The sequence below is a fragment of the Actinomycetota bacterium genome (assembly GCA_009923495.1).
GTDB lineage: Bacteria > Actinomycetota > Actinomycetes > S36-B12 > UBA5976 > UBA5976.
The window spans coordinates 1-115343 of sequence record RFTJ01000001.1 but is presented as its reverse complement, the minus strand read 5'-3'; the positions used below and the strand labels follow the sequence as shown (position 1 = coordinate 115343).

General features: G+C 48.6%; 103 protein-coding genes, 3 tRNA genes and 2 pseudogenes (1 of these 108 running past the window's edge). 78 read left to right on the top strand and 30 right to left on the bottom strand.

Translation table 11 applies throughout. The annotated features are described in order from the left end of the window. On the bottom strand, positions 1-583 hold the 5' portion of the coding sequence (locus EBS36_00540; protein NBU31649.1) for a hypothetical protein. The gene continues 338 nt to the left of window position 1, outside the view; the window shows 583 of its 921 coding nt (coding positions 1-583); it begins with the start codon at positions 581-583; the stop codon falls past the left edge of the window. Positions 584-913: 330 nt separating this feature from the next. On the opposite strand from EBS36_00540, the gene EBS36_00535 reads away from it, so the two are divergent. The 4 genes from EBS36_00535 to EBS36_00520 are packed head-to-tail and all read left to right on the top strand — an operon-like array spanning position 914 to position 4385. After that, on the top strand, positions 914-2212 hold the full coding sequence (locus tag EBS36_00535) for a hypothetical protein (GenBank protein ID NBU31648.1): 1299 nt from the start codon (positions 914-916) through the stop codon (positions 2210-2212). 16 nt (positions 2213-2228) lie between these two features. Further along, entirely contained in the window at positions 2229-2696 is a 468-nt protein-coding gene (locus EBS36_00530) for an Lrp/AsnC family transcriptional regulator (protein ID NBU31647.1), read from the top strand. Beyond that, positions 2697-3782 (top strand): threonine aldolase, encoded by a 1086-nt coding sequence (locus EBS36_00525; GenBank protein NBU31646.1) that lies wholly within the window; start codon positions 2697-2699, stop codon positions 3780-3782. A gap of 30 nt (positions 3783-3812) precedes the next feature. Continuing rightward, positions 3813-4385 carry an oxidoreductase gene (locus EBS36_00520; protein NBU31645.1) on the top strand — a complete coding sequence of 191 codons (573 nt, stop codon included), beginning with the start codon at positions 3813-3815 and terminating at the stop codon, positions 4383-4385. A 22-nt stretch (positions 4386-4407) separates the two neighbouring features. Here the strand turns inward: EBS36_00520 and EBS36_00515 are convergent, their stop codons facing one another. Next, positions 4408-4863: a hypothetical protein gene (locus EBS36_00515; protein ID NBU31644.1), complete on the bottom strand. Its 456-nt coding sequence runs from the start codon at positions 4861-4863 to the stop codon at positions 4408-4410. 351 nt (positions 4864-5214) lie between these two features. On the opposite strand from EBS36_00515, the gene EBS36_00510 reads away from it, so the two are divergent. Continuing rightward, positions 5215-7395: an acyltransferase gene (locus tag EBS36_00510; GenBank protein ID NBU31643.1), complete on the top strand. Its 2181-nt coding sequence runs from the start codon at positions 5215-5217 to the stop codon at positions 7393-7395. A 243-nt stretch (positions 7396-7638) separates the two neighbouring features. On the opposite strand, the gene EBS36_00505 is transcribed toward EBS36_00510, so the two are convergent. Continuing rightward, entirely contained in the window at positions 7639-8445 is an 807-nt protein-coding gene (locus EBS36_00505) for a leucine-rich repeat domain-containing protein (protein NBU31642.1), read from the bottom strand. A 396-nt stretch (positions 8446-8841) separates the two neighbouring features. Here EBS36_00505 and EBS36_00500 point away from each other — a divergent pair, with 396 nt between their 5' ends. The 4 genes from EBS36_00500 (at position 8842) to EBS36_00485 (ending at position 12491) form a co-directional block, all read left to right on the top strand. Next, the gene (locus EBS36_00500; GenBank protein NBU31641.1) at positions 8842-9639 is read left to right on the top strand and encodes a hypothetical protein; all 798 of its coding nucleotides are present in this window, start codon (positions 8842-8844) and stop codon (positions 9637-9639) included. A 314-nt stretch (positions 9640-9953) separates the two neighbouring features. Further along, complete coding sequence (gene ssb / locus EBS36_00495; protein NBU31640.1) at positions 9954-10337, top strand: single-stranded DNA-binding protein; 384 nt, start codon at positions 9954-9956, stop codon at positions 10335-10337. Between the two features lie 52 nt (positions 10338-10389). Further along, positions 10390-12087, top strand: coding sequence for an energy-dependent translational throttle protein EttA (gene ettA / locus EBS36_00490; GenBank protein NBU31639.1), 1698 nt, complete (start codon positions 10390-10392; stop codon positions 12085-12087). A 2-nt stretch (positions 12088-12089) separates the two neighbouring features. Then, on the top strand, positions 12090-12491 hold the full coding sequence (locus EBS36_00485) for an acyl-CoA thioesterase (GenBank protein NBU31638.1): 402 nt from the start codon (positions 12090-12092) through the stop codon (positions 12489-12491). On the opposite strand, the gene EBS36_00480 is transcribed toward EBS36_00485, so the two are convergent. The 4 genes from EBS36_00480 to EBS36_00465 form a co-directional block, all read right to left on the bottom strand. Beyond that, the gene (locus tag EBS36_00480; protein NBU31637.1) at positions 12488-14212 is read right to left on the bottom strand and encodes a DUF3459 domain-containing protein; all 1725 of its coding nucleotides are present in this window, start codon (positions 14210-14212) and stop codon (positions 12488-12490) included. The two genes, EBS36_00485 and EBS36_00480, sit on opposite strands and share 4 nt — an antisense overlap. Before the next feature lie 122 nt (positions 14213-14334). Further along, positions 14335-14715, bottom strand: a complete 381-nt coding sequence (locus EBS36_00475; protein ID NBU31636.1) for a globin — start codon at positions 14713-14715, stop codon at positions 14335-14337. 18 nt (positions 14716-14733) lie between these two features. Beyond that, complete coding sequence (locus tag EBS36_00470; protein ID NBU31635.1) at positions 14734-16215, bottom strand: SDR family oxidoreductase; 1482 nt, start codon at positions 16213-16215, stop codon at positions 14734-14736. A gap of 74 nt (positions 16216-16289) precedes the next feature. Continuing rightward, entirely contained in the window at positions 16290-16850 is a 561-nt protein-coding gene (locus tag EBS36_00465) for a hypothetical protein (protein NBU31634.1), read from the bottom strand. An 87-nt stretch (positions 16851-16937) separates the two neighbouring features. On the opposite strand from EBS36_00465, the pseudogene EBS36_00460 reads away from it, so the two are divergent. Then, positions 16938-17120, top strand: a pseudogene (locus EBS36_00460) (hypothetical protein). A gap of 134 nt (positions 17121-17254) precedes the next feature. On the opposite strand, the gene pepN reads toward EBS36_00460, so the two are convergent. Further along, complete coding sequence (gene pepN / locus EBS36_00455; protein ID NBU31633.1) at positions 17255-19798, bottom strand: aminopeptidase N; 2544 nt, start codon at positions 19796-19798, stop codon at positions 17255-17257. Between the two features lie 82 nt (positions 19799-19880). On the opposite strand from pepN, the gene EBS36_00450 reads away from it, so the two are divergent. From EBS36_00450 to clpX, 9 genes are all read left to right on the top strand, one after another. After that, the gene (locus tag EBS36_00450) at positions 19881-20495 is read left to right on the top strand and encodes a disulfide bond formation protein DsbA (protein ID NBU31632.1); all 615 of its coding nucleotides are present in this window, start codon (positions 19881-19883) and stop codon (positions 20493-20495) included. 42 nt (positions 20496-20537) lie between these two features. Beyond that, positions 20538-20984: a ribose-5-phosphate isomerase gene (locus EBS36_00445; GenBank protein ID NBU31631.1), complete on the top strand. Its 447-nt coding sequence runs from the start codon at positions 20538-20540 to the stop codon at positions 20982-20984. A 74-nt stretch (positions 20985-21058) separates the two neighbouring features. Beyond that, complete coding sequence (locus EBS36_00440; protein ID NBU31630.1) at positions 21059-21976, top strand: ABC transporter ATP-binding protein; 918 nt, start codon at positions 21059-21061, stop codon at positions 21974-21976. Beyond that, positions 21973-22770 carry a hypothetical protein gene (locus EBS36_00435; GenBank protein NBU31629.1) on the top strand — a complete coding sequence of 266 codons (798 nt, stop codon included), beginning with the start codon at positions 21973-21975 and terminating at the stop codon, positions 22768-22770. Before EBS36_00440 ends, EBS36_00435 begins: the two co-directional genes overlap by 4 nt. A 335-nt stretch (positions 22771-23105) precedes the next feature. Continuing rightward, positions 23106-23178 (top strand) — tRNA-Pro (locus tag EBS36_00430). A 79-nt stretch (positions 23179-23257) separates the two neighbouring features. After that, positions 23258-24592 (top strand): trigger factor, encoded by a 1335-nt coding sequence (tig, locus tag EBS36_00425; protein ID NBU31628.1) that lies wholly within the window; start codon positions 23258-23260, stop codon positions 24590-24592. A 143-nt stretch (positions 24593-24735) separates the two neighbouring features. Continuing rightward, entirely contained in the window at positions 24736-25374 is a 639-nt protein-coding gene (locus EBS36_00420) for an ATP-dependent Clp protease proteolytic subunit (GenBank protein NBU31627.1), read from the top strand. Between the two features lie 2 nt (positions 25375-25376). Then, positions 25377-26015: an ATP-dependent Clp protease proteolytic subunit gene (locus EBS36_00415; GenBank protein NBU31626.1), complete on the top strand. Its 639-nt coding sequence runs from the start codon at positions 25377-25379 to the stop codon at positions 26013-26015. 162 nt (positions 26016-26177) lie between these two features. Then, positions 26178-27458 carry an ATP-dependent Clp protease ATP-binding subunit ClpX gene (gene clpX / locus EBS36_00410; GenBank protein NBU31625.1) on the top strand — a complete coding sequence of 427 codons (1281 nt, stop codon included), beginning with the start codon at positions 26178-26180 and terminating at the stop codon, positions 27456-27458. Positions 27459-27514: 56 nt separating this feature from the next. Here clpX and valS read toward each other — a convergent pair whose 3' ends face one another. Next, entirely contained in the window at positions 27515-30064 is a 2550-nt protein-coding gene (gene valS, locus EBS36_00405; protein NBU31624.1) for a valine--tRNA ligase, read from the bottom strand. Between the two features lie 41 nt (positions 30065-30105). Between valS and EBS36_00400 the strand changes: the two genes are divergently transcribed. From EBS36_00400 to holA, 24 genes are all read left to right on the top strand, one after another. Beyond that, positions 30106-31452: a bifunctional folylpolyglutamate synthase/dihydrofolate synthase gene (locus EBS36_00400; GenBank protein ID NBU31623.1), complete on the top strand. Its 1347-nt coding sequence runs from the start codon at positions 30106-30108 to the stop codon at positions 31450-31452. Continuing rightward, positions 31449-31817, top strand: a complete 369-nt coding sequence (locus tag EBS36_00395) for a DUF4233 domain-containing protein (GenBank protein ID NBU31622.1) — start codon at positions 31449-31451, stop codon at positions 31815-31817. The genes EBS36_00400 and EBS36_00395 overlap by 4 nt, the downstream gene beginning before the upstream one ends. 10 nt (positions 31818-31827) lie before the next feature. Further along, complete coding sequence (locus EBS36_00390) at positions 31828-32235, top strand: nucleoside-diphosphate kinase (GenBank protein ID NBU31621.1); 408 nt, start codon at positions 31828-31830, stop codon at positions 32233-32235. Between the two features lie 77 nt (positions 32236-32312). Then, positions 32313-34259 carry a TIGR03960 family B12-binding radical SAM protein gene (locus EBS36_00385; GenBank protein ID NBU31620.1) on the top strand — a complete coding sequence of 649 codons (1947 nt, stop codon included), beginning with the start codon at positions 32313-32315 and terminating at the stop codon, positions 34257-34259. Then, positions 34249-35034, top strand: coding sequence for a DUF2344 domain-containing protein (locus tag EBS36_00380; GenBank protein ID NBU31619.1), 786 nt, complete (start codon positions 34249-34251; stop codon positions 35032-35034). The genes EBS36_00385 and EBS36_00380 overlap by 11 nt, the downstream gene beginning before the upstream one ends. Positions 35035-35139: 105 nt before the next feature. Beyond that, entirely contained in the window at positions 35140-37362 is a 2223-nt protein-coding gene (locus EBS36_00375) for an Rne/Rng family ribonuclease (protein NBU31618.1), read from the top strand. Positions 37363-37439: 77 nt separating this feature from the next. Further along, positions 37440-37985 carry a 50S ribosomal protein L21 gene (gene rplU / locus EBS36_00370; GenBank protein NBU31617.1) on the top strand — a complete coding sequence of 182 codons (546 nt, stop codon included), beginning with the start codon at positions 37440-37442 and terminating at the stop codon, positions 37983-37985. 10 nt (positions 37986-37995) lie between these two features. Then, positions 37996-38250, top strand: coding sequence for a 50S ribosomal protein L27 (locus EBS36_00365; GenBank protein ID NBU31616.1), 255 nt, complete (start codon positions 37996-37998; stop codon positions 38248-38250). 70 nt (positions 38251-38320) lie between these two features. Beyond that, positions 38321-39796, top strand: a complete 1476-nt coding sequence (obgE, locus tag EBS36_00360) for a GTPase ObgE (GenBank protein NBU31615.1) — start codon at positions 38321-38323, stop codon at positions 39794-39796. Continuing rightward, on the top strand, positions 39789-40901 hold the full coding sequence (locus tag EBS36_00355; GenBank protein NBU31614.1) for a glutamate 5-kinase: 1113 nt from the start codon (positions 39789-39791) through the stop codon (positions 40899-40901). Before obgE ends, EBS36_00355 begins: the two co-directional genes overlap by 8 nt. 14 nt (positions 40902-40915) lie before the next feature. Continuing rightward, positions 40916-42187 carry a glutamate-5-semialdehyde dehydrogenase gene (locus EBS36_00350; GenBank protein NBU31613.1) on the top strand — a complete coding sequence of 424 codons (1272 nt, stop codon included), beginning with the start codon at positions 40916-40918 and terminating at the stop codon, positions 42185-42187. Positions 42188-42290: 103 nt separating this feature from the next. Continuing rightward, positions 42291-42896, top strand: coding sequence for a nicotinate-nucleotide adenylyltransferase (locus EBS36_00345; protein ID NBU31612.1), 606 nt, complete (start codon positions 42291-42293; stop codon positions 42894-42896). Then, entirely contained in the window at positions 42896-44086 is a 1191-nt protein-coding gene (locus tag EBS36_00340) for a hypothetical protein (GenBank protein NBU31611.1), read from the top strand. The genes EBS36_00345 and EBS36_00340 overlap by 1 nt, the downstream gene beginning before the upstream one ends. Further along, entirely contained in the window at positions 44083-44442 is a 360-nt protein-coding gene (gene rsfS, locus EBS36_00335) for a ribosome silencing factor (GenBank protein ID NBU31610.1), read from the top strand. Before EBS36_00340 ends, rsfS begins: the two co-directional genes overlap by 4 nt. 2 nt (positions 44443-44444) lie before the next feature. After that, the gene (locus tag EBS36_00330) at positions 44445-45104 is read left to right on the top strand and encodes a histidine phosphatase family protein (protein ID NBU31609.1); all 660 of its coding nucleotides are present in this window, start codon (positions 44445-44447) and stop codon (positions 45102-45104) included. Between the two features lie 45 nt (positions 45105-45149). After that, positions 45150-45225: transfer RNA gene (locus EBS36_00325), tRNA-Ala, on the top strand. A 21-nt stretch (positions 45226-45246) separates the two neighbouring features. Next, positions 45247-46746: a CoA-acylating methylmalonate-semialdehyde dehydrogenase gene (locus EBS36_00320; GenBank protein ID NBU31608.1), complete on the top strand. Its 1500-nt coding sequence runs from the start codon at positions 45247-45249 to the stop codon at positions 46744-46746. 37 nt (positions 46747-46783) lie between these two features. Next, the gene (gene argF / locus EBS36_00315; GenBank protein NBU31607.1) at positions 46784-47788 is read left to right on the top strand and encodes an ornithine carbamoyltransferase; all 1005 of its coding nucleotides are present in this window, start codon (positions 46784-46786) and stop codon (positions 47786-47788) included. Next, the gene (locus EBS36_00310) at positions 47788-48852 is read left to right on the top strand and encodes an NADH:flavin oxidoreductase/NADH oxidase (GenBank protein ID NBU31606.1); all 1065 of its coding nucleotides are present in this window, start codon (positions 47788-47790) and stop codon (positions 48850-48852) included. Before argF ends, EBS36_00310 begins: the two co-directional genes overlap by 1 nt. A gap of 48 nt (positions 48853-48900) precedes the next feature. Continuing rightward, positions 48901-51375 (top strand): leucine--tRNA ligase, encoded by a 2475-nt coding sequence (locus tag EBS36_00305; GenBank protein NBU31605.1) that lies wholly within the window; start codon positions 48901-48903, stop codon positions 51373-51375. 6 nt (positions 51376-51381) lie between these two features. After that, positions 51382-52218, top strand: a complete 837-nt coding sequence (locus EBS36_00300; GenBank protein ID NBU31604.1) for a DegV family protein — start codon at positions 51382-51384, stop codon at positions 52216-52218. Between the two features lie 114 nt (positions 52219-52332). Continuing rightward, positions 52333-52995 (top strand): ComEA family DNA-binding protein, encoded by a 663-nt coding sequence (locus EBS36_00295; protein NBU31603.1) that lies wholly within the window; start codon positions 52333-52335, stop codon positions 52993-52995. Then, positions 52917-55358 carry a DNA internalization-related competence protein ComEC/Rec2 gene (locus EBS36_00290; protein NBU31602.1) on the top strand — a complete coding sequence of 814 codons (2442 nt, stop codon included), beginning with the start codon at positions 52917-52919 and terminating at the stop codon, positions 55356-55358. Before EBS36_00295 ends, EBS36_00290 begins: the two co-directional genes overlap by 79 nt. 14 nt (positions 55359-55372) lie before the next feature. After that, the gene (gene holA / locus EBS36_00285) at positions 55373-56395 is read left to right on the top strand and encodes a DNA polymerase III subunit delta (GenBank protein ID NBU31601.1); all 1023 of its coding nucleotides are present in this window, start codon (positions 55373-55375) and stop codon (positions 56393-56395) included. Here holA and EBS36_00280 read toward each other — a convergent pair. Continuing rightward, positions 56392-56652 carry a 30S ribosomal protein S20 gene (locus EBS36_00280; GenBank protein ID NBU31600.1) on the bottom strand — a complete coding sequence of 87 codons (261 nt, stop codon included), beginning with the start codon at positions 56650-56652 and terminating at the stop codon, positions 56392-56394. The genes holA and EBS36_00280 overlap by 4 nt on opposite strands. Before the next feature lie 193 nt (positions 56653-56845). On the opposite strand from EBS36_00280, the gene EBS36_00275 reads away from it, so the two are divergent. The 11 genes from EBS36_00275 to EBS36_00225 are packed head-to-tail and all read left to right on the top strand — an operon-like array spanning position 56846 to position 67178. Continuing rightward, positions 56846-58696, top strand: coding sequence for an elongation factor 4 (locus tag EBS36_00275; protein ID NBU31599.1), 1851 nt, complete (start codon positions 56846-56848; stop codon positions 58694-58696). A gap of 2 nt (positions 58697-58698) precedes the next feature. Beyond that, positions 58699-59853 carry a coproporphyrinogen III oxidase gene (locus tag EBS36_00270; protein ID NBU31598.1) on the top strand — a complete coding sequence of 385 codons (1155 nt, stop codon included), beginning with the start codon at positions 58699-58701 and terminating at the stop codon, positions 59851-59853. A gap of 47 nt (positions 59854-59900) precedes the next feature. Next, positions 59901-60926 carry a heat-inducible transcriptional repressor HrcA gene (gene hrcA / locus EBS36_00265; GenBank protein ID NBU31597.1) on the top strand — a complete coding sequence of 342 codons (1026 nt, stop codon included), beginning with the start codon at positions 59901-59903 and terminating at the stop codon, positions 60924-60926. Continuing rightward, positions 60919-62034, top strand: a complete 1116-nt coding sequence (dnaJ, locus tag EBS36_00260) for a molecular chaperone DnaJ (protein ID NBU31596.1) — start codon at positions 60919-60921, stop codon at positions 62032-62034. The genes hrcA and dnaJ overlap by 8 nt, the downstream gene beginning before the upstream one ends. Then, positions 62031-62774: a 16S rRNA (uracil(1498)-N(3))-methyltransferase gene (locus EBS36_00255; GenBank protein ID NBU31595.1), complete on the top strand. Its 744-nt coding sequence runs from the start codon at positions 62031-62033 to the stop codon at positions 62772-62774. The genes dnaJ and EBS36_00255 overlap by 4 nt, the downstream gene beginning before the upstream one ends. A gap of 13 nt (positions 62775-62787) precedes the next feature. Further along, positions 62788-63129 carry a histidine triad nucleotide-binding protein gene (locus tag EBS36_00250; protein ID NBU31594.1) on the top strand — a complete coding sequence of 114 codons (342 nt, stop codon included), beginning with the start codon at positions 62788-62790 and terminating at the stop codon, positions 63127-63129. A 27-nt stretch (positions 63130-63156) separates the two neighbouring features. After that, positions 63157-64167, top strand: a complete 1011-nt coding sequence (locus EBS36_00245) for a PhoH family protein (protein ID NBU31593.1) — start codon at positions 63157-63159, stop codon at positions 64165-64167. Next, positions 64168-64641 (top strand): rRNA maturation RNase YbeY, encoded by a 474-nt coding sequence (gene ybeY / locus EBS36_00240; GenBank protein NBU31592.1) that lies wholly within the window; start codon positions 64168-64170, stop codon positions 64639-64641. It begins immediately after the preceding gene. Next, positions 64638-65930, top strand: a complete 1293-nt coding sequence (locus tag EBS36_00235) for an HlyC/CorC family transporter (protein NBU31591.1) — start codon at positions 64638-64640, stop codon at positions 65928-65930. Before ybeY ends, EBS36_00235 begins: the two co-directional genes overlap by 4 nt. After that, complete coding sequence (locus tag EBS36_00230; protein ID NBU31590.1) at positions 65923-66264, top strand: cytidine deaminase; 342 nt, start codon at positions 65923-65925, stop codon at positions 66262-66264. Before EBS36_00235 ends, EBS36_00230 begins: the two co-directional genes overlap by 8 nt. Next, positions 66261-67178 carry a GTPase Era gene (locus EBS36_00225; GenBank protein ID NBU31589.1) on the top strand — a complete coding sequence of 306 codons (918 nt, stop codon included), beginning with the start codon at positions 66261-66263 and terminating at the stop codon, positions 67176-67178. The genes EBS36_00230 and EBS36_00225 overlap by 4 nt, the downstream gene beginning before the upstream one ends. Here EBS36_00225 and EBS36_00220 read toward each other — a convergent pair. Beyond that, positions 67158-68315, bottom strand: a complete 1158-nt coding sequence (locus tag EBS36_00220; GenBank protein NBU31588.1) for an AI-2E family transporter — start codon at positions 68313-68315, stop codon at positions 67158-67160. The genes EBS36_00225 and EBS36_00220 overlap by 21 nt on opposite strands. Before the next feature lie 63 nt (positions 68316-68378). On the opposite strand from EBS36_00220, the gene recO reads away from it, so the two are divergent. Both recO and EBS36_00210 read left to right on the top strand, forming a co-directional pair. Further along, entirely contained in the window at positions 68379-69110 is a 732-nt protein-coding gene (gene recO, locus EBS36_00215; protein ID NBU31587.1) for a DNA repair protein RecO, read from the top strand. Between the two features lie 25 nt (positions 69111-69135). Beyond that, positions 69136-69906: an isoprenyl transferase gene (locus EBS36_00210; protein NBU31586.1), complete on the top strand. Its 771-nt coding sequence runs from the start codon at positions 69136-69138 to the stop codon at positions 69904-69906. A gap of 1 nt (position 69907) precedes the next feature. Here EBS36_00210 and EBS36_00205 read toward each other — a convergent pair whose 3' ends face one another. Then, positions 69908-70657: a divalent heavy-metal cations transporter gene (locus EBS36_00205; protein ID NBU31585.1), complete on the bottom strand. Its 750-nt coding sequence runs from the start codon at positions 70655-70657 to the stop codon at positions 69908-69910. A gap of 83 nt (positions 70658-70740) precedes the next feature. On the opposite strand from EBS36_00205, the gene EBS36_00200 reads away from it, so the two are divergent. The 7 genes from EBS36_00200 (at position 70741) to EBS36_00170 (ending at position 77452) form a co-directional block, all read left to right on the top strand. Continuing rightward, positions 70741-71079 (top strand): hypothetical protein, encoded by a 339-nt coding sequence (locus EBS36_00200; protein ID NBU31584.1) that lies wholly within the window; start codon positions 70741-70743, stop codon positions 71077-71079. A 75-nt stretch (positions 71080-71154) separates the two neighbouring features. Further along, positions 71155-72531, top strand: a complete 1377-nt coding sequence (locus tag EBS36_00195; protein NBU31583.1) for a glycine--tRNA ligase — start codon at positions 71155-71157, stop codon at positions 72529-72531. Further along, positions 72501-73697 (top strand): tRNA dihydrouridine synthase DusB, encoded by a 1197-nt coding sequence (dusB, locus tag EBS36_00190; GenBank protein NBU31582.1) that lies wholly within the window; start codon positions 72501-72503, stop codon positions 73695-73697. Before EBS36_00195 ends, dusB begins: the two co-directional genes overlap by 31 nt. Positions 73698-73711: 14 nt before the next feature. After that, positions 73712-74968: a deoxyguanosinetriphosphate triphosphohydrolase gene (locus EBS36_00185; protein ID NBU31581.1), complete on the top strand. Its 1257-nt coding sequence runs from the start codon at positions 73712-73714 to the stop codon at positions 74966-74968. A gap of 9 nt (positions 74969-74977) precedes the next feature. Next, positions 74978-76825 (top strand): DNA primase, encoded by a 1848-nt coding sequence (locus EBS36_00180; GenBank protein NBU31580.1) that lies wholly within the window; start codon positions 74978-74980, stop codon positions 76823-76825. After that, positions 76825-77310: a hypothetical protein gene (locus EBS36_00175; GenBank protein NBU31579.1), complete on the top strand. Its 486-nt coding sequence runs from the start codon at positions 76825-76827 to the stop codon at positions 77308-77310. Before EBS36_00180 ends, EBS36_00175 begins: the two co-directional genes overlap by 1 nt. Positions 77311-77379: 69 nt before the next feature. Beyond that, positions 77380-77452, top strand: a tRNA-Asn gene (locus EBS36_00170). A 3-nt stretch (positions 77453-77455) separates the two neighbouring features. On the opposite strand, the gene deoD is transcribed toward EBS36_00170, so the two are convergent. The 5 genes and pseudogenes from deoD to EBS36_00145 form a co-directional block, all read right to left on the bottom strand. Beyond that, complete coding sequence (deoD, locus tag EBS36_00165; protein ID NBU31578.1) at positions 77456-78154, bottom strand: purine-nucleoside phosphorylase; 699 nt, start codon at positions 78152-78154, stop codon at positions 77456-77458. A gap of 46 nt (positions 78155-78200) precedes the next feature. Beyond that, the gene (locus EBS36_00160) at positions 78201-79013 is read right to left on the bottom strand and encodes a hypothetical protein (protein NBU31577.1); all 813 of its coding nucleotides are present in this window, start codon (positions 79011-79013) and stop codon (positions 78201-78203) included. A 68-nt stretch (positions 79014-79081) separates the two neighbouring features. Beyond that, positions 79082-80491 (bottom strand): allantoin permease, encoded by a 1410-nt coding sequence (locus EBS36_00155; GenBank protein NBU31576.1) that lies wholly within the window; start codon positions 80489-80491, stop codon positions 79082-79084. A 319-nt stretch (positions 80492-80810) separates the two neighbouring features. After that, positions 80811-81182, bottom strand: a complete 372-nt coding sequence (locus tag EBS36_00150; GenBank protein ID NBU31575.1) for a hypothetical protein — start codon at positions 81180-81182, stop codon at positions 80811-80813. Between the two features lie 225 nt (positions 81183-81407). After that, a pseudogene (locus tag EBS36_00145) lies at positions 81408-81491 on the bottom strand (chitin-binding protein). A gap of 82 nt (positions 81492-81573) precedes the next feature. On the opposite strand from EBS36_00145, the gene EBS36_00140 reads away from it, so the two are divergent. Next, complete coding sequence (locus tag EBS36_00140; protein ID NBU31574.1) at positions 81574-81963, top strand: hypothetical protein; 390 nt, start codon at positions 81574-81576, stop codon at positions 81961-81963. 84 nt (positions 81964-82047) lie between these two features. On the opposite strand, the gene EBS36_00135 is transcribed toward EBS36_00140, so the two are convergent. Continuing rightward, positions 82048-82338, bottom strand: coding sequence for a chemotaxis protein CheY (locus EBS36_00135; protein ID NBU31573.1), 291 nt, complete (start codon positions 82336-82338; stop codon positions 82048-82050). A gap of 239 nt (positions 82339-82577) precedes the next feature. Here EBS36_00135 and EBS36_00130 point away from each other — a divergent pair, with 239 nt between their 5' ends. After that, positions 82578-84461 carry an ABC transporter ATP-binding protein gene (locus EBS36_00130; protein NBU31572.1) on the top strand — a complete coding sequence of 628 codons (1884 nt, stop codon included), beginning with the start codon at positions 82578-82580 and terminating at the stop codon, positions 84459-84461. A gap of 10 nt (positions 84462-84471) precedes the next feature. Here the strand turns inward: EBS36_00130 and EBS36_00125 are convergent, their stop codons facing one another. Next, positions 84472-85569, bottom strand: coding sequence for a cytochrome P450 (locus EBS36_00125; protein ID NBU31571.1), 1098 nt, complete (start codon positions 85567-85569; stop codon positions 84472-84474). Positions 85570-85679: 110 nt separating this feature from the next. Here EBS36_00125 and EBS36_00120 point away from each other — a divergent pair, with 110 nt between their 5' ends. Together EBS36_00120 and EBS36_00115 are read left to right on the top strand one after the other, a co-directional pair. Continuing rightward, positions 85680-86834 (top strand): metal-independent alpha-mannosidase, encoded by a 1155-nt coding sequence (locus EBS36_00120; protein ID NBU31570.1) that lies wholly within the window; start codon positions 85680-85682, stop codon positions 86832-86834. 67 nt (positions 86835-86901) lie between these two features. After that, positions 86902-88797 (top strand): hypothetical protein, encoded by a 1896-nt coding sequence (locus EBS36_00115; protein ID NBU31569.1) that lies wholly within the window; start codon positions 86902-86904, stop codon positions 88795-88797. Between the two features lie 45 nt (positions 88798-88842). Here EBS36_00115 and EBS36_00110 read toward each other — a convergent pair whose 3' ends face one another. Further along, positions 88843-89061 (bottom strand): hypothetical protein, encoded by a 219-nt coding sequence (locus EBS36_00110; GenBank protein ID NBU31568.1) that lies wholly within the window; start codon positions 89059-89061, stop codon positions 88843-88845. 214 nt (positions 89062-89275) lie between these two features. Between EBS36_00110 and EBS36_00105 the strand changes: the two genes are divergently transcribed. After that, entirely contained in the window at positions 89276-90601 is a 1326-nt protein-coding gene (locus EBS36_00105) for an XRE family transcriptional regulator (GenBank protein ID NBU31567.1), read from the top strand. Between the two features lie 66 nt (positions 90602-90667). Here the strand turns inward: EBS36_00105 and EBS36_00100 are convergent, their stop codons facing one another. After that, positions 90668-91978 (bottom strand): portal protein, encoded by a 1311-nt coding sequence (locus EBS36_00100; GenBank protein NBU31566.1) that lies wholly within the window; start codon positions 91976-91978, stop codon positions 90668-90670. A gap of 222 nt (positions 91979-92200) precedes the next feature. On the opposite strand from EBS36_00100, the gene EBS36_00095 reads away from it, so the two are divergent. Beyond that, positions 92201-92704, top strand: a complete 504-nt coding sequence (locus EBS36_00095; protein ID NBU31565.1) for a GNAT family N-acetyltransferase — start codon at positions 92201-92203, stop codon at positions 92702-92704. Positions 92705-92723: 19 nt separating this feature from the next. Here EBS36_00095 and EBS36_00090 read toward each other — a convergent pair whose 3' ends face one another. From EBS36_00090 to EBS36_00065, 6 genes are all read right to left on the bottom strand, one after another. Further along, a complete protein-coding gene (locus tag EBS36_00090; protein ID NBU31564.1) occupies positions 92724-93569 on the bottom strand; it encodes an ABC transporter in 846 nt (281 codons plus the stop codon). Continuing rightward, the gene (locus EBS36_00085; GenBank protein NBU31563.1) at positions 93566-94402 is read right to left on the bottom strand and encodes a hypothetical protein; all 837 of its coding nucleotides are present in this window, start codon (positions 94400-94402) and stop codon (positions 93566-93568) included. Before EBS36_00085 ends, EBS36_00090 begins: the two co-directional genes overlap by 4 nt. Continuing rightward, positions 94402-95337, bottom strand: a complete 936-nt coding sequence (locus EBS36_00080) for an ABC transporter ATP-binding protein (protein NBU31562.1) — start codon at positions 95335-95337, stop codon at positions 94402-94404. Before EBS36_00080 ends, EBS36_00085 begins: the two co-directional genes overlap by 1 nt. A 24-nt stretch (positions 95338-95361) precedes the next feature. After that, positions 95362-96285 carry an EamA family transporter RarD gene (gene rarD / locus EBS36_00075; protein ID NBU31561.1) on the bottom strand — a complete coding sequence of 308 codons (924 nt, stop codon included), beginning with the start codon at positions 96283-96285 and terminating at the stop codon, positions 95362-95364. An 86-nt stretch (positions 96286-96371) separates the two neighbouring features. Beyond that, the gene (locus EBS36_00070; GenBank protein ID NBU31560.1) at positions 96372-97244 is read right to left on the bottom strand and encodes an alpha/beta hydrolase; all 873 of its coding nucleotides are present in this window, start codon (positions 97242-97244) and stop codon (positions 96372-96374) included. Positions 97245-97303: 59 nt separating this feature from the next. Continuing rightward, positions 97304-99388, bottom strand: a complete 2085-nt coding sequence (locus tag EBS36_00065; protein NBU31559.1) for a hypothetical protein — start codon at positions 99386-99388, stop codon at positions 97304-97306. A 300-nt stretch (positions 99389-99688) separates the two neighbouring features. On the opposite strand from EBS36_00065, the gene EBS36_00060 reads away from it, so the two are divergent. Beyond that, complete coding sequence (locus EBS36_00060; GenBank protein NBU31558.1) at positions 99689-99949, top strand: NrdH-redoxin; 261 nt, start codon at positions 99689-99691, stop codon at positions 99947-99949. Positions 99950-99980: 31 nt separating this feature from the next. Here EBS36_00060 and EBS36_00055 read toward each other — a convergent pair whose 3' ends face one another. Beyond that, positions 99981-100883, bottom strand: coding sequence for a DUF4436 domain-containing protein (locus EBS36_00055; protein NBU31557.1), 903 nt, complete (start codon positions 100881-100883; stop codon positions 99981-99983). Positions 100884-101114: 231 nt separating this feature from the next. Here EBS36_00055 and EBS36_00050 point away from each other — a divergent pair, with 231 nt between their 5' ends. The 6 genes from EBS36_00050 to EBS36_00025 all read left to right on the top strand — a co-directional run bounded on the left by EBS36_00050 (position 101115) and on the right by EBS36_00025 (position 112821). After that, positions 101115-103664 carry a hypothetical protein gene (locus EBS36_00050; GenBank protein ID NBU31556.1) on the top strand — a complete coding sequence of 850 codons (2550 nt, stop codon included), beginning with the start codon at positions 101115-101117 and terminating at the stop codon, positions 103662-103664. A 147-nt stretch (positions 103665-103811) separates the two neighbouring features. Further along, positions 103812-104798, top strand: coding sequence for a hypothetical protein (locus tag EBS36_00045; GenBank protein ID NBU31555.1), 987 nt, complete (start codon positions 103812-103814; stop codon positions 104796-104798). 235 nt (positions 104799-105033) lie between these two features. After that, positions 105034-106275 carry a hypothetical protein gene (locus EBS36_00040; GenBank protein ID NBU31554.1) on the top strand — a complete coding sequence of 414 codons (1242 nt, stop codon included), beginning with the start codon at positions 105034-105036 and terminating at the stop codon, positions 106273-106275. A 519-nt stretch (positions 106276-106794) separates the two neighbouring features. Further along, a complete protein-coding gene (locus tag EBS36_00035; protein NBU31553.1) occupies positions 106795-108132 on the top strand; it encodes a hypothetical protein in 1338 nt (445 codons plus the stop codon). Between the two features lie 144 nt (positions 108133-108276). After that, entirely contained in the window at positions 108277-110763 is a 2487-nt protein-coding gene (locus tag EBS36_00030) for a hypothetical protein (GenBank protein NBU31552.1), read from the top strand. 279 nt (positions 110764-111042) lie between these two features. Beyond that, complete coding sequence (locus EBS36_00025; GenBank protein ID NBU31551.1) at positions 111043-112821, top strand: leucine-rich repeat domain-containing protein; 1779 nt, start codon at positions 111043-111045, stop codon at positions 112819-112821. 90 nt (positions 112822-112911) lie between these two features. On the opposite strand, the gene EBS36_00020 is transcribed toward EBS36_00025, so the two are convergent. Continuing rightward, positions 112912-113274 (bottom strand): transcriptional regulator, encoded by a 363-nt coding sequence (locus tag EBS36_00020; protein NBU31550.1) that lies wholly within the window; start codon positions 113272-113274, stop codon positions 112912-112914. Positions 113275-113287: 13 nt separating this feature from the next. Then, positions 113288-114274 (bottom strand): aldehyde reductase, encoded by a 987-nt coding sequence (locus EBS36_00015; GenBank protein ID NBU31549.1) that lies wholly within the window; start codon positions 114272-114274, stop codon positions 113288-113290. Between the two features lie 131 nt (positions 114275-114405). Between EBS36_00015 and EBS36_00010 the strand changes: the two genes are divergently transcribed. Together EBS36_00010 and EBS36_00005 are read left to right on the top strand one after the other, a co-directional pair. After that, complete coding sequence (locus EBS36_00010) at positions 114406-114717, top strand: DUF1330 domain-containing protein (protein NBU31548.1); 312 nt, start codon at positions 114406-114408, stop codon at positions 114715-114717. Positions 114718-114988: 271 nt separating this feature from the next. Continuing rightward, positions 114989-115231, top strand: a complete 243-nt coding sequence (locus EBS36_00005; GenBank protein ID NBU31547.1) for a hypothetical protein — start codon at positions 114989-114991, stop codon at positions 115229-115231. The last annotated feature ends 112 nt before the right edge of the window (positions 115232-115343 follow it).

Sequence of the window (115343 nt, the reverse complement as noted above, 5' to 3'; positions counted from 1 at the left end):
TAAGCACGGATAAATTTCCATCAACTGGCTGGTCTTTAGAGGTGTTTGGATCTATTTCAGTCTGCTTGAAATAAAGCGAAACCGTGCCGTTGTAACGATATTTCGACCCTGCCTTAACGGGTAGTTTCGTCTCTCGATTAAGGCTAACTACCAGCTGAAATTTATCTTTACCATCTTGATAAATACCGTAAAGGTTAAACGAAGTCGAAACGCCAATTTCGGTTCCCACAGAATTTAGGGAATTTACACAGACGAACTGCAATTGATTTTTGGCGAAGATTTTTGTGGGGAAATCATCAGATAGACTCGCTACCCCGAGTCGCTTTGCATACGCATTGATTTTTTTGCATTCATCTGCAACTGGATTGGTACTTGATCGAGTTAGGTTAAAACTTTTACCGACTTTCGGAAATGGTGCAGGACCACCTAGCACCATAACCTCACTGAGTTTGTAACCAGAAGTCGGCGAGATGGCGTGCAACTTGGTTATGGCACGCTCGCCGGCCTTATTTGCTGCCCGCAAACTGCAGGCTGAAAACAAGCACAGCAGTATGGAAATCGTTATTATTTGCCGAAACCTCATGGCAATCCTGCCTAGTAAGCGTTTAGATGAATTTACCGCAGTTTGGCACAATCTGGACCATGTCAGCTAAGGGCCATCAGGAAATCCCGTCTATCGAGCGTTGCTTCACCTTACCTTGAGGTAGTCAATTAGTTGGTCAAACTAACCAGCGGGGGCAGACTAGGGCCTTTTATGTAAAAATTACGGTATTATTGTCTTATTCAGGATTTTTTCCCGAAGGAGTTGAAAATGCCAGAAATTTCCCAAGCAGTGCTTAATCAAATTCTTCAGCAACCAGAAATCCAAAGCGCCAGAACCAATGCGAAAGTGCAGAATCTAGAATTCGACCCAATGGCCAACCAGAGTTGGTTGAAGTTGGCCTCAGCCATAGAAGCACTTAGACCTATGCAGGATAAAGATGGATCGATTAATACGGATAAGCATGAAGTCCGAGCAGTTACCAAGCAGGTTGAGTTAGTCCTTGAGGGCATCGCGGAACTAGCCCCTAATTTCCCACATCAAGAGCAGTACCTAAAACAAGTAAATCTAGACATTCAGACTTGGGCAGAGAGCGGATTCCAAGTTCCTGATTTTTTTGATTCACTCGAGTTATTTAGACCCGATCTAGATCGTCGAGACCGGGCGGTAAATTTAGTTGTTTTTGCAATGTACACACAGAACGGAAATCCAAATCGAAATTTGGAAGCGGTCATTACTCGAAACTTTTGGCCCGATTGGTTGGCAAAGCAAGAAGAAACTTATCAAAACAGTGCCTTTGTTCCAATTGAATTCGTGGCGTTCACGCAAGGCTACAACACTAACTCCGCCGTGCTATTTCCTGAGACTGTTGCCACCAGGGAAGTTAGTGAGTATCACTGGGGCGGTATTTTTTGTGACCGTGAGGCAGCGAGATTTCGACTTGTCACTCGGGCCGCACAAGAACGCCTTCAGCTACAGCTACCTAAAGATGCTGAAGAATTAGTCGGCAATCAACTTCTAGCTCAAGAAACCTATGCCCTTTGGGACCTAATTCACGATCGGACTCATTCAACTGGTGATTTGCCATTTGATCCGTTCATGATTAAACAGCGAATGCCTTATTGGATGTATGGACTAGAAGAACTGCGCTGTGACTTAGGAACTTTTAGAGAGACGATTAAACTTGACCAGCAAGGAGAGCGTCTAGGTAAGTACATTCGCTTTGCCATCTTGTTTGACCGGCTCTTCCGATTTCCAATAAGTGGTCCACGAGTGCGAAATTACGATGGCCTTGGTGGGCAGATTATCTTTAGCCACCTTATTCGCAATGGTGGCTTGACCTGGACAAACAACAAATTGACTTTGGATTGGGATCGAGTCAATCCACTGATGATTGACCTTTGTGAACAGGTTGAGACTCTGTATCGCGATGGAATAAATCGGTCAAAACTTTCGCAATGGCTTGCAACCTACGAATTCGTCAAGGCTCTTGTAGAACCACATCCCGCGTCAAACTGGGCTAAGGGATCAGACCAGCTGCCACTAGATGGCGAGCCGAAGGAATTGATTAACTTAATTTTGGAAGACGAGTTTCCATTGAACGTGTTCTATGACACCTTGAGCCGTAAATTGCAAGATGTACTGGATCAAACGAAAGGTATTACTGCCTGAGTGGCAGGATTTAACTATGGAATCTATCGATCAAAGAATCCTCACTCAGCTCGCCAAGGACAGTGAACAATCCTTGGAAGATCTTTCAGCCAAACTAGCTGTGCCTACTTCAACCTTGCATCAGCGCATCAAGAAACTGGAGGCCAGGGGAGTAATAATTGGCTATCAAGCAATGTTGAACTTAAAATCAGTCGGGCTAAACACCACTTCCTTCATTTTTCTGACTCCGATTGATCCGGCGGCTCCAGATGACATCCCTGGGCGAATCGAGTCGATTTCTGAGATTGAAGGTTGCTGGTCGGTTGCTGGTCCACACAGCTATCTGGTCAAGGTGACGGTGTCGGAACCTGAAGACCTAGAAGCACTATTGGCAAGAATAAGAGCGGCTGCCAATGTTCGAACTGAAACTACAGTTGTATTATCTACTGCATTTGATAATCGACCTCCTGTCATTCCAACAATTGCAGAAAGTAAGGGTAAGTAAATGTCCGAACGAAATATTTGGCGCGGGTTTGCTAGCGACAACTATGCTGGCGTCCATCCAAAAATTCTTTCCGCTGTTAATGCGGTAAACGATGGCCATGAAATTGCTTACGGCGAAGACACCGTTACTGCAAGGTTTACCGAATTGGTCAAGGAGCATTTCGGTGTCGATGCCGCAGGATTTCCGGTATTTAACGGCACAGGAGCAAATGTCATAGCACTTCAGGCTGCCCTTGAGCAGTGGGAGGCAGTGCTTTGTACCGATAGCGCACACATCCATGTAGACGAGGGTGGTGCTCCGGAGAAAATGGCCGGTATCAAACTTTGGACTGTGCCCACCGAGACGGGAAAACTGACTCCAGAGCTAATTGAGGCTCAACTTTTTGATGTCGGCGTTGTGCACCGAGCGCAGATTGGTGCTGTTTCAATTGCGCAGTCCACTGAGTTAGGCACCATCTATTCAGTTGCTGAGATAAGAGCAATTGCTGAGACATGTCATAAAAACAATTTGCTGCTTCACATGGACGGCGCTCGACTTTCAAATGCAGCCGCCGCTCTTGGACTTTCATTCAAAGAGTTCACTACGGATTTAGGGGTGGATTTAGTTTCGCTAGGTGGCACTAAGATCGGTGCTCTAGCAGCCGAAGCTGTTATCGTCACGAATGCTAAAGCCAGTGATGGCAGCAAATTAGCCAATGCAGTTCCGTTCCTGCGCAAGACTTCTATGCAGCTGGCCTCAAAGATGCGCTTTGCTTCAGCGCAATTAAATGCCTTGTTGGAAAATGGCGCAGAATTGGCCCTTGAAAATGCTAGGCATGCCAACGCCTTAGCAAAAGTACTCGAAGCTGGCCTGCTTGAGATCGCCAAGGAGTTCCCTGTTGTCTCATTGCCAAATTCGGCCGAGGCTAATGCTGTCTTTCCAGTTCTGCCGAGCGCTGTTATTGAAAAGTTGCAACAAAAATATCGGTTCTATGTTTGGGATCAAGCCCTTGGGCAAGTTCGCTGGATGTGTGCTTGGGATAACCAGATTGAAGATGTCGAAGGACTACTCGCTGAATTACGTTCAGCTCTGCAAGCCAACTCGTGACTAATCCAGGCCGCTCACCAAAGGAGAAACGTGTCTAAAGTACCAGAAACCTCAGCACCACTAACTGAGTTGATTCGGGACAGATGGAGTCCACGCTCGTTCGATGAATCACACGAAGTTTCTGACCAAGAGTTACTCGCCATACTTGAGGCTGGTAGGTGGGCACCATCTGCGATGAATGCTCAACCATGGCGGTTCTCAGTAGCAAAACGTGGTACAGACTTACACAAAGAGATGTCAATGGCACTGAGTGGATTTAACAGAAATTGGGCACCGACTGCTTCAGCCCTAATTGTAGTTTCAGTTAAGAAAGATGAAGATGGCAATTCGAGTAAGCGTAATTTTTATGATGCTGGGTTGAGCGTATCTCTGATGACCATTCAGGCTCAGGCGCTAGGTCTTCATAGCCACCAGATGAGTGGTATCGATTTTGAAAAAATGGAAATGGTACTAGCCACTCCGGCAGATTTAGAAGTGGCAGTTGCCATTGCGATTGGTCGAAAAGATGAGCCAGGCAAGTTAGAAGGCTCTGCCCAGGAGCGAGAACTCGCGCCAAGAACCCGCCTGGATTTGACCGAAGTCACTCTGCACGGCTTACCTTAGTAAACCAAAAACTAGGTGGCTATCAGTCAAGGCCATCGAGTGCACGAAGTAGTTGATCACCATGCTCTCTTGGGTGCCTTGTGTAGATTTCGAGCCAATCAGCCAGTGAGTATCGGCCCGATTCGGTGTGTATCCCAAATCGATTTAGCTGATCATCGGAAAGCAATTCAAGAATCTTGGAAGTTGATGAGCGTACCGCAGCAATCACCGCGAGTGAAGGCTCTATTTCTAAAGTTTCGTAACCAAGACTTGAGCATTCTGCCCAGGCTGATTCATCATAACCCTGGATAACAGACCCCTCGGGTTCGGCGAGCAGTCGCCGCAACCGCACATACGATTGCGTTTCGCTATCTGCCATGTGGTGAATAACCTGTCGAGCAGACCAGCCAGTTGGATGTCGGTTGTCCATATTTTCCGAGGTAACTTTTGAAACACACGCAAAGAAGTATTTAGTGGATGCGTCGTAATTAGTTTTCATTAGTTCATGTTATCTGGATAAAGCACGGACGCTGGCTTCACCGCTTCCCGGCTAACCTAAGCAGTTTCTCGGTGCAATCTGGGCGGGCGAGAGCAATCGCATTAATACCCTGCGCATCAGGCACTCTATTGTGGGCAAGGACTCCAAGCGCATGAGTACCTACAATTTTCTAAATCGCCAATACTTGGGACCTTAAGTCAGCAAGGTAGAGTGGTTATTGAAATTGTTCGCATTTCAATGTCATGGTTTTCCAGTTCCCCGATCCCTCATTAGATACTTTAAATCGGAAAGCCTGAGCGTTGAAGCGTTCATTAGCTAGTACTTTCGCATTGGAAAGGCTCTGAGTAGGCGTTGACTGTCGATATAGAAAAAAGTCTTAAACGCGGTGCTGTTAAGTTTCGTGGCGACCTCGTTGGCTTACGCGCCTTAGCTGTATTAGCAGTTCTGCTTCACCATTTTCAGATTCCTGGGTTTGATGGCGCATTTTATGGTCCTGATATTTTCTTTGTGCTATCTGGCTATTTAATTACCGGCTCGCTGGTGCGTGAGTACGCACGAAACATGAAGAGCGGTGAGTCTAGAGGGTCGATTTCATTCATTGGACTCTACTTACGTCGAGTTCGACGCATTATTCCAGCAGCCACCTTCGTTCTCGTTGCAATAAATATCTATGCGCACTTCTACGTAAATGAATTAAAAGCCCGATCAATCTACATAGACTCCATTTGGACCTTTTTCTTCGGCGCGAATATTCGGTTCTCCCGTGAAGCAACCGATTATTTTGCTATCGACAGAGTATCCCCACTAGTCCACTTCTGGTCTCTTTCGGTTACAGAGCAGTTTTATCTCGCTTGGCCAGCATTGCTTCTTATTGCCGCAAGAGTTCGCATTCCAGGGTTCAGCAATCGGCCTGATGCTTGGAAGAAGCAAATGGTTGTGGCACTCAGCTTGCTGATCGTTGCGTCATTTATTTGGTGCGTAATCGTGTTTAAGCAGAGTGTGAATTTGGCGTATTTCTCTACTTTCTGTCGTGCTTGGGAGTTAGCGATTGGTGGGGCGATAGGAATTCTGAGTTTCTCTGCTGTCTCAGGCAGACAGCGAACAGGTATAGCAGCCCTAAGAAATATTTCGTTGGTTTTTCTCTTTGGTTCAATTCTTTTCGTAAAGCAAAGTAATTTTGCCTATACAATCTGGATTCCAGTTGTAGCATGTGCTTTTTTGATCTTCACCGGAAAACATTTTGAAGGTGATTTAAGTTCTAAGCTATTGGGTTCAAAACCGCTTTATGCGCTGGGAACGATTTCTTACTCAGTTTATTTGTGGCATTGGCCAATCTTTGTTTTCGCTCAAGAGCGAGGGTTGATGGACTCTTTATTCAATAAGTTGTTAGGAATACTTGCAACAATAATCGTAGGATTTTTGACCTATCGCTTCATCGAGCAAACTTTTATGAGCATCAAAATACCAAGCGAAGAAAAATATGCTGACAAAAATCTAACATCCAAACAACGAATACTTAAGCGAGGCTTAGTTTCTATTTGCCTGGCAGTTGTTCTGGCTGTGCCAGCGAATGCGCTACTTAAACCTGCGCTCATGTCTCGCGTAGATGCACAGCCCCAAACGGGTGGTGGGTCAAAAAAGGTAAACAAAGAGTTTCTCAATGATTACGGCGTTAAATCAAGAGATTTGTCCTTTACCGAATTTAGGGACAGTATTCGAGAATCGTTGAAGTTAAAGAACTTGCCTGATGAAGTTAGTCCGCAACTAAAACTTCTTGAAAATAATCAGAATTGGCGCGGCAACGGCTTTGATTGCATGGAAATCTCAAAGTACAAAAAGAATGCAATTGAATGTGCAAAGGGTGCGCCACAATCTAATCAGAGCGCAAAAGCTCCGAAGGTAGTAATACTTGGGTCGAGTGTGTCCGGTGCGCTAATCCCTGCGGTTGCCCGAGCCTTTGATCCAAAAATTTACAATTTGCGCGGCTACATTTGGCCCGCATGTTCTATCGCTGATGTTCCAAATGTTACTAAAGCGGGAGTTATTAATCCGAGATGTGATGAATTCCGGAAATGGTCATCTTCCGAAATTAATAAACTGCATCCCGAATTCATTGTTATCAGCACTCAAGACCATTTCATCAAAAAGACCTCTGAGGCGGATTTTAAGAAGCGACTCGTCAAGAGCCTGAGGACACTAAGTGCTCCTGGAACAAAAATTATATTCGTTGGGGCAGTTCCATCGACCCCGAATTTACTTAACTGCCTTTCTGGTAGATCTGGTTTAGGTTCTACTTGCTTTACCCCATCGTCATCAGATGGGAAACGCCGAACCAACCAGAAGCAGGCGGTTGAGTCTGTAGGGGGCACTTACATAGATCCTGTGCCCTGGATTTGTATAGATGGTGTTTGTCCACCTGTGATTAACAGCATGATTGTTTCTTGGGATGGCACTCACTTTACAACTTGGTTTTCAAAATATGTTGGAAGATATTTGAAACTCGAGTTAGAGCAACGCCACCTAATTAAATAGTGCTATTGGCAGCTAGCAAGGTTCTGGCGAAATCAAAACTGTTAATCCTGTGGTTATTGAGTTCCTTGCCCGAGCTGTCGTTACACTCAACCGCAAAGACCTAGAGTGAAAGATGCCCTAAATTGATAATCGTTTACAGCAAGAATCAACAATTGAATCAAATGTGCATGCCTAAGGCTTGGAAGTGGGCAGGTTCCTAGCGTCTTTCTTTGAATACCGAAGAACCGAGGAGCCCAGCTACTTCTATTTGCTTGCAACTTTGCCTGAAGTGGTTATGAATAGGATGCTGCTTCCTACTGCATTTGTGACGGTAACCTTCACGCGAATGAATGCTGATTCCCAGCCGGTAGCAGAGGGCAATCTATAAAACTTGGTAATTGGGGATCGAGCGAAGCTGTCATTTTCTGCAGTAGGCAAATTCCCCAAAAATGTCACGGATGTCAGATTGGGACTATCGGCAAAAGCCTGAGAGCCGAGAGTAGTAACGCTGGCAGGTAGTTCAATCCATGAGATCCGACTATCCGCAAATGCGTAATCCGAGATTGTCGCAAGCTTACTTCCGCTAGCAATTGATACCGATGTGAGACTTTCTGCCCAGCCGAACGCTCCGTAACCGAGTGTTTCTAGGGTGTTAGGCAGGTTAAGCGAGGTAATTCCAGTTCCGGCCAGAGCGTAGCCAAGAATCTCCTTCACTGAGGATGGCGATTCAAACTCTACCTTGGTAAGAGTTGAAACATCTTGAAATGTTCCGGTGCCAATTGTCGTTATAGATTTTGCAATTTTTGCTGATGCAATCTCTTGACCATTAAATGCGTAGTTCGCTGTCGCCACTACTGGAGCAGAACCTGTTGCCGACAAGGTGCTCGGAATGATCAAGTTGAGCGGACATTTCTCCGCGCAGCCCGTAATTGTTACTTGATTATCAGTGATGGTGTATTTGAAGCCGTCCGAAGTTAAGAGTACTTCCCCTTGTGCTGGCGCTGCCGAGAAACAACATGCTAGTAGCAGAGTAGATGCAGCAATTTGGCGAAACATATTCTTTTTGGTCATTAGGTCGGCCTTAGTCCTTTTACTTTTTCTGGTGTATTGATGAGGAAGTTGATTACTCTGTGGAACATTAGCACAATAGTTGATTTATCTTTAAAAGTATCTGCCAGCTGGTCGAAGCATGTGGAGACTTCAAGGTTTTGCACGCCCGGAGGGAGTCGAACCCCCAACCAACAGGGTTGGCAGGGCTTTCGAAAAAAGGGAGCTCCAAAACTTATCTTTTACCAAATTCATCTTGTGACTTTGGTGAAGGTTACCGGGGGCTGTTGAATCAAGGCAAGACTGCGTGTTGATCCTGCACATTCACGACGAATTTTAGCTAAACTGCTAGGGTCATCAGCGACACCAAAAATAATCCAAGTAAAGCCCCTTAAGTTCAGATGCAAAGTATGGAGAGAGATGCAATTGAAAAGTAGGAACAAATCAGCAATTTTGCGTGTCGCAAGATTGTTAGTCGTTTCGGTTCTTGTCTTCTCATTAAGTGGCTGCATGAAACTGACCATGGATTTCACCATTGATCAAAACGACAGGGTAAGTGGCGAAGTAATTTTTGCAATGTCAGACGCACTTGCCGAAATGGCGACTGAATCCCCAGAGCCAAATTCCAGCGCCCCAGAATCCACAGATCTCTTTTCATCTAATACCCCAAATATGAAGCAATCTGAATACAAGGAAGGGGGCTTCACCGGTACGAAGTTTGTATTTTCAGGCACTCCACTGTCGGCTCTCAACACTGGTAATAAAGAAGGAGAATTCGCCTTCAGTCGCGTTGGCGACACGATAGTAGTTTCAGGGAATTTTGATATGCAGTCAGGATCAGGTACTGCATCTGGAGACGAACCAATGGATGAATTCTCACAAGGCATTATGGACTCTATGATGGCTACTGCTGACATGCATGTGAAGATTACTTTTCCTGGGGAGGTCACATCGACTAATGGTGATCTCAGTGACGATAAGAAGACGGTGACTTGGAAACTCGATATTTCAAGTAAGAATGAGATTAATGCGATTGCTGTGGCCCCACTGAAGCGTCCATTGTTTGGCTCGGCGAATGCAACAATGATAGGCGCGATTGCTGCTGGATTGATCTTGTTTCTGATGGTTGCCATTGCAATAATGCGGCGCCGATCAATGTCCGCTGGCGCAACGAATGATAGTGATTTAGAACACTCAGGTACTACTCACATAGAGTAATTTAAGATGTGCAGAAACAAGGAAGAGTTCTTCTCTATGACCGTTTCAAAGCAGGCAATGCATTGGTCGCCTATGCGAGGTAGAACGGCGCTGCATCCACATTGATGTAGCTGTTGATAGGTCCCAACCGACAGGGTAGAAACCTGTTGCTCTATCCATTGAGCTACGGGCGCTTGGTATTAACTCAAGTGTACCGAGTTGGTGTCCCTGCTTAAAAGGCAATCCAGAGGCTTGGGTTATCCCCAATTTTCACAGTGCGTGGCTGACACTTATTCGATGTGCACATCATTAGTTGAGTCCACTTAGGAGGAAACATGTACGCATCAACATCCATAGTTACTGGCAATGTTGCCACAGATGTGAAATTCACCAACACCAGTGAAGGAGTGCCTGTTGCTAGCTTTCGGTTAGCGGCCAGTGAGCGAAAGTTTGATCGTGAGTCCAATCGATGGACCGATGGTGATGTCACTTGGTACTCGGTGGTTTGTTGGCGGCATGTGGCGGAGAATTGCGCTGTTTCATTAAACAAGGGCGATCCCGTTGTAATAGTGGGGCGCTTGGCCCTTCGTGAATGGGAACAAGATGGACGAACTGGATCAACCCTGGATCTCACCGCAGATGTAATTGGCCATGACCTAACTCGGGGAACAGCTACCTTTGAACGAACTCGGCGGGTTGAAATTGCTGATGCTGCTTAGCCTGAATCTAGGCCTGCCAGCTCGAACACTTTGAGTCATTAGACTTAGGGACATGGCTGAATTCATCTTTACCTTATCCAAGGCCCGTAAAGCGCACGGCGACAAAGTAATCCTTGACGATGTGACCCTGTCGTTCTTGCCGGGGGCAAAGATTGGTGTGGTTGGCCCTAATGGAGCCGGTAAATCGAGCCTTCTCAAAATCATGGCCGGTGTCGACAAGCTTTCAAATGGTGACGCCATGCTCAGCCCTGGCTACACCGTTGGCATGTTGGCCCAAGAGCCAGACCTTGATGACAGCAAAACTGTCCTAGAGAACGTTGAAGAAGGCGTGGCTGAAACGAAAGCAATGCTGGATCGCTTCAATGAAGTATCAGCCCAAATGGCAGATCCAGATGCCGACTTTGATGCTCTAATGGCCGAAATGGGCACACTGCAAGAACAGATTGATCACCGCAATGCTTGGGATCTAGATAGCCAGCTTGAACAAGCAATGGACGCACTTCGCTGCCCCCCAAGCGATGCAGATGTAAGCGTACTTTCAGGTGGTGAGCGTCGCCGCGTAGCACTTTGCAAACTACTGCTTCAGCAACCAGACCTATTGCTACTGGACGAACCAACCAACCACCTTGATGCCGAGAGTGTTAACTGGCTAGAACAACACTTAGAGAAATACCCAGGAACCGTAATCGCGATTACCCACGATAGGTACTTCCTCGACAATGTTGCGCAGTGGATTCTTGAACTAGATCGCGGCCGGGCATATCCATACGAAGGTAACTACTCAACATACCTAGAAAAGAAGCAAGCTCGCCTAAAAGTTGAAGGCGCTAAAGATGCCAAGCTACAAAAACGACTTGAAGACGAACTAACTTGGGTTCGCTCGAACGCCAAAGCTCGCCAGACCAAGAGCCGTGCGCGTTTGGATCGCTACGAAGAAATGGCTATTGAAGCTGAGAAAACTCGCAAACTTGATTTTGAAGAAATCCAAATTCCACCAGGTCCACGTTTGGGCAATGTGGTTATCGAGGCAAGCGACCTTACCAAAGGTTTTGGCGACCGACTTTTGATTGACGAATTGTCTTTCACCCTCCCACGCAACGGAATCGTCGGTGTCATTGGACCTAATGGTGTTGGTAAAACCACGCTGTTTCGCATGATTGTGGCAGCGGCTAATGAAGATGCCAGCGACGAAGCAACCCAGCCAACCACTGGAAACTTGCGGGTAGGTGAAACCGTCAAACTCTCTTATGTTGATCAGAGCCGGGCTGGCCTTGACCCGAAGAAGAATGTTTGGGAAGTCGTTTCTGATGGCCTTGACTGGATCAAGGTTGGAAATGTCGAAATGCCCTCGCGTGCGTATGTTGGTGCATTTGGGTTCAAAGGTCCAGACCAACAGAAACCATCTGGCGTGTTATCCGGTGGAGAGCGAAACCGATTGAACCTAGCGCTGACTTTAAAGCAAGGTGGCAATGTGCTGTTGCTAGACGAGCCCACCAACGATCTTGATGTTGAAACACTAGGAAGCTTGGAAAATGCATTATTGGAATTTCCAGGTTGCGCGGTAATCACCTCGCACGACCGCTGGTTCCTCGATCGCATCGCGACTCACATCTTGGCTTACGAAGGCGATTCGCAATGGTTCTGGTTTGAAGGCAATTTCGAGTCTTACGAAAAAAACAAAATTGATCGTCTTGGTGCTGAAGCTGCAAGGCCACATCGCGCAACATATCGCAAACTAACTCGAGGCTAAGTATGGCCAGTGTTGTCGTACCAATTTATTTGCGTTGGTCAGACATGGACATTTATCACCATGTGAACAATGTGGCGTATGCCAACTATTTAGAGAGCGCTCGGGTCCAATTCCTGGCCAACCACGGTCTCGAGCCAACTGTCGATGGCTATGGGCAACTAGTTGCTCGGCTCGAGATTGATTACAAGGCACCTCTGGAATATCATGCGCAGCCAGTTGACATGGAACTTTGGGTGAGCAAAATAGGCGCATCAACCTATGAGATTAATTATGAACTTCGGGATTCTCAAACCATCTATGTTCAAGCAAAAACGTTAATGGTTTGCGTAAGCGTTGAACATGGAGTTCCGGGCAGAATCCCGGAAAAGCTTTTGACTATTCTCCGGGCTACCGCTCGAAGTTAAACCGAAAGCCAAACCGCACTATTAGCCGTTAATTCACCAGCAATTACAGCATCGGTATCACTAGCTAGTAGCACATCACCCGCGGGCAGTTTGTATGTTCCCTTGCCCATGTTCATCACCAAGCGAACTGCTGAACCGCCCAGACGGGCTGGCCGAACAAAGCTGACAATCTCATCAGGTGTCTCATCCCAGACTAAATCTTCAGTGTCTTTAGTAATTCCACCAAGTGCCGCCAGATTCTTGCGTAGTTTCAAGGCAGAGCGCACAGTATTCAATGTGCTATTCAAGTCAGTGTCTTGTGCTGCTGCAGTTAAAGTAGCCCAGCGGTCTGGCTGGGGTAGCCATGATTCGGACCCAGAATTAAACCCGAAGGTGTCAGAACCGTTATCCCAGGGAAGTGGAACGCGACAACCATCTCGACCTAGGTTTTCACCGCCGGTATTTGCGAAGGCTGGATCCTGACGAAGTTCATCTGGAATGTCGAAAACTTCTTCAAGTCCAAGTTCTTGACCCTGGTAGAGGTAGGCGGTGCCAGGCAAAGCAAGCATGGTTAGCATTCCAGCTCGTGCTCGTCTTGCGCCAGTAACTAAGTCACGCGGTTCAGACCAATCTGCAGATTTACTAATGTCGAGGTTGGCATCTAATGAGGCAGCTTCTTCGCCATTTGCCAATGGAGCATAGCGAGTCACAGCGCGCCAAACGTCATGGTTTTCTAGTACCCAAGTTGTTGGCGCACCAACCAAGAGGTTGCCCTCAAGTGACTTATTAATTACTTGGCGTAGCGCTTTTCCATTCCAGGCGGTAGTGAGATAAGGGAAGTTGAAGCCGGTATGTAACTCGTCTTCACGCAGGTAGAGGGCATTGCGTTCAGCCGGACTTACCCAAGCCTCGGCAACAAAGACTCTTGGCGGGTCGTACTCTTCGGCAACTGTTCGCCATTCCCGCCAAATCTCGTGCACTGGATCCTGATCCCAGTAAGAAACATGATTCGTTGGATCTGTGGAGGTTGGTTTTGTGAAATCTGGGTAACCATCCTTTTTGGCTAGACCGTGCGCTACATCAATTCTGAATCCATCGACACCCATGTCGAACCAGAATCGCAAATGACCAAGAAATTCGCTTCGAACTTCTGGATTGGTCCAATCTAGGTCTGGCTGACTCTTATCAAAGATGTGCAGGTACCACCATCCGCTTGGGTCGCCATTAGCATCGGGCACTTCGTGCCAAGTTAGTCCACCAAAAACACTCGGCCACTCATTCGGTTCAAGCGTGCCTTGCTCACGTCCGCGTAGTAGGTGATAGCGAGCCCACGGTCCTTCGCTGAATCGGGTCAGGGCTGGAACGCTCGGGTCATTAACTGGCGCATGAGCCAATGCTTCCTTGAACCAAGCGTGTTCCCAGGAAGTGTGGTTAGGAACGATATCAATAAGAAGTTTTATGCCATTTGCATGCAGATCATTAATCAAACCCTGCAGGTCAGCCAAGTTGCCGAAGATTGGATCAACATCGCGGTAGTTGGCAACATCGTAGCCAGCATCAAGCATCGGCGAGACGTAATGCGGACTTAACCATAAAGCATCCACACCGAGTTTTGCTAGATGCCCAACTCTACTTCGGATACCAGATATGTCTCCGATTCCATCGCCATTAGCATCAGCAAATGATCGGGGGTAGACCTGATAGACAATTGCTTCTTGCCACCAATGTTGCGTGCGCTGCATTGATGTAACCTCCATTAGCACATTTTGGACCACTGAAATTTCGTAACTGTTCAATCGTAGTGTGCGGCACAAAATTCGTCTTGCGCAAGGTGTCGGTAATTCTGGCCATGGGGAATAACAATTCAGTGACTTATGGCATTTACCAAACTGTGGGCTGCGTTTTCTAGGTAGGCCCACAACTCTTCGCGCAAATCATCTGGAATGTTCTGGCACTCTAGGCTGGCTTTCATGTGGGCAATCCACCGATCGCGAGCTTCATCATTAATCACAAACTCGGCATGGCGCATGCGAAGTCTCGGATGGCCGCGCTGTGCCTGGTAAGTTCTTGGCCCACCCCAATACTGCTCGAGAAACAAAGTTAGGTGCTGTTTGGCTTGGGTTAGATCGCCATCCGGATACATAGGCCGAAGCACGGGGTCAGATTCAATTCCTTCATAAAAACCAGAAACGAGCGATTCGAAAAAATCGTGCCCACCAATAGCCTCGTAAAAGGAGTCATTCATACCCCTATCTTTGCAGGTTTAGTGCTGGACTTTGGCGGTGTCAATGTTGCGAGCAGCTTGGGTGATATTTTTTACCATCGAACCAAACACGATTCCGTGAAATGGCCATACACTCCACCAATAAATGTGACCGGCTAGTCCGCGTGGGTGATAGATCGCACGTTGATGGTAGTTAACTGAACCATCTTCTTGTGGTCTAACTTCAAGTTCAAGCCAAGCTAGTCCGGGCATTTTCATTTCTGCACGTAGCCGAAGCAAATGACCACGATCACATTCTTCGACGCGCCAAAAATCCACTGTCTCACCGGCAACGAGGCGATCTGGATTTCTCCTTCCGCGCCGCAGACCTGGTCCGCCGAAGATGCGGTCTAACAAGCCTCGAGTTTCCCAAGCAAGCGGGAATGAATACCAGCCATTCTCGCCACCGATTCTTTCGATCACCTGCCACAGCGCCGAAGCTGAGGATTTAGCAGCTACTTCACGCTCATCTGTGTAGAGCGAGCCACCTGCCCACGCGGGATCGGTTGGAAGCGGATCACTAGGGGCACCCGGCATTGATGCTGAAGACCAGCGGGTGGTCACTGCAGCATCTCGGACACGCTGAACGGCTAAGCGGACAGCATCTTCAAAGTTGAGCAATCCTTCTGGTGGATCGGGAATGTAGGTTTTGATGTCGTCCTCCGCGCAGACCACCTCAGTTTTTAGACTGTCTACTAGTGGCCGAGCGATTGCTTTGGGAACCGGAGTCACTAGGCCTATCCACCGCGATGACAATCCTGGTGACAATAAGTTAATCGGCAAGATTATGCGCTTACGCAGACCAGCAACTTTGGCGTAGCCCTGCATCATCTGTTCGTAAGTCAAAACATCCGGACCACCGATATCGAAAGTGCGATTAAGTTCTGCTTTTAGTGAAGCGGCCTCAACCAGATAGCGAAGCACATCACGAATTGCGATCGGCTGGATTCGAGTGCGCACCCAGCGTGGAGTAATCATGGCGGGCAGGCGCTCGGTTAGGTAGCGAAGCATCTCGAACGAGAGGCTGCCAGATCCCAAAATCACAGCTGCGCCAAAAGCAATCGTGGGCACACCCGATTTCAAAAAGATGTTTCCCACTTCAGCGCGAGACCGTAAGTGCTTGGATAACTTCTTATCATTTTGTAAGCCGCCAAGATAGACAATGCGTTGCACGCCAGCTCGTTTAGCACAAGTTGCAAAAGTATTGGCCGTCTCAAGTTCCAGTTTTTCAAAATCGCCGACACTTCCGATGGAGTGAATCATGTAGTAGGCAACATCAACCCCTTGCATTGCCACACTAAGTGAATCGGGATTATTTGCATCACCCGGGAAAATTTCAACTTGATCCCGCCAAGGCATCTGGCTAACTCGCTCCGGGTGACGAACCAATATCCGAACCTTATGGCCAGCGGCTATTAGTTCGGGAACCAATCTTCCGCCTACATAGCCGGTAGCACCCGTGACTAAACATAACCTGCTCATGACTCAAGTTTGCGTCAAAAATCAGGAGATTGCAGGGTGAAGGCCGGTAATTAGCGGTAGTCCTTAGGTAGCTACTAGGCAGTTTGAGTGTGGTTCCCGATCCTAGAAACTTCACCGTTTCGCATGTACCAAATCACGCCGTCAGAATCTTGTAGGCGGGTCACCCGTAATCCAACTTCAATGACAGTGCCAGTTACTGGACCAACATCAATCACATCACCCACCCCGTACTGGTCTTCGATAATCATAATGATTCCGGCCAGGTAATCCTTCACTAAAGTTTGAGCGCCAAAACCAACGGCAACACCAACAACACCTGCAGAGGTAAGGATTGGTGCAACATTGAGCCCAATCGTGGAAAGCGCCGTGATTATGGCAATAGACCAAACAAAAATTGTGATTATGCTACGAAGCAGTTGGCTGACCGAATCTGCTCGCTGATCTTTTCGCGATTGGACTGCTTCAAAGTCCTGTCTGGTTAGTTTGCTGATTCCACGTGAAGCATGCAGGGTGGTAGCCCGACGAATTACCCGATCGGTGATTCTGACCAAAACTGCGCGTACAACAATAGCTACCAAAAGAGCAATAGCAATCTGCAGTGGCTTACCAATGAACCAATGAACCAATGTATTCATGACACCTCCATGATTTGGTCCACTGAATTCAGGAATTCGAGAACCCTGTTCTAAACTATCGGTGTGTCAAAGAATTTTCGCAGAGCAATGTCCACATGTGTCTCAGGTGCCGTTATCGCTGCGAGTACAGTAACGCCGGTGTTAGCAGATTCCCGTCGAGATGACGGCGACCAGCCAGGGGCGAGCCTGAGTTTCTTGGCAACAGTACTTTGGTTCGTTATTTTGCCCTTGGCAATCTATGCAGTTATTGCACTTTTGGTGATGGGCCCGGGTTGGGTAAGCGCTGCAAAGAAGTCCGCAGCAAATGGCTTTCTTGACGACCCAACTGAAGAAAAGCCGCAGCGCGACAAGCCAGAAACTGCAGCACTTACCTACGAGTAAGCGCTGGGTCCCAGACCGTTTTATTATTCCGCGTCTTTTGCCTGTGCTACTAGCGAACGGGAAACATTATCGCGAAGCTCTCGAACTAATCGAGTCGATCCCGCATCAGTATCGGTGGCTAGAAACGCATCGGCCTTATCCAAAATCTCCTGTGAAGCCAAGAGTGAAGGGAAGAGTCCAATAGTTATACCTTGCGCAATCGCATTTGTGCGATTTTTCCAAACGCCGGGCAATGCCGCGAAGTACTTATCCACAAATGGCACAAGCAATTCACGTTGATCAGGTTGCCCGAACCCGCCGATGGTTGATTCAAGAATCGCATTGGCTAGGTCATCGTTTTCAACAGCTGCAGTCCAAGCTTGTGCTTTGGCTTCAGCTGTTGGAATCCCAGCTCGGGCACCCGCAGCTTGTCGCTGACCACCGGCCGTGTTGTCGTTAGCAAGCTCTGTGTCAATCGCACTTGGGTCAAGTGCACCAAGTGCGACTAGTCGAGCGATGAATGCCCAACGCAAGTCTGTGTCAACAGCTAGGCCCAGTGGCGTGCCTGAACCGTCGAACCAACTTTGCAAAATTCCGATGTGTTCTTCAGTTCTAGCCACGCTGATTGCAGTGCGCACGAATGCTAGTTGATGGTCAGAGCCGGCGGTCGCCTGATTAATTTGGTCCAGCAAACGAGCGAATAACGCATCACGATACTCTCCACGCTTGTACGGGGTGGCGTACTGTTCGATTGCTGTGCGCGCCTGCAGGAGGAGTTGCTGAGTAACACCAACTTCGATGTTGTTAAAGTCTGCAGCGTTAATCATGGTCAAGTATTCAGCTGTGGACATCTCAGCATCGCGAGTCATATCCCAAGCTGCGCCCCAAATTAATGCACGCGACAAACTTTCGCCAATGTCATTCAAACGATGCACCGCAGTCTTAAGCGATAATTCATCCAATCGAATCTTCACGTAGGAAAGATCATCCTCGTTAAGAAGTAATAGGTCCGCTACCGGCTTACCTGCCAACTGCACAATCTCAGTGCGCGGACCGTCAACATCGACTTCAATGGTTTCAACTCGAGTAACTGAGGTCTCGCTCGCTTTATACAAGCCAATCCGTATACGATGCGGGCGAAGAGTTTGATCGACACCCTCAGGAGCAACTGGCGGTTCCTGCAAAACCGCAACTGACTTGTAGTGTCCGTCCTCAACTAAAATTTCTGGACGTAAGGTGTTTACGCCGGCTGTCTGTAGCCAGCGATTAGTCCAGTCCTTTAGGTCACGGCCACTAGCTGCCTCTAGCTCAACCAACAGATCGGAAAGTTCGGTGTTGCCCCAAGCATGCTTCTTGAAGTATTGACGAAGCCCAGCGAGGAATTTGTCCTGACCGACATATGCCACCAGCTGGCGCAAAGTTGATGCACCCTTGGCGTAGGTGATGCCATCAAAGTTAACCTCTACGGCATCCAAGTCAACCATGTCGGCAACGATTGGGTGAGTAGTCGGCAACTGATCTTGGCGGTAGCCCCAAGCCTTGCGTTGATTAACAAAGTTGGTCCAAGCTTCGCTGTACTCGGTAGCAGATGCGCTAGCATCATGAGCTGCCCACTCCGCAAAACTTTCATTTAGCCATAGGTCATCCCACCAGGTCATTGTGACCAGGTCGCCAAACCACATGTGTGCTAGTTCATGTAAAACAGTATTTGCTCGCTGCTCATAGGCAGCTCGAGTAACTTTGGAGCGGTACACCATTCCTTCATGATGTGTTACTGCTCCGGCATTTTCCATAGCGCCGGCATTGAATTCAGGTACAAAGAGTTGATCGTATTTGTGGAATGGGTAGGCAGTATCAAATGCTGCTTCAAAGTATTCAAAACCCTGCTTGGTGACAGTGAACAGGTTTTCTGGGTCGAAATATTGAGCCAGTGAATTACGGCAGAAAAGTCCGAGAGGATATGTGCCGAATTTGCCTACATATTCATCACGTACTTCGTAGTAAGGTCCAGCAACAATTGCGGTGATGTAAGTCGACATCAGTTCAGTAGTTGGAAAGTCCCATTGCGCGATGCCAGCTGAAATCGGCTTAGGTGCTGGAGTTTCAGCATTGCTAATGACCTTCCAATGGTCAGGTGCCTTGACAGTGAATGTGTAAACAGCCTTTTGATCAGGTTGATCAAAGCAGGCAAATACACGGCGCGCATCGGCAATCTCAAACTGGGTGTACAAATAGACTTCATCATCCACCGGATCAATAAAGCGGTGTAAGCCTTCACCAGTATTCATGTAAGCACAGTTGCCGATTACCACCAGTGTGTTTTCCGCTGCTAGGTCAGTTAGTTCAATACGGAATCCGTCGTGCGCTGAAGTTGGCAACTCCTGGCCGTTCAAAGTTATGGACTCTACACCAGGGGCCACAAAGTCGATCCAAGTTTGTCCACCTGGTGTACCAGTGAATCGAACTGTGGTCTCGCTGTGGAAAGTATCATCACGAGTTGTTAAGTCAAGTGCGATGTCATAGGAGGAAACACTGACTGTTTGGGACCGCTTTTGGGCTTCGTCTCGGGTGATGTTCATGCCGGCCATAGGAACTCCTTGGTTGCGAATTATTGCTCAAATTTTGACCTTCGCTCATACTAGTGGCTTTTTTCAGGCGTATCCTGAGGAAATGAATGATTCAGTCGCTAAAGCAGATTTTTGGTTTGACCCCGTATGTCCATGGGCTTGGATTGCGTCCCGATGGATGCTTGAAGTAGAAAAAGTCCGTCCCGTCAAGACCTCTTGGCATGTAATGTCACTTGCCGTTTTAAATGATGGCCGTGACCTGCCAGAGAAGTATCAAGAAGCAATGAAAAAGGCCTGGGGACCAGTGCGTGTAGTGATTGCCGCTCAAGCAAAGCATGGCGACGAAGTTGTACTTCCGCTTTACACCGCAATTGGAAACCGGATTCACAATGCAGGGCGCAAAGACGAACACGAGGTTGTAATAGTTGAGGCATTGGCTGAATGTGGATTGGAACCAGAATTGATCTCTGCAGTTAACTCTTCTGAATTTGATGAGTTGTTGAGAACGAGTCACCACCAGGGCATGGACCCAGTTGGTATGGACGTAGGTACACCCGTTATTCATGTAGGCGAGGTGGCGTTCTTTGGTCCTGTGGTCTCGCCAATTCCGCGCGGTGAAGAAGCTGGCAAACTTTGGGATGGCGTTGTTCTAGTTGCTGGCACAGAGGGTTTCTTTGAGTTGAAGCGCACTCGAACGCGCGGGCCAAAATTCGACTAGGTCAAGTGTCTGAATTTGGCTGGTGACTGACAAGATAGACCTATGCGAATTCACTTAGCCACAGATCATGCTGGCCTTGAGTTTAAGGATGCTCTCACCGCCCATCTGACTGAACTTGGCTACGAAGTAGTAGATCATGGCGCATATGAATATGACGCTCAGGATGACTATCCCGGTTTCTGTATTTCAGCTGCACAGGCCGTAGCACTTGATCCAGATTCGTTGGGAATCGTTTTCGGGGGCTCAGGTAATGGCGAGCAGATTTCCGCTAACAAAGTTGCTGGCATTAGGGCAGCGCTATGCTGGAGCATTTCAACTGCACAATTAGCGCGTGAACACAACAACGCGAACATTTGCAGCATTGGTGCCCGGCAACATTCACAAGATGAAGCTTTTGCGATTATTGATGCTTTCTTGATGACGCCATTTACAAATGAAGAGCGCCACATTAGACGAATCAATCAAATACGTGATTTTGAAAATAGCTAAGTTTTATCGAGTGCTAATCCTCAATTTATTTAGTTAAACAATTTTGCACTAGCGGTGCTGCTTATCGTTCAGGTATGAGTGCGCCTGAATCCACCAGCCCACCAATAATTTCGCTCACTAGGCTTTCTAAGTTTTACGGAAATACTGTTGGCATTCAGGACATCTCATTCGATGTTGCCCCAGGAGAAGTTCTTGGTTTCCTTGGCCCTAATGGCGCTGGCAAGACTACTGCGATGCGCGTCCTTGTTGGCTTAATACATGCCACATCTGGGTCGGCGTCAGTGCTAGGAAGCGATGCGCTGAAATTTGATTCCCAACTTCGCTCGGAAATTGGGTACTTGCCAGGAACCTTGGAGCTTTATCGCCAGATGTCAGGACAAGATTTTTTGAACTTCCTCGCGCAGATGCGCCAACGAGATTGCACCAACCAATTTAATAGTCTGGCCGAGCGCTTAGAAGTTGACCTGACAAAAAAGTTGTCAGATTTATCAAAGGGTAACCGGCAAAAAATCGGTGTAATTCAAGCATTTATGCATGATCCAAAAGTTTTAATTCTCGATGAGCCAACTAGCGGGCTGGACCCACTAGTCCAGCGTGAATTTGAGTTGATTCTCAACGAATCGCGAGAGCGTGGGGCAGGCGTGCTCTTATCGTCACATGTACTCAGTGAAGTGGAGCACTTGGCTGACCGGGTTGCCGTCCTAGACAAGGGCAAGCTACTTGCAGTTGAAAAAATTTCAACCCTCAAATCTAGGGCGACTCGAACTCTGGACCTCACTTTTATTCAGCAAGTTACCCAAGATGTCTTTTCCCGTGTGCCAGGTGTAGAACATGTTTCGATTCGTGGTGGACAGGTTACTTGCGAGGTGGTCGGGACGGAAACCGAACTGTTAAAGGTTGCCGTTGAACATGGGGTAGTCAATGTGTGTTCACGCGAGGTATCTCTTAATGATGTATTTATTTCTCTTGTTGAGAATGGAGTTTCCCAATGAGGTTTGCCCTCATAAAGAAAACCTGGATGGATCAGCGACGTTCTGTGCTCTGGTGGATATTGGGCATCGGCATTTTATGCACGGTTCAGTTGTGGGTGTATCCAACCATTCGCGATTCGGCAGCTGCATTACAAAAATTTCTGGACCTGTATCCTGACGCGCTGAAAAAGATATTCAGAATGCAGGACTACACATCAGGACCTGGCTATTTATCGACTGAGCTGTTTAGTTTGATGCTCCCTCTGATTCTGATTGCAATCGGCTGTTCGGCTGGTGCTCGCGCCGGCGCAGCAGAGGAGGAAGATGGCACAGCAGATTTATTACTCGCCTTACCAATTTCACGGCGAGCTACACTGGCCAACAAAGTTCTAGCCAATTTGGTGGTACTGACGCTATTTGGATTGCTCATCTTTCTGATCCTCGCCCTAGGTGCTCCGATTGTGAATCTGCCCATTTCAAATTTCGATCTATTCGCTGGTGTAGTCAGTACCACACTCCTAGGTGTGGCTTTCAATAGTTTGACCACCTTGGCTGGCGCGACATCTGGTCGAAAAGGTCTGGCCTTAGGCGTTGGTGTTGGCAGTGCGCTAACTTTCTACATTTTGTTTTCACTAGCTGGACTTGTTAACTCATTCGAGCATGCATTACCCATCAACCCCTTTCAATGGACGATAGGTCATGCGCCACTATTCAACGGAATGGATTGGGTTGGCTGCGCCAAACTTGCTGCCTTTAGTGTTTTATGTCTCCTAGTAAGTGTTTGGGGATTTGAACGCCGAGACATTCGAACCTAAATATAAAATTTAACCTTTGGTTCGATCCCGGGCAGCGGTAGTTACTGGAGCGGGTGACCATCTTTGCGAAGTAGTGAGCAAAGAAATAGATACAGTCGAACCTTTGGTTCGATCCCGGCAGCGGTAGTTACTGGAGCGGGTGACCATCTTTGCGAAGTAGTGAGCAAAGAAATAGATACAGTCGAACCGGCATGGCCAGCTTGGAAGGCTGGGGCTCTACCATTGAGCTACACCCGCGGGAGTCAGAATTAACAGTTATCCATTGGACTACTTATTCTAATTTCTGACCGCGGTTTAGCCTATCGTATTTTTTGCATTAGACTTCTTTAGGTATTCGGGGCGTAGCGTAGTGGCTAGCGCGCCTGCTTTGGGAGCAGGAGACCGAGAGTTCGAGTCTCTCCGCCCCGACTCTGGGTGGTCACGGACTCTTTGGGTCCGTGACCATTTCACACCGCGCCAAGCGGTTTCTTGATTATTTAGGAGAGCTGTGAAAACCGCAGTAGAAAATCTGTCAGCATCAAGGGTCAAGGTTTCAGTAGATCTGGATTTTTCCGAATTGAAGCCGAGTTTGGATGCTGCCTACCAGCGCATCGCTTCACAAGTAAATATCCCCGGATTTCGCAAAGGGCATGTACCTGCGCGAATTATTGACCAGCGCTTTGGCAAGGCAGCAGCGCTTGACGAAGCAGTAAATGATGCCATTCCATCAAGTTTGGCGAAAGTCGTAGTTGACAACAATCTGGTTCAGATGAGTCGCCCAGAAGTTGATGTGACTTCACTGGATGAAGAAACTGGCCTTAGTTTTACCGCTGAATTTGATGTTCGCCCAGATTTTGAATTACCAAAATTTGCTGAACTCAAGGTAGTAGTTGATGATCCCGAAGTCACTGACGCCGCTGTCGAAGAGCAACTAGATGACTTACGCGCTCGCTTTGGCTCGCTAAAGACTGTTGAACGCGCGGCAAATGACGGCGACATTGTTGTCGTTGACTTAAGAGGGTCACATAACGATGTTGATGTGCCAGATTTGAGCGCACAGGGCTTGAGTTACGAACTCGGTTCACAGGGAATGGTTGATGGATTCGATGACGCAGTTCGCGGGGCATCTGCCGATGAGGTTCGGCACTTCGTCTTCACGCCAACAAATGGCGAATGGGCCGAGAAGGCAGTTGTTGTTGAAGTAACTGTCCGTCAAGTGCGTGAACGTGAACTACCTAAAGCAGACGACACATTTGCGCAACTAGCTAGTGAGTTCGACACAATTGATGAACTGCGAGCCGATTTACGGGAACGCCTTGGCCGGATGCGACTTATGGAACAGGCCTATCAAGCTCGGGACTTGGCCCATGATGCCCTAATGGAAGCGATCAAAGTTGAAGTGCCAGCCGGCGCAGTGGCCGATGAAATCTCGGCACACTTCCATGATGGCCATGGTGATGAAGCCCATCGTGATGAGTTTGAACAGCAAGCACGCACTGGCATCAAGAGTCGAATGGTTTTGGATAAGATTGTTGAGTCGGAAGACTTGCAGGTTAATGATGCAGAAATGACGCAGTGGCTCATAACCGAAGCTCAGCGCTATCAAATGGCTCCTGACCAGTTTGCAGACGAACTTGTGAAAGCTGGGCAGATCAATGCCGCAGTAGCCGAAGTGCGTCGAACAAAGGCATTATCTTTCGTGTTGGAACAGGTCCAGGTTGTTGATAAGTCTGGCCGCACTGTTGATTTGGAATCAGTCCTACGCGGGCCAAAGTCGGACGCTGAGTTTGATTCAGACTTTGATACCGAATCAGATACAGATAATTTCGAAGCAAACGAATAAGTACCAGCCTTCCTGAACTGAACAACTTCGGGCACTTTTCCCACGCTGTGAGCGAACATCACTATGTCGCTAGGACTAATGGCGTACCCAACAGGTAGTGTCTAACTAAACAAGTTCTTCAGCAGCTTTCGAAGGAGTCAGCAGTGAGTGGAATTGAGGTGCCGGGTCTAATCGTCCCGGAATCGCGAACCCCAGCCCCAAGTTCAGCCGGGTTTGATGATTCGGTTTATCAGCGATTGCTGCGCGAGCGCATCATCTTCCTTGGGTCACAGGTAGAAGACACAATGGCTAACGCAATTTGTGCGCAGATGTTAGTTCTTTCTGCTGATGATCCAGAGCGCGACATCTTCCTCTACATAAATTCTCCAGGTGGCTCAGTTAGTGCTGGTATGGCCATCTACGACACCATGCAGTACATCAAAAATGATGTGGCCACAGTTGCCATGGGTCTAGCGGCGTCAATGGGACAGTTCTTGTTGTGTGCCGGAACTCGAGGCAAGCGCTATTCACTTCCACATGCGCGCATCATGATGCATCAGCCGTCAGGTGGCATCGGCGGCACAGCATCGGACATCAAGATCCAGGCCGAGCAGATGCTGTACACCAAGACCAAGATGGCTGAGCTAATCGCTGAACACACCGGCCAGAGCCAAGAGACCATTAAGAATGATTCAGACCGAGACCGCTGGTTTACAGCCGATGAGGCAAAAGAATATGGATTCGTTGACCATGTCGTGCGCAGTGCCCGCGACGTCATTGGCGATGGCGGAACAGGGGCGTAATTATGGACAAGAGACTTTCACCTGCCGAATACACACCACAAGCACGCTACATTCTTCCGAGTTACATCGAGCGCACGCCACAAGGTGTTCGTGAATACAATCCGTACAACAAGTTGTTTGAAGAGCGCATTATCTTCTTGGGCGTGCAGATCGATGATGCATCCGCTGACGACGTGATGGCACAATTGCTGGTTCTTGAATCCCTAGATCCTGAGCGCGACATTCAGATTTACATCAATTCACCTGGTGGTTCATACACAGCAATGACCGCGATTTACGACACCATGCAGTTCGTCAAGTGTGATGTGCAAACAGTTTGCTTGGGCCAGGCAGCATCTGCTGCGGCGGTGTTACTTGCAGCGGGCACACCCGGAAAGCGCTTTGCGTTGCCACATGCTCGGGTTTTGATTCATCAGCCTTACACCGAAGGCGGTGGCCAGGGAAGCGACATTGAAATTCAGGCAAACGAAATCATTCGAATGCGCGAAGAGATGGAAGGTATTTTTGCCTTGCATACTAAACAAGACATCGCTCAGGTGCGTAATGATATTGAACGCGACAAAATTTTGACCGCGCCGATGGCTAAAGAGTACGGAATCATTGACGAAGTACTCTCTACTCGGGTCCCGCTTAACAAGTAACGAGCTAACTTAAGTCCGAGCGATCCAGTTGGTGGGTTAGCAAGTTTTCAATACTTTCTCGTGTTTGCGGCGTGTGCAACAAGAGATAGTCAGCGTTTCGGGGTAGTTTGAGATAACACTCTCTAGTAACTGCAACACTTATTCCCCCAGGAGGTGCACACCATGGCTCGAGTTGGAGACGGTGTCGACCTGTTGAAGTGCTCGTTTTGTGGCAAAAGCCAAAAACAAGTCAAGAAGTTAATCGCTGGTCCCGGCGTTTACATCTGTGACGAGTGCATCGACCTTTGCAACGAAATCATTGAGGAAGAATTAGGCGAGTCGGTCAATCTTGGCTGGGACGAGTTACCTAAACCTCGGGAAATATATGCATTCTTAGACCAGTACATCATCGGCCAAGATACTGCAAAGAAATCACTTTCAGTTGCCGTGTACAACCATTACAAGCGGGTACAAGCAGGTGCAAATAGTGGCGGGCGTGACGAAACTGTCGAGTTAGCAAAGTCCAACATCTTGCTCTTAGGTCCAACTGGATCTGGCAAAACCTTGTTGGCCCAGACTTTGGCCCGAATGCTTAATGTACCTTTTGCAATTGCGGATGCTACGGCGCTTACGGAAGCCGGTTATGTTGGCGAGGATGTCGAGAACATCTTGCTTAAGCTGATCCAGGCTGCTGATTACGATGTAAAGAAGGCCGAAACTGGCATCATCTACATAGATGAAATTGACAAGGTTGCTCGCAAGAGCGAAAACCCGTCAATTACTCGAGATGTTTCAGGCGAAGGAGTGCAGCAAGCGCTCCTTAAGATTCTGGAGGGCACCACCGCTTCTGTCCCACCACAAGGCGGCCGCAAGCATCCACATCAGGAATTTATTCAGATTGACACGACAAATGTGCTCTTCATTGTTGGCGGGGCCTTTGCTGGCCTAGATGAAATCATTCGCCAACGTGTCGGCAAGAAATCACTCGGTTTCACTTCGACAATTGACGAAGTTTCTGAAGATGACTTCGAAATCTTTAGCCAGGTCATGCCCGAAGACATGCTGCGCTTTGGCATGATCCCGGAATTTATTGGCCGACTGCCAGTATTTACTTCTGTTAATGCACTCGATGAAGAAGCGTTGGTGCGAGTGTTAACCGAGCCACGAAATGCCTTAGTTCGCCAGTACCAAAAGCTATTTGAATTGGATGGCGTTGAACTGGAATTCACCCAAGATGCTTTGGCTGCTGTTGCAAGTCAGGCAGTACTGCGTGGCACCGGCGCTCGTGGCCTACGGGCAATTCTTGAAGAAGTGCTGCTGTCAGTGATGTACGACGTACCAAGTCGTGAGGATATTGCTCGAGTTGTAATTGACAGTGACGTTGTGCTCAAGCACGTAAATCCAACTTTGGTGCCCCGCGAAGCACCAGCGCCTAAGCGCATTCCAAAGGAAAAATCTGCATAAGTTATCTTCCAAAACAAAACCCTCGGCAATCGCCGAGGGTTTTGTTCTTTCCACATCTATTCAGTCGCTGGAACTAAATCTGCAGTTACTAGAATCTGTTCACCATCAACTACGAAATCAAAGTCACCTAAGACCCGACCCGCCGCAAGTAAGTCACTTGTCGCCTGCTTAATTAATTCAGCTTGTTCTGCGCTAGCGGTGATAACTACATTTTTCAGTTCGGCCTTCATTGAAACTTTTGCCTCACTCTTGACTTTGCGAAGTCCAGACAAAGCTTCCGCCACTGAACTCAAAGTTTGAGCATTGCCACCATGACTTCGCAGTTGCTCTGATTTTGGCCAATCACCGGTATGGATTGAACCTGCTTTCCACCATGACCAAACTTCTTCGGTGACAAATGGCAGAAACGGTGCGAATAACTTGAGCAAAGTTTCCAGAGTTAGGGTCAATGTTGCTTTCGCTGATTCTGCCACTGCTTCGCCAGCCAATCCGTACGCTCGGTCCTTAACTAATTCGAGGTGATCGTCACAGAAAGCCCAGAAGAATGACTCAGTGACCTCAAGGGCCTTGGTGTAGTTGAATAACTCAAAAGCGGCAGTTGCCTGATCGACCACATCGGCCAATGCAGCTAACAACGCCCTATCGATTGGCTCTGTCACCGCGGAAACCGGAGAAGTTCCTTGACTGAGGACAAACTTGCTCGCATTTAAGAGCTTCACGGCAAGACGACGACCAATTTTCATCTGACCAACATCGAATGCAGTGTCAGTGCCTGGTCGGCCTGAAGCCGCCCAGTATCGAACAGCATCGCTACCATGTTCATCAAGCAAATCAATAGGCGTTACTACATTGCCTTTTGACTTACTCATTTTCTTGCGGTCTGGATCCAGAATCCAGCCACTAATTGCCGCATGCTTCCAAGGAAGTTCGTTTGATTCAAGATGAGCGCGAACTACAGTACTGAATAGCCAAGTGCGAATGATTTCGTGAGCTTGCGGACGAACATCAAATGGCCAGACACGTTGCCAGAGGTCGTCGTCCACGCTCCAGCCACCAGCAATTTGTGGCGTCAAGGATGAGGTGGCCCAGGTATCCATCACATCAGGATCGCCAATGAAGCCGCCGGCCATACCTCGTTGTTCGGGCGCATAACCTGGCGGACAATCAATTGACGGGTCAACTGGCAAAGCACCATCTTCTGGCACTAGCACTTCATCCCACTTTGGATTTCCGTCTGCATCCACCGCGTACCAGACGGGAATTGGTACGCCAAAGAACCGCTGTCGAGAAATTAACCAGTCGCCATTTAGTCCTTCGACCCAGTTTTCATAACGCACTTGCATGTGCGCTGGATGCCAAGTTAGTTCGCCACCCCGAGCCACCAACTCGCGGCGGAGATTCTGGTCACGGCCACCATTTCGGATGTACCACTGACGTGTGGTGACGATCTCAAGTGGCTTGTCACCCTTTTCAAAGAACTTAACCGGATGGGTAATTGGTCGGATTTCTCCGTCAAGATCACCGGATTCACGCAAAAGTTCAGCCATTTTCTCTTTGGCTGAATGTGCAGTAAGTCCGGCTATTGCCGAGTACACATTTTGGCCGAGCTCAGATGCAATCCAGGTCGGTGCCTCACTAATAATTCGGCCGTCCCAGCCAATGATTGGCCGGGTTGGAAGTTGTAATTCGCGCCACCAAATTACGTCGGTTAAGTCTCCGAAGGTACAAATCATGGCAATACCTGAACCCTTTTCTGGGTCGGCGAGCGCATGCGCTACAACGGGCACTTCGACGCCGAACAGAGGCGAAGTAACTGTTGTGCCAAAAAGTGGTTGGTATCTTGGGTCATCAGGGTGTGCAACCAGTGCAACACAGGCAGCTAGAAGTTCGGGCCGAGTAGTTTCAATAAATAATTTGTCACCATTTGGTTTATGAAATGAAACTCGATGGTAAGCACCAGGACGCTCTCGATCCTCTAGTTCAGCTTGGGCAACTGCAGTGCGGAAAGTTACATCCCATAATGTCGGGGCTTCAGTTTGGTAAGCCTCATTACGCTGCAGATTATGCAAGAACGCGCGCTGTGAAATTGCTTGTGACCTTGCACCAATTGTTTGATATGTCATTTTCCAGTCAACACTGATGCCTAGCCGACGCCATAATTCTTCGAAGACCTTTTCATCCTCGACGGTCAGGCGTTCGCAAAGTTCTACAAAGTTGCGACGGGAAATTGCAATTGGGTCTTTACCCACCTCAGCCGGTGGTTCGAATGTTGGATCATATGGAAGTGAAGGATCGCACCGAACGCCAAAATAGTTTTGCACCCGGCGTTCGGTTGGCAGGCCATTGTCATCCCAGCCCATCGGATAAAAAACTTTCTTACCCGTCATTCGCTGGTACCTAGCTACACAGTCAGTGTGAGTGTAAGAAAAAACATGACCTACGTGTAATGACCCACTCACAGTAGGAGGCGGAGTGTCAATTGAGAAAACTTCAGGTCGAGTCGCATCTCGGTCAAAGTCGTATGTTCCTGCAGCGTCCCAGACGTTGAGCCATTTTTGCTCAAGGCCATCTAGGGCTGGCTTGTCTGGAACAGAATTAGCGGTCATGAGGCTTAATTCTGCCAGAACTTGCACTCTAGACTTAACCCGTGACCAGGGAAACCGAATTAACTGAATTAGCCCGTGTTGAGGAAGTATTAAATTCCCGCTGGCCCGAGACTCGAATAGAGCCGAGCTTGTCGCGCATTTCACAGCTCATGAACCTCTTGGGCGACCCACAACTGAGTTACCCCGTAATTCATATCACTGGAACCAATGGTAAATCCTCCACCGCTCGCATGATTGAAAGTCTGCTCAGAGCCAGGGGCCTGACAACTGGACTTGTTACCAGTCCACATCTGCACAGCATTACTGAGCGGATTCAACTGGCTGGTCAGCCGATTGCGCCTGACAAATTTGTTAGTGCCTACGATGAGATTGAGCCCTACCTGGCCGTCGTTGATGCAACCAGCATTAATAGCGGCGGTCCCGCAATGTCCTACTTTGAAGTATTGACGGGTCTTGCGTTTGCCATCTTTGCTGATACTCCCGTCGATGTTGCAATAGTGGAAGTCGGAATGGGCGGAACCTGGGACGCGACAAATGTAGTGCAACCGCAAGTTAGTGTGATTACCCCTATCGGCCTAGATCACACTGATTACTTGGGTGAAACCGTGGAACTTATTGCCAGCGAAAAGGCAGGCATCATCAAGTCAGGTTCGATCGCTGTGCTAGCGGCTCAAGATCCGCAAGCGGCTGAAGTTTTGCTGCAGGCAGCGGTGGGTGTAGAGGCGCCCGTGTTGCGTGAAGGTGTTGAGTTTGGCGTATTGAATCGTGCATTAGCCCTTGGTGGTCAAGTAATCTCACTGCGTGGAATTACCGGAGATTATCCAGAAATTCTGTTGCCACTTTTTGGCGAACATCAAGCAACAAATGCAAGTGTTGCTCTCACTGCAGTTGAAGCTTTCTTTGGTGGCGCTGAATCCATAAGTGATGAAACAGTGCGCGAAGCCTTTGCTAGTGTCACCTCACCGGGTCGACTTGAAGTCGTTCGTCGCAGCCCAACAGTATTAGTTGATGCTGCGCATAATCCGCATGGCGCAAAGGTACTTGCCCGAGCCCTAGAAGAGTCATTTGATTTCATATCAGTTATCGGAGTGCTTTCAATCATGGCCGATAAGGATGTTGATGGAATCTTGTCCGCATTTGATGGAATATTTGATCAAGTTGTAGTGACTTCGAATGGAACTGTGCGAGCCATGTCTACAGCCGAACTAACTGAAAAGGCACAAGGTGTTTTTGGCGCAGACCGAGTAACTTCAGCACCCAATCTTGCCGACGCTATTTCTCAGGCAATTGCGTTGGCTGACGATGCCGGCACTAGTGGAATTGGTGTTGTCGTCACTGGCTCGGTTGTTACCGCTGGTATTGCTCGAGCCATTGCGAGGAAGTCATGAAAGTAATGGGCAGTGCCGTAATGGCACTTGAAGTCATCGTACTTGGACTAGTGATGCCAGTTGCTCATGTGGTTTACGACTATCCGTTGGGCACTGTTGTTTGGGTTAGCGGCGGTCTAATGTTGCTGTGCATACTCTCGATTGGCAGCATGCGCCGCGATCGACGCACGGCTGTTGCTACGGGAAGCTTTGTCCAACTCTTAGTTCTAATCTGTGCGATTTTTATTAAACCTTTTTTGGTGCCTGCAATTCTGTTTGGCTTGATTTGGATCCTGGCGGTCGTACTTAGCGCACGAGTGGATGCGGCCAAGGCCGAGCAGAACCCAGAAGTACTAGACGATTCTGATACGCCGGAAACCCTTTAGACTAGACCTCATGGCAGAGAAAACCCTAGTTTTAATCAAACCTGATGGCGTGCAGCGTGGCCTAATCGGTGAAGTGCTCTCACGAATTGAACGCAAGGGCTTCAAAGTTCTCGCACTTGAACTGCGCACCCTAGAGCGCCAGGTTGCAGAAACTCATTACGAAGAGCATCGAGATAAGCCGTTTTTTCCGTCGCTGGTTGATTTCATTGTCAGCGGTCCACTGGTTGCCGCAGTAATCGAAGGACCAGATGCAATTCTGTCTTGGCGTCAGATGATGGGTGCAACTAATCCAGCGAATGCAGCGCCGGGAACAATTCGTGGTGATCTTGCGACTGAAACTCAATTCAACGTCACGCATGGCTCAGACTCACCAGAATCTGCCGCTCGCGAGATTGCACTTTTCTTTCCGAAACTCTAACAACTTTCAACTCTAGGCAGTAGGTAACCGTGACGATAGCAACAAGCAGAAGTGAAACGGTTTCCTCAGTATTTCCGATGTTAGAAAGATTGCTACCGCATGTCCAAAAGCCAGTTCAGTATGTTGGTGGTGAACTCAATGCAGTCACAAAACCGTGGGATGAAGTCAAAGTTCGCTGGGCACTGATGTATCCAGATGCCTATGAAGTCGGTATTCCTAATCAGGGTGTCCAAATTCTTTACGAAGTGTTGAATGAGCGTGCCGATACGCTATGTGAGCGCACATATGCGGTTTGGCCTGACTTAGAAAAGTTGATGCGCGAAAACGAGGTGCCCCAGTTCACGGTAGATGGGCATCGACCCGTTGGAGCGTTTGATGTATTCGGCGTTTCCTTCTCAACCGAATTGGGTTACACCAACATGCTTACTGCTCTAGATTTAGCAGGCATCCCAATCCATTCTGCACAACGGACCGAGTCACATCCGATTGTGGTTGCTGGCGGGCATGCGGCATTTAATCCAGAGCCAATCGCAAATTTCATTGATGCTGCAGTTTTGGGCGATGGTGAACAGGCAGCTTTAGCCATAACGGACATCGTTTTGCAATTCAAACTTGATTGTGAAGCCGGTGTAGTTGCTAGCGAGACCAATTTGCGTGAAGAACTCCTGCTTCGACTTGCAAAATCAGGTGTCGTTTATGTTCCTGCTTTTTATGATGTGGAATATCTGCCAGATGGTCGAATTCGCCGAGTTACGCCAAACCGTGCAGGCGTACCGTTTCGCGTTGCCAAGCACACTGTGATGGATCTCGACAAGTGGCCATATCCAAAGGCGCCATTAGTACCACTTGCCGAGAGCGTCCACGAACGGATGAGCGTTGAAATTTTCCGCGGTTGCACTAGAGGCTGCCGTTTTTGCCAAGCTGGCATGATCACTCGGCCGGTTCGTGAACGATCTAAAACCACCATTGCCGACATGGTGCAAAACGGTCTGGCGAAAACGGGCTACGAAGAAATTGGCTTACTTTCACTATCTAGTGCTGACCACAGTGAGATTGCCGACATTGCGAAAGGTCTTGCCGACCGATATGAGCAATCGCAGACATCCCTTTCACTTCCAAGCACCCGAGTGGACGCCTTCAACATCGATTTGGCAAACGAACTAACTCGTAATGGCCGCCGCAGTGGTTTAACTTTTGCACCCGAAGGTGGCAGCGAGCGTATTCGCCGAGTCATTAACAAGATGGTTTCTGAAGAAGACTTAATTCGGACAGTGACTGCTGCTTATGGCGCAGGCTGGCGCCAAGTGAAGCTCTACTTCATGTGTGGCTTGCCAACCGAAACGGATGAAGATGTGTTGCAGATTGCTAGGTTAGCTCACGAAGTCATCAAAGCCGGCCGAGTCGCTTCAGGGCGGAAGGACATTCGTTGCACGGTTTCTATTGGCGGCTTTGTACCTAAGCCTCATACTCCGTTCCAGTGGGCCGCTCAACTCGATCATGAAACAACTGATTCTCGACTGTTCAAACTTCGTGACGCAATTCGCAATGACCGTGAGTTTGGCAAGTCGATTGGCGTTCGCTATCACGATGGCAAGCCAGGAATTGTCGAAGGCATTTTGTCTCGAGGCGATCGCCGAGTAGGCAAAGTGATTGAGCAAGTTTGGCGCTCCGGAGCCCGCTTTGACGGCTGGAGCGAACACTTTTCCTTTGACATGTGGATGCAGGCAGCACAAATTGCCCTCGCCGATGAGCCAGTTGACGTTTCTTGGTTCACAACTCGTGAGCGCGAGCTTGCCGAAGTTTTGCCATGGGACCATTTGGATTCGGGCCTTGACAAAGAATGGCTCTGGGAAGATTGGCAAGATGCTTTAGCTGAAGTTGAGGTTGACGATTGTCGCTGGACACCATGTTTTGACTGCGGAGTTTGTGATCATATGGGGACTGAGATTCAAGTTGGTCCAACTGAGGGTGTGTTACTGCCGCTACCACAAATTAAATCGAAAGTAATTGCCAGTGGCTCGTGATCCAGGTCGCGAAATTGTTCCAGCCGTTCAGAAGTTGCGCATCCAGCATGCAAAGCGTGGTCGGTTAAGGTTCACCTCTCATCGTGACTTTCAACGCGCATTTGAGCGAGCGCTACGACGCGCAAATGTACCCATGGCATACAGTGCTGGCTTTTCCCCGCACCCCAAGATCTCGTATGCAAATGCTGCCGCAACTGGCGTTGCCAGTGAAGCGGAATATGTGGAAATCGGGGTAGTACAAAAAGTTGAGCCAGATGCTTTGCTGCAGGTACTTAATGAAGTCTTGCCACCGGGTTTTGACATTCTGGCAGTCGTTGAGGCCCGAACTCCAGATTTTGTGGCCAGACTCGAAGCAAGTCATTGGCACATTGAACTTCCTGCGGTTCCGCCTGCTGAAATCTTGAACGCAGTGAAAAAGTTCTTGAGCGAGACCGAAGTTATGGTTGAGCGAAATACTAAATCTGGACTCCGCACTTTTGATGCCAGGTCAGCAGTTTTGCGCATTGAAATTCAGGATTTACAGTCGCCACAAGCGTTGGCAACTAAGGATGAACCGGATTTGGCCCAAATGTGTGCAATACTTCAAGTAGTTGTTCGGCATGGAACTCCATCCGTTCGACCAGACGATGTGCTGGTAGCTCTAACAAAAGTTGCTGGGCTTGTCCTTCCGTATCCCGCACGGGTAACTCGGTTAGCACAAGGCCCGCTTGGTGCAGATGGCTGGTCAGTCGATGATCCACTTGATCTCGATCGACAGACCGCCGCCACTTCCTGAGCCCGACATCGTGACACATAGGCTTTTGCGCCCCTAGCGGGCGTGGGTGATCGCTTGCGAGCGTACCTGTTGGTGCATTCGTGGGTTGAATAGGAGAACGACATTATGTCGGATGAAAATCATACAGAAGTAACTGGTATGCAAGTAAAGAAAACTAGGAATAAGAGTGCAGTTAAAAAGGCTGCAAAGCCAGCGCCAAAAGCGCAAGCACCTGCGCAGTCCGAGCCGGTAGCCCAAAAGGCGGCAAACAAAAAGGCGGCAAACAAAAAAGCGGAAGCGCCAGTTGTGGCCACTGAAGTTGAGCCAAAAAAATCAGCTCGTAAGGCTCCGGTTGCTGTTCCAGTCTTTCAAGCGCCACCAACTGCGCCTGTCAAAGGTGCGACAAAGAAAGCTACTGACAAGCCAGTAAAAACTGCAACTAAGGTCGCAGCCAAGGGCTCAAAGTCTGGCGATTCAGCCGTAACTGACACCAAAAAGCGCGCGAATAAAAAAGTGGCTTCGGAAGAGGTCGCTGACTCAACAAGCAGTGACACAGAAATTGATACTCCACCAACCTCAAAGAACCGCAGTCGGAATCGTAAGAACAAGAATCGCGATCGTGGAACTTCGACAGAGATTGATTCAGCAAGTATTAGCGACTTAGATTCAGACGATGCTGAAAGTGCAACGCACAAGCGCAGCCGGAAGCGCAATCGCGATGGTGCAGCGGATGACTCAGGCTCAATTCGCTTAGATGCAAAACGTCAACGTCGCCGCGACGGGCGTGATGCCGGTCGTCGTCGCGCATCAGTTGTGACTGAAGCGGAGTACTTAGCTCGCCGAGAAAATGTTGATCGAGTAATGGTCGTGCGCCAGCAGGGTCCACGTACCCAGATTGCCGTACTTGAAGACGGTGTCTTAGTTGAGCATTACATTAACCAATCTTCAAGTGGCTCACTTGTCGGAAATGTTTATGTCGGCCGAGTCCAGAATGTGTTGCCAGGTATGGAGGCTGCCTTCGTAGACATTGGCAAAGGGCGTAACGCAGTTTTGTACGCAGGCGAAGTGAACTGGGATGCCGCCGGTCTTGAAGGACAGTCCAAGCGCATTGAGTCAGCGCTCAAAACTGGCGACACTGTATTAGTTCAAGTGACTAAAGATCCGGTCGGACAAAAGGGAGCACGACTAACAAGTCAGATTTCGATCCCTGGGCGTTTTGTGGTTTATGTACCAAACCATCCGATGACTGGAATCTCGCGCAAATTACCAGAACGCGAACGCACTCGGCTCAAGAACATCTTGCGCGAAGTAGTTCCCGAGACTGGTGGCGTAATTGTCCGCACTGCTTCGGAAGGTGCGAGTGAAGAAGAATTATCTCGCGATGTGGCCCGCTTAGTTGCCCAATGGGAAGACATCGAAGCAAAGGCAAAACTTTCGTCACCGCCAACAATGCTGTACGCCGAGCCGGATATCTCAATCAAGGTCGTGCGAGATATCTTCAATGAAGACACCAAGAAGCTTGTTGTATCTGGTGATGATGCCTGGGACACTGTTGATCAGTATGTGAAATATGTTGCTCCCGATTTAGCTGATCGCTTAGAGCGCTATGTCGGCAGTAAAGATGCCTTCACGCATTATCGAGTTGATGAGCAGATTGCTAAGGCATTAGACCGCAAAGTGTATCTTCCCTCCGGTGGATCATTAGTAATTGACCGAACCGAGGCAATGACTGTTGTTGATGTGAACACCGGAAAATTTATTGGTCAAGGTGGAAACCTGGAAGAAACAGTTACCCAGAACAACTTAGAAGCAGCTGAAGAGATTGTTCGACAACTTAGACTTCGTGACATCGGTGGCATCATTGTCATTGACTTTATTGACATGGTGCTGGAAAGCAACCGCGATCAAGTAATCCGCCGCCTAATTGAATGCCTAGGTCGCGATCGAACGAAACATCAAGTTGCCGAGGTGACCTCTCTTGGCTTGGTCCAGATGACCCGCAAGCGAATCGGTGCGGGTTTACTTGAGGTATTTGGCCAGTCATGTGATCATTGCAATGGCCGAGGCGTAACAATTCATATGGACGGGCTGCCAGCAGGTAAAGGAAATCGCGATACGGGTAACGAAAGTGGCCGTGGACCAAAAGCCGGAAAGATCCACAAGTTTGACCCCGAAGCGGGACATTTGGTCGAAGTCGAAGGTTCAATAGAATCCGACTTTGAAAACTTAGAGATTTCCGAAGAAAAGTCGGAAAAACCCAATAAGAATGGGCAAAAACGTGGTCGACGCAGTGCCAGTCGGCCGGCCGGACAGCCAAGTTCTACCCCAGTAGCAGAGTTCACGGTTTGACCTTGACCCTGCTTAATCCGTAACCTTATGAGGCTTACCTTTTAAGGATTTTCACCACTTTTGCAAGGAGTAACACTGTGTACGCGATCGTTCGATCTGGCGGACGCCAAGAGAAAGTCGTCGTTGGCGATGTAATCACCCTTGATCGGGTTGATGCAACACCTGGCGACACCGTAGTTCTGCCAACATTACTTTTAGTCGATGGCGACAAAGTCACCTCCGATAGCAAAGCTCTTGCGGGAATTACCGTAACTGGCGAAGTTGTTTCGCATGGCAAGGGTCAGAAGATTGAGATCCTGCGCTACAAGAACAAGACTGGCTATCGCCGTCGTCAAGGTCATCGTTCCGCCTTGACTGATGTGCAAATTGTCCAGATTGGGTCAACCAAGATCGCAGATAAGGATAAGCTTGCTGCTCCGGTAGCTAAGAAAGCGGCCAAGAAAGCAGTTGCAAAAAAGGCTGCGCCAAAGCCTGAAGTTGCCGAAGTAGTAGCCGAGGCAACAGATGCGCCAGTTGCAAAAAAGGCGCCTGCAAAAAAGGCTCCTGCCAAGAAGGCTACAGATGCTCCAGTAGCAAAAAAGGCTCCTGCCAAGAAGGCAGCGCCAAAGAAGACGGAAGAGTAGGTCATAACTCATGGCACATAAAAAGGGTGCGTCCAGCACACGCAATGGTCGCGATTCAAATGCACAGCGTCTAGGCGTAAAGCGTTTCGGCGGACAGGTTGTAAGCGCTGGCGAGATCATCGTGCGTCAGCGTGGCACACATTTTCATCCAGGACAGAATGTTGGTCGTGGTGGTGACGATACTTTATTCGCCTTGACTGCTGGCGCTGTTCAGTTCGGTACTCGTCGCGGTCGTCGTGTCGTCAACATTGTTCCAGCGGGCTAAATCCGCGATTCAATTTTTTGCAAAGCGGGCCTGAAAACATCGGGCCCGCTTTTACGTTTAGGAGGTAATTGTGACCAGCTTCATTGATCATGTCCTCCTGCATGTTCGTGGCGGCAATGGCGGAAATGGTTGTGCTTCTGTACACCGTGAAAAGTTCAAACCACTCGGTGGTCCCGATGGCGGCAACGGTGGTAAAGGTGGCGATGTAACACTTGTCGTTGATACCTCAATCACAACTTTGCTTGAGTATCACCGGAGTCCTCATCGATCAGGTGGCAACGGTAAGCCGGGCCAGGGCGACCATCGCAATGGCGCTAATGGCACAGAATTAGTACTTCCTGTTCCTGATGGCACGGTGGTTACCCTCAGCGATGGAACGGTGTTGGCTGATTTAGTCGGTCAAGGCACTTCTTACGTTGTGGCCGCTGGCGGTCGTGGTGGCTTGGGAAATGCAGCATTGGCCTCAACTCGCAGAAAAGCACCCGGCTTCGCTTTACTTGGCGAGCCTGGGGTAGAGCGTGACGTCGTACTCGAACTCAAAACTGTTGCCGACATCGGCTTGGTAGGTTTCCCGAGCGCCGGCAAGTCTTCGTTGATTGCGGCTATGTCGGCAGCTCGGCCAAAAATTGCTGACTACCCGTTTACCACTTTGGAGCCGCACCTTGGTGTTGTTCAAGCCGGGGAAACCACATTCACCATTGCGGATGTGCCAGGACTAATTCCAGGCGCAAGTTCCGGAAAAGGTTTGGGGCTAGAGTTTCTTCGCCACATTGAAAGATGTGCTGCGTTAGTTCACGTGCTTGACTGCGCGACCTTGGAATCAAATCGTGATCCAATACGTGACTTAGATGCGCTTGAACAAGAGCTCGAGCAGTATGGCGGACTTCAAGATCGACCAAGATTGGTTGTCTTGAATAAAGTCGATCTTCCTGAAGGCCGGGATCTAGCTGAGATTGTTTTGCCAGATTTACACGCCCGTGGCTACACGGTATTTCTGGTTTCGGCTGTTAGTCATGTGGGCCTGCGTGAACTCGGATTTGCCATGGCAACAATCGTTCGGGATGCTCGGGCTGCCGCACAAATTGAGGCTGCCGATCGGCCACGAGTTGTTGTGCGGCCAAAGTCCGTCGATGATTCAGGATTTACAGTAACTGTTGAGCGTGCTGGCGAAGAATTGCGATACCGGATTATTGGTGAGCGAATAGAACGTTGGGTGCGGCAGACGGATTTTGCTAACGATGAAGCCGTTGGTTACCTAGCGGATCGGTTGGCCCGGGCAGGAGTTGAACTGGAACTGGCCAAGCAAGGCGCTGTTGCTGGCAGTGAAGTTGTGATTGGCACTGGACCATCGGCTGTTGTCTTTGACTGGCAACCAACAGTCTCAGACTTGCATCAAGGTCCTCGTGGCACCGATGAACGACTCGTTGACATGAATCGACCAAATGCAGCCCAGCGGTTAGCAGAGCATCGTAAACGGCAATATGGTGACGAATATGCTTTGGCAGATGATGTAGCAATACAGGAAGGGGACGAGGAAGATGCGTAACGATATCGCACGAGCCAAGCGCATTGTGGTGAAAGTTGGTTCCTCGTCACTAACTACTAGACGAGGCGGACTTGACGAAAGTCGCCTTACCGAACTGGTGCAGGTAGTTGCAGCAAAACAAAAAGATGCTGAAATTGTTCTGGTATCTAGTGGTGCAATTGCCGCAGGACTGGCACCGCTTGGTTTACAGTCTCGGCCGACGGACTTAGCCACACAGCAGGCCGCGGCTAGTGTTGGTCAGTCTCTTCTCGTCGCTAAGTATGCCGCTGCTTTTGCTGCTCATCAAGTTACGGTAGGGCAGGTTTTGCTGACCGCAAATGATGTGATCAGACGTGCACAGTACCGAAATGCGCAGCGTAGCTTGCAGCGATTGCTTGAACTTGATGTTCTGCCAATTGTGAATGAGAACGACACCGTTGCGACCGATGAAATTAGATTCGGTGACAATGATCGTCTGGCTGCACTCGTTGCCCATGTAGTTCAAGCGGATGCACTTTTTCTATTCTCGGATGTTGATGGTCTATACAATGATGATCCAACCAATCCCGAGGCAAGCATTATTGAACAAGTGAGTGATTTTTCGCAGTTGTCTGAAGTGGCAATTGGCGGAACGGGCTCATCCGGTGTTGGCCTTGGGGGAATGGCAACCAAAGTTAAGGCAGCTCAAATCGCCACGTCGGCGGGGATCCCAGTGGTGCTAACTGCTACCTCGAACGCTGCCGCCGCGCTTGCCGGCCAGAGTGTAGGCACCTATTTCGCGCCAGCAGCAAAACTGCCCACTCGCTTACTTTGGCTTCTGCATGCCACAACATCCCTTGGCAAGTTGTTCCTTGACGACGGTGCGGTGTCAGCAGTGATTGACCGCCGCATGTCACTGTTGCCAGCAGGTATTACCGAAGTTGAAGGCAACTTTGTCGCAGGCGATGCAGTGGATCTAGTTGATCAATCGGGCAAACTAGTGGCTCGGGGGATTGTTTCATTCGATGCTACTGAGCTACCTGCTCTGATAGGCAAAAAAACATCTGAAATTTCGTCCGAGTTTGGTGAAAGTTTCGACCGCGAGGTTATCCACCGAGACGACTTGGTAGTGATCCCCGAACAATAAGAGAGAATAGATTTATGACTGATGAACGTGCTGAAGTGTTAGCCGCCGCCGAGCGCGCGCGCTCTGCTGCCATGGTCTTGCGGAATTGTTCTCGCGCTGAAAAAGATGCCGCACTACTAGCCATGGCAAATGCCTTAGTTTTACACACCGATGTGATTGTGTCAGCGAATTCCAAAGATATTGCGGCCGCTGAGCAAAATGGGACAGATGCCGCCATCATCGATCGACTTAAGCTAAATCGAGAGCGCATTGAAGCAGTTGCGCAAGGACTGCGTGATGTCGCGGCACTGCCTGACCCAGTTGGTGAAGTAGTGCGTGGATACACCTTGCCTAACGGACTTGAGGTAAGGCAGCAGCGGGTTCCCATGGGTGTAATCGCCATGATCTATGAGGCCCGACCAAATGTAACTGTTGATGCTGCTGGTTTGGCACTCAAGAGTGGAAATTGTGTTTTACTGCGTGGTTCTTCATCGGCATTTCAGACGAATGTGGAATTGGTTGCAGTCATGCGAAGTGCATTAGAGCACTCACCTGTTCCAGCCGATGCAATTCAATTGGCACCTGGGGCAACTCACGAAGCGGCAAAGCACTTAATGACGGCACGTGGCCTGGTAGATGTTGTTATCCCGCGCGGTGGAGCGGGACTCATTAATGCTGTTGTCGAGCAGTCAACTGTCCCAGTCATAGAGACGGGAGTAGGAAATTGCCATGTCTACATAGATGAGTCTGCAGACATTGAAAAAGCCGTTGCAATCACGGTAAATGCTAAGACACAACGAACGACGGTTTGCAATACTGCTGAAACACTTCTAGTCCACGAATCTATCGCGCCCAAAGTACTACCTAACTTGTTGGCAGCTTTGAAGGACAAAGGAGTAACTATTCACGGAGACAAAGAATTTGCCGAATACTCTGCCGAGGCTGGCATCAGCTTCGTTCCCGCCAACGACACCGATTGGTCAGATGAGTATTACAGCCTAGACATTGCCGCCGCGATTGTGCCGAACATAGAGGCGGCGATTAGTCACATTCGAAAATGGTCTACAGGGCATACCGAAGCAATCATTAGCGAGTCCCAACAGGCTATTCGACACTTCACTAGTTCAGTAGATTCCGCGGCAGTCATGGTTAACGCGTCTACTCGCTTCACAGATGGTGGCGAATTTGGCTTCGGTGCTGAAATCGGAATATCCACGCAAAAACTACATGCTAGGGGTCCCATGGGGCTACCAGAACTAACAACTACGACTTACATTGTCACTGGCGATGGCCACATCAGAAGCTAAGAAAGAAAGTAGAATTTAAACATGAGTGATTTTCCATGGTGGGGTTTCGGACTCGTCGCCTTTGGCCTTTTGTCACTGGCACTCTACTTAGTAACCCGATTTAATCCTGATCGCTAGAAACGTGAAGCGCATTGGAGTGCTTGGTGGGACATTCGATCCCATCCACATTGGACATTTGGTTGCTGCCAGTGAGGCGCACTCCCAACTTGCATTAGATCAAGTTCTTTTTATCCCAGCCGGCACGCCTTGGCAGAAATCTGAGCAAGACATCACGCCTGGCAATATTCGATTAGAACTACTCAATCTTGCAGTTGCTCGTGATGACCGATTTTCAGTGAGTGATATCGAAATTAAGCGCGAAGGCCCAAGCTATTCAATTGATACTTTTGACGAATTGATGGACCTGGATCCAGCTGCTAATTTCATCTGTCTTGTCGGTGCAGACGTTGTCTCAAAAATACCGACTTGGCATCGCTGGCAAGATTTCGTCAAGAAAGTTTCTATCGCTGTAGTCAGTCGTTCAGGAATAGCAGTAGGAGAGTTGCCATTTGCTGTGACCGAAGTTCCGATTCCAGAAGTTGCAATCTCGGCAAGTACGCTCAGGCAGCGATATGCCGCTGGCGAGCCGACAAGGTATCTAATCCCCGATTCAGTCGATGAGTACATTCGCACCCATGGACTTTATGGAGCAGGACAAGACGAGTTCTAATGCACCGTCTTCCAAATTTTTTGAAATGGCTCGTGGGCTCTCTACTTGCTATTGCAATTCTGACTGGTTTGATGCTTTTACAAAATCCGAAAAGCAATCGAGATAAATTAAATTTGCTTGCCCCGCTTAATCAAATTTCAGCAACCCCAGAAACCAAAGAGGTGCAGACCCTGTTGGTTGAAATTACGGACAACAAGCAACAGTTTGTTGTTGGTGCACTGTTGATCAGAGACGGACAGAAGTCCATGATCGCTGCACTAGACCCTAATGTCGTGGTTGACCTGAGGTTGTTTGGCCTTCGCGATTTGCACAGTGCCACCAATCAAGTTTCTACTGGCCAAATTGTTGATGCCTTAAATGTGGCTAGCGGGTTAGACATCGAAGGAGTACTCAACCTGACGCAAATCGGACTCGGAGCTCTGCTCGATGACATCGGTGGCCTTACTGTTCAAACTCCCATTTCAGTAACGCTTGCTCAAGCAAGCGATGACAGTCCAAAACTCTTGCGTGCGGGCAAACATAAACTTGATGGAGCAACGGCAGCAGCATATGCGGTCTTTCGTCGCCCTGGTGAATCTGTGATTGAGCAGAGCAAAAGATTTCGACCAGTCTTAACAGCAGCACTAGATTCGCTACCAAGACAGCAGCAGGCAATCAATGCTCGACTAAATTCACTGGGCCAATCAGGCAGTACGAATTTGACTGACCTAGACATCGCTGGTTTCTTAGCTCAGACGCGCGGCACTTGGGAAACAGCGGACACATTAATTTTGGCCACTGAACCTTCGCAGTTACGAGCAAAAGCTAAACCTAATTGGCTTTGGCTAAATACCAGTTCCATTTATTCAACTTTCTTGAGCGACGCACCTGGTGCGCTTTGGAGCAGTGACTCCAATCGGTTACGAGTAACCGTTTCGAGTCGTACCGCTTCCGAGCGTTTGATAGTCCGAAAATTGTTAAGTCGCGGAACAATCTATTTTGTAGATGGAGGCAGCACCGCACCAGCACTTAATTCACGCCTAATCGTCACAGAGACTGTGCCGAAATCCCTTGTTTCCGAAATTAAGAAAGATTTGTCTTTGCCTAACCTAGAGGTGCAAGTGGTATCTCAAATATCAACTGGAACTGACATGCAATTAGATTTAGGTGAAGATTTCAATAAGAACCAAAACCAGGAGAGCAATCAGTGACGGCAACAGATCATGCAATAGGCATCGCCAAAGTTGCTGCGCAAGCTGCTTTTGATAAGCAAGCCACAGAAATTGTCCTACTTGATGTCAGCGAACATCTGGTGATTACCGATTTATTCCTAATCTGCACCGCGCAAAATGAGCGACAGGTAAATGCAATTGTCGACGCAATTGAAGAAGAGTTAGATGCCCAAGGAGTCGAACCTATTCGCCGCGAAGGGCAACGGGAAGGTCGCTGGGTACTTTTGGACTACTTCGACATGGTCGTGCATATCCAGCAAGCGCAGGAACGATCTATATATGATCTGGAACGGTTGTGGCGTGACTGTGAGCACATTCCATTGGAATTGAGTTAACTGTGGCTGGTAGAACACTTGTTCTCTGGCGCCACGGGCGCACCTCATGGAATTCGGTAAGCCGATTTCAAGGACAAGAAGATGTGCCATTGGATGAAGTTGGGTTTGATCAGGTTCGGCGAGCCGCGCAAACTTTAGTTGGCCTGCAACCCACTCATATCGTGTCCAGTGATTTGTCGCGCGCCCTAGACACGGCCCGAGCGCTAGCACGCCTGGCCGAGTTGGAAGTACAGGTCGATCCAGATTTACGTGAAACATTTGCCGGTCAGTGGCAAGGATTGACAAAAACCGAATTAATGGAACGCTTCGCTAGTGACTACTCCGCATGGGGTGGCGACTCAAATGTGCGCCCTGGTGGTGGCGAGACTCGATTGGAAGTAGCCCAGCGGGTAATGCGGGCGATCAATGGCGCACTAACTTCAGTTCCAGACGGTGGCACTTTGGTTGTTGCTTCACATGGTGGAGCGCTGCGCGCAGGACTGGGCAGATTGTTAGCCCTTGAACCAGCGCAATGGACTGCACTCGGGGTACTAGCAAATGCGCAATGGACAGTACTTCAGGAGCTCGATGAAAACATTCCCCGCCCGCCAGGATTGCAGTGGCGCTTAGCCGAATACAACGCAGGTTCGCTGCCGGAACCTGTTATGGGTGATGACCGTTAAGCCAGTCGCCGACCAATTATGTTCTGCGGTAGCATTAATAAGTCCGGGGCTGTGGCGCAGCTGGTAGCGCACCTGCATGGCATGCAGGGGGTCAGGGGTTCAAGTCCCCTCAGCTCCACCAATACCAAACTAGGAGCGATATATGAGTAATCGCATTACCCATTGGATTGACGGTAAATTTTATTCAGGTCCAACTGATCGAACTGGTCCTGTTTTCAACCCTGCAACAGGCGAACAAACCGGCACTGTAGATCTAGCCAGTACTGAAGTCGTCGATGTTGCCGTAGCTGCTGCCGTTACTGCCGGCAAATCTTGGGCCCAAACTTCGCTGACTAAGCGGGTCGCTGTGATGTTTGAATTCCGCGAACTCTTAAATGCTCGCAAGGATGAAGTCATCGCACTCATCACCGCTGAACATGGCAAAACGCTCGAAGATGCAAAGGGCGAACTTGCCCGCGGTCAAGAAGCAGTTGAATTTGCTTGCGGCATTCCACATCTGATGAAGGGTTCGTATTCTGAAGGCGTTTCAACTGGGGTTGATGTTTACAGTATCCGCCAACCACTTGGCGTTGTTGGAATCATCTCGCCGTTTAACTTTCCGGCGATGGTGCCTATGTGGTTCTTCCCAATTGCGATTGCAACAGGCAACACTGTAATCGTCAAGCCGAGTGAAAAAGATCCAAGTGTGGTTAACTACATCGCAGAACTTTGGAAAGAAGCCGGCTTACCTAAAGGCGTATTTAATGTTGTTCACGGTGACAAGGAAGCGGTTGATCGCTTACTGACTCATCCAGATGTCAAAGCCATCAGTTTTGTTGGCTCAACCCCGATTGCTAAATACATTTACGAAACTGGCACCGCGCATGGCAAGCGGGTGCAGGCACTTGGAGGCGCAAAGAACCACATGGTGGTACTACCTGATGCCGATCTTGACTTAGCGGCTGATGGTGCAGTGAATGCTGGATTTGGCTCAGCAGGCGAGCGTTGCATGGCCATTTCGGCGCTTATCGCCGTTGAACCAGTTGCTGATGAATTGATTGCCAAGATTTCCCAGCGCATAAGCACGCTCACTTTGGGTGCTGGAGTAACCAACTCAGACATGGGACCGCTTATTAGCGCGGTTCATCGAGATAAGGTCCGTGGCTACATAGACGCCGGCATTGAGGCTGGGGCAACTTTGGTTGTTGATGGACGCAAACCTGAAATTTCGGACAAAGCTTTGACTGGAGGATATTTCCTAGGTCCAACATTGTTTGACAATGTCACAACCGACATGAGCATTTACCAAGAAGAAATCTTTGGCCCAGTTTTGGCAGTAATAAGAGTTTCGAGTTATGCGGAAGCACTCAAACTGGTAAATGAGCATCCCTACGGCAATGGCACAGCGATCTTCACAAATGACGGTGGAGCAGCTCGCCGATTCCAGCACGAAGTTCAAGTTGGCATGGTTGGTATCAACGTGCCAATCCCAGTACCGATGGCCTACTACTCATTCGGCGGTTGGAAAGCTTCTTTGTACGGTGATACCCACGCCCATGGCACTGAAGGCGTGCATTTCTTTACGCGCGGCAAAGTTGTAACGAGCCGTTGGCTAGACCCAAGCCATGGTGGGTTGAATTTGGGCTTCCCAACAAACGGTTAATCTTCGGTAGGCTAGGTGTCTGGCAAACTTCCCCGGAGTGCAAATGAACTTAAAAAATCGAGATTTCCTGAAAGAAATCGATTTCAATGCGGATGAATTGCAGTATCTAATCGACCTTGCAATAGAGCTGAAAGCCGCTAAACGTGAACGGCGCGAAGTTAAACACCTGCAAGATCGAAACATTGCGCTCATATTTGAAAAGACATCGACCAGAACTCGCTGTGCGTTTGAGGTTGCCGCGTTTGATCAAGGTGCACACACCACTTACCTAGATGGTCAGTCTTCGCAGGTTGGTCACAAGGAATCTATCGCAGATACAGCTAGAGTTCTATCTCGGTATTACGACGCGATTCAATTCCGTGGTAAGTCTCAGGAGATGGTCGAAGAGCTCGCGCGGTATTCAGATGTTCCGGTTTACAACGGCTTAACGGACGAATGGCACCCGACCCAGATGCTTGCCGACTTTCAGACCATGATTGAACATTCTGGCAAGAACTTAAGCGACCTAAGTTTTGCTTATGTGGGAGATGCCCGCAACAACATGGGCCACTCGCTCTTAGTCATGGGGGCAATTATGGGTTGCGATGTGCGAATAGCTGGTCCAGCTGAATTATTGCCAGCACCCGAGATTAGAAAGATCGCGCAAGACGCTGCCAAAAAGAGCGGTGCCAGAATTACTTTGACCGATGACATGGATGTCGCGCTAGTTGGCGCACAATTTGTACACACCGATGTCTGGGTGTCAATGGGTGAATCTCCAGAAATTTGGAATGAGCGAGTCAAATTACTTTCTCCTTACCAAATAAATCGTGAGGCACTTGCCAAAACTGGCGTGGCTGACGTGAAATTTATGCATTGTTTGCCCGGCTTTCATAACGAGCAAACGACAATTGGTTTTGAGATTGCTAGTCAGACTGGCATGCACCAGGGCCTTGAAGTTACCCACGATGTATTTGAGTCAGAACTCAGTGTTGTTTTTGATCAGGCCGAAAATCGAATGCACACGATTAAAGCAATAATGGTTGCAACAATCGGAAACTGATGCCAAATCTTTTTGATCCAATCCAAGTGGGCAATGTCTCGATCAAGAACCGAGTCTGGGTTAGCCCGATGTGCCAGTACTCGGCGATTGATGGACTGATGCAAGATTGGCACGCCATCCACTACGGCTCCCTAATTACTGGTGGATCTGGATTAGTTATGGTGGAGGCCACCGGTGTAACTGCAGCTGGTCGGATTTCTCCAAACTGCCTAGGTATTTGGTCAGATGCTCAAGCGCAAGTTCTTTCCGAATTGCCAAACTTTGCCGCCAAGCATGGCGTGAAGATGGGAATTCAGTTAGCCCATGCCGGTCGCAAGGCATCTTGTGCCTCGCCTTGGCTTGGTGGAAAGCCACTTTCGCCAACCGATGGCGGATGGGAAACAGTAGGACCTTCGCAAATCGCATTTGGTAGTTATCCAGCACCCAAAGAATTGACTCGAAGTGAAGTAGATCAAATTCGTCATGATTTTGTGGCGGCCGCCGAACGAGCCTTATTCGCCGGCTTTGACATTATTGAGTTGCATGTTGCCCACGGCTATCTTTTACATGAATTTTTGTCACCAATTTCGAATCAACGAACAGATGAATATGGTGGCTCATTTCATAATCGAATCCGCCTGCTGTTGGAAATAGTTCGAGAGGTTCGAGTAGTGATTTCTCCTGCCCGAGCACTCTTCGTCCGACTTTCGTGCACAGACTGGGTTGCCGGTGGCTGGACCATTGAAGACAGTGTGCTTCTGGCAAAGGAGTTAAAGCGAGCCGGCGTTGATCTGATTGATTGCTCATCCGCAGGTACTACGCCTGATGCGCAGATTCCACTAGGCCCTGGCTTCCAAGTTCCATTTGCCAACCAGATTCGAATGCAGGCACAAATTCTAACCTCAGCTGTCGGGATGATTGACAATGCTGAGCAAGCACAAGCAATCGTCGAGCAAGGACAGGCAGATGCAGTAATGCTCGGCCGCGCCTTTTTGGGAAATCCGCGTTGGCCATTACAGGCCGCTGCTGATTTGGGCGTTGAAGTCCCATGGCCAAACCAGTACCAGCGCGGGGTATTGCGCTAATCCCAAGCGTTTCCATTACCTGTTCAGACTCAAGTATTCTTGGAGATTATGAGCGAAGCGCCTATTGACCCGAATGTTTACGATGTTCATGCAGTCCAAGACAAATGGTTACCGATTTGGGATGAATTAGCCCCATTTCGAAGTGGTCGTGCAAACGATAATCGGCCAACTAAGTACGTGCTGGACATGTTTCCGTATCCATCAGGCGATCTACACATGGGCCACGCCGAGGCATACGCACTTGGCGATGTGATTGCTCGCTATTGGGTACACAAAGGATTTAATGTGCTGCACCCTATTGGCTGGGACGCATTTGGACTTCCTGCCGAAAACGCGGCAATTAAACGTGGTGCCGACCCCAAGTCATGGACCTACGAAAACATTGCGATGCAGAAGTCATCTATGCGTAGGTATGCCTGCTCGTTTGATTGGGATCGGGTATTAAATACTTGTGACCCTGAGTACTACAAATGGAACCAGTGGCTATTCCTGCAGATGTATGAACGCGGTCTGGCGTACCGCAAAGATTCTGCAGTCAATTGGTGCCCTTCTTGCCAGACAGTACTGGCAAACGAACAAGTTGTTGGCGGACTATGTGAGCGTTGCGATTCACAGGTCACAAAAAAGAAACTCAATCAGTGGTATTTCAAAATCACCGACTACGCTGACCGACTATTGGATGACATGTCCGAACTTGAAGGCAATTGGCCGGAAAAAGTTCTACTCATGCAACGCAACTGGATCGGTCGCTCAACTGGAGCTGAAGTTAGTTTCGAGATTGAGGGCAGTGACGAGACTGTCGTGGTCTACACAACTCGACCAGATACGTTATTCGGTGCAACTTTCTTCGTTGTGGCAGCAGACTCCGAATTAGCAACCAGACTTGCCTCTGGAACCGAGAGTGAGGACGACTTCACGGCCTATCTTGAACAGGTTAAGTCCACTAGCGAGATGGATCGACTAGCTACTGATCGCCCTAAGACTGGCGTTTTCTTGAACCGCTATGCCATCAATCCAGTAAATGGCGAACGTTTACCAATCTGGGCCAGCGATTACGTGCTCGCTGATTATGGAACTGGCGCCATAATGGCGGTACCTGCCCATGATCAGCGAGATTTGGATTTTGCTCGCGCCTTTAACCTGCCTGTTCGAGTTGTTGTTGAGTCAGAAACCGATCCAGCAGAAACTGGGCAGGCCACCGCTGATGATGGTGCGCACATCAATTCTGGACCGCTCGATGGAATGGGCAAGGCCGAGGCAATCGCCAAGATGATTCAGATTCTGCAAGATCAAAACCGAGGTAAGGCTGCTACAAATTATCGCCTCCGGGACTGGCTAATCAGTCGTCAACGGTATTGGGGAACACCAATCCCAATCATCCACTGCCCAACTTGTTCAGAAGTGCCAGTTCCACTCGAGCAACTTCCAGTTACTTTGCCTGATGCTGCAGAGTTGGACCTTTCACCTAAAGGCACCTCACCACTTGGGGCTGCTGATGACTGGGCAGTTGTGCCATGTCCAAACTGTGCCAGGCCGGCTCGTCGTGATGCCGACACGATGGACACCTTTGTTGATTCATCTTGGTATTACCTAAGGTATTTAAACCCACACCTTGATAGTGCGCCTTTTGAACCCAGTGAAGCAAGCCGTTGGCTGCCAATTGATCAATATGTTGGTGGCGTCACACATGCTATCTTGCACCTGCTTTACAGTCGATTCTTCACCAAGGTTCTGTTCGACATGGGACTGGTTGATTTCAAAGAGCCATTCACGAGATTACTCAACCAAGGCATGGTGGTTATGGACGGTTCGGCCATGAGCAAGAGCCGTGGCAACCTGGTACGGCTATCCGATGAGTTGGACGCACACGGTGTAGACGCAGTTCGCTTAACTATGGTCTTTGCTGGTCCACCAGAGGATGACATTGATTGGGCAGATGTTTCACCCAGTGGCGCTAAGAAGTTCTTGGCCCGTGCTTGGCGCCTTTCCGGCGATGTAACAAGTCCAGTTGGAGCGGATCCTGCAGAAGGTGATGTAGCACTGCGTAAAGTAACGCATAAGGTTATCGCCGACAGCGAACTGGCACTTGAGAGCTACCGGTTCAATGTTGTGGTTGCCCGCGCTATGGAGTTAGTCAACGCAACCCGCAAGGCGATTGACTCGGGTCCTGGCGGTGCCGACTCAGCGGTTCGCGAGGCTGCTGAAACGGTGGCGATCCTGCTCTCACTTGTGGCTCCGTACACAGCAGAGGAAATGTGGTTCAAACTAGGCCACCAACCTTCGGTAGCTTTAGCTCCATGGCCAACTGTTGATCCGGAATTACTAGTGGCTGACGAAGTCGAATGTGTTGTGCAGGTCAATGGCAAAATTCGCAAGCGATTGCAAGTTCCACCTGCAATAACGGAAGCTCAATTACGCGACTTAGCACTAGCCCAGGAAAATGTAATCGCTGAAATTGCGGGCCGAGAACCGAAAGTTATTATTGTGCGCCCGCCTAAAATTGTGAACATAGTACTTGGGTAACAAATCATGAAAATTGGTTTCGTTACCGATTCGACTGCTTACATACCCGACGAATTGCTTGAGCAATTTAACATTCAAGTGGTCCCTGTCAAAGTAATTATTTCTGGAGCTGCTCACAGCGAGGGAATAGATGTTTCGGTTTCTGATGTAATCGCTGCATTTGGAGATGGAAAAGCAGTCACCACCTCAAGGCCTAGTTCGAATGATTTCATCGAAACCTATCAAGGGTTACTAGATAGAGGTTTTGATGAAATTATCAGCGTTCACTTATCTGCTGAATTGTCTGGAACATACGAATCAGCCTTACTTGCCGTGGCAAAATCAGAACTTCCAGTTCGGGTAATAAATTCACATAATATCGCTTCCGCGGTGGGCTTTGCAGTTGTTGGTGGGGCAAGGCTGGCAGCAACCGGGGCCAGTATTGATGACGTTGAAGACTACATTCGCAATCGATGTGAATTAACCCGAACGCTGTTCTTCGTGGACACTTTGGATTATCTTCAACGAGGTGGACGAATCAGTAGCGTGCAACTGCGATTAGGAACAGCGCTATCACTTAAGCCCATTCTGGCTGTTGCAGATGGGAAAATTGTGCAGCAAGAACTGGTTCGAAATTCCGAACGGGCATTTTTAAAGATGGTTGAGATCGCTGTGACCGTTAAAGATGTTGATTGCGATATCGCAGTGTTACATGTTGCGACCCAAGCAAAAGCTGAAAAACTAGCTAGCCAAATTAGCAAAAAACTAGATGGCAAGCAGGTTCATGTTTATCCCGCAGGTGCAGTAGTGGCAACCCACTTAGGACCTGGCGCCATCGCATTGGTGCTAAGTAGGCAGATTTAACTAAAAGACCCAGATGTCCTGGGTTTATCGGATTGCCACAATTTCACAACCCGATCCGATTCACAGAACTTTGCCAAAAAGAAAATTCTCATATTCGAAAACTACGCTTGCCAGATGGCTTCCGCAGAAGAGCGCATAAGGGCCTTATGGTCTGCCCGCGAAGATGAACATCTAGAATTTGTGTCGCCCGATTACACATTCAATTCATCAAAACATACTCGGCATGCGCTTATAAAAGTGGCAATTTTGATCCTGGCTGTAACCGCGTTATTTGTGTGGGCAAACCGGCCACAAACTGTCGGCTCCCCAGAAGTGCTAGCCAGCGGAACTGCTTTGATCTCCTCGGCTGCGCCCTCGCCAAAGATTGTCGTTGACGTAGAAGGCCGAGTTCGTCGCCCCGGTTTGTATTGGCTGACAGACTCAGCACGAGTAGCGGATGCAATAAAAGCCGCTGGTGGCTTTCTTCCCAATTACCGCAAGGGAAGTGTGAATTTAGCTGCTCGATTAGTAGACGGTCAATTACTTCTTATCGGCGAAGTGCCAAACGGGCAAGGCGCAGCGGCGGCGCCTGAGGCTGATTCGACCAGTCGAATCAGCCTGAACAGTTCCAGTCAGGCGCAGTTTGAATCCTTGCCAGGTGTAGGTCCAGTTTTGGCGCAGAGAATACTTTCCTGGCGAACTGAGCACGGTGCGTTTAAATCTCTGGATCAACTAAAAGATGTACCGGGCATTGGCGAGAAAGTGTTTGCAAACCTGGTGTCATACCTCACCCTGTGAAAACTGTTCAAGTCATCGATGCCCGCTTTGTTCCGATTGCAGTGTCAGTCTGGCTATCAGCCGCTGTAACGGTACTTGTTGGACTGCAACGAAGTTTAGTTATTGCCACTCTCAGTGGCGGCTTCATTTTCTGCCTATTTGCATTAACTTTTAGCCGAATTCGAAAATATCATTGGCAAAGACCCGACTCAATTAGATTGGTAGTAGCAAGCTGCATTCTCGGCTTCCTACTCGCCGCCAGTCGACTTTTTCCGATATTGAGTAGCCCAATCATTGCGTTAGCGAACCAGCACAGTCGAGTGCAGCTGACCGCCATCGTGAGTTCTGATCCAATAGCAACAGAAAAACTTGATGGTCAAGATTGGCATAGCTCTACCCAAACCTCAGTGCGTTTGAAAGTTTTGACTATTGAGCATGCAGGGCAGCTTTGGCGATTAAGTGCCCCCATTTTGCTCTTTGCCGACCAGAATCCAAGCGATTTTGCTCAGTTGGTGCCTGGCGCAACAGTTTCAGTGGAGGCAAAGTTGTTTCCACCGCGCGTTGGGTCTGCTTATGTTGCATACAGTGAGGCACTTTCGCCACCAATTGTCGTTACTGGACCACCGCACTATCAATGGTGGGCGAGTTTAGTAAGAGTCAAACTATCTTCGGCACTAGTGAATGTACCGAGCGACGCAAAAGCACTCATCCCAGGTTTAACCCTGGGAGATACTCGAAACCTAACCAAAGACCTGAATACTTCAATGCGCTCCGCTGGACTGACACACCTAGTCTCCGTCTCTGGGGCAAATGTCACAATTTTGCTGTCGTTAGTGTTTCTAGTGTTGGCCCGAACATCTCGGTCCACGAGATTTATTGTGGCCATTTTGACTCTTGCCAGTTTCGTCGTACTGGTCCGTCCACAGCCTAGTGTGCTTAGGGCTGCAGCCATGGGTTTTGTCATGTTACTTGCCTTTGTTCTACAGCGAAAGACCGCAGCGATAAATGTATTAGCTGTTTCAGTCGCCGTACTCGTTGTCATAGACCCACTGCTCAGTGCCACCTTTGGTTTCGCGCTGTCCGTTCTAGCTACCGCCGGATTGTTGATTTGGTCAAAGCCAGTTGGGCAAAAGTTATCAGCCGCACTTCCTAATTCAATTCCACAATGGCTAGTAGATGGCATCGTGGTGACTATTTGTGCTCAATTGGCCGTTCTGCCTATCTTGATTCTGCTCGGTGCCAAAATTTCTTTGGTGGCGATACCAGCAAATTTACTGGCAGTGCCGCTTGCTGGCTATGTGATGATTTCGGGATTAATACTTACTTGTCTGGCTTTGGTATGGCTGCCCCTGGCCCAGATTCTCGCCTGGTTGGTAGCCGTTCCGGCACAGGGTATTGCGCAGATTGCCAAACTTGCAACGCGGGCAACTCTGCTTGAACTACCGCTGCCTACCGGGATTTTTGGCGCGGTCTTTGCTGTGATTCTCGTTGCTCTACTAATTTGTGCTTTTCGCTTCTGGAATTTCGGCGACCAAGATCGGCGCAATCTAGTTGTTGCGATGCTGGTACTCGTCGCCCTCTTTGTCTGGACTAGACCAAGTGTCTCGTTAAAAAATTGGCCACCTCGGAAATGGCAGGTTATTGTCTGCGATGTTGGTCAAGGTGATGCAACGGTAATCAAAATCGCCAAAGGACAGGCGATCGTGATTGATGCAGGCCCTGACCCAAACCTGGTTGACAGTTGTTTGCGAGATTTAGGAATTAAAAATATTCCGCTATTAGTGCTAACCCATTTCCATGCTGACCATGTAGCTGGGTTAAGTGGCGTATTCAAGCATCGGAGAGTTGGTGAAGTGCGGGTAACTACCTTTTCCGAACCATTTATTACTAGTAAGTATGTTTTTAATTTTCTGGCAGATAAAAAAGTGTTAACAAAGAAACTAGTTGCTGGTGACCAATTACAGGTTGCACAAGTGAGTATTAAATGCATCTGGCCGGCCAAGTTAATTTTGGGACAGGGAAGTGATGCCAATAATTCAAGTTTAGTTTTGCAAGTCAAAAGTCATGGGTTAACTATGGTCTTTGCCGGCGATGTCGAAGCCCCAGCACAGCGCGCCATCCGCCAATACTCGATGCTCACTGAAATCGATGTACTAAAAGTCGCTCACCACGGATCTAGAAATCAGGATGAGCAGTTTGCTCGGTTGCTCAGACCTCGAATCGGAGTCATTTCAGTCGGTGCGAATAACACTTACGGGCACCCCGCCCATGAGACTTTGCTTCTTTACGAGCTGCTTGGCACAAGGATATTTAGAACTGACACCAATGGCGCTATCGCTATCTGGAAATCTGCAGGCAGCCTTGAGGTTTTGACTGCCCGGTAAGGCATACTCGTACTGTGGCGAAAAAAGATGCAATTGGCCAAAACCGGGTCGTACTAGCAGTTGGCAGAGAAACCGCGCTTTTCAATCAAGTGATCGCCCGAATGTCGACAATTGCGCAAGAGATTGACCCACAGTTTTTAAAAGTAGAACTTGACTTGACCAACTTAGAAAATCAAGTAGCGGAGTTGGGTCAGGCATTGGCTCCATCTTTATTCGGCGAATTTACCTTACTCATAGTGCAGAACATTTCTGAACTAACCGAAGATTCAACAGCCTTGCTCCTGCAAAACTTGGCGACCTTACCTGAACATTTAATGCTTGTGCTTTGGCATCCAGGTGGCGTGAAAGGAAAGAAGGCCCTCGAGGCAATCCGAAAGACTGGAATTCTTGAAGCTGATTGTGCCGAACTCAAAAATGACAAATTGGATTCGGCGTTGGTTGCGGAGTTTAACAAGCACAAGCGGCGAACCACGGTTGAGGCACTCGAGGCCCTGCGTGAATCAGTCGGCTCAGATTTGGGTGAGCTGTTAGCGGCAATTTCGCAATTGTGTGTTGACATTGAATCCGATCCCATTGATGCTGCTGCAGTTCGGCAGTACTACTCAGGGATGTCAGACATAAAGAGTTGGGATATCAGTGATGCGATGTGGAACGCTAAGCCAAAGGAAGTATTGGAACAGTTCCGGTGGGCAATCGAACAAGATTCAGCATCCGCGCCAGCGATTATTGCGGCAATGGCCAAAGGCCTTAGAACTCTGGTTAAATTTGCTAGCGCCCCAGCAGGGATGAGTGAAGCCGAACTTGCCACACACGTTGGTGTGCACCCGTTTCGCTTGCGGTTTCTGCGCACGCAGAAAAAGTCATGGCTCCCAGAAGATTTAGCTAAAGCGACAAGGTTATTAGCCCAAGCCGATCGGGCAAGTAAAGGAACCACTTATCAGGTCGGGATTCCTGGGGGAGTCAGTTTAGAGCGCGCGCAAACTCTCTACGAAATTGAGAAAAATATTTTGGCGATGCGAGCGCCAAAGATTGACTAGGCCTTATTTAGAGCTGACGCAAGGGCAGACTTGCGGTTAGCAGCCTGATTCTTATGGATGACACCCTTTGATACAGCTTTATCAAGTGCGCGGGAAGCATCAGCAAGTGCCACGCTTGCGGCGGCCTGGTCGCCTGTTGCAACAGCCTCACGGAAGCGACGTATCTTTGTCTTTAGAGCACTGCGAACAGACTTATTTCGTTCTTGGGCAGCAGCATTCTGCAGAATACGCTTCTTTTGCGACTTAATGTTGGCCACGGGCTTTGCCTCTTTCGTTTTGTACCACGGTCTAAAGACCGATGTGCAGCCTCTAGGTTACCTGTGTAGGCACCGATTGCTCAAATTCAGGCGAAATGTGCGAAAATAGGGGCGGTAATCCACGATTTTTCGGCACTTTCTGCTTCTGGAGAATTTCAGGGTAACTGCAGACTCCGCACCGCTAAGGACACTTATGGCATCGGCAACACCTAAACCGGGTGCAACTGACCCCGCCATCATCCGGAATTTTTGCATCATTGCCCACATTGATCATGGCAAATCCACCCTGGCCGATCGGATGTTACAAATTACTGGGGTTGTTGATGCCCGGAATATGCGAGCGCAGTACCTAGATCGAATGGACATTGAGCGTGAGCGGGGCATCACAATTAAAAGTCAAGCAGTGCGCTTGCCGTTTACAGCTGAAGATAAGCAGCAATATGTTCTTAATTTGATTGACACTCCGGGACACGTTGACTTTACCTACGAAGTTAGTCGTAGTTTGGCAGCATGTGAGGGTGCAATTCTGCTGGTTGATGCAGCGCAAGGTATTGAAGCTCAGACCTTGGCAAATCTTTACCTTGCTCTGGAAAACGATCTAGTAATAATTCCAGTACTTAACAAGATAGACCTGCCCGCAGCCCAGCCAGAAAAGTATGCTGCAGAATTGGCGCACATTATTGGTTGTAGTCCAGACGATGTTCTGCAAGTCAGCGCTAAAACTGGCCAGGGTGTAACCGAGCTGCTAAACGAAGTTGTGCGCTTGGTTCCGGCTCCAGTCGGCGATGCGACTGCGCCAGCTCGAGCTTTGATTTTTGATTCGGTCTATGACACTTATCGAGGTGTCGTCACATATGTGCGAGTAGTTGATGGCCGGATTCCAATGCGCGACAAAATAAAGATGATGAGCACTGCGCAAACTCATGAAACTTTGGAAGTAGGTGTCATTTCGCCAGAGCCAGTTGCATCAGATGCACTCGGTGTTGGCGAGGTGGGTTACTTGATTACCGGCGTGAAAGATGTGCGCCAGTCTCGAGTTGGCGACACCGTGACTTTAGCTGCTCGACCTGCTGAGTCGGCGCTCGGTGGCTACCGCGACCCGAAGCCGATGGTCTTTTCTGGACTTTACCCACTTGATGGTTCAGACTATCCGCTTCTTCGCGATGCGTTAGATAAGTTGAAATTAAATGATGCGGCCTTGGTTTACGAGCCAGAAACTTCAGTCGCGCTCGGCTTTGGTTTTCGGTGTGGATTTTTGGGCCTGCTGCATTTGGAGATTGTCCGCGAACGCCTTGAGCGCGAATTCAATCTTGACCTGATCTCCACAGCGCCCAATGTTGTTTACGATGTGCAGATGGATGATGGTTCTAAACATGTGGTTACCAATCCAAGCGAATTTCCGAATGGGAAAATTGCCCAGGTGCAAGAGCCAATTGTGCGAGCCACAATCCTCCTACCAAGTGAGTTCATTGGAACAGTGATGGAACTTTGTCAGCAACGACGCGGGGCATTATTGGGGATGGACTATCTTTCTGAGGATCGAGTAGAAATGCGGTACACACTCCCATTGGCTGAGATTGTTTTTGACTTCTTTGATCAGCTAAAGTCTCGAACTCGCGGTTTTGCCTCATTGGATTACGAACCAACGGGCGAGCAGATAGCCGAGCTAGTCAAAGTTGATATCTTGCTCCACGGCGATGCGGTTGATGCCTTTAGTTCAATTGTCCACAAGGATAAGGCGTATGCATATGGAGTGATGATGGCAGCCAAACTCAAAGAGCTAATCCCACGCCAGCAGTTTGAAGTTCCCATTCAGGCGGCAATCGGTTCACGAGTTATAGCTCGAGAAACCATTCGAGCAATTCGCAAGGATGTATTGGCAAAGTGTTATGGCGGTGACATCACCCGCAAGCGCAAACTTCTGGAGAAGCAGAAGGAAGGAAAGAAGCGAATGAAAGTTGTGGGACGCGTTGAGGTTCCGCAAGAAGCTTTCATTGCCGCACTATCTACAGACGACTCGGCAGCCAAAGACAAATCAAAGTAAGTATGACTGATCGCACGCTCGGCGCATATGTGCATGTTCCTTTTTGTGCATCCAGATGTGGCTACTGCGACTTCAACACTTACACCGCAGCAGAATTAACTCGGGATTCGACAACAGTTTCACCAGCAACCTTTTCACCGAGACTTATTTCCGAGATCAGGTTAACCGCCGAGGTGAACCACGATTTTGTTCAACCGCTTTCTTCAGTTTTTTTTGGCGGTGGAACACCAACACTTTTGGCCACACAGGATTTGTGCGCAATTCTTGCCGAACTTGCGAATACTTACGGTCTAAGTCCAGATTGTGAAGTGACGATTGAGGCTAACCCAGATTCGGTAGATCAAACTTACCTAGCGCAATTGAAGCAAGGTGGGTTCAACCGAATTTCATTCGGCCATCAATCAAGCAGTTCTCGAGTACTGCAGATTTTGGATCGAACTCACACTGCTGGTCGTACGTGGCAGGCGATTAACTGGGCTCGCGATGCTGGGTTTGAGCACATAAATGTAGATCTGATATATGGCACGCCACACGAAACTGACGCTGACTTATTGCAGACCTTAGCCGAGGTTTCCAGTGCACCGGTAGACCATGTGAGTGCGTATTCCTTAATCGTTGAGCCAGGCACTCGGTTAGCTGCGAGTATCAAGCGCGGAGAATTGCCGATGCCAAGTGACGATGTCGCTGCACATCGATACGGACTTATTGATGATGCCCTGACCCAAATCGGCATGTCTTGGTATGAAGTCAGCAATTGGTCATTGCCAGGTGCACAATGTCAACACAATATCGGCTATTGGCAGAATCAGGACTGGCTTGGCCTTGGACCTGGAGCTCATGCACACTTCAACGGCTTACGGCGGTGGAATGTGAAGCATCCAGCAGCCTGGGCCAATAGCGTTGATGAACATGAACTGCCGATTGGGGACACCGAGGCGTTAACGCCAGCAGACATTTTTAGGGAAAACATAATGTTAGGCCTTCGGTTAAAAACGGGGATACCCATCGATTCGCTTACTGATTCTGGGGTATTGGTTGCCAATCAGGCATTGGCCGAAGGCCTGCTAGAGCCTAACGAGTTCTCTAATGGAGCACTTGTCCTTACTTATCAGGGACGGCTCTTGGCTGATGGTTTAGTCGCGCGCCTGTGGGATTAATCGGCGGTACACTAGCACTCAGGAGATTAGAGTGCTAGGAGTCACAGATGGAAGACCGTAAACTCGCGGTTTTGCGTGCCATTGTCGAAGACTATGTACAAACTAACGAACCAGTCGGTTCCAAAGTTCTGGTAGATCGACATGCTCTTGGTGTCTCATCGGCAACAATTAGAAACGATATGGCGGCCCTTGAAGACGAGGGCTATCTCAGCGCCCCACACACTAGTGCTGGTCGAATTCCAACGGACAAGGGCTACCGACTTTTTGTTGATCGGTTAAGTACCCTCAAGCCGCTTTCAAGTGCCGAACGGCGCGCGATCGAATCATTCCTTGACGCTTCTGTGGATCTAGATGATGTCATGGGTCGCACTGTGCGCCTATTGGCTCAACTGACCAAGCAGGTGGCTTTAGTGCAATATCCAACTCTGGGCAGAAGCTCCGTTCGACACATCGAACTCATTGCAACATCATCGAGTCGATTGCTGTTGGTTGTAATTGCCGATACTGGGCGCATTGAGCAACGAAGCTTTGAGATCCCGGCCAGCGTCACCGAACAAACTTTGACTGATATCCGATTGGGACTTAACGCTGTTCTGGTTGGAAAATTGTTTTCCGAAGTCCCGGACTTGCTCAATGGGTTTGTTGACCGATTCGAGCAGACAGTTCGGCCAATCATCACATGCGTGTTGGCTACCTTGCTCGAATCCGTGGTAGCAAAACCAGATGAGCGAGTAATGATTAGTGGCACAGCAAATTTGGCAAGAGGGACTCTTGATTTTGGTGGCGGACCGGCTTCTGTTCTTGAGGCACTCGAAGAGCAAGTAATTTTGCTTAAGCTTTTTGAAACTGCTAGCTCAATAGAGAACTTAACGGTACATATCGGACATGAAAATCCGGTCCAAGAATTGCGAAGCGCCTCTGTAGTTAGTGCCGGCTATGGAAAAGGCGATCAGGTAGTTGCTCATTTAGGTGTTGTCGGGCCTACTCGCATGGACTATCCCGCTTCAATGGCCGCGGTGCATGCAGTTGCTGGGTACGTGGGACAAATTTTAAAGGAGCAAACCGGTGGCTGATCATTACGCAGCACTAGGAGTCTCTCGAGATGCAACTGTTGACGAAATTAAGCGGGCCTATCGCAAGCTTGCTCGCGAATTACATCCTGATGTAAATCCAGACCCATCGGCCGAAGAGCGATTCAAGGAAGTCTCGACGGCATACGAAGTCTTATCAGATGCCGAAAAAAGACAGATGTATGACTTAGGCGCAGATCCTTTCAGTGGAACTGGCTTCAATGGGGCAGCTGGTTTCGGCTTTGGTGACATTGTCGATGCCTTCTTTGGTGGCGGTGGGCAGCGCGGCCCAATCCCGCGTAGACGAAGAGGTCAAGATGCACTCATCAGAGTGAACATCACGCTGGAGGAGGCCGCATTTGGAGCGACGCGCGATTTAAACATTGACACCGCAATTGAATGTGGCGTATGTAATGGGGCAGGAACTGCTGCAAATACCTCAGTTGTCGAGTGTTCGATGTGTCGTGGGCGAGGAGAAGTTCAACAGGTACAGCGTTCATTTATCGGACAGGTAATGACCGCGCACCGCTGCCCACAATGTAATGGTTTTGGAAATTTGTTGCCACACCCATGCCTTGAATGTGTTGGTGATGGACGCGTTCGCACCCGGGTCAACATCGCAATCAAGATTCCACCTGGTGTTGAAGATGGCTCGCGGATGCAAATGACTGGACACGGAGAAGTTGGTCCAGGTGGTGGACCAAAAGGCGACCTGTACGTTGAGTTTGTTCAAAAGGAACATCCCGTGTTCCAGCGCCGAGGGGATCAACTTCATGCCACCTTGCCGCTTCCTATGACTGCAGCAGCGCTAGGCGCAACTATGGAAGTCGAGACTTTAGATGGACCGGTCAGTGTCAACATAAAACCTGGAACTCAAAGTGGAACTGCAATCACCCTCGCCGGACACGGTATGCCGCGATTAGGCCGCAGTGGTCGTGGAGATTTAATTATTCACCTTGCAGTACAAACTCCTACCGCACTCACTTCAGAACAAGAAGCACTACTGCGGCAATTGGCGACTTTGCGCGATGAAGAGAAGCCGGATGCCACTTTGCATGAGCACTCCAATGGGCTTTTCGGCAAGATCAAAGATGTGTTCACTGGCCGATGACGCTCCCACTTTTTATTTCGAGCGAAACTCTGATTGCCAATCAAGTTGTAACTCTTGATGGTAACGAGGGTAGGCATGCGGTCTCGGTTCGACGAATCCGAGTTGGCGAACGGATAGAGCTAACTGATGGCCGAGGTGTTCGTGCAACTTGCACTGTTCTGGAAGTTAAAAAGAATTCCCTAAGTGCGAAAATCGAATCAATTACTCTCGAGCCCAAACCAGAAGTTTCCTTTATTGCAGTTCAAGCTTTAGCTAAGGGCGATCGAGCTGATCTTGCTCTCGAAATTCTCACTGAAGTCGGCATAGATGTATTAGTGCCATGGGCTGCGACTCATAGTATTGCGAAATGGGATGATCCAGAAAAAGGTCTAGCCAAGTGGCGACGTACAGTGCAAGAGGCCTGTAAGCAATCGCGTCGGACTAGATTTCCACAAGTTGAGGCGTTGAAGAATTTGGAAGAGGTAGCCGAACTAATTGCTACTGCCGATTTGGCCATCGTCCTTCATGAAACTGCTGATGCCTCAATCACGGACATAAATGTACCTGCGGCTGGCCGCGTCGTTTTGGTAATTGGCCCCGAAGGCGGAATTTCATCTGATGAACTGATGAAGTTTCGCGAATCTGGCGCAAATGTTGTGCGAATGGGCAATTCAGTAATGCGCACCTCCACTGCTGGTGGTGCTGGCTTGGCTTGCTTGATTTCCCGAACAAAACGCTGGTCAATCAAGTCAGGGGAGTGACAGACTAAGCATCATGACTGAATGCCTTTTTTGCAAAATTGTGGCTGGTGAAATACCCGCTGAAATAGTATTTGAGACAGATCAAGCTATTGCTTTTAGAGACATTGATCCAAAAGCGCCGACCCACATTTTGGTGATTCCCCGCAAGCATTACGACAACATAACTGAGTTAACGCGCGCAGATGTAGCGTTAGCCGGAGCCCTCTTAGATGTGGTGACGCAAGTTATCCAGCAGGAGGCCTTGATTCACGGCTATCGCTTAGTCGCCAACACCGGTCCAAATGCTGGTCAATCTGTTGATCATGTGCACTTTCACATCCTTGGTGGCCGGGAACTAACTTGGCCACCCGGATAACCTGCGAAATAGATTAGAGTTGCCTTAATGACAGTTTCACCGAGTTCGGCGCATCGCACGGTTGTAATACCGACTTCGATTCCAATGGTTTCTCTCGTTGGTACTCGCGACGAATTAATTCGTGTTGTCGAGAAAAGTTACCCGCAGGTGGACATCTTGGTCCGGGGTAACGAAATATCATTGGTGGGCTCAGACAGCCAAGTCGGCGAAATTGAAAATTTGATTGCTGAATTGATAGTGGTCTTGCGGACAGGTCAAGGGTTAACACCAGATGTAATCGAACGGTCGATCTCGATGGTTCGCTCGGATGTAAAACCAGCAGAGATCTTGACGGCAAACATTCTTTCAAATCGTGGCAAATCTATTCGGGCGAAAACGCTCAATCAAAAAAAGTACGTTGATGCAATCGACCAGAACACTGTGGTGTTTGGGATTGGCCCAGCCGGAACTGGTAAAACCTATCTTGCAGTGGCAAAAGCCGTACAGGCATTACAAAGCAAGAAAATCAGTCGAATCATTCTTACCCGTCCGGCAGTTGAAGCAGGAGAGCGCCTGGGATTTTTGCCAGGAACACTAAGTGAGAAAATCGACCCTTATCTTCGACCACTTTATGACGCATTGCACGACATGATTGACCCTGATTCGATTCCAAGGCTCATAACTAGTGGGACTATTGAAGTAGCGCCGTTAGCGTACATGCGTGGGCGTACTTTGAACGATGCCTTCATCATTCTGGACGAGGCCCAAAATACTTCAGCTGAACAGATGAAGATGTTCCTAACCCGTCTTGGCTTTGGTTCCACCATGGTAATCACTGGCGACATCACTCAAGTAGATCTTCCCTCCGGCACCACAAGCGGGCTACGCATTGTGCGGGAAATTCTCGCTGGCATCGATGATGTTGACTTCTGTGAGTTGACCTCAAGCGATGTGGTTCGGCACCGACTTGTTGGACAAATTGTTGACGCCTATGCCAGACATGATGAGGCAAAAGTGCAGAAACGCGAAAAAGAAAAGTCCGAAAAAGGGAAGCGTTAAATGAGTATCGACGTTTCCAATGAGTCTGGCGTGGAAATTAATGAGCTGGAACTTGTGTACCAGGCTGAATTCATACTTCGCAAACTGCACATCAATCCAGCCGCCGAACTGTCCATCTTGATTGTTGACGAAATTGAAATGGCTGTCCTGCATGAGAAATACATGGATGAGCCAGGTTCTACCGATGTCCTAAGTTTCCCAATGGATGAAATTCGTGCCGGTGCTGAAGGCCAAGACAGTGCCGAAGGCATGTTAGGGGACATTGTTTTGTGCCCAGAAGTTGCAGCCCGACAAGCAGAAGTTGCGGGCCACAGTTTTGAAGCTGAATTTCGGTTACTGCTTACTCACGGCATTTTGCATTTGCTAGGACATGACCATGCCGAACCCGAGGAACATAAAGTCATGTTTAGCCTGCAGGCGCAGTTGCTAGCCCAATGGGAAGGCGAACGCAATGAACGAGGGCTAACCAAGTGACTTCAACCTATTTATTTATTTTGGCAACTATTTGTGTCACGCTGGCCGCAATTTTTGTCGCTGGGGAAACTGCCTTAGCTCGAGTCAGTAAATCGAGCATTGAGCAAGCAAAGCGAAAGGCCGGCAGAAGCAATGAACGAGTGCTACAGCTACTCGAAGATCGAGCACGGTATGTAAATGTTCTGCTCTTTGTGAACTTGACACTGTCAACTCTCTCCGTGGTACTTGTTGCAGCGGGATTTTTATTTGCTACCCCAGAGCGCTCTGTTGCTCTAGCGCTGGCATCTGTAGTGATGGTATTTATTGGCTACATAGTTCTTGGCGTTGCCGCCCAGACCATTGGCAGACAGCGCGCAGTCGGAATCACTTTCTTTTTATCTCGAATTACTGTAGCCCTCTCAGTATTCTTGAGCCCACTAACTCGACTACTAATTCTGGTCGGTAATGCAATTACGCCGGGTAAAGGTTTCCGCGAGGGACCATTTGCCACCCAAGCTGAATTACGCGAGTTGGTTGACCTAGCGGGCGCAGATCTCGTGATTGAAGACGATGAACGCGCCATGATTCACTCGGTATTTGAGTTAGGCGACACCGTTGCCCGCGAAGTTATGGTTCCGCGCACCGAAATGGTATGGATTGAACAGCACAAAACCTTGCGTCAGGCGATGTCACTTGGACTACGTTCAGGATATTCCCGAATTCCAGTAATTGGTGAAAGTGTAGACGACATCGTAGGCGTGATTTACGTCAAAGACATAGCCGCACGCGTTTTTGAGCACCAAGAAGCGCAAAACACTGAACGGGTTCTCGACCTGATGCGACCGGCCTTTATGGTTCCCGATAGCCGGCCTGTCGATGAGCTTTTGAGTGACATGCAATCTGCTCGCACTCATTTGGTGATTTTGGTTGATGAATATGGGGGAACCGCTGGCTTAGTCACGATTGAGGATGTATTGGAAGAGATTGTGGGAGATATCTCCGATGAATTCGACCACGGTGGTCCTGAGATTGTAGAGATTTCGCCTACTGAATTTCGAATCAGTTCAAGATTGCATGTAGATGATTTGGCGGAATTGATTGGCGAAAAAATTACCGACGACGGCGTCGATACGGCCGCGGGCCTGTTGGCCAAACGACTTGGGATTGTTCCAATACCTGGAGCACATGTGCGAATTAACGACTGGATCTTGACTGCCGAATCAGCCGCAGGCAGGCGTCATCGAATCGGCACCTTGTTGGTAGTCCGTGATGAATATTTAGGTAGCACACAGGAGCCAGAAAATGAGTGAGTGGACCGAAGAAGATGACAAGTTGGTAACCTTGGCTCGCGGAGCGCGTGCCCGAGTGGCTGCTAGCAGTGGCGCTGCCCTGCGTGACTCAACTGGGCGGACCTATTCAGCGACAAATGTCAGTCGCGGACCGCTGGAAATGACGGCAATTGAACTGGTTACCGGTGTGGCCCTTTCTAGCGGCTCAACTGGGATTGAAGCAGTGGTAATTGTGGCTGATGACGTATTGGTAACCGCTAAAGATATAGATGTAATTGAAGCTGCTGGTGGCGTCGGTGTACCCGTGCACGTATTTGATAACTCAGGAACCTTACTTCGGACACTATATTCATGACCGAATTTCAAAGTGGTTTTGCCTGCATAGTTGGGCGCCCAAATGTTGGAAAATCAACTTTAACCAACGCAATAATTGGCCAAAAGGTCGCAATCACATCCGATAAGCCGCAAACCACTCGCCATGTGATTCGGGGTATTGTGCACCGAACCAATGCGCAACTAGTGATTATTGATACTCCGGGTGTACACAAGCCAAGGACATTGCTTGGCGAACGGTTAAACGCACTAGTCTCTGACACGTGGTCGGAAGTTGACCTAGTCGTTATGTGCTTTCCTGCCGATGAGCCCATAGGCCCAGGCGATCAATTCATTGCTACGGAGCTAGCTAGTGTGCCGAAGGTCAGAAAAATTGCCGTAGTAACAAAAACTGATAAGGCGACCAAACAACAAGTTGGTGATCAGTTGGTGGCAGTTGCTAACCTTGGCCAAGAACTTGGCATTGATTGGCTTCATCTCGTTCCTGTTAGTGCAGTTGCAGGAGATCAAGTAGAACTGTTAGCCGATTTACTTATTGAAGAATTGCCCATTGGTTCCGCACTTTATCCAGATGGTGAACTGACGGACGAACCGGAGCAAGTAATGATTGCAGAATTGGTACGTGAAGCGGCCCTGGCCGGAGTTCGCGATGAACTGCCACACTCCATTGCGGTTGTAGTGGAAGAGATGGCTCTGCGCGAAGGACGCTCGAACGATAATCCATTAATGGACATCTATGTTCACCTCTACGTTGAACGCGAAAGCCAAAAACATATTGTCATTGGCAAAGGCGGCAGCCGATTAAAGGAAGTTGGCATTAGTGCACGAACTGCCATCAGCAAACTGTTAGGTGTTCAGGTTCATTTGGATTTACGAGTCAAAGTCGCCAAGGACTGGCAGCGCGATCCAAAGCAATTACATCGGCTGGGATTTTAAGGATTCTTGCACTTCAGTTTCCCGTAATTGTGGAATCAGCTCGTAGCGGTTTCCGTAAGTGTCAACAGCAGCCACTAGCACCGCGGCTAGTGGCACAGAAATTACTGCACCCATCGGGCCAAAGAGGTTAGCAAAAACTATCACTGAACCAAATGCAATAGCTGGATGAATATTCATAGTCATCTTGCTAATTCTTGGACTAATGACATAGTTTTCAACCTGCTGCCAGAAGCTGGCGAATAACACCACCCAAAGTGCATCAAGTGGCTGATTGAAGAAGGCAACTAGTAGCGGAATCAAGATTGCGATGTACGTTCCAATTGTTGGCACGAATTGGCTGACTAAGCCGGTAATTAATGCCATGGCTAACCAATATGGAACGCCAATACCGGCAAAGACTGCCGCATGCACCGCAAATGAAATCACGGCCAGAATCACTTTAGACATAACAAAGCCGCCAGTCTTTTGTACGGCTAAATCCCAGGTGGTAACAAACACTTGCTGGGCCGATGGTGATAACCAAGAGCCGATAACTCTGCGCAATCTTGGACCATCGGCACAAAAGTAGAACGCAAACAGTAGACCAGTCATTACCTGAAAAACTCCACCGATAATTGAGGTCAAGAAGCCGACTACGCCGCCTGAGAAATTTGCCGTCCAGGTGGCAATTTGACTTGGAGTTACATTCAACGAGCTGATTACATCTTGTGCCTTCAAATCCAAATTGAATGTTGAGTTGAGCCAGTTAACGGCGTCAACAATCACAGTTGGCAAAGCATTTATGAACTGGACCGCTTGGTTAAAGAAGATGCCACCGAACACACCGATAAAGGCACTGAAAACCAAAAGCACCAGGAACATCACCAATCCTGTGGCAGTACCGCGCTTCCAACCTTTGGCGGCGAGCGCACTAACGGGCGGCTCCATGGCGATTGAAAATAGCCAAGCCAGCAACAGGAGAAACAGGAAATTGCCGTTACTGCGAAAAACCCATAGACCCACCGAGGCTAATGCGAGCCAAATGGTAATTGTTCGTAGGGAGCGAGTAAGCCCATTGCGATCAAGTGAGATGCTCATGATATGTGAATGACCATCATCGGCTGGTTTACTGGAACTGGTCGTGCCTTCTACTGCCATACCTGTAACGCTAATGCATCAGGCCTGTCAGAGTTTGTAGCAAACACATGACACGATAGGTGTGTGCGAAGTTATCGGGTTGAGGCTGTGGTCCTGCGCACGCACAAATTAGGGGAAGCCGATCGCATAATTACGCTGCTGACTCGGGAAAAGGGAAAAATAAGGGCTGTTGCAAAAGGGGTAAGGCGAACTCGTAGCAAATTTGGTGCACGCTTAGAGCCATTTAGTCGAGTCGAACTATTTATCGCACCTGGCAAAAATTTAGACATCATCACTCAGGCTGAGACCTTATCGGTGTATGGTGAAGCACTTGCCCTGGATTATCCCCGCTGGACCATCGGACAAACAATTTTGGAAACAGCTGACCGGATTGCTTCCGAGGAATCTGTGCCAGCAGAAACTCAGTACTTACTTCTAGTTGGTGCCTTGAAGTCGCTGACCGAAAAAGAACACGATGGGCTCCTTGTCCTAAATGCCTATTTACTGCGAGCTTTGTCAATGGCTGGCTACGCTCCGGTATTACTTGAGTGCGCAGTATGTGGAGTTTCTGGAAGTCAGCCATTTTTTAATGTCGCTACTGGTGGCGCGCTTTGTGCCGATCACCGCCAGCCAGGAAGTGTGGCGCCAAAGCCTGAAACTATCAGACTGCTTTTGGCCTTACTGCAAGGCGATTGGCCAATTGCTGATGCAGCAGGTGAGCCAATAGTTCGAGAAGCATCAGGATTAGTGGCCGCCTACACGCAGTGGCATCTGGAGCGCGGACTTCGATCTTTGCCACTCGTAGACCGGCAGTAGTCCACAGCATGGCAAGATGTAACTCATGGTGAAAAAGCCAACTGCCCATCCAAGCGGGGTTAAGGCACCGAAAATTCCTATTCAGTTTGTCCCAAATCATGTGGCCATAGTTATGGATGGTAACGGGCGTTGGGCCAAAGAGCGCGGCTTACCCAGAACTGCAGGACATGAAGCAGGTGAAGCAAGTCTGCTCGACTGTGTGCACGGAGCACTAGAACTTGGCATCAAACATATTTCGGCGTATGCATTCTCGACCGAAAATTGGCGTCGAACGCCAGAGGAAGTGCGCTTTCTTATGAATTTCAATCGAGAAGTAATCCGCAGGCGTCGAGACGAGATGAATGATTTAGGCGTGCGGATAAGGTGGGTTGGCCGGCGTCCGAAGTTATGGAAATCTGTTATTCAAGAGCTCGAGACAGCCGAAGAGTTAACCAAACGGAATCGAAACTTAACTCTTTACATGTGTGTTAACTATGGTGGCCGAGCTGAAATCGTCGATGCGGTTTCAAGAATTGCCGTGGAAGTTGCGGCAGGGCGGATAGATCCGGCAAAAGTCAACGAGAAAACCCTTGGTCGCTATCTAGACGAACCAGACATGCCTGATGTAGATCTTTTTGTTCGATCCAGTGGCGAACAGCGCACCAGCAACTTCTTGCTTTGGCAGAGCGCTTACGCTGAAATGGTATTTCTGCCAGATCTATGGCCAGATTTTGACCGCAGACAACTCTGGCAAGCCTGTGAAATTTTCGCCAGTCGGGATCGTCGCTTCGGCGGTGCTCTCCCGAATCAAGTCTGAATTATTGGTGAGCCACATTGATAATGGCGAACATCACCAATACGCCAGCAATTGTGCTAATCAGAGTTAGGCGAGATGGATGCTTACTATGCGCCTCAGGCAGAATATGTGATGTGGCCAAGTAAATAATCATGCCGGCAAACAGGGCTAGGTAAAGTGAAACAAAGCGTTCGCTAATTAAAATGTAGGTTCCAAGTGCGGCTCCGCTGAGCCTAGCTACACCATCGACGCCAAGCAAGTACACCGACTGCTTGCGCCAGTTTCCAGAATCTACCAGTAACGCAACAGTATTTAGTCCGTCCGTAAAAGCGTGGGCGACAACAGCAATTGCCACTGCCACCCCCAGCGCATTACTTACTTGGAAGGAAAGTCCGATGGCCACGCCATCTAAGAAAACATGGATAACCATGGCAGCGGCGCCAACATAGCCAGCAGTGATGCCGTGACTGTGTTGGTGATCGTGAACATACTCGGTTTCCACTGGCTCATGAGCGCCAGAGATTCGTTCAATGATGTGTAAGAGTAAAAAGCCAACAACCAAACAAATCATCACAGTCGGAATGTGAAAAATCTCGTCATCACTCAGATCAAAAACTTCTGGGATCAGGTCAAAAGCAGCTAGTCCGAGAAGCAATCCGCCGGAGAACCCCAAGAGCAAATGCATTTTGTCTCGCGTGCGAAGAGCTAACGATCCACCAAAAGCAGTGCCGAGAACGGTTACCACCGCAACAGCAATTCCTGCGTAGTTAATGTCTTGGGACATAGTGAAATCGTAGTGGAAGTTTTGTATTTCTCTGAATTGGTAACTTTGCACAACTCTGGTTGACTAATTACATGGAAAGTCAGCCGTTTTGCTCGCACTGGTCCTTTGATGTTTCGGAATATTCCCAGTGGCGCTCGCAACTCGAAAAAGTAATTGAAGTCCTTTCCAGTTCAATCGGCTTTGTCTCATTGCAACTACTACATAGTCCAGACGAGCCGAATAGATATCTGGTGCAATCCACCTGGCAAGATGTTGGTTCATATCGCCGAGCACTCTCGGCAACGCCAGCCAAACTGGTGGTCTGGCCGTTTATTGCACCCATGCTTGATCTGCCAAGCACTTTTGAAACATTGCTCGAGCGCTCTAAAGACAGCTCGATTGAATACCCCAGTAGCGTGCACCAAAGTTAATTTAGGCAAGCCCGCTAGAATAGAAAGTCCGGGCGCCGGCAACCAGTCGGCGACACGAATGAATGATGAGAGTTCATGGATCGCGTAGATGCAGTTGTAAATCTATCCAAACGTCGCGGATTTGTTTTTCCGTGTAGTGAAATTTATGGTGGAACCCGTTCTGCTTGGGATTATGGCCCCCTAGGTGTTGAACTAAAGGAGAATGTCCGTCGTCAATGGTGGCGGGCAATGGTGCAGGCTCGGGAAGACGTAGTCGGTATCGATTCATCGGTAATCTTGGCCCCACAAGTCTGGGCCGCCTCTGGTCATCTAGAAGCTTTCGTGGATCCATTGACTGAATGCGTTTCTTGCCACAAACGTTTCCGTGAGGATCACTTAATCGAAGAATTCGTTGAACGAAAGGGCAGAGAGCCAGAAGGTGGGCTAGCTGGAGTACCTTGTCCAAATTGTGGTGCAAAAGGACAGTTCACTGAGCCCAAAATGTTTAATGGTTTACTTTCGACCCACTTAGGTCCAGTGATTGATGAGAATTCAACTCACTATCTTCGTCCAGAGACTGCGCAAGGCATATTTGTGAACTATGCCAATGTTGCAGCTTCGGCACGTAAGAAGCCACCGTTTGGAATCGGTCAAACAGGAAAATCCTTCCGCAATGAAATTACGCCAGGCAACTTTATTTTCCGCACTCGAGAATTCGAGCAGATGGAAATGGAATTCTTCGTACCACCAGGCACCGATGAAGAGTGGCACGAGTATTGGTTGGCCCAGCGGTGGAATTGGTATTTAGACCTTGGGCTATCTGCAGATAACCTGCGTTATTTCGAGCATCCAAAAGAAAAGCTTTCGCACTACTCAAAGCGCACCGTGGATATCGAGTATCGGTTCCAGTTTGGTGGCAGTGAATTTGCTGAACTAGAAGGCATTGCGAATCGCACGGATTTTGATCTGAAGACTCACATGGAGCATTCGGGTAAAGATTTATCTTTCTTTGATCAGGAAACAGGCGAGAAGTACATACCATTCGTGATTGAGCCGGCAGCTGGACTTACCCGAGCAGTTTTGGCATTCATGCTCGAGGCTTATGACGAAGACCAGGCACCAAATACTAAAGGGGGTGTAGATACTCGCGTTGTGATGCGATTTGACCCGCGTTTGGCTCCAGTAAAGGCTGCGGTTCTGCCACTTTCTCGGAATGCTGATTTGAGCCCGAAGGCGCGCGATCTGGCAACCGAACTGCGCAAATTCTGGAACATTGAATTTGATGACGCAGGCGCAATTGGTCGCAGGTACCGTCGCCAAGATGAAATCGGAACCCCGTTTTGCATCACCGTTGACTTCGACACCCTTGAAGACAATGCAGTAACAGTTCGTGAGCGGGATTCAATGCAGCAGACTCGGATTTCTCTTGATTCGCTTCAAGGATGGTTAGCGGCTCGTCTGCCCGGTTGCTGATGTTTGCGGACTTGTTGGCTGGTGAGCCAGTTATCGAACTAGCGCCAATGGCCGGAATTACCAACCGCGCTTTTAGGCGGGTATGTCGCGAAGCATCACGCGACATTCGGTTGGCTGCAGGTCAGACTGACCAGGATGGCACCATTTATGTTGCCGAAATGACCACCTCGATTGCCCTCTTGATGGGCAACCAAGAAACTTTAGATTTAATTACTTTTGATTCAGATGAGTCGCCACGAAGCATTCAACTTTACGGTGTAGACCCAGACATAGTTGGCCGCGCAGTTGCCATGGTTGTTGATCAAGATTTGGCAGATCACATTGATTTGAATTTCGGTTGCCCGGTTCCGAAAGTGACTCGAAAAGGTGGCGGCAGCGCATTGCCCTGGAAGCGAGATCTATTTACAGACATCGTTCAAGCTGCCGTGAAGTATGCAAGAGGAAAAGTTCCAGTTACGGTAAAAATGCGCATCGGTATTGATGACGAACATGAAACCTTTTTAGATGCTGGTCGAATAGCGGCTGAAGCTGGCGTTTTTTGGGTCGCACTGCATGGTCGGACGGCCGCGCAGTACTACGGCGGTACAGCAAACTGGCAGGCAATCGCCCAGTTAGTCGAACACTTGCCAAACACTCCGGTGCTGGGTAACGGTGATATTTGGAGCGCTGCGGATGCAGAAAATATGCTGAACCAAACCGGAGCCCGTGGAGTAGTAGTTGGGCGCGGCTGTCTTGGCCGACCTTGGCTATTTGGTCAAATTCGTTCGGCTTTTGCGCAACTGCCAGTTCCACCCGAACCAACGGCCGAGGTGATCGTTGGACTTTTGCGCAGGCACGCCGAATTGCTAGTAGCAATGCACGGTGATGAATTCTATGGGTGCCGAGAAATGCGCAAACATATGGCCTGGTATCTCAAAGGTTTAATCGTTGGCAGTGAAGTCAGAGGTGCTCTAGCGTTAATTGAGTCACTTTCCGAATTAGATGACCTACTTGCCACTATTGATGGCAACCAACAGTTAGGAACTGAAATCGCCCACTCGCCACGCGGGCGGACAACCCCGAATCGGCGAGTTGCCCTCCCTGATGGTTGGCTGAATTCACAACACCTTTCAGTCCTTGACCAGGCGCAAGTTCGCGCTGCTGAACTCAACGTCAGCGGTGGATGACGTAGCGGTATGGCATGGTAGATATCGTGAATATTCCAGAAGGATATACAGATGCTGATGTTCAGCGTTGGGTCATTGAGCCCAACAAAGGTGTAGATCGCACCGAATTTGCCCGCGATCGCGCGCGTGTAATGCACTCTTCAGCACTTCGTCGCCTTGGCGTCAAAACACAGGTTATGGTCGCGGGGCAGGCTGATTTTCCCCGCACGCGCTTAACCCACTCGCTAGAGTGTGCTCAGGTTGGCAGAGAACTCGGAGCCTCCCTTGGCTGCAACCCTGATTTAGTTGACGCAGCTTGTTTGTCTCACGATTTAGGCCACCCACCCTTTGGACATAATGGTGAGACGGCCCTCAATGAACTTGCTAGCAAAATTGGGGGGTTTGAAGGAAATGCTCAGTCGTTCAGATTACTAACCAGGCTAGAACCTAAGTCGATCTCTGATGATAAAAATATTCGTCCCGGCAAAAGCATCGGCCTTAATTTAACCCGAGCTACTTTAGATGCGGCTTCCAAATATCCATGGATTCGTAAACCAGAGTCAAATAAGTTTGGCGTGTACGACGAGGATCTCGATGCATTTAATTGGATGCGCGATGGTCGCACTGACACTATGACTTGCTTTGAAGCTCAAGTTATGGACTGGTCAGATGATGTTTCATACAGCGTTCATGATGTAGAAGACGCAATTCATGGGGGACATTTGACCGTAGGCATTCTGGCTTCAGAAACTGGCCGAAGCGAAGTTATCGAAATCGCTCGCAGTTGGTATGGCGAGCATTTCTCGGCTGCCGGTTTAGATGATGCTCTGAAAAGATTGCACGGGCTGCCATGTTGGCCACAAACTTTTGATGGCACAACCAGATCAATGGCAGCATTGAAAAATACCACAAGCACACTGGTTGGCCGGTTCTGTAAAGCGGCAGCGATTGCCACTCGGGATAAATTTGGTTCAGGAAATTTGACTCGGTACGGCGCTGACTTGATAGTTCCCGAGGCTGCTCGATATGAAGTAACAGCCCTTAAAGCGCTGGCAGCCAGATTTGTCATGAGTCGTTCCGGAATCGATGCAATTTATGCCCACCAACGCCAGCAGATCGCTGATCTGGTCTCGGCAATCTCAGATGATCCCATCGCTCGGTTAGATTCAATACATCGTGACCTCTGGCTAACTGCCGAATCCGACGTAGCAAAATCTCGGTGCATTATTGATCAAGTGGCCTCGCTAACTGATGTCAGCGCCCAGCAGTGGCACACAACGTTGTGCGCGTAGCATTGACTTATGGCCGGTCGAATTCGTGAAGAGGATGTAAACATCGTTCGCGAACGTGCCCAAATTGATGAAGTGGTTCGCGAAACTGTAACGCTTAAGCCAGCCGGCGGAGGAAGCTTCAAAGGACTCTGTCCTTTTCACGATGAGCGCACGGCATCATTCCATGTCACTCCCAGTAAAGGCTTGTATCACTGCTTTTCCTGCGGGGAAGGTGGGGATGTAATCACTTATGTTCGCAAGATTGATGCCCTGAGTTTCACTGAGGCCGTTGAACGCCTAGCCGACAAATACAACATTGCTTTGCGCTATGAAGAGGGCGCTAATCAAAGTGCAACCCAGCACGGACAGCGCATCAGATTACTAGAGGCGCATCGCATAGCTATGACTTACTATCAGCACCAGTTGCTAGGTGCTGATGCTGCCCATGCCCGCGAATTTTTGACCCAGCGCGGTTTTGACCAAGATTCTTGGGCGACATTTGCAGTTGGCTATTCACCAGCTGGGTGGGACGGGCTGACCAATTTGCTGCGACAAAAGGGCTTTAGCCAAGAAGAAATGGTTACTGCAGGTTTGGCTGTTGCTGGACAGCGCGGGGCCTACGATCGGTTTCGCGATCGGTTAATGTGGCCGATTCGAGATGCAGGTGGTGACCCGATTGGCTTTGGTGCCCGCAAACTTTCAGAGTCTGACCAAGGTCCCAAATATCTGAATACACCTGAGACTCCGATTTATCGAAAGTCGCAGGTTCTTTATGGTCTAGATCTTGCTCGGCGCGAGATGGCCAAAACTCATCAGGCTGTTGTTGTTGAAGGCTACACCGATGTGATGGCGTGTCATTTGGCTGGAATCACCACCGCCGTGGCAACCTGCGGCACTGCATTCGGCACCGATCATGTGCGAATTCTGCGACGAATTCTGCTTGACGATGATGTCGCCCAAGCCCAAATCGTATTTACTTTTGATGGTGACGAAGCAGGCCGTAAGGCCGCACTCAAGGCATTCAATGAAGACCAGCATTTTGTTGCCTCAACATATGTTGCTGTTGAGCCACACGGCCTTGATCCTTGCGACTTGCGACTTAAGGGTGGAGCTGTGGCCGTTAAGGAATTGATCGCCGCCCGAGTTCCATTGTTTGAATTCGTAATGCGGGCAACCATTAATGACTATGACCTACAAGGGCCTGAAGGTCGAGTGTTAGCGATGCGAGCAGTAGCGCCAATCTTGGCTAGCATAAAAGACTCAGCGATACGACCAGAGTACATTCGAATGGTTGCCGGCTGGTTATCTATTGATGAAGCCACAATCCGTAAAGAAGTTGGTGGCGGAAAATCAGCCAGTTCTAGACAGCCGGTAGCTGCGATTAGTGCGTCTATAGCCAGCAGCCCAGCCAGTGCAAATGTTGGTGCGATTGAACGAGCGGCACTCAAGTGTGTGCTTCAAGCACCAGCTCTGGTAGGTGAGTGGTTCGGTTCGCTCGAGGAGTCGGTGTTTACCGTGCCGGCTGCCGCCTCTGTTTACTCCGCTTGTGTGCAGGCGGGAAATCCGCTGGACTTTCCAGATGCCACTAAATGGGTTCAAGCTGTTTTAGAAGTTGCAGATGATGAGACTGCCAATCATGTCCGTTCCCTTGCTGTTGAGCCGATGCCGGTTGATCAACCTGATGAGCGCTACGTGCAGGCTATCTTAGCTAGAGTTCTCGAAATGGATGCTGGCCGGCGAATTGATGAAATTAAAGGTGCACTGCAGCGAAATGAAATGCAGGATGACACCAAGGAGCAAGAACGATTACTTGGTGACTTGTTGGCACTTGAACAATATCGCCGAGCGATGCGTGAATTTGCCGTTGGTGATCAGTAGTGAAATTATTTCAACGCCCCCAGCCACTGCCTAAAGAGATTCGATCCCATTTTGCTCAGGGTGAGTTTTTGTTGGCTTGGGGTCTACATAGAACCGGAATATTGACAGTCACAGATCAGCGTCTACTGGTATCGATTGACCAAGAATTACAAGATTGGTTTTGGTCAGATGCGCTATCGGCTCGTTGGGAAGCGCCAGATCTGCACGTGATTTTCCTGCACAACGGTGAACCAAAAACTGTAAGTTACGAGCTTACTGACCCGGGTTTGGTGCCAACTGCAGTCCGAGATCGAGTCACTTCGATAATTGTCATCGACCGCTATCTTGATGTTGCTGAGGTCGGGAAAGTCAGGTTTATCGCGCGACGCACTGCCAGCGGCATTCAATGGACAACACTTCCCGGTGGTGATCTAGTTTCTTCAGGTGTGAGTCAGAGTCGCATAAAGGAAGCCTTATCTTCACTTCGCTCTACTTTAGGCATTTAAGAGCAGTGCCCTGATTCCCAGCCAAATGTGCATCAGACTAGGGGTCACTGTTAGTATTTATCGGGTCAATCCCCTGTAGCTCAATTGGCAGAGCAGCCGGCTGTTAACCGGCAGGTTGTTGGTTCGAGTCCAACCGGGGGAGCAGCTATTGAAAGGCTGCTTCCAACGCCAACTCAATCATTGAACTAAAAGTAGTTTCACGCTCTTGTGCAGTGGTGGCCTCGTGCGTTCTAATTACATCACTGACTGTGCAGATAGTTAGTGCTCTGCGGTTGAATTGGGCCGCAATGGTGTAGAGACCGCTAGTCTCCATTTCAAGGCCAAGTACCCCAAGACTCTCAAGCACATCAACAGCGTTCGAGTTGTCGTAAAACCGATCCATTGTGGCAATGCCTCCTACGTGATAGGGAAGACCTTTAGCCTTCGCTACTTGAACTGCATTTGCCAACAAATCGAAGTCAGCTATCGGCGCAAAGTCCAAGCCGCCCGTTAGTCTGCGATTAATTCCGGAGTCAGTAGAGGCCGCCATCGCAATAATGATGTCGTGCAATTTGGAGCTCCCGATGCCGCCACAAGTGCCCACTCGAATTGCGGTTTGGACATCAAAATCATTAAAGAGTTCGTGAACATAGATCGAAAGCGAGGGAACTCCCATCCCTGTTCCTTGAACAGAAACGCGATGACCCAGGTAGTTGCCAGTAAAACCGAACATGTTGCGAACAGTGTTGTACTGCTTGGCATCAGTGAGAAAATTTTGCGCTATCCATTGAGCGCGCAAGGGATCACCGGGTAAGAGAATTGTTTCGGCTACGTCGCCACGATTAGCGCCGATGTGTACTGTCATAGTTTGAACCTACTTCAAAGAGTCAATGGATTAAACAGATTTCCGGTTAATTTCGCACAACGAACGAAACAACAATCAAAATTGCACCCACGAGTATTGCCCCGGTCGCTGCTGCCATGAGTCCACCATCCAGCGCGCCAGTAGCGGTGTTGAAGACATCTTGTTTATCTAATGCCACTTTCTGGCTTGCAAGTTTGGGCAAGATTGAAGCGAGCAGAAGCCAAAGTCCGCCAGTTACAAAAAGGATGTAGCCTGGCCAGCGCCAAGCGCCAACACCACTGCGCTTGTCCACGACTGAAATGCCAATAAATAACCCCAAGGCAACCAGCAGGAATAGCCACCACATGTTGACCAATTGCTTAATCTTGGTGAGCGCCTTGACCATCGCTAGGTGATTTCGAGACGTGTCTTTCTTGATGACAATAATTCCAGCATCACCTGAACCAATTTTGCCAGGTATTTTCGGTTCAACAGCATGAAGTGCCCGAGCGGTAGCCACTAAAAATGGCCGAACGTTGATTCGGGCGGATTCGTTATTGAGAACTGCATCGTAGGTTTTTCCAGCCGCAACCGAAATTGGGTCGCTGTACCTTTGCACTGCTTTAGCCGCCGCTTTGTTTAACACAGATCTAGGCGAATTAATCGCCGCCACATCTTTAGGTTTTGCATCCTTGAGTAACTGGTCCACCACAGCAGTTCCAACCGCCAAAGCAACTCCATCATTTTGCAACATGGAGTTAACTGTTGCTGTTGTGTTCTGGGCTGAGCCAAGTTTTTGATTTACCGCATAAGTGCCTAGTGCCATAAGGATGCTAACAAAAGCAATCACTGAGAGAAAAATTTTGGCAGTAAAACGCATTATTCACCTAGCCTTGAATAGAGCAAAATTCTTTTGTCTGAGACAAGTCTATTGATTTGCGTGCTTTCTCAGGCCTCTTGTTGTGCAATTTGTCTGCGGTTTGTCAGTGCATACCCGCCAGCACCAACTATTAGCGCGATGATTACGCCAATGTTCGTAGAGGCCCATGAGCCTGACTTCCCACCAAGAGGTCCCAGTAAGTAACCTTGCCAGGAGAGCCACCCGGCAAAACTATTGGTCACCAATCCAAAGCCCAAAAAAGTGGCAACTGACAACACGCCAATGCTTCGCAAATTCCAACTTCCGTAGATTCCCTCAGGGTTGAACAAATCGGCCTCAGCGTAGTTCTTTTTCCGAAGGACAACATCGGTGACAAAAATTCCTGACCAGGCAGCCAGTGGCACACCTAACGTAATCAAAAATCCCTGGAAGGCGCCAAAAAAGCTGCTGGCAATCCAAACAAAGTAAATAGTTCCTAATGCCATAATGCCTCCGTCGATTGCGGCGGCTAGGTGTCGCTTTACGGGCAGTCCAATTGAAACCAAGGTCAATCCAGATGAATACAGATCAAGAATTGCTCCGCCCACTAGACCTAGTACGGCAACAATTGCAAACGGAATCAAATACCACGTGGGTAGTGCCGAAGTGAGCGCTCCCACCGGATCGCCAGCGATACTCTCGTTGAGCGTTGAGCTACTGCCTGCCAAAAGCGCTCCGAATATAACCATCAAGATTGGCACAAGCGATGAGCCGAATATGGTCCAACCAATTACGCCAGTACTCGAGGAATTGCGGGGCAGGTACCGAGAATAGTCTGCTGCTGAATTTACCCAACCCAACCCGATGCCAGTCATGGCCAAGACAGTTGCCCCAATCATGGACTGCAAGTTACCTGTAGGTAGTTTGCTTAGCGCACTCCAGTCAATCTTGGAAAACATCAGAATGAAATAGCCGAGAGTTAATACCAATGTGGCAATCGTCAGCCAACGCTGCAGCCGCATAATGACTTCAAAGCCCAGGATTCCGCAGAAAATTGTTAAGCTAGCGGCCACTGTGAAGCCTAAGATTCGTGAAGAGTTGGCCGACATATCTCCTAGCCGAGTAAACACTGTTTCGGTAGCCAAAGTCGCCAGGGAAACTAATACCGTCTCCCAACCGACAAAGGTCAGATAGGAAAGTAGACCTGGTACCAAATTCCCTTTAACCCCAAAAGAAGCGCGCGACAAGATCATGGTGGGAGCATTTGATTTCTTGCCAGCTAGCGAGCTGACCGCCACGAGGGTAAATGCGCCAACGGTTCCGATCACCGCCGTAACAACAACTTGCCAAATTGTGATTCCAAATCCCAAAAAGAAAGATCCGTATGAAATCGCAAGGAAGGAAACATTGGCAGCGCACCACGGCCAAAATAGATTGCGCGGATTTCCGTGCCGTTCGTTTTCCGAAATGAAATTTACGCCATTTAGTTCGATGCTCAAGTTTTCTCCAAATCTTGGCTCACGAGTTCTAGTCTTAGCAACCACAATCAAGTTTAGGTCGGTAGGCACAGCCTGTTGGCAACATGCAGTGCCGAAATGTAGTGTTTCCTGCCGGAGTTACCACTCTGCTGACGAATAAAAAATGAAAATTTCACAGTTTTGAAATTAGAACTGAAGGTATGAGTGAAGAAAAAACAACTGAATCTGTAAAAAATCACACCCATCGAGGCATACGCAATACTTCGATAAGCAGTTTGCTCTTAGCCGGATTGGCGATCGCCCTCTATTTCCTTTTGCGCTTTTGCTCCCTTGACGACTATCAAAAAATAAGCGACAAGTCTGCGTGTCCGAGCAGCTCAAATGCAGCCAAGCCTGTTGCCTTTAGCAAAAACGAATCGGCATCAGATAACCAGATTTGCGAAGGCGCTAGCGCGTATGACTTGTGGCTAGCTGCGGGTAATGACGGTTCAATGCAAGACTTCCTTAATTCGCTGGTAGGTGAACCTGGAATATCAGGAACCGATGGAATTGACGGCATCGATGGCCAAGCAGGACTGGATGGTAACGATGGCGTACAGGGGGAGCCAGGTTCAGTCGGGCCGCGTGGACTAATTGGCAAACGTGGGCCTGCTGGACAACCCGGACCTTCAGGCGCTCCTGGCCCAAGTGGCTCGCCGGGACCTTCAGGCACTGCCGGAGTACAAGGAGCACCAGGTCCAACTGGCTCGCCTGGTCTACAAGGTGAGCAAGGCGAGATAGGTCCTGCTGGACCACAAGGTGAGCAAGGCTTACCAGGCATTCAGGGACTACAAGGCGAGATAGGTCCTGCTGGACCACAAGGTGAACCAGGAATTCAAGGCATTCAAGGTGAACCAGGTCCGACTGGATCGCCAGGTCCGCAGGGTATTGCTGGTGTGCCCGGTTTGCCTGGCTTGCCAGGAGATCCAGGACCGAGTGGACCACCTGGACCTCAGGGAGATCCAGGACCGAGTGGACCACCTGGCATCAGTGGCTTTGGATACCTCGGTTCATTTTTTGATACCACCACTCAGACCAACCCAGTGGCCTCAACAGCGAACTTAATGACTTTCAATACAACGGATATTTCCAATGGTGTTTCGGTAGTTGCTGGATCACAAATAACATTTGCTAACCCAGGCATATACAACGTGCAATTCTCAGCCCAGCTAGATAGAACTAGTGGCGGAACGGCCGAAGATATTGACATCTGGCTTCGCAACAACGGCGTTAATGTTTCGCAAAGCAATACCAAACTGACCCTGGTGGCCAACTCTGGCCATCTAGTTGCCGCCTGGAACTGGTATGTAACAGTGACTGCTCCTGGTGATTATTACGAACTAGTTTGGTCTTCGCCAGAAACATCAATTCAGTTACAAGCCGTACCGGCTGATACGGTGCCAACGCGCCCTGCTGTTCCATCTATCATTCTCACAGTCAATCAGGTGCAGTAGGCCTTGCAAGCGAGATGAAATTCCGCAAATTAAAAACGGCGACTTCCAGATTTCTGGCGATCGCCGTTTTTAGTAGCGTTTAAACTAGGCAGAAGCCAAAAGTTCCTGTTCCTGCTGAACTGGTTCTAGTTTTCGTAGCGCAGTGTCGCCAAAATGGGCACGGTAAGCCAGAGAAATCAGAACACGAAGGTTGTGCTGCTGACGCTGCTCAATAACAAATGCCTGTGCTGCTCGGCTGACCGTATTTTCGATTACTTTTTCGCTGTGATGGATCTCTTGAGCTATCGCAGCGTTTGTTAACCCGTCGCATACCAACTTAAGCACGGCGTGCTCAAATGGAGTTAATTCACGGGTGATTGTGGGGATTGTTACCATGAGAATCACTCACCTTTCTTTAGGTCACATTAGGTGACCGCGCTGGAGTGATGCCTTGGATTCAGATAAAGATTAGACAATCTGCATAGAATGTTAGACGAACCAACAAATACGGTTAGACAACTGTAACAGCGGCTAGACGATTAGTACTAATTAGATTTTTAATTAAGAAATTAATCTGTTGCGAATTTCGATTTCGTCTAATGTCGTTAATAGCTAGAAGGAGCCTTTTCACAAAAATGAGTATGCATGCAGGTGGACCATGGATGGCATATCGATCATTTACCTCCGATTCTTCAGTTAAACAACAGAAATTAGCCAAGGGCACACTTCGCCGGGTCGTTAGCTATTCACAGCCATTCAAGCTGGGTATCGCTATTTATCTTGGTGTACTTGTGGTGAGTTCATTGCTGGTAATTGCCCAGCCGTTACTTTTTCGACAAATCGTTGACCACGCTATTCCTGCCCAGGACAAGCGTGCGGTCCTGTATATGGCGCTTGCTATTGCAGGGTTAGCGCTCATTGAATTGGCACTTGGAATTTTTTCCCGCAAGGTCCAAGCCGATATTGGCGAAGGCTTGATTTTCAATCTTCGCACCGAAGTGTTTGACCACGTGCAGCGTCAGTCAATTGCTTTCTTTACTAAGGCACAAACAGGCGCATTGATCTCTCGACTGAATTCGGATGTAATGGGTGCCCAACGCGCCTTCACTTCAACTCTTGGTGGCGTTGTTGGGAATGTGATTAGCCTGGTCGTAGTTATCGGTACGATGGCAATTTTGTCGTGGCAAATCACGGTTGCCGCCTTACTTCTCTTACCTGTTTTTATCATTCCTGCTCGGATTATTGGTCGACAACTTCAGGTGCTAACCCGCGATCAAGCCAATATGAATTCTGAACTTAGTGCCCAGATGGCCGAGCGGTTCAATGTCTCCGGGGCGTTGCTGATGAAGTTTTTCGGCAATCCAAAAACCGAGACAAATCAGTTTTCGGACAAAGCAATGAAAGTCCGAGATGTGGGCATCAAGATCGCGGTAGCCAATAGTGTTTTTATGTCCGCACTTGCACTTGTGGGTTCACTAGCTACGGCGGCTGTTTACGGTGTGGGTGGCTACGCGGTAATAAACAAGTCAATGACCCTAGGCACACTACTGACTCTAGTAGCGCTGATTTTCAGACTCTATGGTCCGCTTACTGCGCTGGCGAATGTTCGAGTGGACATCATGACTTCACTCGTTTCATTTGAACGCGTCTTTGAAGTACTTGATTTGCAACCCATGGTTCGCGATAAGCCAGATGCAACCGCACTGGACAAAGGACCAGCTACGGTTGAATTCGCAGACGTGAGTTTTAGATATCCTGCATCACATGAAGTTTCTTTGGCCAGCCTTGAGGGAGTAGCTAGGCCCGAGACAAGTACCTCCGAAGCATTGGTGCTGAGCAACATTTCATTTACTGCGCGTCCTGGTGAATTAGTGGCACTGGTGGGACCTTCCGGCGCAGGCAAGACGACAATCACCGCCCTAGTTTCTCGGCTATATGATCCAATTTCAGGAACAGTCAAAGTAAATGGCGTTGATGTGCGAGATGCATCCCAGCAATCCTTACATGATGTAGTAGGTGTAGTTTCCCAGGATGCACACATGTATCACGACACCATCAGGGCTAATCTGCTTTATGCCCGCAATGACGCTACTGAATCTGAACTTTGGCAGGCCTGTGAGGATGCTCAAATTGCTGAAATGCTTCGAAGTCTTCCTGATGGTCTGGACACCGTAGTTGGCGATCGTGGATACCGACTCTCTGGTGGCGAGAAACAGCGGTTGGCTATTGCACGTCTGCTACTCAAAGCGCCAGCAGTTGTTGTACTTGACGAGGCAACAGCGCATCTTGATAGCGAGAATGAGGCCGCGGTTCAGTTGGCGCTAACCAAGGCGTTATCAGCACGAACTTCAATTGTAATTGCCCATCGGCTCTCAACAATTCGACAAGCAAGTCAGATTTTAGTCGTGGAGAATGGAACAGTCGTGCAGCAAGGAACTCATGATGAACTACTTGCCAGCGGTGGGCTGTATGCCGACTTGTATGCAAGACAGTTCGTTGATGAAACTGAAATTACTTAGTTAGCTCTACTTAGTTAACCGAAATCTGCATAGTTAAAAATCGCTCTGGGAAATTGGTTGTGCCAACCTCTTGCCAGGCAATTTCTGGTTCGTGGTCAAAATGCCAAGTTTCTATGATTGGCAGAATTTGGCCCAATAGGACCTTTGCTTCAGTTTCAGCTATGTGACTGCCGATGCAAGTGTGCGGACCGAATCCGAAAGACAAATGTGGAATCCGTTTTCGGTAAATATCTATCTGTTCTGGATTCTCGAATACTTCTGAATCATAATTCGCCGATGCAAAATCGACCGCAATAAACTTTGCTGGATCGCGTTCAGTGTCCGACAAATGTTTTTGGTCTTCAGTGACCCTGAGCATCGCGGGCAGTGGAGTAAACACCCGCAAGATTTCTTGGATGGCATTTTCTAAACTAGCTTCGCCGCTCAAAATGGCTTTTCCGTCTTGTGGATTGCGGACAAAGTGCCAAGCACAACCCGTCAAAAGTTTTACGACTGTATCGCGGCCACCAGCCAACAGCACCCCAGCGATACCTTTGAATTCTTCGTAGCCAATTTTCTGCCCCCCTATTTCTAGATTTGCGACAAAATTCCAAACATCAGATGTATCGGTATTCTGAACCTCTTCGTAAACGCGATCTAAATAGGAGTGTAATTTCTCACCCGAACGCCCATGCTTGTCCGCAGTCCAGACATCAGGTCCCCAACTCAGCCATTCAGCCACATCTTGCTGCCTGTCGTAAATCTCACCGAGGCAACCAATTACATATTTAAGAGCAACTTCACCGATGAAATCGCCACCGCCATTTTTGCTGAAGTCGCCAAGTATTTTCTGAGCCAGTTGCGCAAAATTAGATTCAAGCGACTGAATCTTTGGTCGGACAAAGATTGGCGCAAGTGCACTTCGGTACAAGTGGTGTCGGGGAGGGTCAACCTCTAACGGAATTTGTCGGTAGTTTCTGACATCGGCATCGCCTTGAAGATCCGAGGAGTATGTCTCGGTATCTCGAAGGGCAGCGCGCACGGCGCTATGACCAAGGATTCGCACATTATCCATACCGAAAGTGTAACTGAAGCATTTCTCAATCAATTCAGTGACAAGAGTTAACATCGTACACTTTAAGGGTGCGCCAACCTCCTTGCATCGCAAACCATTTAGCTGGGCTGGCTACTCATGTTCCCGAACATCGACTGGTACGAGTGCGAAAATATGTAGACCGGTTGTTTGCAGAAACGCTAACACGCAGAGATGACGGAACGATTTTCGTCGTTACTGGGGATATTCCAGCGATGTGGATCCGGGATTCAACTTGGCAGATGTTGCCGTTGCTCAAAATGAATCCAGATGAAGAGTTAATAGAAATCCTAGGTTCCGTCAGTCGGTTACAGACAAAGTTCTTAGGCATTGACCCATATGCCAATGCCTTCAACGAAAGTGCATCTGGGCAGTGTTGGCACCAGGATTTTCCTGACCAAAGTCCATGGGTCTTTGAGCGCAAGTTCGAATTGGATTCTTGGTCTACATTTTTTGAGTTAGCAATCTCTATCTATGAGCACACGGGTTCGCAAGAACACTTGGACCAAGCATTTTGGGAGCTAGCGCATCATATTCTGGCTTTATGTGCGGTTGAGCAAAATCATCAGCCAGATTCATATCGATTTATTCGCAGAGCCGCCCCTTTGCATGACTACCTTTCGCATGATGGCTACGGAGCTCCAGTTGGATTCACTGGAATGGTTTGGAGCGCGTTTCGCCCCAGTGATGATCGGTGTGTTTATGGTTATCACATTCCCTCCAATGCTCACCTCGCTGCCACGCTAAGTAGATTGGCCAAGATTGCAAACGAGATGGGCTTGCCAGAGATTGCTAATAAGTCGGAAAACCTGTCTCAGGAAATTTCTTGCGCAATCTCACAGACGCTAGCCGAGAATTCTCGTTACCCCTACGAAGTCGATGGTCTGGGGAATTCGCTTTACATGGACGATCCAAACATTCCGAGTTTGCTCGCCTTGCCGATTTTAGGTTATTGCGACAACTCTGATGAGTCTTACCTAGCCACCCGCGAATGGCTCCTTAGTTCAGAACACAAATTCTGGATAAATAAAAATGGCTTTAGCGGACTTTCTAGTGAACACACACCTACGGACTGGGTTTGGCCCTTAGCAATTGCAATGGCTGGCCTAACTTCGCAAGATGAACAGGAACAGGAGCGTTCGCTGCTCCAGCTAGAGCTCGGTGATGGTGGCACAGGCGATATGCACGAGTCATTCTCCTGTGAAAATCCTAAGAATTTCACTCGTCCGTGGTTTTCGTGGGCAGACATGACTTACGTTTCGCTGGTTTTGCAAAAATTTGGCCGAAATTTGGCTCGGTAAAGAATCTGTTACCAAATTGGGTGCATTAGTCTGAACCAAAACTGCTTGGTAAGGACAAAATATAAGCATGGGTAAATTTTCAAGGCGAACGATTAGCGCGATTGCCACCATTACGGTTTTTGTAGGTTCCACGCTGGTAGCTAATCCAACAATGGTGCAAGCCTCTTCTAGTTCTCCAGTGGTGATTAACGAAGTTAGGTGTTCGGGTACTACGCCGGCATTTATCGAATTATTTAACACCAGTTCCACTGTCCGTGTGGATCTCAGCGATTGGGTGCTAGCCGATCACCTCGGCAACCTTGATGACCCATACCATGTGCGCCGATTTGCAAGTGGTACCACAATTGGTCCACGGATGTACCTAAAATTATTTCGAGGTACTAAGACAACAGAATTTAAGTTCGACATCACTTGTGGCGATGACAGCATTAAGTTGGCTCAACTCGTGGGCTACTCGTATAACATCATTGATTCAGTCGCTATCCCACCTCTAGCAAATGGCTTTACTTGGGGCAGAATGTCCACGGCGCGACTTGGTTGGACGGCAACGCTGCCAACTCCCTACGCCGCAAACAAAGTACCAGCTGTTGGCCAGCAACCTGATGCATCTGCTTGGGTTTTTGATCCCATGCTCACCAAACGAATTGACCTAAATCTGCCCTCAGCAACTATGACAGATTTTCAAAATGGCAATCCTGGTGACATCTATCGCCCAGGCACGTTTTCCATCACTGCGAAAGACGCTGCGGGGACGACAGTCAAATCAATCAGCTCGTTAGCAGTAGGCATCAGACTCAAAAAGGGTTACGGTTCATATCAACCGTTTGGCAATATCGACAATCCAAGTAAGAGCTCGTTTAAAATCAAATTCAATATGACTGTTCAGGGTCAGCGTTTAACTGGCTTGAACCGGTTAACTCTCAATAACTTAAAGCAGGATCCCAGTGTTGTCCGTGAATGGGCAAGTTACACATTATTTCGGGCTATGGGGATTCCAGCGCCCAGAGCTGGTTATGCATCTGTTTACATAAATAACAAGCTATGGGGCTTCTATCTGACCCTAGAGCCATATGATGATGTGTCGCTTTCCTGGACTTATCCAAAGACCCAGCACCTATACGAGGCACTATGGACCGACAGACCCCCCGACATCACAACTGGTCGGACTAACCTTGCCTACGAAGTGGACGAGGGAGATAAAACTACTCGGGCCGATCTTCAAGCCCTTGAAACAGCAGTTAACAACAACACGATGACTTCTGATGCCGTTCGTAGCGTGCTAAATGTGCAGGCAATGGTGAACATGATGGCTGTTGAACAGTATCTAGATCATTGGGATGGCTACACCAGTTTGCGCTCGTGGACGCCAAATAACTACTACCTACACAGCAATGAAGATGGATATTTTGAACTGCTACCGTGGGGAACCGATCAGACTTTCGGCGGCAATACGGGTAATTATGCAGACGCCATCGGCATCCTTTTCAAGAGATGCTATGCCGACGATAAATGCAAGAGCATGTACCAGATTGCTGTTGCGAAAGTAGCTGCTCTTGCTCCCGCGTTAGGGCTATCTGCAAGTATCTCTCAGATTTTGAGCGTACAGCGCCAGGATATTATTAACGACACGATTCGTGGGGTTAGTTACAACGACACAGTCACGCTAGCAGGCGGAGTGGCAAGTCATATTAATAATGCAACTAGCCAAACCGCGAATTATTTACGCACTAATACGACCGGTGCAATCAGATGGAATCCAACTTTAACCATTAAGAATGGCACTAAATTAACTAGCTCAATCCTGAATGCCTATTCAGACACTGCAGGTACTTTTACATATTCACCTGCTCTGAATACCGTAGCCAGAACCGGCAAGTTAAAAGTAACGGTCACCTTTAGGCCAACCAACACGACGTCCTACACAGTAAAGACCCAGGCAGTCACTTTCACAGTAATTCCCTAACTACGAAGCAATAAGCCCGCTCCGACCGACTTCTAGCTTCGTGGGCTATTGGTGGAATTTTCGGTTAGACCGTGAAATCCAGGTGTCTGCAACTTGGCGCTGTACCTCCAAAAATGGATCGTGTCTAATCTTTTGCACTGTTTGAAGCCACTCGATTGCGGCGCTGAAATGCGGACAGCGGCGCTGGGCAATGACCCGACCACACGGATCAATGATTCGAAACTGCATATATTCAGCTGATCCGTCCAAATCAGTGGCGCTCACGTTAGCAGCACTTTAGGTTAACGTTCAAAGGTGTGATTCTGGGACCAGCACTGACTGTCGATGCCCCGGTGCCACTGAGCGCAAGCGCCAAACTAAGTGCTATTAAAACCCTGAATGTTCGTTTCATTGTTTTTCCTTAATTTTACTTTGTGTAAGAAATCTTACAAAAATAGAGAATACAGTAAGAAAGTAACAATCGGCGTAATATCAGGTTGTGCCCAAAGAATTTTTAGGAGAAATTTCTCCCGTCGAATTGGGTGCCCAAATTAGGCAGTTACGAATCGATAGAGGTCTGAAGCAGGCAGCTTTCGTCGGTGAGTTGATTAGCCCTGGATACATATCGCTCATTGAGCAGGGCAAGCGAATGCCTTCGGAAAAGGCTTTGGCGCACATAGCTCAAGTCCTTGGCGTAGCAGTTTCGCAACTGTGCAAGCCGGAGTTGCCAAAATTGGATGGAAAACAGAGCGCTCTTTTAGCTCAGATCGATGTGCTTTTGACGCTGACTGATTTTCCGGCAGCTCAAGCCCTGTTAGCCGAAGTAGCTAACGACTCACTTCAGACGCTTCAGGGGCGAATAATCCAAGCCGAACTCGATTATGGACTTGGTAATTTTGTCGCTTCTGACATGGTCATAAAAGGTGTACTCGAAGATGCACTCAGGACAAAAGATTGGCAAATTGGACGCCGCGCCGCAATGCTTTATTGCCGATTATCCGATCGGCTAAATTATGCACTAGATGCAACGATTTATCTAAGCCAGATTCGCCGTGAACTCAAAGAGACCCTACACGTTGACCCCCTTCTTTTAACCCAAGTAACTGCTGCTATTGCAGACCGGCTGCTCTCCTTCGGAGATTCTGCCTCAGCAAATAAGTTGTTGGTTGAAATTGACGAGTTATTGCCAAAAGTTAAAGACAGAAGAGGTCGGGGAAGCGCGCTTTGGGTTAGTGCATCGCTGGCCTATGAAGTCGGGGACTATGAACAAGCAACGCGATTAGCCCAGGAGGCTAGAGCCTTGTTTTCCGATGAAATGGATTCAGTCCCCGCATTGGTTTTACAAATTCTATATTCGGAAATACTGGTTAACTGCGCCCCAGATGGCGACTCCCGGCTCGTCGCCGCGCAAGTAGAGATTGAATCCTTAATCAGGGCCAGAAGTTCAAGTTTTGATTTCGTGATGATGCAATATGCACAAAATGTTTATGCCGACCTACTTGGACGCCTGGGGGATTACTCAGCTGCGTCGGATATCTATTTCAAGATTCTGGCTCAGGGCGGCGTTGCTGTAGACATCTCGGCTCATGTACACACTCAGCTAGGAAAAATACTGGCCAAAAATGGAAACGAATCAAGTGCAAAGAACCACCTAGACGAAGCTTGGTTGCTCCTGAAAACTCAAGAAAACGTTACAACATTTAAGCGGGCACTACTGAACTTGGTAACTGGATACGAGCTACTTGGTGACCAAGCCAGAGTCATAGAGGTATTGAAGGCAACCCAGAAACCTATTGGAGACCTCTCGGCAGTGCTGCAAGATTAAGATTTTTCCTGCTTGATCTCTTAATCTATTCTCAAACACGCTAATTATTTTCATAACCGATAAAGGTTAATTGCAAAAACACCGACCGGGGTTCGCTTGCAGCAACACTTTGGAGTCAGTGGTTACTGCGGCAACTGTAGGCCCTTTTGGAATTATGACGTTCGGCGATTTATCCAAGAGAGATTGTGCAACAAAAGCGGCAGTGAGTCCGTTAACATCGGATACTTGGCCGATGGAAAATAGTGAGCGAGTTTCTTCAATCGCGTCATTAGTGCCAGCGCGCAGAATGATTACCGTTTTGGGAAATTTGGTCCGAGCAGCCACTGCCACCGAGATGTTATCTTCTTCGTGCGAGGCCATAGCAAGTAATGCCTTAGCACTGCCAACTTTTGCCCTTTGCAGAGTACGAATGTCACTGGCATTGCCGATAATTACCGGGACATTAAGATCACGGGCTAGCAGTACACCTCGTGCATTCTCGTTTTGCTCTATTGCCACAACTGGAATTTGCAGGAGCTTCAGTTCTTTGCAAAGGCGGATGCCGACTTGGCCAAGACCAACGATTACCACGTGATATTTCCGGGGGATTACCCGGCGACCAACTATGCCTACTCGGCGACCATTGAGAATGTGATTAACAACTCCAGCGCCAAACATGGCAATAAAGATTATGGTAAGCAACATGAAACTTCCTGATTGGACAAACTGCCAGCCAGCATGCGGGGTTTCTGGAGCAGTAACTCCCGCAATTACAGCAGCAGCAGAGTAAAAAGCCTTAGCAATCGACATATCTTTGCTCAGTATTAACGCATCGGAAATTAGCATCGTCAGCAGAGCTAGCAGTCCCATCAAGAGTGCTCGAGATGCAAAATCGTATGCGCGTAATTGACCACTTATTAGCGCGGATACCTTCTGCATACGCCACTTAGCCGGGATAGAAAATCTAGAAACAGTGACCAATCCTTCGGCAACATCCACTGACTCCCAACTAAGGTTCGCTGCTGGACCTGTGCGTCGAATGGCATCGTGGTCGAGAAGTGCTGATGCGATGATCGATGACCCAGCGATGTAGGCAGGAGATGCGATAGTGCAGTTTGGTATTGAGCGTTCCATCTCATGCCGAACGCTTCGGTCGAAAATCGCCACGAATAGCCGGATACTAGGTTTTATGTGTTCAATGGTAAGCGAATATCTAAGTGCCTCAATGTCGTTATGCAGCATCACTGCGACTCCAGCAATGTCATCAGTAAGCAACTCTCGAAGTTGGGCATCTGAAGGATTTGCCACATGTAAGACTTCAACATTTCGATCAGCCAAAGCAGCACATGTGCGACGACCAATGTCGGTCAGTCCAATCACTAAAACTTTTGCTGCCATTGCTTACTCCCGAACTAGCTGGTCAAAACTTGAGAATTGAAATCTAGCGAGTGGAAAATTTAGTACCTGTTTCCATGCTAGGTGCTGCAATTAGATTCGTCCTGTTTTAGTCCGCTGACCGTGTTGCGATTTCCAAGAAAAATTGTTAAGCGACAACAAATTTACGATAGGTTAGCGTCAGTTAACCAACCAAATGAGTCGTAATCTTCCTGGAGCCGGGCAATGTATCTTGACCTCAAGATTGATGAACTTTCCCTTGGCGATTGGCAGCGCCTGCGAGACATTCGTTTGGCTTCACTTTTGGATACTCCTGAAGCCTACGGTGAACGTTATGAAGTCGTGGTTGAATTTGGCCAAGACCAGTGGCTTGAGCGGATGTCGCACCTGACTTACCTAATTGCGGTCTTAGATGATAAGGATTCCGCAATTATGTCCGTCGAAGAACTACAGGGAGACTTTGGCGCAACCATCTGGCTGGGCGGCTGCTGGGTCGCACCTGAATTCAGGGGCCAGGGCGTAATGAAGGCAATGATTGGTTACGTCGACTCGGTAGCTCAGCAGCGTGGCTGGCATCGACAAGGGCTCGGAGTATGGCATGACAACTATGCAGCAATTGCGGCTTATGAGCGCTTGGGCTTTGTAAAATTGGGAGATCTCCAAGAAAGTACTCGAAAGCCAGGGATGTATTTCCAGCGAATGTTCAGGGATACGCCAACTTTCGATTAACTGGCCGCGCCCAACTTAGTTAACGCATAAATAAACTGGTTAGGCGCTTTGTTGTCATGGTAAGACCAATCGCAATCATGGCTGCGAAATAGAGCACATGCCAAACCAGCACCATTGATACATTCCCAAGCATTAAACCTCGAACTAAATCTGCTGCTTGCCAAAGTGGCAGTGCCCGAACTATGTGCGTTAGCCAGTCTGGGTAAACAGAAACTGGATAAAACGTGCCAGAAAAAAGAAACATTGGCAGGAGCCAGAAGGTGACCCAGTCCATTTGCTGAAATGACTTCAGATAGGACGTAATTGCCATGCCAACCGCAGCGAACCCAAAGGCTATTAATACAGCCGCTGGGATGGCCAATATGGCCCAGGGACTGACCACCAAGCCGGCGCAGCTAACGATGACCATAAATCCAATGGCGTAGGCAAGACCACGGATAAGCGCCCAGCTAATTTCACCCAATGCAACATCTAACGGGCCAATTGATGTGGCCATCATGGCTTGATATGTTTTTCCAAAATGCATCTTGAAAAATACATTCCATGTCGAATCATAGAAAGCACCGTTCATGGCACTGGTTGCCAGCAGCGCCGGAGCAACATAAGTGGGGTAGGAAACCATGTGACCGAAACCGTCATTTAGATCACCAATTAGTGGACCCACCCCATAGCCAAATGCTGCCAGATAGAAAACGGGTTCAATGAAGCCAGATAAGACCACAGGCCAGGTTGAACTTTTGACAACTCTGAAACTGCGTTCAAGTAGTACTCGAGCCCGCCCTGCATAAACATTCGCCCAAGATTTTCGGCTTCTCTGCTCAGCGAGGATAACGGCAGCATTTTTTATGTTGGCACTGTATGTCATTGGGCCAGCCTTTGGGCAAATTTCCGATGAGCAATGAAAAGGCCAATCAGCCCCAGAAATGTTAGGTAACCGAAATGAACTAGCAGCATTTGCAAAGGCATCTCAGAGCGATAGGCAAAATAACGACCGACTTCCGTTGCATGCCACAGTGGAGAAATCCAACCAACCCAGCGTACGGTCAAAGGCAAAGTGGAAAGAGCATAAAAAGTTCCCGAGAACAAAAACATTGGCGCAACCACGAAGCGATTTAACATCGCAAACCAGTTGTCATCTTTTTTAACATAAGCTGCGACGGCCATGATGATACAGCCGAAACAAGCCCCGAAATAGATCTGAATAGGGATTAGCCAAAGTGAGCGCAAACTATCAAATGCATGAAAAATCCAAAGTACAACCCAGTAAATTATTACCGCGAATGTGCCCTTGGTGATTGCCGAAATTAGCACTCCTTGGGCGATCTGCTTGCCAGTCAGTCCAGCCGCATACATTCCATGAAAGATTTTGCGCCATTCAAATCCATGCATTACCGGAAAAGTTACCTCTTCCATTGTGCTTTGAATTGCTGCGGTGGCTAAAAGGGCCGGTGCTAGAAAGGTCAGATACTTGACGCCATCGGGTCCTGAGCCAGCAGTATGTTTATCGACAAGTGAACCCACCCCGATCCCGATTGAGGTAAGGAAAAGCACCGGATTGCCGATGTCAAAAGCCAGAATCGCTTGCCACCATTTGAGCATGTTTCTGATTCGATACTCGGCTGCGTACAACGCTCCGAATCGCGAAACTTTATTTGCGTCCACAACAACGCTGGCACCACGCCAAGTCTGATTTTTCATTAGTCCACCAAAGTGCGGCCGGTTAAACGAAGGAAGACGTCTTCAAGGCTGCTGCGGCGAACTAGTGATGTGAGCGGGTGATGACCGGCCGCAATTATCTGAGCTAACACGGCTTCACCATCTTGGGCGTAAATCAATATGCGATCAGGGAGCACATCCATTCGGTCACCCAAATTAGATATTTGGTTGGCAACTTCAGCATTTCTATTTGAACCAAATCGAACTTCAACTACTTCCGGGCTCGAATGCTGGGAAATCAGACTTGCAGGCGAACCTTCAGCCATAATCTTGCCCTCATCCATCACAATCAGTCGATCACACAGCTGCTCTGCTTCATCCATGTAGTGAGTCGTGATGACAAGAGTGACACCTTGTTCCTTGAGTCGGAATAAGCGATCCCAAAGTACGTGCCTTGCTTGCGGGTCTAAGCCAGTTGTCGGTTCATCTAGCAACAGAATCTCGGGCTCGTTTACGAGTGCTCTAGCAATGGTTAATCTGCGCTTCATTCCACCGCTGAGCTGCTCAACTTTTGCGTTTCGCTTTTCTTCTAATTGGGCGAATGCAATTAACTCTTCAATTTTCGGTGTTAAGTATTTTTTGGTTAGGCCGAAATAGCGGCCATAAATATACAGATTCTCAAAAACCTTAAGTTCGGTGTCAAGATTATCTGCTTGCGGGACAACGCCCAGGTGAGCTCTGATTTCAGGACCGGCTTTTTCTGGATCTTTGCCCAAGATTGATAACTCACCAGCGCTACGCTGCAAGGTAGCGGTTATCATCCGCATCGTTGTGGATTTGCCAGCACCATTGGGTCCAAGCAGGCCGAATGATTCACCCTTTGCCACCGAAAAATCGATACCGTTGACTGCAGTAAAGTCCCCGTAAATTTTGGTCAGATTTTTGGCCACAATCATTTGTGACTCATGTTCAGGCATGATTCTAAGTCTAGAGAAGTTGCCCTAGTGTTGCTCAGTGAACTGGGCTTGTATTCGCCGATTTTGTATTGCATCAAAAGTAAAAATTGCAATCGCTAACCAAGTCACGACAAAGCTCACAAATCGTGAGTCTGGCATCGCTTCGTGGAATACCTGAAGTCCTATTAAGTACTGCAAACTTGGCCCGAGGTATTGCAACATTCCCATAGTGCTCAGTGGAACTCGAATCGTGGCCGCCCCGAACAACATAAGTGGGACAGCCGTAACTATTCCTGAGGTCGCCAGCCAAACTGTGTGACTTAGACCGCGATGACCAAAAGTTCCGGAGCCGGTAACTTCGAGCCAGACCAAATAGCTCAGCGCGACGGGGGCAAGAATCAAGGTCTCTATTGCAAGACTTTCAATGGCCGGAACATTCGCCAACTTCTTCACATATCCATAAATGCCGAAAGAGAATGCCAGAGCTAACGCTAACCACGGAGGAGCGCCAACCGAAACGGTTAAGTAGATCACCGCACTGGCAGCGATAGCAATTGCTACCCATTGGAGATTGCGCAGTCGCTCTTTTAGGAAAAATACACCGAGACCAACGCTTAACAACGGAGTTATGAAGTATCCCAGTGACGAATCTAGAAGATGTTTGGTTACGCTAGCCCAAATAAATAGTCCCCAGTTAACAGAAATCAAACAAGATGCCAACACAAGCAATTTTGCGGTCCTAGAATCTTGAAAAATCGCTTTTATTTTTGGAATTTTTCTGCGACAAAGTATTGCCAAAAAAAGCAGACTCCACACAATCCGATGAGCCAATATTTCTAGTGGTGTGGCGGGCTGGAGGTGCGGCCAGTAAATCGGCACAACGCCCCAAATAAAGTAAGCCAGAATTCCGTAAGTTAAACCTTGGCTAAGCTCTGACTCTGCCTTACGATTTTTCAGTGAAATATTCATGACACCTTAACCCTACTGAATCAAGACTTCGTCACTTCAGATCCGCAAAAATCGGATGAAAACGCAACCTTATGGTTTTACAATTACTACAATTTGTGCTTCAGCCACGGCAAACCTTCGGCAAAAGCCCGTTTTCCGATTGATAGGTGACCCTCACCTTCAAGTAGGAAAGATTGTGCACTTGGAATTTTCGTCGCCAGCCACTTGCCATGGGCAAATGGAACCATCAAGTCTTCACTGCCTTGCCAAAGCGCTACGGGATTTTGAATGCTAGCCAAGTCAAAACCCCAATCTTGGATGAATGCAAGATCATCATCAAGCCAGCCATCTATGCCAGTTGAAACCGCCCACCGGAAAATGGCAGCTGTTTCTTCGCCAAGTTCACCCGTTAGCACTGCTTGATCCACTGCAGGTAATAATGAGCTCATCATGTCCACAATTTGGGCGCCAGTGATGTCTTTCATGGCAATTCCCATTTCGGTTAACATGGAGCGCAATACTTCTTCACCGGCCGCACTGGCACCAAATTCTTCAATATTGTCTTGTCCCATTCCCGCAAGAAAATCTAGGTCATTCTGACCATACGCTCCGACGCCGGCCAAACTCAGGCCTGCAACACAACGACTCGGTTGCAGGGCCACCGTGGCAAGTGCGTGAGGGCCACCACCTGACCAGCCAAGAGTTACAAATCGGTCGAAGCCAAAATGATCGGCTAGCTGGGCAGCCAACTGCGAAATGTCAGCAACTGATCGGCCCGGAACCCTGGTCGATTGACCGTACCCAGGTCTAACTAGCTCAATCACTCGAAGATCGTTTTCAAGTGCTGCCTTCAGTAAGTCAGCATCTATCGGACCAGCAGCTGGCGTCCCATGGTGATAGATAAGTAGGTCTGATCCGGTTTCTGAATCAAAGTAGTCAAGGCGAAAACCTTGGTCGGTAGTTATGAAGTCCTGTCGCATGGCACAAGTGTGTCAGACTTCCATGCGACTAGCACGCCAAGCACCAATTCTAGATTCGGTTAATTGTTCACAAAAGTAACGACTGGCGATGTCGCAGTAACTCCACCAACACCTGTTACTACAGCTCGGAAATTCAAAGTAGCGCCTTTGGCGAACTGAGATTTCAGCGGCATCGCGCGGTAAAGCCCCGAAGCGATACCTTGTGAATTCGATGTCGTTGGGGTGTCATCACTACCCAGCGATTGCCAAGTGCCGTTAGGAGATGATTGCACAAAAAATTCAACAGTGTTGTATTCACAGCCAGTCACCCTTGCGGAAAGTCCAATCAATGACGAATCCGCTGAGTAACTCGTTGGCACGTTCATCGCAACGGAAATACTCGATGGGGTGGGAACTGGGATCGAAGACTTGAAGAATCCATAGCCGTAGCCCGTTGGTTTCATCGTCGCAACCTTGAGTGCCGAAGTCACCGTGCCCGTTCCAGTGAGCAACTGCCACTTTGCCCCTGAAGTTGAGGTGACTGCAGTTGCAGTTGCAGTAGTTGGGTTGGTGTTAAACATCGCTATGTGTTCAATGTTGGTGCTTGGATCGAGGCTGCTGATTATTAATAATCCGGCATCAGCAATTCGAACCACCTGCGGACCCGTTGAGAACGCTGGGTTGTTTGCTCGAAGCGAAGTTAGTGAGCGCAAAGTGGTTTGCAATGGGTTTGTGGTTTCAAAGCTGCTCTTAGTACCAATTGCTGTGCCACCAATTCTTGGTTCAGTACGCCAAGCGGAAACCTGCGTTGCAAAAAGGTCTTGACGAGCTGCTTTATCGTTGCCACCACGAAGCCCAAACTCGTCACCGTAGTAGACGATGGGATTGCCACGAATGCCGAACATAAGTGCATGAATCAACTTATCTTGTGAAAGCATGGTTGTTGTACTGGTAATTCCTTGTGCGATAAATGAGCCAATTCGACCCATGTCATGATTGCCAAGGAAAGTTCCTAAATTGTCGGGTCCTGAATTCGCAGTGACATAAAGGTCGTCATCATTTAGCAGTGAACTCATCGCACTCGAATTCTTGTTTCGAATGAAATCTAGAGCTTTACCTTGGAAAGGGAAGTCAAGAACTTCGTTCCAGCCTGCATTCTTAATCCAATAGGAGGTGTTCAATGGATTGCCGTCATAAACTTCGCCCCACATTGGGAAACTAGAATTCCCATTGGCGGCTGCCGTGGCGCGCATTGCAGGCAAGAATGATCGCCAAAATGCCTCGTTCACATGCTTTGCCGTATCAATGCGGAATCCATCTACACCGGTGCTGGAAATCCAGTTTTGGTAAACCGAAATCCAGCCATTTACAACCGTTGGTGACTCAGTGAACAAGTCGTCTAATCCGTAGAAATCGCCCCACTGAACTGATTCACCGCTCCAAGTAGAGTCACCGCGGTTGTGATAGTTGACCACATTGTTTAACCATGACGGGCTCTTGGCACTTGTTTGACCAGAATCAACATACGGCTTCTTGGTGAAGGAGACCGTTGGGCTCAAGGTTGGAAAAGTATTCAAGCCAGCAACTGTCGTGGGATTGAAAATCACACCGGTCGAAGTCTTATACGGAGCAGTTGCAGAAGATTCGTATGAATAATTTCCAGTGCCGTATTTAATGATGTCGCCAGTATGGTTAACCACGATATCTAGGATTACTTTGAGGCCATTTGCGTGGGCAGCATTTACAAAATCTTTCCAATCCTGCAGCGAGCCTAGATGGGCATCTACTTGATCAAAGCCCAAGCCCCAGTAACCGTGGTAGGCGGAACTTCCGCCCTGCACGGTGTTCTGGCGAACTATTGGGGTGACCCAGATTGCAGTGAAGCCCAAACCTTTTATGTATGGAATTTGATTGTTTAATCCTTTGATGTCGCCGCCGTGATAGTAGCCTGAATCTGTTGGCAGAAATCCGCTCTGGCTAGCTGAAGATGTAGTAGGTGCAGTGCCTCGATCATTGCTCGTATTGCCATTGGCAAAACGGTCAAGCATTACAAAGTAAATCATTTCGCTCTTTGTCGGAGCAGGAGCAGCTTCCGCATTGCCAATTACCGCTCCCGTGGCCAGCAAGGCGACGCTTATTAGTAAGCCAATTACTCGCTTTTTCATACGATTACTCCGCACAGATTTGAAGAGGCTAGACCTCTTTAACTAAACCATACAAGCGAATTTGTTCCTAGAAGTTTTGCAGCACTTATTTGGCTAAATCTTTACTATTCTCTAAGGAAATAACGGATCTGTTATCTTTGGAAGTACCAATAAAACTTCATTGGTTTGGGGAAATTCCCACCGCTCTTTCCAATTCCGCCTGTGCGACTCAACTTTTGCAAGTATCTTGAACCTGCCATCAAATGCCGACAAATTTATCCGTGTAGGCTCAGCAGCAAAAGCCCGTTGCAAGGAGTCTTAATGTCACAAAATGTTATCCAAATGTACGGAGCCGACTGGTGCGCAGATTGCATCAGATCTAAGCGACAGCTGTCTGAATTGGGAATCGAGTTTGAGTATCTCGATGTTGAACATGACGAAGCATTGCGGGAGCAGGCGTTACAAGTTGCTGGCGTCAAATCCATTCCTGTAGTTATTTTCCCTGATGGCAGTTTTTTGGTGGAACCATCAAATCCAGCGATGCTTGATAAATTGCGCGAATTAGAACTGCTCAGTATCTAATCGAGAATGAAGTAACCAAGAATTAGAGAGGTTAATCCTCTAGAAGTTTTGCTCGACTTTGCCGAATCCACGACACCATCGCTAGTGCAATTGCAGAAATGCCGAAAATTAGCGCCCAGGAAAAGAGCTGAACATCCAAAGCGCAGCCAAGAGGTGGATCGCCTGGCATTAGCCTTCTGGTCAATGTCATCGCAATCATGATGCCGCCAAGCCAACTGATCAGGCTCGGTTCACTGGCGCGGCGATTAGTAATACACAAAAATCCAACCACCACCGAAATAGTTGCCAGCAAAAGCAACAATAATGTCATCATGATTGCAAACATTATGTGGAAGCGTTCGCGGTGCATAGATGAAATTGAAACCCTTGCTTCATTACTTGCAATTTTCGAGATTTCAAATGGTGTGTACCAGCCGGTTTCTGCTCGCTTAGTTCCTACTGAAATCTCCAGGGGCTGGGAGACACCGTTTGCTGCTACTTTCTGAACATCAATTGCGAATTGACCTGAGTATTTATCAAAGGGGTAGGCCGAAATGTCACCTTCTAGTTGCAAACTAATTGACTTCGAACTGATTGGGTCGCCCTTAACTAGCCGGATTACCTGCGTATTTTCATCATCAACAATTCGAATTGAAATGTTATCCAATAGCAGTCCGCGACTATCTGTGAGTCCGCCTATCGCACGGAGGTAAAGTAAAACTCCCAGGTCTTCAGTAGTGCTGTTAAAAGTGCTCGCTCGGGTGGTTATCTGGAGACCTTCGCTGCCAGCGATTGGAGCTGCGGTTAAACCCTTGGGCTGATCTGAGTAGGTGCTCAAGGCCGCCAGCCACAATCCAACAAAGATGATACTTGCGGCAAAAATGCCACCCCATTGCTTGCCACTTAGTTTGTGTGGCCCTGGTGATTTAAGCCAGTTTGTCTCTACGACGGTCATCCTTGTACTCCAGATTATTTGCGGAACTTAGAAATATTTAGCAAATCAAACTTTACTTTAAAGCCGGTCTGGCCCTGCTAGTGCGGTGCTAGCGCAAGGGATACAAAGGAAATTTGTTAAGAAAATATATTTCCAAATTTATTCCAAGAGTTATCACAGGTGCGTCAAAGTGCGCATTTTGCTCAACTTCAGGGGACTAGCATCCAATTATTACGCGGATGAGGAATCTAGATGAAATCGATTATTAAGTATGTATTTGCGACTACTCTTTTGCTGGTTGGTTTTCAGGGCGCTCCTGTCCAGGCCGTTCAAGCAAACATAAATGGTGCACTAAGCAATTTTGATACTTTCAATGACACCGGCAAAGAATCTCATGGTTTTGAGATAGAACTCGATGGAGTTTCATCGGCCGATGTGCAATATTTTTTTGGCGCTCCTTACAACCGCTATGGCACCCCAACAGTTACTGATTTCAGCGCCAACGGTGTCAGTGGAGTAAAAGTGCGTTGGATATCTCAATATGATCCTGTTAAGGGCTATGCAAATACAACAGCTATGGCTCCAACAAATCCAACGGCGACTGATGGTCACTCCTGTTACTTGGGCGGCCCAGCAGGTGCGACGGCTCAGTTATACGATGCAAGTGGATGTGAACACTTCGGCTTAGGTACCGTAACTAACCCGACCAATGTCGTCTATCACTGGCTTGTTGATGATGGAACCAGCTCGGGACAGCTAGTTACCGCGGATAGTCCAGTGGCCATTCCAGCCCCAGTTTGGAGTATGAACAATGCAGGAAATGTGGTAGCTGCCCTGCCAGCACCAGTCCAAGTTCCTGTGCCTGCTTTGCCCGCCAAGCCTGACTGCGCATTATGGGGACCGGCAAAGTGGATGAAGATCTATAAGACCGAATCACATGCTCCAGCCCAACTTGGCGCATTGCTCACAGACAATCCGAATGTTCCACAAGAGCCAGCTGAGGTTGAAACCGAGTGGAAGTTCATTCAGGCTCGACCAACCTGTGCTGAAGATGGAACTCCGCTGGCCATACAACCCGACAATGAATTTGTCAGCGAGGCTCCAGTTGGTGCAGGTGCTGAGTCAGTAACCCGGCGCTACGAGTTCTTCGATTACACAGGTGCATACGATGACACAGATGGTGGAAATCATGAAGCCTTGCCGCTTTGCGATGAGGACCCATTCAAACTCACTTGCTCCGGTGCGCAATTGCCGGCTCCAAATGCTGATCTCGGTGCTTATCAGGGGGCACAGATGGTTGCTGCCAACTTAGCCCTAGTTGGAATCCAAACTCCCATTCTCGCTGTAACCAAATTTGGCGACGGAACGGGCATCGTTACTGATGGCAATGGCATCGGTTGTGGCGATCTTTGCAGCGGAGCGTTTCCTGCCGGAGCAAGCGTGACTTTGACTGCACTTCCGGATAAGGGTAGTCACATTGCTGGTTGGTCAATACCTGCTTGCGGAATCTCACCAACCTGTACATTCATGATGACTTCAGATACCACTGTAGAGGTCGAATTTTCCACAGCTCCACAGTCGAAGCCAGTAATAGCCGACTTTTCGCCAAAGTCTGCAGATGCTGGATCGCTTTTGTCGATAACGGGCACAAACTTTTCGTCCGAGGCTACAGTTTTAATTAATGGGGTTAGTGCAATTATTAAATCTATTTCGGCGACATCCATTACAGTCCTGGTACCTTGCGCTGCCACCTCTGGCGCGATAATGGTGCAAACCGATTCTGGAACAGCAAGCAGTTCAAGATTTACTCGACTGGTAAATAAGCCAAAGGTGTCAGGCCTTTCTCCGACCACAGTTAAAGCGGGATCAATTGTCACGATTAAGGGGTCTTACCTTTATTGCGCTACCAATGTTACGTTAAATGGAAATCCTGTTGACTTCCAAATTGGAACTCCAGCACAGATGACATTCGCAGTTGGCGCGCAATCCACCACCGGATTGGTAAATGTAATAACTCCTGCAGGATCTGCCTTGAACACAACAAGGATTTCGGTGGTAAAGCCGGCGCAGATTGCATCATTTGCACCTACTCACGGTTTGGCCGGAGCCGCAGTCACGATAACTGGCTCTGGATTTACTGGTGCTACCAAAGTGTTGTTTAACGGAATGGCTGCGAGTTCGTTCAGAGTTGTAAATGACTCGACAGTCACTGCAATTTCGGCCGCCACAGCATCCACCGGAACGATATCTGTAATAAATCTGGCCGGCACTGCAGTGAGCAACTCAAATTATCTAGTAGACATACCAGCACCAACAATTACATCAATCTCGCCACTTTCTGTAAAAGTTGGCAGTGCAGTAACTATAACGGGAAAGAATTTTATTGGAGTTACCAGCGTTAAACTCGGGAATCTAAATTTGCAGCCACGCGTAATTTCCGCCACTTCAATTGTGGTAGGCATTCCATTTGGAGCGAGCACCGGAAATATTGCTGTGACTACAAATTCAGGGCAGGCAACAAAATCAAAGTTGACCGTTAGCGCGGGTGTGAACCCACCGAAAATCTCTGCCCTAAGTAATTACCTGGGCTCTGAAGGAGATCAGCTTCGCATAACTGGAACCAACATCGGGGCGGCTTCGTCAGTTACATTTTCGGGTCTGCCAGTAAACTTCTCCGTTACTGGATCTGGAACACTATCTGTGCGAGTGCCGAGCAACTCAAGTACAAGCAGATTTATTGTTTATACCGCAGGCGGCTCGGTTAGTTCTCCTATTTACACGGTAATTGGCGCGGGAGATTAGGACAGCGTCTCAAGACAGTGGTTTTGACCAACCTAGATTTAGCAGGCGAAGGCTCTGCCTGGAATCAGTCTCCAGATTGACCGCGAATCTTAGTTTCAGCTAACGAACATGCCTTTAGACCTGGATTCTTGCACCTAATATCAACTCATGCAGGAATCTCAGCTTCGATTGCTAACGCGAGTGCGTGATACTTCCTCACTAACTGTTTTGATTGGGCTTGCTGTTACGGCTACTTTGTCGCAAATTCTCGTTTCGGAAATGAATTGGCAAATTGCCGTGGCTCTCATTGCGCTGGTAATAGGAATACCTCATGGTGCAGTTGACCATCTATTAGCTATTCCTAATCTGTTTAGTATCAAGATGGCAATCTTCCTGCTGAAATATTTATTAGCAACAGGACTTGCAATTTGGTTTATCCTGCAATTTCCCTTGCTGGGATTCCAATTGATCGTATTTTTCAGCGCAGCTCATTTTGGTGTTGGCGATGCCTCATTCTGCATGGAGATCTACCGTAGATCTGACTACATTAAATTTCCTCGTGCCCTGTATGCAATCGCATCAGGATTTACGCCAGTCTTGATACCGCTGGTAAATTCGCACACCGGTCAGGCATTGGAAGAAATAAATCCTCAGTTGCTTGCTTGGGCTGGACCATTTGCTCGGCAAGCATTTTTTGCCTGTATTGCACTAAATCTGATAGTAGCTTCGCTACTTTTCGGCAGGAAGATGTATCGGCCGGCACTTGACCTCCTTATTCTTTTGACCCTCGTGCTAATCGCACCGCCACTGGTCGCCTTCGCAATCTATTTCGGATTGTGGCATGCGGTGCGCCACACCGCACGGCTTACTTTGGAGTTCGGCCCATCGGTGCGTCAGCACGAACTAGGGCAAACCTGGAAAAGTTTCTGGCTTTCAATTCGCGCTGGGCTGCCAGCCGTTGTAATCGTTCTTACTTTAAGTGTTTGGTTAGCATTTTCCAGAACAAGTTCAACGTCAGCAAACTTGCTGTGGTATCTGCTCGTAGTCACTTGGGCGTTGACAGTGCCCCACATGGTCTTGACAGCTCGATCCGATATATCGGCGCTGGGTTACGACAAAGCAAAGGGTGACAACTTTGATAGAGCGGTTCATTAGTTCGACAATTTCTGAATTAACTTGCAAAAGCTTTGCGAGCTAGCAGGTTGTCTGCAACTAAATAATTGCCAGCACATGCTCATACTAGACAGGGACGAGGTTTTACAGGCCTCGCGTTCCGAAATTTAGTCAATTCGGTCATAATTCGAGTGATTGCAGAGGTACTATTAAATTACTTTCGTAAAAAACTGACTGGACGCTTTGCAGGTCCCTTATCGTGGACGGCATTAGCTAAGTGAAATCAGTAACCAAGCAGACATCGGTTCGCGACTACCTTTTTAGAATTATTACTCTGCTTGCCCTAGTTCTGGCTTTAACTGTTCCAAAAGTGCAGGCCGGTCAACTTCAGGATTGCAGCGCATATGGTGACTCCAATTCCATATGTGCGCCCATCTCACAGCTGGCCATGCAACTTAGTGATGGCACATTAGTTGCCACTGGAGGTGGGGTAGCCACCTTGCCTACCACGGCAAACTCTCTGAAGTTTGTCTTTACCTCTAATTCTGCAAATTCTGACAAAGAGGTTTTTGTCCAGTTTTTTGATATCTCTCCAGGACTCACTTTGGTCTTGCCGGCAGAAAAGTGCAGTTCGTCCCAACTCCAGCACTCGGGCTGTGTTGCCAAACTTAATACAAATGGTTCGGTAACAATTCCAATTTCGGTAAGTGGGATCACAGCTGGAAAAGTATTCAAATATCAGATAAATGGTCCAGCAGGCTTCACTTCCGGATTTGTTGTCACCACCTACACATCAAGTGGCACCGTAGGTGCAACTCCTGAAGCTTGTGTCGGTGATACAACAACCGTCTGTGCTCCGATAACTCGAATCTCGCTAACCAGCGCAGGTTCTGCACTTCCAGTTAATTATGACAGCGTCACTGGAGATGGGAGTAGCTACATTGACCAATCAACCAAAAGCATCAATTATAAGTTCACATTTCCATCCGACTATGTGAATAAATTTGTCTTCGTCCAGTTCTTTGACATCACCGGACTCGACCTGACAGTTCCTGGTGGCTCAATTAATTCGACCACCTCTTGCGATCCACAACCTGCAGCCAGTAATGGCTGCAAGATTATGATTGACCAAGCAGGTCTTGCTACTTTTTCAATAAACCTGACCAATAATTCGGCTGCTGCAAACTTTAAATTCAAGATCGCCGGGCCGAATTATGACTCAAAAGTTGTCTTGGTGACAGTAGGAGTTCGCCCGACTACTTCACCTAGTCCCACACCATCTGCAGGTCGAGTGAGTGCAGCGCTTGTTGCAGGAAGGGGCAATTTCACGGTTTCAATAAACAATTCGCCTGGACGCGTGGCAGTCGTTGTATATAAATTTAATGCCAGGACAAAAACCGCAAATTTGAGAATTTACAAAAGCCGACAACAGTTCGTGATCGTCACGCCAAGAGGAAGATGTCAGGTAAAAGTTTCAATCGGCATTTACCATCTCAGCAAAGTACTATTCATTAAATAGCACCGGCCAATCTATGAGAGTTTCAGAATCCATCTGACTGGAACAGCAGTTCGCCTACTACCAGACCAAGCCGCACTTAATTACCCAAACTTGAAATACCGTTCGCTTATCCTGCGCGCGCATCAATTCAGTGCAGTAGCGCTGGTAGCTGTGATGAGACGATTGGCCAGGTAGCAGATGACATCTCGCAGATACCTTCGGGACCATCCTCGTCGTCAATTTGAACACCGACAGGGTCAAAGCCAAACTGCCCGATAGAAGTGAAAAGTGCAAATTCAGTCTCCCAGAGTCCAACAATCAAGGGGAGCAAATTTGTGGCCTGGATCGCCAGCGCGCGACAGCACCAGTTCAACTGATTTCTCCGCAAATTCAGGATTTTCTCCAATTGAACCCCAATATTAACGAGAATCTGACTTCAATCTCACTAGGCTTTCACCTGGAGTGAGTTTGCGAGATCTCGTAGGCAAATTTCCAGTCCTGAATGCTAATTCAGGTTGACCAAATGGCGAAAGGTACCAAATGAGTAAGAATAAAACGTTTGCTCGCGTTGCACTGATTGGCATGGCCACAATCCTGGCCGCATCTAGTCTGACGCCAGCAATGGCAGGATCGACCCCTACAACAGCAATCACCACAAAGCTAGATGCAAATCAGGTTTATTTGGGTGAAGCTCGAGTTTACTCGATTAACTATCGAAAGATTTCTGGAACTGCCGCGAATCTTTCGGTGCCGACAGTAGACATTGCATGCATTAATACAGTTACCGGTGACATCATAAGGACGCTAAAGTCATCAGTTCCTGTTACCGCTGGCAAATGGTCAACTTACATTGAGTTGTATTACATGGATGGCTACCTCTGCCAGTTGCGAGCCTTGCCAACCGGAACATCACCATCGGGCGACACTGCAGCTGCCAAAATCAATTCAGTAAAAAGTTTCACTGGACCGGTCATTCGAACTGGACAGCTTTATTGGTATTACAAGACAATTGGAACTCCAACTTCAATGTGGTCTTATGACGCGGGACTTTACTGGTCTGCATCTAAGGCAAAATTGCAACTTTGGGGCGTTGAAGACGGCGGTTTTTATAGCTGGCAACCTCGCACCGACGAGGGCACCGAAGGTCGCAATATTGTTAATGGTCTTTTCTCCACTTATCGCCCAAGTATGACAGGACCAACTGGAAATTCTGAGGCAAACCTGATTGTTGATGGTGCACAGGCATTTCACCCGTACTACATGGACTACAACGACTTTAATATGGCTAATCCTGATGCTAATAATGCCCGTTACGACATAAGCATTGATCCTAAAACTGGCCAGATCTCATACAGCGAAACGGCACCGTTGTTTAAGTGTGAAAAGCCAGAAAGCGGTCGGGTGTACAGCTATTTGTCTGACTGCCCAGATGACCTAACCGTCAAGGTGGGTGTTTCTTGGAAGCATGAAGTCGAAATCAATACAGACGGCACTGTTGCCTTGACAACAGATACCTTTACTAGCGAAGACAAAAAGAAGCACACTGTCAAACTTGATATCTATTCAAGTTTCAGTGGCATAGATGGTGTTCGCTATGGAAAGACCGGCGCATTTGGTTCGATCTCTTCCGATGCAAAGACAAAGTTGGCTGGACTAGGTGCCAAGTATCGCACTGCAGATCCTACTTCGATGAGCAATCCCGTAGTACAGATTGTCTACACAACTGCTCCAGTAACCACTTGGGTCAGTTACACCACTTTCTATTCTCGCTACAACATCTCAGTTGCAGCTGGCAAGAGTAGTTCGGTCAAGGCGGGAGCCACATTAATTACGGATGACACCAAAGCAGCAGCACAGATCACCGCGGCTGGTAAGTAAATTCAGTAACTAATCTCGAAGGTGGCCTGATCTTTGATTGGGCCACCTTCTCTATTGATGACAATGAAACCTTTGCTTGAATCTTTACCCAAAATTGGCGAGGCAACCTTTTTCCGGATTCGCAGTTAGCGGGCAACCAGTGCTTTGGGAGATCGAGAAACTGCAAATATCGCATTTTGTAGCGTAAGCACTATCCGATTTCCACTAGAATTAACATCTGTTGGCACAAATTTCAAAAGAAGGTTAAAAATGCGTCGAACCATCGCGATTATTGCAATTTTCGCTTTAGGACTTTGCGGTATCGGATTGACCACAGCTGCGAATGCTGCCGCTATTGGTCCATACAACGGTACCAGTGGCACGGTCAACTGCTCTACCTCAGGCACCGTCACTATCACCAACAATGTACTCACGACGGGCAGGACCTGTTCAGGCACTGTCACAATTCCATCTGGCGTGACGAGCATCGGCGCTAGCGCATTCATGAGCGCAACTTCCCTTACAGGGCTCACGATTCCCGCAACGGTCACAACTATCGGTGCAAATGCATTTTATATGGCTAGGGCGCTAACAAGTATCAGTATCCCAGCAGGTGTCACTAGTTTTAGCGCTACTGCACTCAAGGGCACGAGCGCATTGACGAGCATCACCGTAGATTCTGGCAATGCCAACTATTCATCAACGGATGGTGTTTTATTTGACAAACTCGGTAAAACTTTAATCGCGTACCCAATCAAAAAATCTGACACTAGCTACTCAATCCCTTCAGGAACCACGACAATCGGGGACGCTGCGTTCTTCATGCAGGCCACACTTACTAGTGTCACCATCCCAACAAGCGTTACTGCCATCGGTAACGATTCGTTTTATGCCGCAACTGCTCTTACAAGTATCACCATCCCAGATGGTGTAACTAGCATTGGAAATAATACTTTCAGCAGCGCTACCAAGCTCGCCAGAGTTTCACTTCCAACTAGCCTTAGGACCATCGGTATCAGTGCGTTTGCTAACACCAGCCTTGGTGACGAAGTTTCTGGAAGCCTTTTGATTCCCGAAGGTGTCACAAGCATTGGTGCCAATGCTTTCAGTGGCGCAATGAATCTTGTCAGCATCAGCCTCCCATCCACTTTGGGAACCTTGGGTGATGGCGCATTTAGCGGCACACAGTCTCTTGAACAGATTACTGTCGCCGATGCCAATGGCGTATATTCATCAGTTGAAGGCGTCTTGTTTAATAAGGACCGCACGACCCTGATTACTTACCCTGTGCGAAAGAGCAATACGTCGTACGTTATTCCAACAGGCGTCAAAAACATCTCACAAGGTGCGTTTTATGCCGCCACCACGCTTACCAGTGTCACAATTCCAGACGGCGCTCTAAGTATCGGCGATAACGCCTTCTTTGCATCTTCACTTACCAGCGTCACAATCCCGTCAAGTGTTACCTCTTTAGGCACCAGCGCTTTCTATAATTCTTCAGCGCTGGCAACCGTTACTCTTGGATCGGGCTTGCTCAGACTCGGCAGCTATGTATTTGGTAACTGCGCTGCGCTCACCAGTATCACCATCCCACCAAACGTAACGACCATTGAGGATAGTGCGTTCGCTGGCGCCACATCTTTATCTACTGTTTCCATTCCAGCAAGTGTCACAGCACTCGGAATGGGCGTATTTAGCGGCGACACGGCGCTATCTAGCATCACAGTTGATCCAGCTAATCCTAATTACTCGTCAGTTGCAGGTGTTCTCTACAACAAAGCTGCGACTACGCTCATCCAGTATCCAGCCAAGAAGAGTGATACTCACTTCACGGTTCCAACTGGAGTCACCACGATTGGCAGCAGCTCATTCAATGGCGCCTCTACGCTGACCAGCCTCATGATTCCGGCAAGTGTTCAGACCGTAGAGGAAAGTGTTTTCAATGGTGCAAGTTCATTGCGCAATGTCTACTTCCTGGGAAATGCTCCCATCAGTGCTTTCGGTGCATTCTCGGGGATCGCTTCAGATCCAAAGGCGTTTATTAGGACTAGCGCAACCGGATTTGGAAATGTTGGAGATCCATGGAACACGCTAACGATTGATCAGTTCGACTACTTAGTTACGTACAGTTCAGTTGATGGCGCTAACATCACGCCGAACTGGATGAAGAGTGGAAGTGCAATTCCAACGGCCCCAACTTTGCCTTTGCGGGTTGGCTACACATTTGCCGGTTGGTCAGCCACCGATGGTGGATCAGTAGTTACATTCCCATATACGCCTGTAGCAGATACCGTGCTTTACGCCAAGTGGAACAAGAATCCGGTGGCAGCGGTGGCCACCACAGTGCCATCAATTAAGGGCAAAGCTATTGCATCAGCTAAAGGTAAGTACAAATTAACTGCCAACAAGGGAGTCTGGACTGGCGATCCAGTGCCTGCGCTAACTTACCAGTGGTATGCCTGCACCGGACAGGTGAAGAGCGCTGCTAGTGCGGTGCCAAAATCTTGTAAGAAGATCGCAAAGGCCACCAAGCCAACCCTTGCTGTAATCAATGCATTCAAAGGAAAGTTCATAGCTGTAGCCGTAACAGGAACAGTAGCTGGAACACCGGCGACAGTTTCTCTTTCTAAGAGTTCAGCCAAGGTCAAGTAACCTATTACGGGGTTTAACTGGGGCTGAGTATCCATCTCACCTACCGGATGAGGCGAGGGACTTAGCCCCAGTTGGCTCTGTGGCCAGAAATTTGCAACTAATTCTTTTCCTGAATTTTCGTTTGGCGTGTCACCTAACGGTCAAACATGAACATTTTCCCCATTTTCTAAGGGTCAAAATTCGGTCTGAGCCACGACCCTGATAAACATCAACTGAGAGAGGACTCACTGATAGTATCTTTCAGAACTTGGCACAAAAGTATTTTCAGGAGACAAAGTAATGACCACTCAAACTAGTCGTGTAATAAAGAATTTCATAAGTTTGTTAACCATTATTCTGTGTAGCAGCCTGCTACTTACGGCTGTTGGAGCACAAAGCGCTCGGGCTGCCGATCCAGTCTTCACAACTTCTGACAACGGGGATGACACGGTGACTATCACTGGCTGTACCGACTGTCCCGACGATCTGGTTATCCCAAGTGCCATCTCTGGAAAATCAGTAACGGCCATAGGGACAGCGGCGTTTTTTAATGGGACCTTGGAGTCTGTTTCCATCCCAGATTCTGTGGTCAGCATCGGCCGCCTTGCATTTGCCGGCAACTGGTTAAGCTCTCTTGTTCTTCCGAATTCAGTAACTAGCGTTGGCTCTGGGGCATTTGCGAGCAATGATCTCGGCTATCAAGGGTCCGTCACCCTGTCAAACTCGCTTGCCCGCATAGGCACTGGTGCATTTGCACAAAATGCGTTTTCGTCACTGACGATTCCCGCGTCAGTTAAATACATCGGTCCTTCAGCATTCAGTAACTCCTTCTACACCAACGGCCCGACAGGTGTGAGCGAACTTTCCCTTACATTCCTGGGAAATGCTCCGGAACTTGATGCTCCCATCCTGCACAACTCTGGATTGTCGTTTATTACTGTGCCCAATGACGCCACCGGCTGGGGTTCTACTTTTTCCGAGATTCCCGTGAAATTCGTCTCGGGATCCACTCCGTCAACAAGCGCATCACCTTATCCAAACCCGACGGCTTCTGTGGCGTTTGACTACGAGGTACACAAGGATAACTCAACTGCAACCATTACCGGCTGTAAAGCTAACTGCGGTGCAACCAATCTAGTTATTCCTGCGACTGTCCGAGACAATGTCAGCAATGACACCTTGAATGTTACTTCGATTGCTTTTGGGGCATTTGCTTACAATGCATCGCAGTCAGTGACAATTCCGAATTCTGTGACCAGTATTGGCGAGTATGCCTTTACTTCATCTCGGACAACATCAGTAACGCTTCCAACTTCAATTACCAGTATCAGTGAAGGTCTCTTTCAGCACTCTGCCTTAACCAGTTTGACGATTCCTTCGTCTGTAACGGATATCGGCAACCGTGCCTTCGGTAATAACAAGATAGCGAATCTGACAATTCCCTCATCGGTAACGAATATTGACAGTGGTGCCTTTTACTTGAACAGTCTCACAACTCTCACAATTCCCAAGTCGGTCAAAACCATCGGAAGTTGGGCATTTGGTGCAAATAATCTGTCGCAGTTAACAATTCCGGCGCCTGTCAATGAGATTGGTGCTTCTGCATTTCGATCCAACAACTTAACTTCGGTGACGTTCTCAGGCAATGCCCCAACCGTAGGCGCGAGTGTTTTTGATGAAAATCCAGCGCTCAGGTTCGTCATCGTGCCTCTTGATGCGACCGGCTTTGGGGCGACTTTTGCTGGCTTAGCAGTGAAGTCAGTTCCGGAATATAAATCTGGCACCCACATAAGAGGAATTCCAAAGGTTAATAAGATTCTCACAGCAAAGCCTGGCACTTGGGCAGGGACCGCACCATTTACCTACACCTATCAGTGGTACAGCTGTAAAAAGTCAGTTAGATCTGTGGTGAAGACTGGCAAGGTCCCTAGTGGGTGCACGGCTATATCGGGTGCCATTAAATCAAGTTTCAAGTTAACAGCAAAGCAGAAGAAAGCATTCATCTCTGCATTGATCTCGGCTGATAACGGCGCTAAGAACGTAAAGGTTCTTACTGCCTCTGTTGGGGCAGTGAAGTAACTAGGTTAATCTGCCAACTTTTCTGAATACGAGGTAGATTGCCGCAAGGTCAACTCGTTGACTTTTAACGAAGATTGGAATCAACGAAATCTAAAGAATGCTGACGATATTAGGGTGCATTTCTTTGAGATGGGTTTGCGACCACTTGCCAAGCTCTTCAAGTACCGGACGCAGAGCTAATCCACTGGGCGTAAGTCGGTAGGAGTTATTGCGAGAAGCACGATCTGGTTCCACATGTTCGATAATGCCAATTGAAGAGAGCCATTTCAATCTAGCAGCCAAGATGTTGGTAGATATCCCTTCAGGTGACTCGCCAAATTCAGAGTAGGTACGTGTGCCGTGCTCAAATAGATCGCGGACAATAACTAGTGACCACTTATCACCGAGCACATCAAGCCCCGATGCGATGGGGCATACGGAACGCCACTCGAGATAGCCCGCATCAGAGTTCATTGGTATCCACTTCCTACTTTGATATTGACTTTGCCATTTCTACAAAAGTTGTATCTAGGGGAGTTGGTTCCCACTTGAGAACATCGTAGGTCGCTTGATTGTCATACGAGATCCTGACACCCAATTGCGGCACCATTCCCTTTGCCTCACGATCAAAAAGAGCCATGAACTTGATGGCAAAGTTGGGTGCTTTACGCGAAGGCACCTTTGAATAACCTGCGTCTTTTAGAACTCCTGCTAGATGTGCCATCGCTATTGGCTGTTCAGTCGCCGCGATGAAACGCTTGCCCGCAGCGTCTGGGCTTTCTAGAGCGGCCACATGAAGCCGAGCAACGTCACGAACATCAACCATACTCATGGCAATGTCAGGAATCATCGGCATCTTTCCAGCAATCAAATCAGAAAACAGTGACTCACTTTGCCCATCGCCCACGGCTCCGAGTGGCGGCCCCAAGATAAAGCCTGGGTTGATTGCTACGAGCTCCATTGAAGTACCCGTGACAAACTCCCAAGCTGCTCGCTCGGCCAGAGTCTTACTCTTGGCGTATGCACCGATTTTGGCCTCAATATTTGACCAAGCATCCGTGTCGTAACGACCACTAGGTAGGCCAGATGTCATCGCAACTACCGATGATGTCAGGACGACTCGCTTCACCCCAGCATTCTTAGCAGCGGCAAGTACACGCCGAGTACCTTGAACTGCAGGTCTGATCATGTCATTTTCATCTTTTGGTTCAGCCAAAAAGAAAGGTGATGCTAGGTGCATGACGAAGTCACAGCCAGCGACAGCCTCATTCCAGCCAGCATCAGACAACAGGTCAGCTTCAACAAAGGTGAGCTTATCTACTGGGGCCACCGAAGCTAGGGATGCTTTTGGAGCAGAGGACTTAGAGAGCGAGCGAACAGTACCTACTACTTCATAGCCGTTGTTAAGTAACTGTGCCGCTACGTGTTGGCCGACATAGCCGCTGATTCCAGTAACGAGAACTCGTTTTGTCATTGGTGCAATCCTTTGCCTGATTGAAGATATTTTGCTTGTAGAACATAGCCTACGACTTAACTTGCAAAACGCAAGTTAAGGCTCTATTGTCGGAAACAGACATCAACCAACCAGGAATTCAGGAGTTATACATGAGCGAAGAGTCAAAGCCGGCATACGGCTTGGTACAAATCAACATAACCGATCAGGCAGAATTCATGGAGCGCTACGCCCAGCACGTGTTCCCAATTCTTGCAAAGTGGGGCATTGAGATGATTGCAGGATCAGCAACCCCAACTACTAAAGAAGGTTCATTCACTGGAAATTGGGCAGCAGTTCTTCGTTTCCCAAGCATGGCTGTAGCTGAAGAATGGTATGTATCTGATGACTATGCACCCTACAGAGATTTGCGCATGAATGAACTGACCGACTCAGGCAGTTTGGTATTCATCGAGGGCATGTAAGCGCGAAATTATCTGAACACAGCGCCGTGGCAAGCGCGGTTGCTGCCCAAGTTGCCGCCTGCTTCAGAAACTCGATAGATAATCCCTTAATGGTGGGACTCGAACCCACGACCAATGGAGGGTTTGTACTCTGCAATCGCCGTAGGTAATACTTTCGGTGTTTGTGGACAACTAATTCAACAATATTGCGACAGATCGTATTGTTTACGCGTGCTCCCCATTCAACTTAGCTCAGCGTTTCTTCTTGCTCAATATTTATGTGGCGCATAATATGGAAAGGAAACTAGTTCGGTTTGCCAAATCGGCGCGGAAGCATCGAATTGGCAAAGCACACGTGCTTCATGTTCTTGAAAAATACGAGCCGACAATCGTATTAGCGCCAGAAACTAAAGATTCGCATCTTCTTTGGACTGGGATGGACGATCGCGGCTTAGAACTTGAAGTGGTAGCAGTAATGCTGGCTGAATACCTTCTGGTCATTCACGTAATGCCACGAACTTTTAGAAGGAGATGACGATGGCAAAGCCTCAAAAGAAATACGTTTTAGGTAAAGATGTCGATTTGGATCGAGAAGTGGTCCGGGACAAAAATGGCAAACGCATCACAAGCAAAAGAGCTGAAAAAAT

Excerpts from the sequence above, each read along its gene's own strand:
- EBS36_00535 (NBU31648.1), top strand. The coding sequence starts at position 914 with ATGGCCAACCAGAGTTGGTTGAAGTTGGCCTCAGCCATAGAAGCACTT.
- EBS36_00530 (NBU31647.1), top strand. The coding sequence starts at position 2,229 with ATGGAATCTATCGATCAAAGAATCCTCACTCAGCTCGCCAAGGACAGT.
- EBS36_00525 (NBU31646.1), top strand. The coding sequence starts at position 2,697 with ATGTCCGAACGAAATATTTGGCGCGGGTTTGCTAGCGACAACTATGCT.
- EBS36_00515 (NBU31644.1), bottom strand. The coding sequence starts at position 4,863 with ATGAAAACTAATTACGACGCATCCACTAAATACTTCTTTGCGTGTGTT.
- EBS36_00505 (NBU31642.1), bottom strand. The coding sequence starts at position 8,445 with ATGACCAAAAAGAATATGTTTCGCCAAATTGCTGCATCTACTCTGCTA.
- EBS36_00500 (NBU31641.1), top strand. The coding sequence starts at position 8,842 with ATGCAATTGAAAAGTAGGAACAAATCAGCAATTTTGCGTGTCGCAAGA.
- ssb (NBU31640.1), top strand. The coding sequence starts at position 9,954 with ATGTACGCATCAACATCCATAGTTACTGGCAATGTTGCCACAGATGTG.
- ettA (NBU31639.1), top strand. The coding sequence starts at position 10,390 with ATGGCTGAATTCATCTTTACCTTATCCAAGGCCCGTAAAGCGCACGGC.
- EBS36_00485 (NBU31638.1), top strand. The coding sequence starts at position 12,090 with ATGGCCAGTGTTGTCGTACCAATTTATTTGCGTTGGTCAGACATGGAC.
- EBS36_00480 (NBU31637.1), bottom strand. The coding sequence starts at position 14,212 with ATGCAGCGCACGCAACATTGGTGGCAAGAAGCAATTGTCTATCAGGTC.
- EBS36_00475 (NBU31636.1), bottom strand. The coding sequence starts at position 14,715 with ATGAATGACTCCTTTTACGAGGCTATTGGTGGGCACGATTTTTTCGAA.
- EBS36_00470 (NBU31635.1), bottom strand. The coding sequence starts at position 16,215 with ATGAGCAGGTTATGTTTAGTCACGGGTGCTACCGGCTATGTAGGCGGA.
- EBS36_00465 (NBU31634.1), bottom strand. The coding sequence starts at position 16,850 with ATGAATACATTGGTTCATTGGTTCATTGGTAAGCCACTGCAGATTGCT.
- pepN (NBU31633.1), bottom strand. The coding sequence starts at position 19,798 with ATGGCCGGCATGAACATCACCCGAGACGAAGCCCAAAAGCGGTCCCAA.
- EBS36_00450 (NBU31632.1), top strand. The coding sequence starts at position 19,881 with ATGAATGATTCAGTCGCTAAAGCAGATTTTTGGTTTGACCCCGTATGT.
- EBS36_00445 (NBU31631.1), top strand. The coding sequence starts at position 20,538 with ATGCGAATTCACTTAGCCACAGATCATGCTGGCCTTGAGTTTAAGGAT.
- EBS36_00440 (NBU31630.1), top strand. The coding sequence starts at position 21,059 with ATGAGTGCGCCTGAATCCACCAGCCCACCAATAATTTCGCTCACTAGG.
- EBS36_00435 (NBU31629.1), top strand. The coding sequence starts at position 21,973 with ATGAGGTTTGCCCTCATAAAGAAAACCTGGATGGATCAGCGACGTTCT.
- EBS36_00415 (NBU31626.1), top strand. The coding sequence starts at position 25,377 with ATGGACAAGAGACTTTCACCTGCCGAATACACACCACAAGCACGCTAC.
- clpX (NBU31625.1), top strand. The coding sequence starts at position 26,178 with ATGGCTCGAGTTGGAGACGGTGTCGACCTGTTGAAGTGCTCGTTTTGT.
- valS (NBU31624.1), bottom strand. The coding sequence starts at position 30,064 with ATGACCGCTAATTCTGTTCCAGACAAGCCAGCCCTAGATGGCCTTGAG.
- EBS36_00395 (NBU31622.1), top strand. The coding sequence starts at position 31,449 with ATGAAAGTAATGGGCAGTGCCGTAATGGCACTTGAAGTCATCGTACTT.
- EBS36_00390 (NBU31621.1), top strand. The coding sequence starts at position 31,828 with ATGGCAGAGAAAACCCTAGTTTTAATCAAACCTGATGGCGTGCAGCGT.
- EBS36_00385 (NBU31620.1), top strand. The coding sequence starts at position 32,313 with ATGTTAGAAAGATTGCTACCGCATGTCCAAAAGCCAGTTCAGTATGTT.
- EBS36_00375 (NBU31618.1), top strand. The coding sequence starts at position 35,140 with ATGTCGGATGAAAATCATACAGAAGTAACTGGTATGCAAGTAAAGAAA.
- EBS36_00365 (NBU31616.1), top strand. The coding sequence starts at position 37,996 with ATGGCACATAAAAAGGGTGCGTCCAGCACACGCAATGGTCGCGATTCA.
- EBS36_00355 (NBU31614.1), top strand. The coding sequence starts at position 39,789 with ATGCGTAACGATATCGCACGAGCCAAGCGCATTGTGGTGAAAGTTGGT.
- EBS36_00350 (NBU31613.1), top strand. The coding sequence starts at position 40,916 with ATGACTGATGAACGTGCTGAAGTGTTAGCCGCCGCCGAGCGCGCGCGC.
- EBS36_00340 (NBU31611.1), top strand. The coding sequence starts at position 42,896 with ATGCACCGTCTTCCAAATTTTTTGAAATGGCTCGTGGGCTCTCTACTT.
- EBS36_00320 (NBU31608.1), top strand. The coding sequence starts at position 45,247 with ATGAGTAATCGCATTACCCATTGGATTGACGGTAAATTTTATTCAGGT.
- EBS36_00310 (NBU31606.1), top strand. The coding sequence starts at position 47,788 with ATGCCAAATCTTTTTGATCCAATCCAAGTGGGCAATGTCTCGATCAAG.
- EBS36_00305 (NBU31605.1), top strand. The coding sequence starts at position 48,901 with ATGAGCGAAGCGCCTATTGACCCGAATGTTTACGATGTTCATGCAGTC.
- EBS36_00300 (NBU31604.1), top strand. The coding sequence starts at position 51,382 with ATGAAAATTGGTTTCGTTACCGATTCGACTGCTTACATACCCGACGAA.
- EBS36_00295 (NBU31603.1), top strand. The coding sequence starts at position 52,333 with ATGGCTTCCGCAGAAGAGCGCATAAGGGCCTTATGGTCTGCCCGCGAA.
- EBS36_00275 (NBU31599.1), top strand. The coding sequence starts at position 56,846 with ATGGCATCGGCAACACCTAAACCGGGTGCAACTGACCCCGCCATCATC.
- EBS36_00270 (NBU31598.1), top strand. The coding sequence starts at position 58,699 with ATGACTGATCGCACGCTCGGCGCATATGTGCATGTTCCTTTTTGTGCA.
- hrcA (NBU31597.1), top strand. The coding sequence starts at position 59,901 with ATGGAAGACCGTAAACTCGCGGTTTTGCGTGCCATTGTCGAAGACTAT.
- EBS36_00255 (NBU31595.1), top strand. The coding sequence starts at position 62,031 with ATGACGCTCCCACTTTTTATTTCGAGCGAAACTCTGATTGCCAATCAA.
- EBS36_00250 (NBU31594.1), top strand. The coding sequence starts at position 62,788 with ATGACTGAATGCCTTTTTTGCAAAATTGTGGCTGGTGAAATACCCGCT.
- EBS36_00245 (NBU31593.1), top strand. The coding sequence starts at position 63,157 with ATGACAGTTTCACCGAGTTCGGCGCATCGCACGGTTGTAATACCGACT.
- ybeY (NBU31592.1), top strand. The coding sequence starts at position 64,168 with ATGAGTATCGACGTTTCCAATGAGTCTGGCGTGGAAATTAATGAGCTG.
- EBS36_00230 (NBU31590.1), top strand. The coding sequence starts at position 65,923 with ATGAGTGAGTGGACCGAAGAAGATGACAAGTTGGTAACCTTGGCTCGC.
- EBS36_00225 (NBU31589.1), top strand. The coding sequence starts at position 66,261 with ATGACCGAATTTCAAAGTGGTTTTGCCTGCATAGTTGGGCGCCCAAAT.
- EBS36_00220 (NBU31588.1), bottom strand. The coding sequence starts at position 68,315 with ATGGCAGTAGAAGGCACGACCAGTTCCAGTAAACCAGCCGATGATGGT.
- EBS36_00210 (NBU31586.1), top strand. The coding sequence starts at position 69,136 with ATGGTGAAAAAGCCAACTGCCCATCCAAGCGGGGTTAAGGCACCGAAA.
- EBS36_00200 (NBU31584.1), top strand. The coding sequence starts at position 70,741 with ATGGAAAGTCAGCCGTTTTGCTCGCACTGGTCCTTTGATGTTTCGGAA.
- EBS36_00195 (NBU31583.1), top strand. The coding sequence starts at position 71,155 with ATGGATCGCGTAGATGCAGTTGTAAATCTATCCAAACGTCGCGGATTT.
- dusB (NBU31582.1), top strand. The coding sequence starts at position 72,501 with ATGGTTAGCGGCTCGTCTGCCCGGTTGCTGATGTTTGCGGACTTGTTG.
- EBS36_00185 (NBU31581.1), top strand. The coding sequence starts at position 73,712 with ATGGTAGATATCGTGAATATTCCAGAAGGATATACAGATGCTGATGTT.
- EBS36_00180 (NBU31580.1), top strand. The coding sequence starts at position 74,978 with ATGGCCGGTCGAATTCGTGAAGAGGATGTAAACATCGTTCGCGAACGT.
- deoD (NBU31578.1), bottom strand. The coding sequence starts at position 78,154 with ATGACAGTACACATCGGCGCTAATCGTGGCGACGTAGCCGAAACAATT.
- EBS36_00160 (NBU31577.1), bottom strand. The coding sequence starts at position 79,013 with ATGCGTTTTACTGCCAAAATTTTTCTCTCAGTGATTGCTTTTGTTAGC.
- EBS36_00140 (NBU31574.1), top strand. The coding sequence starts at position 81,574 with ATGACTTTCAATACAACGGATATTTCCAATGGTGTTTCGGTAGTTGCT.
- EBS36_00135 (NBU31573.1), bottom strand. The coding sequence starts at position 82,338 with ATGGTAACAATCCCCACAATCACCCGTGAATTAACTCCATTTGAGCAC.
- EBS36_00130 (NBU31572.1), top strand. The coding sequence starts at position 82,578 with ATGAGTATGCATGCAGGTGGACCATGGATGGCATATCGATCATTTACC.
- EBS36_00125 (NBU31571.1), bottom strand. The coding sequence starts at position 85,569 with ATGTTAACTCTTGTCACTGAATTGATTGAGAAATGCTTCAGTTACACT.
- EBS36_00115 (NBU31569.1), top strand. The coding sequence starts at position 86,902 with ATGGGTAAATTTTCAAGGCGAACGATTAGCGCGATTGCCACCATTACG.
- EBS36_00100 (NBU31566.1), bottom strand. The coding sequence starts at position 91,978 with ATGGCAGCAAAAGTTTTAGTGATTGGACTGACCGACATTGGTCGTCGC.
- EBS36_00095 (NBU31565.1), top strand. The coding sequence starts at position 92,201 with ATGTATCTTGACCTCAAGATTGATGAACTTTCCCTTGGCGATTGGCAG.
- EBS36_00090 (NBU31564.1), bottom strand. The coding sequence starts at position 93,569 with ATGACATACAGTGCCAACATAAAAAATGCTGCCGTTATCCTCGCTGAG.
- EBS36_00085 (NBU31563.1), bottom strand. The coding sequence starts at position 94,402 with ATGAAAAATCAGACTTGGCGTGGTGCCAGCGTTGTTGTGGACGCAAAT.
- EBS36_00080 (NBU31562.1), bottom strand. The coding sequence starts at position 95,337 with ATGCCTGAACATGAGTCACAAATGATTGTGGCCAAAAATCTGACCAAA.
- rarD (NBU31561.1), bottom strand. The coding sequence starts at position 96,285 with ATGAATATTTCACTGAAAAATCGTAAGGCAGAGTCAGAGCTTAGCCAA.
- EBS36_00070 (NBU31560.1), bottom strand. The coding sequence starts at position 97,244 with ATGCGACAGGACTTCATAACTACCGACCAAGGTTTTCGCCTTGACTAC.
- EBS36_00065 (NBU31559.1), bottom strand. The coding sequence starts at position 99,388 with ATGAAAAAGCGAGTAATTGGCTTACTAATAAGCGTCGCCTTGCTGGCC.
- EBS36_00060 (NBU31558.1), top strand. The coding sequence starts at position 99,689 with ATGTCACAAAATGTTATCCAAATGTACGGAGCCGACTGGTGCGCAGAT.
- EBS36_00055 (NBU31557.1), bottom strand. The coding sequence starts at position 100,883 with ATGACCGTCGTAGAGACAAACTGGCTTAAATCACCAGGGCCACACAAA.
- EBS36_00050 (NBU31556.1), top strand. The coding sequence starts at position 101,115 with ATGAAATCGATTATTAAGTATGTATTTGCGACTACTCTTTTGCTGGTT.
- EBS36_00045 (NBU31555.1), top strand. The coding sequence starts at position 103,812 with ATGCAGGAATCTCAGCTTCGATTGCTAACGCGAGTGCGTGATACTTCC.
- EBS36_00035 (NBU31553.1), top strand. The coding sequence starts at position 106,795 with ATGAGTAAGAATAAAACGTTTGCTCGCGTTGCACTGATTGGCATGGCC.
- EBS36_00025 (NBU31551.1), top strand. The coding sequence starts at position 111,043 with ATGACCACTCAAACTAGTCGTGTAATAAAGAATTTCATAAGTTTGTTA.
- EBS36_00020 (NBU31550.1), bottom strand. The coding sequence starts at position 113,274 with ATGAACTCTGATGCGGGCTATCTCGAGTGGCGTTCCGTATGCCCCATC.
- EBS36_00015 (NBU31549.1), bottom strand. The coding sequence starts at position 114,274 with ATGACAAAACGAGTTCTCGTTACTGGAATCAGCGGCTATGTCGGCCAA.
- EBS36_00010 (NBU31548.1), top strand. The coding sequence starts at position 114,406 with ATGAGCGAAGAGTCAAAGCCGGCATACGGCTTGGTACAAATCAACATA.
- EBS36_00005 (NBU31547.1), top strand. The coding sequence starts at position 114,989 with ATGGAAAGGAAACTAGTTCGGTTTGCCAAATCGGCGCGGAAGCATCGA.